Origin of the sequence: Kribbella koreensis, assembly GCF_039525325.1 — a bacterium.
GTDB classification, from domain to species: domain Bacteria; phylum Actinomycetota; class Actinomycetes; order Propionibacteriales; family Kribbellaceae; genus Kribbella; species Kribbella koreensis.
Genome location: NZ_BAAAHK010000007.1, coordinates 563291 through 674875 on the forward strand (window position 1 = coordinate 563291; position 111585 = coordinate 674875).

The 111585-nt window shown below is 67.4% G+C and carries 119 protein-coding genes, 1 tRNA gene and 1 pseudogene (1 of these 121 running past the window's edge); 58 read left to right on the forward strand and 63 right to left on the reverse strand.

Translation table 11 applies throughout. The features are described from left to right. Window positions 1-58: 58 nt before the first annotated feature. Both ABD116_RS16675 and ABD116_RS16680 read right to left on the reverse strand, forming a co-directional pair. Window positions 59-547, reverse strand: coding sequence for a DnaJ family domain-containing protein (locus tag ABD116_RS16675; protein WP_343970186.1), 489 nt, complete (start codon window positions 545-547; stop codon window positions 59-61). 72 nt (window positions 548-619) lie between these two features. After that, entirely contained in the window at window positions 620-1198 is a 579-nt protein-coding gene (locus tag ABD116_RS16680; RefSeq protein ID WP_343970188.1) for a hypothetical protein, read from the reverse strand. 235 nt (window positions 1199-1433) lie between these two features. Between ABD116_RS16680 and ABD116_RS16685 the strand changes: the two genes are divergently transcribed. Continuing rightward, window positions 1434-2978, forward strand: a complete 1545-nt coding sequence (locus ABD116_RS16685) for an aldehyde dehydrogenase family protein (RefSeq protein ID WP_343970190.1) — start codon at window positions 1434-1436, stop codon at window positions 2976-2978. Next, window positions 2975-4126 (forward strand): NAD(P)/FAD-dependent oxidoreductase, encoded by a 1152-nt coding sequence (locus tag ABD116_RS16690; RefSeq protein WP_343970193.1) that lies wholly within the window; start codon window positions 2975-2977, stop codon window positions 4124-4126. Before ABD116_RS16685 ends, ABD116_RS16690 begins: the two co-directional genes overlap by 4 nt. A gap of 43 nt (window positions 4127-4169) precedes the next feature. Here ABD116_RS16690 and ABD116_RS16695 read toward each other — a convergent pair whose 3' ends face one another. From ABD116_RS16695 to ABD116_RS16710, 4 genes are all read right to left on the reverse strand, one after another. Next, window positions 4170-4811 carry a hypothetical protein gene (locus ABD116_RS16695; protein WP_343970196.1) on the reverse strand — a complete coding sequence of 214 codons (642 nt, stop codon included), beginning with the start codon at window positions 4809-4811 and terminating at the stop codon, window positions 4170-4172. A gap of 148 nt (window positions 4812-4959) precedes the next feature. After that, on the reverse strand, window positions 4960-5586 hold the full coding sequence (locus ABD116_RS16700) for an FMN-binding negative transcriptional regulator (protein ID WP_343970198.1): 627 nt from the start codon (window positions 5584-5586) through the stop codon (window positions 4960-4962). Then, on the reverse strand, window positions 5587-6636 hold the full coding sequence (locus ABD116_RS16705) for a hypothetical protein (RefSeq protein WP_343970201.1): 1050 nt from the start codon (window positions 6634-6636) through the stop codon (window positions 5587-5589). It lies immediately after the preceding gene. Between the two features lie 4 nt (window positions 6637-6640). Further along, window positions 6641-7654, reverse strand: coding sequence for a LacI family DNA-binding transcriptional regulator (locus ABD116_RS16710; RefSeq protein ID WP_343970204.1), 1014 nt, complete (start codon window positions 7652-7654; stop codon window positions 6641-6643). 154 nt (window positions 7655-7808) lie between these two features. On the opposite strand from ABD116_RS16710, the gene ABD116_RS16715 reads away from it, so the two are divergent. The 6 genes from ABD116_RS16715 to ABD116_RS16740 are packed head-to-tail and all read left to right on the forward strand — an operon-like array spanning window position 7809 to window position 13841. Beyond that, entirely contained in the window at window positions 7809-8687 is an 879-nt protein-coding gene (locus ABD116_RS16715; RefSeq protein WP_343970207.1) for a 5-dehydro-4-deoxyglucarate dehydratase, read from the forward strand. Next, window positions 8684-9949 carry a glucarate dehydratase family protein gene (locus ABD116_RS16720; protein ID WP_343970210.1) on the forward strand — a complete coding sequence of 422 codons (1266 nt, stop codon included), beginning with the start codon at window positions 8684-8686 and terminating at the stop codon, window positions 9947-9949. Before ABD116_RS16715 ends, ABD116_RS16720 begins: the two co-directional genes overlap by 4 nt. After that, complete coding sequence (locus ABD116_RS16725) at window positions 9943-11079, forward strand: hypothetical protein (protein WP_343970213.1); 1137 nt, start codon at window positions 9943-9945, stop codon at window positions 11077-11079. Before ABD116_RS16720 ends, ABD116_RS16725 begins: the two co-directional genes overlap by 7 nt. Next, window positions 11079-12068, forward strand: coding sequence for a hydroxyacid dehydrogenase (locus ABD116_RS16730; protein ID WP_343970216.1), 990 nt, complete (start codon window positions 11079-11081; stop codon window positions 12066-12068). Before ABD116_RS16725 ends, ABD116_RS16730 begins: the two co-directional genes overlap by 1 nt. After that, window positions 12065-13027, forward strand: coding sequence for a D-2-hydroxyacid dehydrogenase (locus tag ABD116_RS16735; RefSeq protein WP_343970219.1), 963 nt, complete (start codon window positions 12065-12067; stop codon window positions 13025-13027). The genes ABD116_RS16730 and ABD116_RS16735 overlap by 4 nt, the downstream gene beginning before the upstream one ends. 46 nt (window positions 13028-13073) lie before the next feature. Beyond that, window positions 13074-13841, forward strand: coding sequence for a polysaccharide lyase family 7 protein (locus tag ABD116_RS16740; RefSeq protein ID WP_343970222.1), 768 nt, complete (start codon window positions 13074-13076; stop codon window positions 13839-13841). Between the two features lie 61 nt (window positions 13842-13902). Here ABD116_RS16740 and ABD116_RS16745 read toward each other — a convergent pair whose 3' ends face one another. The 3 genes from ABD116_RS16745 to ABD116_RS16755 form a co-directional block, all read right to left on the reverse strand. Next, a complete protein-coding gene (locus ABD116_RS16745; protein WP_343970225.1) occupies window positions 13903-14616 on the reverse strand; it encodes a YsnF/AvaK domain-containing protein in 714 nt (237 codons plus the stop codon). Between the two features lie 85 nt (window positions 14617-14701). Then, the gene (locus ABD116_RS16750; protein WP_343970228.1) at window positions 14702-16171 is read right to left on the reverse strand and encodes an aromatic amino acid lyase; all 1470 of its coding nucleotides are present in this window, start codon (window positions 16169-16171) and stop codon (window positions 14702-14704) included. Window position 16172: 1 nt separating this feature from the next. Further along, window positions 16173-17186, reverse strand: a complete 1014-nt coding sequence (locus tag ABD116_RS16755) for an ornithine cyclodeaminase family protein (protein ID WP_343970231.1) — start codon at window positions 17184-17186, stop codon at window positions 16173-16175. Between the two features lie 134 nt (window positions 17187-17320). Between ABD116_RS16755 and ABD116_RS16760 the strand changes: the two genes are divergently transcribed. Together ABD116_RS16760 and ABD116_RS16765 are read left to right on the forward strand one after the other, a co-directional pair. After that, window positions 17321-18028, forward strand: coding sequence for a YqeB family protein (locus ABD116_RS16760; RefSeq protein ID WP_343970234.1), 708 nt, complete (start codon window positions 17321-17323; stop codon window positions 18026-18028). A 77-nt stretch (window positions 18029-18105) separates the two neighbouring features. Further along, a complete protein-coding gene (locus ABD116_RS16765) occupies window positions 18106-18492 on the forward strand; it encodes a pilus assembly protein CpaE (RefSeq protein WP_343970236.1) in 387 nt (128 codons plus the stop codon). A gap of 151 nt (window positions 18493-18643) precedes the next feature. Here the strand turns inward: ABD116_RS16765 and ABD116_RS16770 are convergent, their stop codons facing one another. Both ABD116_RS16770 and ABD116_RS16775 read right to left on the reverse strand, forming a co-directional pair. After that, window positions 18644-19015, reverse strand: a complete 372-nt coding sequence (locus ABD116_RS16770; protein WP_343970238.1) for a hypothetical protein — start codon at window positions 19013-19015, stop codon at window positions 18644-18646. Between the two features lie 26 nt (window positions 19016-19041). Then, entirely contained in the window at window positions 19042-19758 is a 717-nt protein-coding gene (locus tag ABD116_RS16775; RefSeq protein ID WP_343970240.1) for a M15 family metallopeptidase, read from the reverse strand. Window positions 19759-19933: 175 nt separating this feature from the next. Here ABD116_RS16775 and ABD116_RS16780 point away from each other — a divergent pair, with 175 nt between their 5' ends. Together ABD116_RS16780 and ABD116_RS16785 are read left to right on the forward strand one after the other, a co-directional pair. Next, window positions 19934-21274, forward strand: coding sequence for a sensor histidine kinase (locus tag ABD116_RS16780; protein ID WP_343970243.1), 1341 nt, complete (start codon window positions 19934-19936; stop codon window positions 21272-21274). Continuing rightward, entirely contained in the window at window positions 21253-22020 is a 768-nt protein-coding gene (locus ABD116_RS16785) for a response regulator (protein WP_343970246.1), read from the forward strand. Before ABD116_RS16780 ends, ABD116_RS16785 begins: the two co-directional genes overlap by 22 nt. Before the next feature lie 255 nt (window positions 22021-22275). Here the strand turns inward: ABD116_RS16785 and ABD116_RS16790 are convergent, their stop codons facing one another. Together ABD116_RS16790 and ABD116_RS16795 are read right to left on the reverse strand one after the other, a co-directional pair. Continuing rightward, the gene (locus tag ABD116_RS16790) at window positions 22276-22617 is read right to left on the reverse strand and encodes an MmcQ/YjbR family DNA-binding protein (protein ID WP_343970249.1); all 342 of its coding nucleotides are present in this window, start codon (window positions 22615-22617) and stop codon (window positions 22276-22278) included. Between the two features lie 129 nt (window positions 22618-22746). Continuing rightward, the gene (locus tag ABD116_RS16795; protein ID WP_343970251.1) at window positions 22747-23262 is read right to left on the reverse strand and encodes an ester cyclase; all 516 of its coding nucleotides are present in this window, start codon (window positions 23260-23262) and stop codon (window positions 22747-22749) included. A 145-nt stretch (window positions 23263-23407) separates the two neighbouring features. On the opposite strand from ABD116_RS16795, the gene ABD116_RS16800 reads away from it, so the two are divergent. From ABD116_RS16800 to ABD116_RS16815, 4 genes are read left to right on the forward strand one after another with little or no spacing between them, the layout of a single operon-like run. Beyond that, window positions 23408-24445, forward strand: coding sequence for an alpha/beta hydrolase (locus tag ABD116_RS16800; RefSeq protein ID WP_343970254.1), 1038 nt, complete (start codon window positions 23408-23410; stop codon window positions 24443-24445). Window positions 24446-24455: 10 nt separating this feature from the next. Next, a complete protein-coding gene (locus ABD116_RS16805) occupies window positions 24456-25583 on the forward strand; it encodes an MFS transporter (RefSeq protein ID WP_343970256.1) in 1128 nt (375 codons plus the stop codon). Between the two features lie 48 nt (window positions 25584-25631). Further along, window positions 25632-26378 carry an esterase family protein gene (locus ABD116_RS16810; RefSeq protein WP_343970259.1) on the forward strand — a complete coding sequence of 249 codons (747 nt, stop codon included), beginning with the start codon at window positions 25632-25634 and terminating at the stop codon, window positions 26376-26378. A gap of 11 nt (window positions 26379-26389) precedes the next feature. Next, window positions 26390-27625, forward strand: coding sequence for an ATP-grasp domain-containing protein (locus ABD116_RS16815; RefSeq protein ID WP_343970262.1), 1236 nt, complete (start codon window positions 26390-26392; stop codon window positions 27623-27625). A gap of 6 nt (window positions 27626-27631) precedes the next feature. Here ABD116_RS16815 and ABD116_RS16820 read toward each other — a convergent pair whose 3' ends face one another. Genes ABD116_RS16820 through ABD116_RS16830 form a run of 3 tightly spaced genes read right to left on the reverse strand, consistent with a single transcriptional unit; the run spans window position 27632 to window position 29361 of the window. Continuing rightward, a complete protein-coding gene (locus tag ABD116_RS16820; protein WP_343970265.1) occupies window positions 27632-27964 on the reverse strand; it encodes a hypothetical protein in 333 nt (110 codons plus the stop codon). After that, window positions 27961-28992 (reverse strand): serine hydrolase domain-containing protein, encoded by a 1032-nt coding sequence (locus ABD116_RS16825; protein ID WP_343970268.1) that lies wholly within the window; start codon window positions 28990-28992, stop codon window positions 27961-27963. Before ABD116_RS16825 ends, ABD116_RS16820 begins: the two co-directional genes overlap by 4 nt. A gap of 9 nt (window positions 28993-29001) precedes the next feature. Further along, the gene (locus tag ABD116_RS16830; protein ID WP_343970270.1) at window positions 29002-29361 is read right to left on the reverse strand and encodes an ArsR family transcriptional regulator; all 360 of its coding nucleotides are present in this window, start codon (window positions 29359-29361) and stop codon (window positions 29002-29004) included. A gap of 60 nt (window positions 29362-29421) precedes the next feature. Between ABD116_RS16830 and ABD116_RS16835 the strand changes: the two genes are divergently transcribed. Continuing rightward, window positions 29422-30291, forward strand: a complete 870-nt coding sequence (locus tag ABD116_RS16835) for an amidohydrolase family protein (RefSeq protein ID WP_343970272.1) — start codon at window positions 29422-29424, stop codon at window positions 30289-30291. Here ABD116_RS16835 and ABD116_RS16840 read toward each other — a convergent pair. Next, complete coding sequence (locus ABD116_RS16840) at window positions 30277-31062, reverse strand: epoxide hydrolase N-terminal domain-containing protein (protein WP_343970275.1); 786 nt, start codon at window positions 31060-31062, stop codon at window positions 30277-30279. The two genes, ABD116_RS16835 and ABD116_RS16840, sit on opposite strands and share 15 nt — an antisense overlap. Window positions 31063-31262: 200 nt before the next feature. Between ABD116_RS16840 and ABD116_RS16845 the strand changes: the two genes are divergently transcribed. Further along, the gene (locus tag ABD116_RS16845; RefSeq protein WP_343970278.1) at window positions 31263-33068 is read left to right on the forward strand and encodes a glycoside hydrolase family 2 protein; all 1806 of its coding nucleotides are present in this window, start codon (window positions 31263-31265) and stop codon (window positions 33066-33068) included. A gap of 283 nt (window positions 33069-33351) precedes the next feature. Here the strand turns inward: ABD116_RS16845 and pqqB are convergent, their stop codons facing one another. The 6 genes from pqqB to ABD116_RS16875 form a co-directional block, all read right to left on the reverse strand. Continuing rightward, the gene (pqqB, locus tag ABD116_RS16850) at window positions 33352-34230 is read right to left on the reverse strand and encodes a pyrroloquinoline quinone biosynthesis protein PqqB (protein ID WP_343970281.1); all 879 of its coding nucleotides are present in this window, start codon (window positions 34228-34230) and stop codon (window positions 33352-33354) included. After that, on the reverse strand, window positions 34227-35294 hold the full coding sequence (pqqE, locus tag ABD116_RS16855) for a pyrroloquinoline quinone biosynthesis protein PqqE (protein WP_343970284.1): 1068 nt from the start codon (window positions 35292-35294) through the stop codon (window positions 34227-34229). Before pqqE ends, pqqB begins: the two co-directional genes overlap by 4 nt. After that, window positions 35291-35542 (reverse strand): pyrroloquinoline quinone biosynthesis peptide chaperone PqqD, encoded by a 252-nt coding sequence (gene pqqD, locus ABD116_RS16860; RefSeq protein WP_343970287.1) that lies wholly within the window; start codon window positions 35540-35542, stop codon window positions 35291-35293. Before pqqD ends, pqqE begins: the two co-directional genes overlap by 4 nt. Beyond that, window positions 35539-36237, reverse strand: a complete 699-nt coding sequence (pqqC, locus tag ABD116_RS16865; protein ID WP_343970290.1) for a pyrroloquinoline-quinone synthase PqqC — start codon at window positions 36235-36237, stop codon at window positions 35539-35541. Before pqqC ends, pqqD begins: the two co-directional genes overlap by 4 nt. A 131-nt stretch (window positions 36238-36368) precedes the next feature. Continuing rightward, window positions 36369-36467 carry a pyrroloquinoline quinone precursor peptide PqqA gene (gene pqqA / locus ABD116_RS16870; RefSeq protein WP_343970293.1) on the reverse strand — a complete coding sequence of 33 codons (99 nt, stop codon included), beginning with the start codon at window positions 36465-36467 and terminating at the stop codon, window positions 36369-36371. A gap of 110 nt (window positions 36468-36577) precedes the next feature. Next, entirely contained in the window at window positions 36578-37687 is a 1110-nt protein-coding gene (locus ABD116_RS16875; RefSeq protein ID WP_343970296.1) for a YeiH family protein, read from the reverse strand. Window positions 37688-37774: 87 nt separating this feature from the next. Between ABD116_RS16875 and ABD116_RS16880 the strand changes: the two genes are divergently transcribed. Then, window positions 37775-38551: a GntR family transcriptional regulator gene (locus tag ABD116_RS16880; RefSeq protein ID WP_343970299.1), complete on the forward strand. Its 777-nt coding sequence runs from the start codon at window positions 37775-37777 to the stop codon at window positions 38549-38551. 64 nt (window positions 38552-38615) lie between these two features. Beyond that, window positions 38616-39482, forward strand: coding sequence for an oxidoreductase (locus ABD116_RS16885; protein ID WP_343970302.1), 867 nt, complete (start codon window positions 38616-38618; stop codon window positions 39480-39482). 25 nt (window positions 39483-39507) lie between these two features. Here the strand turns inward: ABD116_RS16885 and ABD116_RS16890 are convergent, their stop codons facing one another. Continuing rightward, window positions 39508-40470, reverse strand: a complete 963-nt coding sequence (locus ABD116_RS16890; protein ID WP_343970305.1) for an MBL fold metallo-hydrolase — start codon at window positions 40468-40470, stop codon at window positions 39508-39510. Window positions 40471-40607: 137 nt separating this feature from the next. Between ABD116_RS16890 and ABD116_RS16895 the strand changes: the two genes are divergently transcribed. Then, window positions 40608-41489: a LysR family transcriptional regulator gene (locus ABD116_RS16895; protein ID WP_343970308.1), complete on the forward strand. Its 882-nt coding sequence runs from the start codon at window positions 40608-40610 to the stop codon at window positions 41487-41489. After that, a complete protein-coding gene (locus ABD116_RS16900; protein WP_343970310.1) occupies window positions 41486-42358 on the forward strand; it encodes a serine hydrolase in 873 nt (290 codons plus the stop codon). The genes ABD116_RS16895 and ABD116_RS16900 overlap by 4 nt, the downstream gene beginning before the upstream one ends. On the opposite strand, the gene ABD116_RS16905 is transcribed toward ABD116_RS16900, so the two are convergent. The 3 genes from ABD116_RS16905 to ABD116_RS16915 all read right to left on the reverse strand — a co-directional run bounded on the left by ABD116_RS16905 (window position 42355) and on the right by ABD116_RS16915 (window position 44682). Then, entirely contained in the window at window positions 42355-42744 is a 390-nt protein-coding gene (locus ABD116_RS16905) for a RidA family protein (RefSeq protein ID WP_343970312.1), read from the reverse strand. The two genes, ABD116_RS16900 and ABD116_RS16905, sit on opposite strands and share 4 nt — an antisense overlap. An 8-nt stretch (window positions 42745-42752) precedes the next feature. Next, the gene (locus ABD116_RS16910; protein ID WP_343970314.1) at window positions 42753-43916 is read right to left on the reverse strand and encodes a hypothetical protein; all 1164 of its coding nucleotides are present in this window, start codon (window positions 43914-43916) and stop codon (window positions 42753-42755) included. 130 nt (window positions 43917-44046) lie between these two features. Then, window positions 44047-44682, reverse strand: a complete 636-nt coding sequence (locus ABD116_RS16915) for a flavin reductase family protein (protein ID WP_343970316.1) — start codon at window positions 44680-44682, stop codon at window positions 44047-44049. A 65-nt stretch (window positions 44683-44747) separates the two neighbouring features. Between ABD116_RS16915 and ABD116_RS16920 the strand changes: the two genes are divergently transcribed. Further along, complete coding sequence (locus ABD116_RS16920) at window positions 44748-45455, forward strand: ArsR/SmtB family transcription factor (protein ID WP_343970318.1); 708 nt, start codon at window positions 44748-44750, stop codon at window positions 45453-45455. A gap of 62 nt (window positions 45456-45517) precedes the next feature. Then, window positions 45518-45757: a hypothetical protein gene (locus ABD116_RS16925; RefSeq protein WP_343970323.1), complete on the forward strand. Its 240-nt coding sequence runs from the start codon at window positions 45518-45520 to the stop codon at window positions 45755-45757. 374 nt (window positions 45758-46131) lie between these two features. Here the strand turns inward: ABD116_RS16925 and ABD116_RS16930 are convergent, their stop codons facing one another. Genes ABD116_RS16930 through ABD116_RS16940 form a run of 3 tightly spaced genes read right to left on the reverse strand, consistent with a single transcriptional unit; the run spans window position 46132 to window position 47773 of the window. Then, a complete protein-coding gene (locus tag ABD116_RS16930; RefSeq protein WP_343970325.1) occupies window positions 46132-46794 on the reverse strand; it encodes an anti-sigma factor family protein in 663 nt (220 codons plus the stop codon). Next, on the reverse strand, window positions 46791-47300 hold the full coding sequence (locus ABD116_RS16935) for a sigma-70 family RNA polymerase sigma factor (RefSeq protein ID WP_164600137.1): 510 nt from the start codon (window positions 47298-47300) through the stop codon (window positions 46791-46793). Before ABD116_RS16935 ends, ABD116_RS16930 begins: the two co-directional genes overlap by 4 nt. A gap of 50 nt (window positions 47301-47350) precedes the next feature. After that, complete coding sequence (locus ABD116_RS16940; protein WP_343970328.1) at window positions 47351-47773, reverse strand: DoxX family protein; 423 nt, start codon at window positions 47771-47773, stop codon at window positions 47351-47353. Between the two features lie 214 nt (window positions 47774-47987). Between ABD116_RS16940 and ABD116_RS16945 the strand changes: the two genes are divergently transcribed. Continuing rightward, a tRNA-Lys gene (locus ABD116_RS16945) sits at window positions 47988-48060 on the forward strand. Between the two features lie 259 nt (window positions 48061-48319). Here the strand turns inward: ABD116_RS16945 and ABD116_RS16950 are convergent. Further along, window positions 48320-51115 carry a helix-turn-helix transcriptional regulator gene (locus tag ABD116_RS16950; RefSeq protein WP_343970331.1) on the reverse strand — a complete coding sequence of 932 codons (2796 nt, stop codon included), beginning with the start codon at window positions 51113-51115 and terminating at the stop codon, window positions 48320-48322. A 179-nt stretch (window positions 51116-51294) separates the two neighbouring features. Between ABD116_RS16950 and ABD116_RS16955 the strand changes: the two genes are divergently transcribed. The 3 genes from ABD116_RS16955 to ABD116_RS16965 all read left to right on the forward strand — a co-directional run bounded on the left by ABD116_RS16955 (window position 51295) and on the right by ABD116_RS16965 (window position 53391). After that, complete coding sequence (locus tag ABD116_RS16955) at window positions 51295-51585, forward strand: hypothetical protein (protein ID WP_343970335.1); 291 nt, start codon at window positions 51295-51297, stop codon at window positions 51583-51585. A 64-nt stretch (window positions 51586-51649) separates the two neighbouring features. After that, on the forward strand, window positions 51650-52630 hold the full coding sequence (locus ABD116_RS16960) for a serine hydrolase domain-containing protein (RefSeq protein WP_343970337.1): 981 nt from the start codon (window positions 51650-51652) through the stop codon (window positions 52628-52630). A 71-nt stretch (window positions 52631-52701) separates the two neighbouring features. Beyond that, window positions 52702-53391: a hypothetical protein gene (locus ABD116_RS16965; RefSeq protein WP_343970340.1), complete on the forward strand. Its 690-nt coding sequence runs from the start codon at window positions 52702-52704 to the stop codon at window positions 53389-53391. 41 nt (window positions 53392-53432) lie between these two features. Here ABD116_RS16965 and ABD116_RS16970 read toward each other — a convergent pair whose 3' ends face one another. From ABD116_RS16970 to ABD116_RS16980, 3 genes are all read right to left on the reverse strand, one after another. Next, window positions 53433-54338 carry a hypothetical protein gene (locus ABD116_RS16970; protein WP_343970343.1) on the reverse strand — a complete coding sequence of 302 codons (906 nt, stop codon included), beginning with the start codon at window positions 54336-54338 and terminating at the stop codon, window positions 53433-53435. A gap of 95 nt (window positions 54339-54433) precedes the next feature. Then, entirely contained in the window at window positions 54434-55597 is a 1164-nt protein-coding gene (locus ABD116_RS16975; protein ID WP_343970346.1) for an aminoglycoside phosphotransferase/kinase family protein, read from the reverse strand. Between the two features lie 164 nt (window positions 55598-55761). Further along, a complete protein-coding gene (locus ABD116_RS16980; protein ID WP_343970349.1) occupies window positions 55762-56334 on the reverse strand; it encodes a TetR/AcrR family transcriptional regulator in 573 nt (190 codons plus the stop codon). A 78-nt stretch (window positions 56335-56412) separates the two neighbouring features. On the opposite strand from ABD116_RS16980, the gene ABD116_RS16985 reads away from it, so the two are divergent. The 4 genes from ABD116_RS16985 to ABD116_RS17000 all read left to right on the forward strand — a co-directional run bounded on the left by ABD116_RS16985 (window position 56413) and on the right by ABD116_RS17000 (window position 59730). Continuing rightward, complete coding sequence (locus ABD116_RS16985; RefSeq protein WP_343970351.1) at window positions 56413-57393, forward strand: saccharopine dehydrogenase family protein; 981 nt, start codon at window positions 56413-56415, stop codon at window positions 57391-57393. Next, window positions 57393-57854, forward strand: a complete 462-nt coding sequence (locus ABD116_RS16990; protein WP_343970354.1) for a hypothetical protein — start codon at window positions 57393-57395, stop codon at window positions 57852-57854. The genes ABD116_RS16985 and ABD116_RS16990 overlap by 1 nt, the downstream gene beginning before the upstream one ends. A 150-nt stretch (window positions 57855-58004) precedes the next feature. Further along, entirely contained in the window at window positions 58005-58907 is a 903-nt protein-coding gene (locus tag ABD116_RS16995) for a cation diffusion facilitator family transporter (RefSeq protein ID WP_343970357.1), read from the forward strand. Beyond that, a complete protein-coding gene (locus tag ABD116_RS17000) occupies window positions 58900-59730 on the forward strand; it encodes a fructosamine kinase family protein (protein ID WP_343970360.1) in 831 nt (276 codons plus the stop codon). The genes ABD116_RS16995 and ABD116_RS17000 overlap by 8 nt, the downstream gene beginning before the upstream one ends. Here the strand turns inward: ABD116_RS17000 and ABD116_RS17005 are convergent. Further along, window positions 59721-60632, reverse strand: coding sequence for a LysR family transcriptional regulator (locus ABD116_RS17005; RefSeq protein WP_343970363.1), 912 nt, complete (start codon window positions 60630-60632; stop codon window positions 59721-59723). The genes ABD116_RS17000 and ABD116_RS17005 overlap by 10 nt on opposite strands. 130 nt (window positions 60633-60762) lie before the next feature. Here ABD116_RS17005 and ABD116_RS17010 point away from each other — a divergent pair, with 130 nt between their 5' ends. From ABD116_RS17010 to ABD116_RS17020, 3 genes are read left to right on the forward strand one after another with little or no spacing between them, the layout of a single operon-like run. Beyond that, a complete protein-coding gene (locus tag ABD116_RS17010) occupies window positions 60763-61473 on the forward strand; it encodes an SDR family NAD(P)-dependent oxidoreductase (RefSeq protein ID WP_343970366.1) in 711 nt (236 codons plus the stop codon). A 14-nt stretch (window positions 61474-61487) separates the two neighbouring features. After that, window positions 61488-62555, forward strand: a complete 1068-nt coding sequence (locus ABD116_RS17015) for a YbfB/YjiJ family MFS transporter (RefSeq protein WP_343970369.1) — start codon at window positions 61488-61490, stop codon at window positions 62553-62555. Further along, window positions 62552-62911, forward strand: a complete 360-nt coding sequence (locus ABD116_RS17020) for an SgcJ/EcaC family oxidoreductase (RefSeq protein ID WP_343970372.1) — start codon at window positions 62552-62554, stop codon at window positions 62909-62911. The genes ABD116_RS17015 and ABD116_RS17020 overlap by 4 nt, the downstream gene beginning before the upstream one ends. A gap of 114 nt (window positions 62912-63025) precedes the next feature. Here ABD116_RS17020 and ABD116_RS17025 read toward each other — a convergent pair whose 3' ends face one another. From ABD116_RS17025 to ABD116_RS17035, 3 genes are read right to left on the reverse strand one after another with little or no spacing between them, the layout of a single operon-like run. Beyond that, window positions 63026-63424, reverse strand: a complete 399-nt coding sequence (locus ABD116_RS17025; RefSeq protein ID WP_343970974.1) for a VOC family protein — start codon at window positions 63422-63424, stop codon at window positions 63026-63028. A 3-nt stretch (window positions 63425-63427) separates the two neighbouring features. Then, window positions 63428-64141: an SDR family oxidoreductase gene (locus ABD116_RS17030; protein ID WP_343970375.1), complete on the reverse strand. Its 714-nt coding sequence runs from the start codon at window positions 64139-64141 to the stop codon at window positions 63428-63430. Between the two features lie 11 nt (window positions 64142-64152). Beyond that, the gene (locus tag ABD116_RS17035; RefSeq protein ID WP_343970378.1) at window positions 64153-65016 is read right to left on the reverse strand and encodes a DUF427 domain-containing protein; all 864 of its coding nucleotides are present in this window, start codon (window positions 65014-65016) and stop codon (window positions 64153-64155) included. Window positions 65017-65136: 120 nt separating this feature from the next. Here ABD116_RS17035 and ABD116_RS17040 point away from each other — a divergent pair, with 120 nt between their 5' ends. Genes ABD116_RS17040 through ABD116_RS17055 form a run of 4 tightly spaced genes read left to right on the forward strand, consistent with a single transcriptional unit; the run spans window position 65137 to window position 68778 of the window. Then, a complete protein-coding gene (locus ABD116_RS17040; RefSeq protein WP_343970381.1) occupies window positions 65137-65730 on the forward strand; it encodes a CGNR zinc finger domain-containing protein in 594 nt (197 codons plus the stop codon). Next, entirely contained in the window at window positions 65727-66548 is an 822-nt protein-coding gene (locus ABD116_RS17045) for a pyridoxamine 5'-phosphate oxidase family protein (RefSeq protein ID WP_343970384.1), read from the forward strand. Before ABD116_RS17040 ends, ABD116_RS17045 begins: the two co-directional genes overlap by 4 nt. Window positions 66549-66550: 2 nt before the next feature. After that, entirely contained in the window at window positions 66551-68248 is a 1698-nt protein-coding gene (locus tag ABD116_RS17050; protein WP_343970386.1) for an MOSC domain-containing protein, read from the forward strand. Window positions 68249-68271: 23 nt separating this feature from the next. Next, entirely contained in the window at window positions 68272-68778 is a 507-nt protein-coding gene (locus ABD116_RS17055; RefSeq protein WP_343970388.1) for a tetratricopeptide repeat protein, read from the forward strand. A 9-nt stretch (window positions 68779-68787) separates the two neighbouring features. Here ABD116_RS17055 and ABD116_RS17060 read toward each other — a convergent pair whose 3' ends face one another. The 3 genes from ABD116_RS17060 to ABD116_RS17070 all read right to left on the reverse strand — a co-directional run bounded on the left by ABD116_RS17060 (window position 68788) and on the right by ABD116_RS17070 (window position 71937). Next, window positions 68788-69243, reverse strand: coding sequence for a rhodanese-like domain-containing protein (locus ABD116_RS17060; RefSeq protein WP_343970390.1), 456 nt, complete (start codon window positions 69241-69243; stop codon window positions 68788-68790). Window positions 69244-69374: 131 nt separating this feature from the next. Then, window positions 69375-71297 (reverse strand): Na+/H+ antiporter NhaA, encoded by a 1923-nt coding sequence (gene nhaA / locus ABD116_RS17065; RefSeq protein WP_343970393.1) that lies wholly within the window; start codon window positions 71295-71297, stop codon window positions 69375-69377. Beyond that, window positions 71290-71937, reverse strand: a complete 648-nt coding sequence (locus ABD116_RS17070) for a TetR/AcrR family transcriptional regulator (protein WP_343970396.1) — start codon at window positions 71935-71937, stop codon at window positions 71290-71292. Before ABD116_RS17070 ends, nhaA begins: the two co-directional genes overlap by 8 nt. Before the next feature lie 64 nt (window positions 71938-72001). On the opposite strand from ABD116_RS17070, the gene ABD116_RS17075 reads away from it, so the two are divergent. From ABD116_RS17075 to ABD116_RS17090, 4 genes are all read left to right on the forward strand, one after another. After that, window positions 72002-72322, forward strand: coding sequence for a hypothetical protein (locus ABD116_RS17075; RefSeq protein WP_343970399.1), 321 nt, complete (start codon window positions 72002-72004; stop codon window positions 72320-72322). 125 nt (window positions 72323-72447) lie between these two features. Then, window positions 72448-73152 carry a GAF and ANTAR domain-containing protein gene (locus ABD116_RS17080; RefSeq protein WP_343970402.1) on the forward strand — a complete coding sequence of 235 codons (705 nt, stop codon included), beginning with the start codon at window positions 72448-72450 and terminating at the stop codon, window positions 73150-73152. A gap of 94 nt (window positions 73153-73246) precedes the next feature. Further along, complete coding sequence (locus ABD116_RS17085; protein ID WP_343970405.1) at window positions 73247-74362, forward strand: ROK family protein; 1116 nt, start codon at window positions 73247-73249, stop codon at window positions 74360-74362. A 39-nt stretch (window positions 74363-74401) separates the two neighbouring features. Next, window positions 74402-75034: a GNAT family N-acetyltransferase gene (locus ABD116_RS17090; protein ID WP_343970408.1), complete on the forward strand. Its 633-nt coding sequence runs from the start codon at window positions 74402-74404 to the stop codon at window positions 75032-75034. Here ABD116_RS17090 and ABD116_RS17095 read toward each other — a convergent pair. Further along, window positions 75027-75497 (reverse strand): carboxymuconolactone decarboxylase family protein, encoded by a 471-nt coding sequence (locus tag ABD116_RS17095; protein ID WP_343970411.1) that lies wholly within the window; start codon window positions 75495-75497, stop codon window positions 75027-75029. The two genes, ABD116_RS17090 and ABD116_RS17095, sit on opposite strands and share 8 nt — an antisense overlap. Window positions 75498-75579: 82 nt before the next feature. Continuing rightward, window positions 75580-76137 carry a CGNR zinc finger domain-containing protein gene (locus ABD116_RS17100; RefSeq protein ID WP_343970414.1) on the reverse strand — a complete coding sequence of 186 codons (558 nt, stop codon included), beginning with the start codon at window positions 76135-76137 and terminating at the stop codon, window positions 75580-75582. 203 nt (window positions 76138-76340) lie between these two features. On the opposite strand from ABD116_RS17100, the gene alr reads away from it, so the two are divergent. The 8 genes from alr (at window position 76341) to ABD116_RS17140 (ending at window position 85526) form a co-directional block, all read left to right on the forward strand. After that, window positions 76341-77468: an alanine racemase gene (gene alr, locus ABD116_RS17105; protein WP_343970417.1), complete on the forward strand. Its 1128-nt coding sequence runs from the start codon at window positions 76341-76343 to the stop codon at window positions 77466-77468. Beyond that, window positions 77465-78436, forward strand: coding sequence for a D-alanine--D-alanine ligase family protein (locus ABD116_RS17110; protein ID WP_343970419.1), 972 nt, complete (start codon window positions 77465-77467; stop codon window positions 78434-78436). The genes alr and ABD116_RS17110 overlap by 4 nt, the downstream gene beginning before the upstream one ends. Further along, window positions 78433-79086: a M15 family metallopeptidase gene (locus tag ABD116_RS17115; RefSeq protein ID WP_343970422.1), complete on the forward strand. Its 654-nt coding sequence runs from the start codon at window positions 78433-78435 to the stop codon at window positions 79084-79086. Before ABD116_RS17110 ends, ABD116_RS17115 begins: the two co-directional genes overlap by 4 nt. 70 nt (window positions 79087-79156) lie before the next feature. Then, a complete protein-coding gene (locus ABD116_RS17120) occupies window positions 79157-79684 on the forward strand; it encodes an NAD(P)H-dependent oxidoreductase subunit E (protein ID WP_343970424.1) in 528 nt (175 codons plus the stop codon). Further along, the gene (locus ABD116_RS17125) at window positions 79681-81201 is read left to right on the forward strand and encodes a formate dehydrogenase beta subunit (protein ID WP_343970427.1); all 1521 of its coding nucleotides are present in this window, start codon (window positions 79681-79683) and stop codon (window positions 81199-81201) included. Before ABD116_RS17120 ends, ABD116_RS17125 begins: the two co-directional genes overlap by 4 nt. A 76-nt stretch (window positions 81202-81277) precedes the next feature. Next, entirely contained in the window at window positions 81278-84091 is a 2814-nt protein-coding gene (gene fdhF, locus ABD116_RS17130) for a formate dehydrogenase subunit alpha (RefSeq protein ID WP_343970430.1), read from the forward strand. Continuing rightward, the gene (locus ABD116_RS17135) at window positions 84088-84312 is read left to right on the forward strand and encodes a formate dehydrogenase subunit delta (RefSeq protein ID WP_343970433.1); all 225 of its coding nucleotides are present in this window, start codon (window positions 84088-84090) and stop codon (window positions 84310-84312) included. Before fdhF ends, ABD116_RS17135 begins: the two co-directional genes overlap by 4 nt. Further along, a complete protein-coding gene (locus ABD116_RS17140) occupies window positions 84309-85526 on the forward strand; it encodes a molybdopterin molybdotransferase MoeA (RefSeq protein WP_343970436.1) in 1218 nt (405 codons plus the stop codon). Before ABD116_RS17135 ends, ABD116_RS17140 begins: the two co-directional genes overlap by 4 nt. 29 nt (window positions 85527-85555) lie before the next feature. Here the strand turns inward: ABD116_RS17140 and ABD116_RS17145 are convergent, their stop codons facing one another. The 6 genes from ABD116_RS17145 to ABD116_RS17170 all read right to left on the reverse strand — a co-directional run bounded on the left by ABD116_RS17145 (window position 85556) and on the right by ABD116_RS17170 (window position 90562). Continuing rightward, window positions 85556-86470: an SDR family NAD(P)-dependent oxidoreductase gene (locus ABD116_RS17145; RefSeq protein WP_343970439.1), complete on the reverse strand. Its 915-nt coding sequence runs from the start codon at window positions 86468-86470 to the stop codon at window positions 85556-85558. A gap of 37 nt (window positions 86471-86507) precedes the next feature. Then, window positions 86508-87077 carry a TetR/AcrR family transcriptional regulator gene (locus ABD116_RS17150; protein ID WP_343970442.1) on the reverse strand — a complete coding sequence of 190 codons (570 nt, stop codon included), beginning with the start codon at window positions 87075-87077 and terminating at the stop codon, window positions 86508-86510. A 27-nt stretch (window positions 87078-87104) separates the two neighbouring features. Further along, a complete protein-coding gene (locus tag ABD116_RS17155) occupies window positions 87105-87638 on the reverse strand; it encodes an SRPBCC family protein (protein ID WP_343970445.1) in 534 nt (177 codons plus the stop codon). 63 nt (window positions 87639-87701) lie between these two features. Continuing rightward, a complete protein-coding gene (locus tag ABD116_RS17160; protein WP_343970448.1) occupies window positions 87702-88997 on the reverse strand; it encodes an FAD-dependent oxidoreductase in 1296 nt (431 codons plus the stop codon). Between the two features lie 58 nt (window positions 88998-89055). Further along, complete coding sequence (locus tag ABD116_RS17165) at window positions 89056-89493, reverse strand: MerR family transcriptional regulator (protein ID WP_343970451.1); 438 nt, start codon at window positions 89491-89493, stop codon at window positions 89056-89058. 22 nt (window positions 89494-89515) lie between these two features. After that, window positions 89516-90562 (reverse strand): aminotransferase class V-fold PLP-dependent enzyme, encoded by a 1047-nt coding sequence (locus tag ABD116_RS17170; protein WP_343970454.1) that lies wholly within the window; start codon window positions 90560-90562, stop codon window positions 89516-89518. A gap of 160 nt (window positions 90563-90722) precedes the next feature. On the opposite strand from ABD116_RS17170, the pseudogene ABD116_RS17175 reads away from it, so the two are divergent. Further along, window positions 90723-91025 (forward strand): annotated as a pseudogene (locus ABD116_RS17175) (GNAT family N-acetyltransferase); the annotation flags it as partial. 235 nt (window positions 91026-91260) lie between these two features. Further along, the gene (locus tag ABD116_RS17180; protein ID WP_343970989.1) at window positions 91261-91404 is read left to right on the forward strand and encodes a GNAT family N-acetyltransferase; all 144 of its coding nucleotides are present in this window, start codon (window positions 91261-91263) and stop codon (window positions 91402-91404) included. A gap of 70 nt (window positions 91405-91474) precedes the next feature. On the opposite strand, the gene ABD116_RS17185 is transcribed toward ABD116_RS17180, so the two are convergent. From ABD116_RS17185 to ABD116_RS17195, 3 genes are read right to left on the reverse strand one after another with little or no spacing between them, the layout of a single operon-like run. Then, window positions 91475-92041 carry a COG4315 family predicted lipoprotein gene (locus ABD116_RS17185; RefSeq protein WP_343970457.1) on the reverse strand — a complete coding sequence of 189 codons (567 nt, stop codon included), beginning with the start codon at window positions 92039-92041 and terminating at the stop codon, window positions 91475-91477. Window positions 92042-92050: 9 nt separating this feature from the next. Then, window positions 92051-92506 (reverse strand): Rieske (2Fe-2S) protein, encoded by a 456-nt coding sequence (locus ABD116_RS17190; RefSeq protein ID WP_343970460.1) that lies wholly within the window; start codon window positions 92504-92506, stop codon window positions 92051-92053. Window positions 92507-92520: 14 nt separating this feature from the next. Beyond that, entirely contained in the window at window positions 92521-93105 is a 585-nt protein-coding gene (locus ABD116_RS17195) for a DUF6529 family protein (protein ID WP_343970463.1), read from the reverse strand. Window positions 93106-93235: 130 nt separating this feature from the next. Here ABD116_RS17195 and ABD116_RS17200 point away from each other — a divergent pair, with 130 nt between their 5' ends. Then, window positions 93236-94291 (forward strand): aldo/keto reductase, encoded by a 1056-nt coding sequence (locus tag ABD116_RS17200; RefSeq protein ID WP_343970466.1) that lies wholly within the window; start codon window positions 93236-93238, stop codon window positions 94289-94291. Between the two features lie 187 nt (window positions 94292-94478). Here ABD116_RS17200 and ABD116_RS17205 read toward each other — a convergent pair whose 3' ends face one another. Beyond that, the gene (locus ABD116_RS17205) at window positions 94479-95624 is read right to left on the reverse strand and encodes a peptidoglycan-binding protein (protein WP_343970469.1); all 1146 of its coding nucleotides are present in this window, start codon (window positions 95622-95624) and stop codon (window positions 94479-94481) included. 79 nt (window positions 95625-95703) lie between these two features. Further along, a complete protein-coding gene (locus ABD116_RS17210; RefSeq protein WP_343970472.1) occupies window positions 95704-96129 on the reverse strand; it encodes a MarR family winged helix-turn-helix transcriptional regulator in 426 nt (141 codons plus the stop codon). Window positions 96130-96192: 63 nt separating this feature from the next. On the opposite strand from ABD116_RS17210, the gene ABD116_RS17215 reads away from it, so the two are divergent. Further along, window positions 96193-96597, forward strand: a complete 405-nt coding sequence (locus tag ABD116_RS17215; protein ID WP_343970475.1) for a VOC family protein — start codon at window positions 96193-96195, stop codon at window positions 96595-96597. A 2-nt stretch (window positions 96598-96599) separates the two neighbouring features. Here ABD116_RS17215 and ABD116_RS17220 read toward each other — a convergent pair whose 3' ends face one another. Genes ABD116_RS17220 through ABD116_RS17230 form a run of 3 tightly spaced genes read right to left on the reverse strand, consistent with a single transcriptional unit; the run spans window position 96600 to window position 98973 of the window. After that, entirely contained in the window at window positions 96600-96983 is a 384-nt protein-coding gene (locus tag ABD116_RS17220) for a hypothetical protein (RefSeq protein ID WP_343970478.1), read from the reverse strand. A gap of 56 nt (window positions 96984-97039) precedes the next feature. After that, window positions 97040-97666, reverse strand: a complete 627-nt coding sequence (locus tag ABD116_RS17225; protein ID WP_343970481.1) for a response regulator — start codon at window positions 97664-97666, stop codon at window positions 97040-97042. After that, window positions 97663-98973, reverse strand: a complete 1311-nt coding sequence (locus tag ABD116_RS17230; protein WP_343970484.1) for a sensor histidine kinase — start codon at window positions 98971-98973, stop codon at window positions 97663-97665. Before ABD116_RS17230 ends, ABD116_RS17225 begins: the two co-directional genes overlap by 4 nt. 86 nt (window positions 98974-99059) lie before the next feature. On the opposite strand from ABD116_RS17230, the gene ABD116_RS17235 reads away from it, so the two are divergent. Beyond that, window positions 99060-99677: a TMEM175 family protein gene (locus tag ABD116_RS17235; RefSeq protein ID WP_343970487.1), complete on the forward strand. Its 618-nt coding sequence runs from the start codon at window positions 99060-99062 to the stop codon at window positions 99675-99677. Here the strand turns inward: ABD116_RS17235 and ABD116_RS17240 are convergent. Both ABD116_RS17240 and ABD116_RS17245 read right to left on the reverse strand, forming a co-directional pair. Then, the gene (locus ABD116_RS17240; protein ID WP_343970490.1) at window positions 99630-100139 is read right to left on the reverse strand and encodes a GNAT family N-acetyltransferase; all 510 of its coding nucleotides are present in this window, start codon (window positions 100137-100139) and stop codon (window positions 99630-99632) included. The two genes, ABD116_RS17235 and ABD116_RS17240, sit on opposite strands and share 48 nt — an antisense overlap. Window positions 100140-100163: 24 nt before the next feature. Beyond that, a complete protein-coding gene (locus ABD116_RS17245) occupies window positions 100164-100883 on the reverse strand; it encodes a siderophore-interacting protein (protein WP_343970493.1) in 720 nt (239 codons plus the stop codon). Window positions 100884-100984: 101 nt separating this feature from the next. Between ABD116_RS17245 and ABD116_RS17250 the strand changes: the two genes are divergently transcribed. Together ABD116_RS17250 and ABD116_RS17255 are read left to right on the forward strand one after the other, a co-directional pair. Further along, entirely contained in the window at window positions 100985-103594 is a 2610-nt protein-coding gene (locus ABD116_RS17250; RefSeq protein ID WP_343970496.1) for a GNAT family N-acetyltransferase, read from the forward strand. Window positions 103595-103755: 161 nt separating this feature from the next. Beyond that, the gene (locus tag ABD116_RS17255) at window positions 103756-104403 is read left to right on the forward strand and encodes a helix-turn-helix transcriptional regulator (RefSeq protein ID WP_343970499.1); all 648 of its coding nucleotides are present in this window, start codon (window positions 103756-103758) and stop codon (window positions 104401-104403) included. Window position 104404: 1 nt separating this feature from the next. On the opposite strand, the gene ABD116_RS17260 is transcribed toward ABD116_RS17255, so the two are convergent. The 4 genes from ABD116_RS17260 to glgX all read right to left on the reverse strand — a co-directional run. Beyond that, entirely contained in the window at window positions 104405-105091 is a 687-nt protein-coding gene (locus ABD116_RS17260; protein WP_343970502.1) for a hypothetical protein, read from the reverse strand. 416 nt (window positions 105092-105507) lie between these two features. Then, a complete protein-coding gene (treZ, locus tag ABD116_RS17265) occupies window positions 105508-107244 on the reverse strand; it encodes a malto-oligosyltrehalose trehalohydrolase (protein WP_343970506.1) in 1737 nt (578 codons plus the stop codon). Beyond that, window positions 107231-109636, reverse strand: a complete 2406-nt coding sequence (gene treY / locus ABD116_RS17270) for a malto-oligosyltrehalose synthase (RefSeq protein ID WP_343970509.1) — start codon at window positions 109634-109636, stop codon at window positions 107231-107233. Before treY ends, treZ begins: the two co-directional genes overlap by 14 nt. Continuing rightward, a protein-coding gene (glgX, locus tag ABD116_RS17275; protein ID WP_343970512.1) for a glycogen debranching protein GlgX crosses the window boundary here: on the reverse strand, window positions 109633-111585 show its 3' portion. It continues 165 nt past the right edge of the window; only the last 1953 of its 2118 coding nucleotides appear in the window; the start codon falls outside the window, past its right edge; the stop codon is at window positions 109633-109635. The genes treY and glgX overlap by 4 nt, the downstream gene beginning before the upstream one ends.

A 111585-nucleotide genomic window follows, 5' to 3' on the forward strand; every position in this document is an offset into this window, starting at 1 on the left:
TCAGGGGTTAACCCCTCAGATGGTGGCGGAGGGGTGCGGTGGTGGGGCGGGTTGGTGGTTAGGTGAAGAGGCGTTGCCAGAGGGTGCGTTTCGGCGCCGGCGGTGGTTCGGATTCGCGCAGGCGGGCTCGGGCTGCCTGGCGGGCTTCGTGGCCTTCGCGCCAGGTGGCCAGCATTTCGTCCTCGTCGACCGGGCCGACGGGGACGACCACGCCAGTGGCGTCACGGATCTGGATCAGGATTCGGCGGTTGAGGTCCTGGAGGTAGTCACGGGCCTCGGTCTCGGTACGGAGTACCGAGAGCTTGTCCTGGAGCGCCTGCTTCTCCTTGCGGAGTTGTACCGACGGGGGCAGCAGGGCGTCGGTCTCGATCTTCTCGCGGCGGATGAAGTCCTTCACCCACCAGTCCGGATCGTGCGGGTCCGCGAGCTTGGCCAGCGGCTTGCCCTCGCCGGGCAGATCGTCGAACTCGCCCCGCGCCTGCGCCTGCTTGATCTGCGCCTCGACCCAGTCCTCGGTCTTCATCCCGGGCGGCTTGCGCTGCGTCATGTACGCCTCCAGTCAACTCCGGCATGGTTGCTGTGCGACGGAGTTTACCGGCTTGTGATTGCGTTCACAAGGCTACCGTTTCGGTACCGCCCGATCGGCCCAGAGCTCCGGCAACGGGATCGGCACCCGCCACATCCGGGTGCCCGGCTCGACCAGCCCGTGCCGGGTGGCGACGATCCGCATCAACCGCAGCGGCCCGGCGATGAACACGATCGCGAGCGGCAACTCGATGATCAGCGCGCTCAGCACCGCCTGCAGCAGGTCGCCGCCCGGCTGACTCGTCATCACGTCGAACCAGGCGTCGCAGATCAGCAGTACGCCGGACGCGAACGCCGTCGGAAAGACCAGCTGCCGACGCCGCCACCCCGCGATCGCGGTCGCCGTCAGCATCACCATCAGCAAGATGTCGAACCCGACCCAGGTCGCGACCCAGTGCCGAGCCACATACCGGCTAGGCAGCGTGATCGCCAGGTAGACCGTCCACGGCACCAGCACCACGACGCAGAGCACCAGCAGCAACAGCCGCCACTTCCGGAGCCGCTGCAGCGTCCGCCGCTGCGGACCCAGCGGCGACTCAGGCAGCAACCGCCGAATCAACTCCCGCCGCTCCGCCACCGACAGCTCGGCGATCTCCTCATCACTCAAACTCACCCCAGCACTCTCACACGCCATCCCCACCCAGTCCCCTCCGCCACCCGTCCCAACCCCGCACTTTGTGCTCGACCTGAGCATCCCGCCGGCCCGATTTCGCTCAGGCGGAGCACAAAGTCGCCCTGATGCCCCGGCTGGAGGCGGGACGGGCTTGGGCGCGCGGGGTGGGGTTGGCAAGGCGGGCGGGATGGCTGAGGGTGGGGGCACCGAAGCGTTCGAGCGAGAGGACCCACCTGTGTCGTCTGTCATCTTGTCCGTGGTCAACGGTGAGCGGGTTCCGGATCCGGTACGGACCGCGCCGTCCACCAATCCGGCGGACACCGCCGACGTGGTCGGCACCATCGGCGTCGCCGGGCCGGACGTCTTCGTCCAGGCCGCCCAGGCAGCCAAGGACGCGCAGGCGGGGTGGGCCGCGCTGCCGGCTCCTCAGCGCGGTCAGGTGATCGCGCATGTCGGGCGCCTGATGACCGCCAACAAGGACCGGCTCGCCGCGCTCGTCACCCGGGAGATCGGCAAGCCGCTCGCGGAGGCACTGGGCGAGGTGCAGGAGATCATCGACACCTGCGACTTCTTCATCGGCGAGGGCCGCCGGCTCTACGGCCAGACCGTACCGTCGGAGATGCCCGACAAGCAGCTGTTCACGTTCCGCCGCCCGGTCGGCGCGGTCGCGGTGATCTCGGCCGGCAACTTCCCGGTCGCGGTCCCGTCCTGGTACATCGTGCCCGCGCTGCTCTGCGGCAACACGGTGGTCTGGAAGCCGGCGGAGTACTCCGCGGTCGTCTCGGACGCGTTCTACGAGATCTTCGCGCATTCCGGCGTACCGGCCGGGGTTTTCAACCTCGTGTACGCCGACGGGCCGGACACCTTCGCCGGGCTGGAGCAGTCGTTGCAGGCCGGGCTGATCGACAAGGTCGGCTTCACCGGGTCGAGCGAGGTCGGCACCCGGATCGGCGAGCTCTGCGGCCGCCACCTGCAGACCCCGTGTCTCGAGCTGGGCGGCAAGAACCCGATGGTGATCACCGAGGACGCGGAGCTCGACCTGGCCGTCGAGGGCGCCCTGTTCTCCGGCTTCGGTACTGCGGGTCAGCGCTGCACCTCGCTGGGAACGGTGATCGTGCACGAGTCCGTCCACGACGAGTTCGTCGCCCGCTTCAGCAAAGCCGTCCGCGAGGCAGCGATGGGCGACCCCACCCAGGACGTGCTGTTCGGTCCGTTGCTGGACGAGAAGTTCGCGGCCGGGTTCGAGAAGTCGCTCGGCTGGATCAGCGGCCACCACGCGGTGATCGGCTCCACCGGCCGGGTCGGCGCGGACAACCCGCGCAAGGGCTTCGTCGGCGATCCCGCCAAGGGCCTGTTCTACCACCCGGTGATCGTCGACAAGGTCCAGCCGGACGACGAGCTGTTCCTGAACGAGACGTTCGGGCCGATCGTCGGCATCACGACGTACCGGACCCTCGACGAGGCAATTGCCCTGGGCAACAAATCCGGGTACGGCCTGTCGAGCTCGATCTACACGACCGATCCGAACAAGGCGTTCCGGTTCGCGCAGGGCATCTCGGCGGGCATGGTCAGCGTCAACAACTCAACCTCCGGTGCCGAGGCGCATCTGCCGTTCGGCGGCAACGGTAAGTCCGGCAACGGCTCGCGGCAGAGCGGGATCTGGGTGCTCGACCAGTTCACCCGCTGGCAGTCGATGAACTGGGACTACTCGGGCAAGCTGCAGAAGGCGCAGATGGACACCGTCACGGTAGAGGCGGACGACGACTTCCTGCTTCCATGATGCTGCCGGACAAAGCCGGGGTGGTGATCGTCGGCGGCGGGGTGATGGGCACGAGTATCGCCTTTCACCTCGCCGAGGCCGGCGTCACCGACGTGCTGCTGCTGGAGCAGAACGAGCTCGGTTCGGGCTCGACGTCGAAGGCGGCCGGTGGCATCCGGGCGAACTTCTCCGACGAGCTGAACATCGCGCTCGGCGCGCGCAGCCTGGAGGCGTTCGCCCGGTTCGGCGAGCGGCCCGGGCAGGAGATCGACCTGCATCGCGTCGGCTACCTGTTCCTGCTGTCGACGGCCGAGCAGGTCGAGTTGTTCGAGGAGAGCACCCGGCTGCAGAACGCGGCCGGCCAGCCGACCCGGATGCTCGATGTCGCCGAGGCGGTCCGGCTCGCGCCGATCCTCTCGCCCGACGGCCTGGTCGCCGCCTGCTTCTCCCCCAACGACGGGCACTGTACGCCGGAGTCCGTCGTCCTCGGCTACGCCACAGCTGCCCGCAAGCTGGGCGCGAAGCTCGTCACCAATTGCGAGGTCACCGGGATCGATGCCGTCGGCAACGAGATCCGCGCGGTCCGGACGACCCGCGGCACGGTCGCCACTTCGACCGTCATCTGCGCGGCCGGCGCCTGGTCCGCACCACTCGCCGCGATGGTCGGCGTCGACCTCCCGGTGACACCGCTGAGGCGCCAGATCGTCGTGACAGAAGCGATTCCCGGCCTGCCGCGCGACATGCCGATGACCATCGACTTCAGCAGCACCTTCTACTTCCACGGCGAAGGCCCCGGCCTCCTGGTCGGCATGTCCGACCCGGAGGAGGAGCCTGGCTTCCTCCTCAACCGCTCCGACTCCTGGCTACCCCGACTGACCGCCGCCATGGAACAAAGAGCGCCGTCCCTACTGGATGCGGGACTGGCCAGCGGCTGGGCCGGCCTCTACGAGAACACCCCCGACCACAATGCCCTGATCGGCGAGGCGACAACCGTCAGCCGCTTCCTCTACGCCACCGGTTTCTCCGGCCACGGTTTCCTGCAAGGCCCGGCCATCGGCGAGATCCTCCGCGACCTGTACCTCACCCGCCGGCCCTTCGTGGACATCTCCCCACTCGACGCGAACCGCTTCCAGACCTCAGGCCTCCGCGCCGAACAGAACATCGTCTGAAAAAGCTCCGGCCCGCCTCGATGAGGCGAGCCGGAGTGGTAGGTCAGGGGCCGTCGGAGTCGGGCCAGTTGGCCGGGTCGCACCAGGCGGGGTCGTAGCCCTGGGCGGCGCAGTACGCCTGGATGATCTCTTCGCGGGTCGGTCGCCGGCTCGGCGTGGTCCGGGTCGGCCGGGCCGTCGTCGGCTTCGTGCTCGGCGGCTTGGTCGGCGTCGTCTGGCGATCCTCACGCTGACGCGTCCTGGTCGTCTTCGTCTTGGTCGGCGTCGGGGTGGCCGGCGGCCGGGTCGTCTTCACGACCGGCGGCGGCGCGGACGTCTCGGCGGTGGTCGTCTTCGGCACCGGCGTCGGGGTCACCGGCACGGACGGCGTGCCGCTGCGATCATCCACCGGCGGGATGGCCTGCGAGTCCGCCGGTCCACCGTCGAACAACCCGATCGCCGACAACGCCCAGAAGTTGACCGCCAGGAACAACACCAGGCCGACGGAGCCCAGCGCCACCACGCGCTGCGAGGGACCGCCGTACCGGCCGACGGGGCCGCGCACGGCGTTGCCCTTGCCGTCGACCCAGAACTTCCAGTCGTCGGGCGCGGCCGGCCAAGTGGGGTCGGGACGCCACGTCTTCGGTGGCATCCAGCTACGGCGGGGTGGCGTCGGCCAGTTCGGCGGTACTACGAACCGCTTCACGCAATCCTCCACGTCGCCGACGAAACCCGACCCAGGCTAGACGATCGCCGGGCTCAACCAACAGCCCGGTCCACGATCTGCCGCAGCCCGTACGTTTCCCCAACGACACAAACCACCGGCAAGCTACTACCCGATCGGCGTGTCGCCTTTATTTCTCCGGCTTCGCCGCGCGCACCGCCTCCGCCGAGGCGAGGTCGCCGCGCTCCTCGAGCGAGGAGATCACCCCGTCGATGTCGGCGCCGGACCTGTTCTGGCTGAGCTTCGCCTTCGCCTCGATCCGGCTGATCACCAGCTCGACGCCGACGATCGCGCGCAACTGCCCGGCGACGTAGGCCTCCGGCGCATCGTCGACCGACCACTGCTCGGCGAACTGAGCCTCGTGCTTCTCGGTCAGCCGCCGCACGAGCCCGTCCAGCCAAGACGGATCGTCGTGAATCACCAGTTCGCCATAGACGTGGGCTATCACGTAGTTCCAGGTCGGTACGACGCGCCCGTTGTCCTGCTTCGACGCGTACGCCGACGGGGAGATGTACGCGTCCGGCCCGGTGATGATGGCCAGCGCCTCCCCCAGTACCGGCGTCTTCCACTGCGGGTTGTTGCGTGCGAGGTGCCCGAGCAACGCGCCCTGCTCGCCGATTGAAGGGTCGTAGATGAACGGCAACAGGGTCGCGAGCAGGCCGTCGGCCGTACTGGTGACCAGGTCGCCGGCACCGTGCCCCACCAACAGATCCCGTACTACGGACTCGTCCGCCGCGAAGTGCTTGGGAACGTACATCTACTTGGCAATCAGCTTGCTGGCTTGATCGAGCATGTCGGTAGCAAACCGCTCACTGAAGCCGGCCGCAAACCCCGTCAGCCCAAAGACCGCGACCGACCCCGGCGTGCTCACCGTCGCCCCACCGGCCAAAGCGCCTGCCAGCAAGGTGAAGTAGGCCAGCGACCCGAAGATCGCGCCCACCCCCGGCCGGAACGCACCGAGCATCGTGCGTTGCCACCGCGACGAGCTGTGGTCGATCACCAGCGACCCCTTGGACATCCGCTGGATCACGCTGATCGTCGCACCGAGCGCCGACATCGCGATCGCGGCGACCAGCGCCGACGGCACCAACGAGTCGCGCCACCAGGCGTTCGCGGCCAGACCGAACAGGATCACCAGCACGAACGTCGGTACGATCCCGCCGAGTACGCCCTGGAAGTACTCGAGCCGCGCCTGCCGTTGGAGCAGGACCTCGACCCGCGCCTTCACCACCGCGACCTCGTTCTTGGCGGCCGCGATCGACGCCGCGATCTCCTCTGGAGTACCGCCACCAGCGACCAGGTCGGCCGCGACCATCACCCGGGTCAGCCCGGAGTATGCGTGATCGGTCGCCTCCTCGAGCTGCTGTACGACGCCCTTGCCCTGCAGGCCGTAGAGCGCTTCCTTCGCGACCACCTTGCAGGCGATCTCCGAGTCGACCAGCTCAGGCGGCGGCGAGTTGAGGATCGAGTAGACCGCGCGGTCCTTGGCCAGCAGGCAACCGCCGACCAGTTCGCTGCAGTAGTACTCCTTCTCGATCCCGCCGTGCGCCTCGCTGAACCTCTGCGACAGCGCCGGGATCAGCCAGTTGCCCGCATCGAACGCCAACTGGTCGGTCGAAGCCGCGAGCTGATGCGCCTGGACGAGATGCCGGAAGGTCGCAGGCCCGTTGATAGCCGCCTGGTAGAGATCGGGATACCGCGCGGCCGACTGCTCACCGGCGGCCTGCGTTGGTACGGAGGTCAACGGAGGCGCAGTTTCCTGGAACGCCTCGGGTGCAGGCAGCGGCTCGGGCGGCAGCGAGTTCATGCGCCTACCGTACGGTGGGCGGACCGCTCGTGTCGCGAACTTGCAGGGTCATCGGCAGGTACAACGGTTCTTCGCTGTATTCGTTGACCAGCAGCCGTTCGAGCATCTCGCCGGCCCGGCGCCCGAGCTCGTCACGCGGTACCGACACCGTGGTCAGGTCGGAGTGCGCGACCCGATCCAGCGAGATGTCGTCGAAGCCGATCACCGACAGCTCGTCCGGTACGCCGACGCCCAGCTCGCGCAGCCGTGCGATGGCGCCGAGCGCGACGAGATCGTTGTAGGCCAGTACCGCCGTCGCCTCCGATTCGAGCACTGCGGCGACAGCGTCGTACCCGGCCTGGCTGGTGGAGCCACCGCACTCGACCACCGTCACCTCGAGCCCGAAGGCCCGAGCCGCTTCGAAAGCACGGACGCGTTCGTCGTTGCCCCACGAGGCCGGCGGTCCACCCAGGTACGCCGCTCGCCGGTGCCCGAGCTGCGCGAGATGCCCGCAGACCTGGGTCATCCCGCCGGTGAAGTCGACCGAGATGGACGGCACTCGCGCTCCGGCGACGACGCGGTTGAACAGCACCATCGGGTGATCGCGGCCGAGCAGATCGACCAGCTCGGCGCGCGGCATCCGTGGCGAGGCGAGCAGGACGCCGTCACAGCAGCGCATCAGGTCCTCGACCAGCTCGTACTCCAGCGCGGGGTCCTCGTCGGACTCCATCACCATCATCCGGCGGCCGTGGGCCCGGGCGACGGCCGAGACGGCTTTGAGCACCTCGGGGAAGTACGGATTGGCGAGGTCCGGGACGAGGACGCCGATGGTGCCCCACTCCCCGCGGGCGAGGCCTTGGGCGGCGGCGTTCGGGCGGTAGCCGAGTTCGCGGACGGCGTCGTGCACGCGGTCGACGAGCTGCGGGTCGACCTTGGCAGTGCCGTTCAGGACACGCGAGACCGTCGCGGCGGAGACCTTGGCCGCCGTACTGACGTCGCTGATCGTGATCCGCGGGGACCGGCCCGGGCGGTTCTGCACGCAGCCTCCTCTGGAAGAAAACGCTTGCACAGCGTCGCTCAGGACAGCTGGTTTAGGCAAGACGAGGCTCTGAAACCGCTTTCAGGCGAGCTCTTGCCAGCGGGCCGGACGCGGACTAATGTCCGATGGCAAACGCTTACCGAGAGGCTTTCCCATGCAGCTCGACCGACTCTCGTCGTTCCCCGTCACCGCCTTCGACGCCGACGGAGCGCTCGCGCTCGGCGCGTACCGCGAACACCTGCGGCATCAGATCGACGCGCGCCCTGCAGCCCTCTTCGCGGCGTGCGGGACCGGTGAGTTCTTCTCCCTCACCCTCGACGAGTACGCCGCCGCGGTCCGCGCCGCCGTCGAGGAAGCTGCCGGTGCACTCCCAGTCTTCGCCGGCACCGGCTACGGAACAGCAGTGGCCAAGCAGTACGCCGCTGCCGCCCGAGAGGCCGGCGCCGACGGCCTGCTCGTCCTGCCGCCGTATCTGATCAAGCCGTCGCAGCAAGGCCTGCTCGACCACTTCCGCGCTCTCGCCGCGACCGCCGGTCTGCCATTGATCGCCTATCAGCGCGACAACGCCATCTTCACCGCCGACAGCGCGGCCGAGCTGGCGCAGATCCCGGGTGTGATCGGCTTCAAGGACGGCTTCGGCGACCTCGACCTGCTCCAGCGCATCATGGCCGTCGCGCCGAACCTGACCTATTTCAACGGACTCCCGACAGCCGAGGTCACCGCGCGCTCGTACGCCGCGATCGGCGTCCGGGCCTACTCATCGGCCGTGCACTGCTTCGCCCCGGAGATCGCTCATGCGTACGAGGCCGGGCTCGATGAGTTGCTGCCCGTCTTCTACCTCCCGCTCGTCAAGCTGCGCGACAAGGGCGCCGGGTACGCCGTTTCGCTGGTCAAGGCCGCTGTCCGGAGACGCTGGACCGACGTCGGCTCGGTCCGCTCGCCGCTGACCGATCCGCTGACCGAGCACCTGGAGGAGCTGGATCACCTACTGGAACAAGGTCTGACCCTCGTCCGGAAGCAGGCCGCCGCATGAAGATCACCGAGATCGTCATCACCCCGATCGCGATGAAGGACCCGCCCCTGCGCAACATCCAGGGCGTCCACCAGCCCTACGCGCTGCGCTCGATCCTGCAGGTCAAGACCGACGAGGGCCTGACCGGGCTCGGTGAGACGTACGGCGATCTGGCGGTACTGACCAAGCTGCGGCAGATCGCGCCACGGCTGGCCGGGCTCGACCCCTTCGACCTCAACGGGCTGGAGCGGATCATCACCGAGACGCTCGGTTCGGCCGCCGGGCTGGCGACGCACGGGCTGGTCGGCGAGGCGAGTGACGAGAAGACGCTCGCGACGGTGCTGTCGGCCTTCGAGATCCCCTGCTGGGATCTGCAGGGCAAGGCGCTCGGCCGCCCGCTGGTCGAGCTGCTCGGTGGCAAGGTACGCGACGCCGTACCGTACAGCGGCTATCTGTTCTTCAAGCCGGCCACGCACAATCCGGCACCCGACTACGAGCCGGACAGTTGGGGCGAGGCGATGGATGCTTCAGGCATCGTTGCCCAGGCTCGGCGGATGGTGTCGGAGTACGGTTTCAAGTCGCTGAAGCTCAAGGGCGGGGTACTTCCTGCGTTCGAAGAGGTCGAGGTGATCCTCGCCCTGCGTGAGGCGTTCCCGGATCATCCGCTGCGGCTCGATCCCAACGCGGGCTGGACCGTCGATACCAGCATCGCGGTCGGCCGAAAGCTCGATGGCGTGTTGGAGTATCTGGAAGATCCGACCGCGACGATCGACGGCATGGCAGCGGTGGCGCGCGAGGTGTCGATGCCGCTGGCAACCAACATGGCGGTGACGGCTTTCAGCCATCTGCCGCCGTCGATCCGGGTCGACGCGGTTCAGGTGATTCTGTCCGACCATCACTTCTGGGGTGGGCTGCGGCGGTCGCGTGAGCTGGCGGCGATCTGCCGGACGTTCGGGATCGGGCTGTCGATGCACTCGAACTCGCACCTCGGGATCAGCCTCGCCGCGATGACTCATCTGGCCGGCGCGACGCCCGAGCTGACCTACGACTGCGACACGCACTATCCGTATCTGGTCGAAGACGTCGTCGTGCCTGGGGTGCTGAACTTCACCGACGGCGCGGTGAAGGTGCCTGCCGGCCCGGGTCTTGGGGTCGAGCTGGATCTCGATTCGCTGGCGCGGCTGGGCGAGCAGTACGAGAAGTGTGGGTTCGACACCCGTGACGACGTCACGCCGATGCGGGCGATCCAGCCGGACTGGGATCCGGTGATTCCGCGATGGTGAGGCATGGCGCCTTCGCCTACACGTGGGATCTGGTCGGCGATCCCTCGGCGGCTGCGCGCTTCGCCGATCTCGGCATCGACACGGTGACGCTGCAGGCCGCCTATCACTCGGTGCGCGCGACGACAGCCTGGCATCCGGCGCATCGCGTGGTGCACGCCGACCACGCGGCGGCGTATTTCCGGATCCGGCCGTCACGGTGGCGCGGGTTGCGCCCACCGGTGCCCACGTGGGGAGTCGACGACGAAGACCGCTTCGGTACTGCGTCCGCCTCGCTCGCCGCCGCTGGGCTCCGGACCGAGGCCTGGGTGGTGCTCACGCACTCGTCGGCGCTGGGGCGGTCGAATCCTTCGCTGGCCGTGCGCAACGCCTATGACGAGGTGTTCAGCTATGCGCTCTGCCCGGCTCAGGCGGCTGTGCACGACTATGCGTTGACGATTGTGCAGGAGCTGTGTGAGCAGTACGACGTGCCTGCTTTGATGTTGGAGGCTTGTGGCTGGCTCGGGTTCGAACACGCCAGTCAGCACGAGAAGACCTCGGGTGCGGATCTCTCCGCCTGCGCCCGGGATCTGCTCTCGATCTGCCTTTGTCCGGCTTGCTCCGTCCGCCTCGAGTTGGATGTCGCGGAGCTTGCCGCCGACGTTCGGGCGGTTGTCGATCGCGAGCTGCAGGAAGGGATTGGAGCGGGATCGAATCTGGCCGATGCGCTCGGTGCGTCGCGGGCTGCTGAGATCTATCGGCATCGGCGGTCGGTGATCAGCGGACTGGTGCGGGAGGCGGCTGGGTTCGCGGGGTCGCGGGAGCTGTTGCTGATGGCTACGGATGATCCGCAGGTGACCGGGCCGGATGTGGGGGTCGAGGTGGCTGGGTTCGCGCCGGATCCGGCGGCTTTCGTGTTGAAGTGCTGGGACGATGAGGAGGCGGCCATCGCGCGGATGAAGGGGGCTGCGGGGCGTACCGGCGTACCGTTGGTTGCCAATGTCAACGCTCTCGGCGAGCGGCCGTCGGAGTTGCCTGCGCTTGCGGCGCGACTCGTTGCGGCGGGGGCGTCGGAGGTCCGGTACTACCATGCGGGGCTGGCGTCGCCTGCGCGTCTGGCGGCCATCCGCGCCGCCGTCCAGGAGGTGGGCTGATGCTGAACGGGCTCTACGTGATGGATCTCGACCGCTTCCCTGACGTGTACGGCGAACAGGAACGTGCCGCTGTGGAGAAGAACGTCCGCATCACCGCCCCGCCGCTCGCGCCGGCCGACCTGACACCGTCGCTGCTGGCTGATGTCGACGTTCTGGTGACCGCTTGGGGTGGGCCGCTGCTCACGCCTGAGTTGCTGGAGTCCGCGCCCCGGCTGGCGTTGGTGCTTTATGGCGCGGGATCGGTGCGGTCGATCGTCACGCCGGCGTCGTGGGCGCGGGGCGTGCGGGTGACGACGGCCAACTCCGTGATCGCCGCGTCGGTGGCCGAGTTCACGCTGGCTCAGGTGCTCTATGCGTTGAAGCATGGTTGGCGGTATGTGCTGGGTGCTCGGTTCGGCGCGAAGTCAGTGCCTAGGGCTTCGAATGAGCCGGGTGCGGCGGGATCGGTGGTCGGGTTGATGTCGCTGGGCGCGACCGGGCAGGCGACTGCGCGGCTGCTTGCCCGGCATGACCTTGTTTTGCAGGCTTACGACCCGTACGTTGATCCGGCTGTGGCGTCCGCGTTGGGAGTTCGGCTGGCCTCGTTGGAGGAGTTGTTCGCGACCTCCGATGTCGTCTCGCTGCATGCGCCGGTGCTGGCGGAGACGCGCAAGGTGGTCAGTACGAGGTTGCTGTCGTCGATGAAGCAGGATGCGACGTTGATCAACACCGCGCGGGGAGCGTTGATCGACGAGGACGCGTTGGTGAGTGTGTTGCGCGAGCGGGCGGATCTGTTCGCCGTACTGGATGTGACGGATCCGGAGCCGCCGTTGCCGGGGTCGCCGTTGTTCTCGGCGGTGAACATCGTGGTGACGCCGCACCTGGCCGGGACGCTGAATGTCGAGCGCCGGCGGCAAGGGCAGTTGATGGCTTCGGAGCTGGCCCGCTATGTCGCCGGGGAGCCGTTGGAGCACGAGATCTTCGAGTCGGGGCAGGCGAGGTCCGCATGAGCCCGACGCTGGTGATGGTGCCACCGCAACGGGACAGTACTGCGGACTGGGCCGGGCGGCTGATGTCTTCGGTGCCGGGACTGACCGTGCTGCGACCCTCTGAAGCCGACGCTGTCGCCGCGTTGGAGTCGGCGGATGCGGCGTACGGCGTATTGCCGGTTGAGTTGCTGGCGGCAACTACTCGGCTGCGGTGGTTGCAGGCGCAGCAGGCTGGGCCGCCGCCTGGGTTCTACTATCCGGAGCTGGTCGCGCATCCGGTGGTTGTCACCAATATGCGCGACACCTACACCGATCATGTCGCGACGCACACTCTGGCGTTGGTGCTGGCGTTATGTCGTGGGGTGCCGCGTTATGTCCGCGATCAGCAGGCCGCTGGGTGGAATCCGGATTGGGATCCGGAAGCTGTTGTCTCTTTGTCGGAGGCGACGGCTCTGGTCGTCGGGGTCGGCGCGTTGGGCTCCGAGATCGGTCGGTTGCTACACGCCTTCGGGACTCGGGTGACGGGGATCGATGTGCGGTCCGGTGATCGGCCTGGGTTTGCTGAGGTGCTGCCGGTTTCGTCGTTGGACGAACAGTTGCCTGCGGCTGATCTGGTGATCCTTACGGTGCCGCACACGCCGGACACCGAGGGGATGATCGATGCGCGGCGACTGAAGCTGCTGAAGGCGTCGGCGTTCTTCGTCAACGTGGGTCGCGGTCCGACGGTCCAGCTCGACGCGCTGGATGCGGCGTTGTCGGCCGGGCAGTTGCGTGGGGCCGCGCTCGATGTGTTCGAGACCGAGCCGTTGCCTGCCGATCATCCGTTGTGGCGGCGGCCTGAAGTGCTGATCACTCCGCATGTCGCCGGCGTCGGGCCTCATGAGGCGGAGCGGCGGTTCGCCGTACTGCTGGAGAACGCCCGGCGGTTCGTTGCCGGTGACCCCTTGATCAATGTCGTCGACAAGTCCAAGTGGTTCTGAGAGGAACACCAGATAGCTCTACTTCCGCCCCCGAAGGAGTTCGACCATGCGTGGTATCCGCCCCCTTGCTCTTTTGTCCACGGTCGTCGCGAGCGCTGCCCTGCTGACCGCCGGCGCCGCGTCCGCAGTACAGGCTGCTTGTACTTATCCGGCGCAGGTGCTGGACCTCACCCGGTGGAAGGTCCAGTTGCCGATCGACGACCCGGCGCAGTCCGGCACCCAGGTGTTGCAGGTGACTCGGCCGCGGCTGAACACCTATGTGCTGTCGCCGTGGTTCAAGCCGACGTCGTCGTGTGACGGCGTGCAGTTCCGCAACGCGGTGAACGGTGTGAAGACGCCGAACACCACCTACGCGCGCTCAGAACTGCGCGAGATGAAGACCGACGGCACCACCGAGGCCATCTGGTCGTCGAACGTCGGCACCCACACGATGGTGATCGACCAGGCGATCAACCACCTGCCGAACACCAAGCCCCAGGTGGTCGCCGGCCAGATCCACGACGGCAACGACCGCTCCACCTTCCGCCTCGACGGCAAGGCCCTCTACATCACCCGAGACAACGACACCCACTACAAGCTGGTGAACAGCAACTACGTGCTCGGCACCCGCTTCCAGGCGAAGTTCGTGGTGAGCAACGGCTCCATCAAGGCCTACTACAACGGTGTCCTGCAAACGACGATCCCCGTCATCTTCACCACCGGCTACTTCAAAGCGGGCGTCTACACCCAGGCAAACTGCGACAACTCCTCCCCCTGCGACACCACCAACTACGGCCAAACCACCATCTACAACGTGTCTGTAACCCACAGCTAACCAACACCGCCAGCAGCCGCAGCCCCGCAGGGGCTGCGGCTGCTGATTTTCTTGAGCAGCGTCAGTGCTTACGGGGCTTCGTGATGTCGTCTACGTCGATCTGTTCCTTGCGGACGGTGTCCTTAACCGTGGCTTCCTCGCGGATCGTCTCGGTCTCCAGGCCGACGCGCTCGACGGCGACCGTCTCCTTGGCGACGACCGGGCGCTCCTCATGGAGGACCACCTCGCGCTCGTCTTCCTGGATCTCGCCCGTACCGGAGTCAGCGCCGGTCATCGGCTCGCGGACCACCCGAACCTCTTCGTGGCTGACCGGTACGGTGATCTGCTGCTCCTCGGTCACCACATGCTTCTGCAGCCGAACCCGACCCGTCTCCACCGTCTCGGTCCCCGCCCGCAACTGCTCTTCGGACCGAACCATCGACTCCTGCCCGGCCATGCCCGGCTGACCCTTGTACGGCGTACCCATCTGCAGGTTGTAGTGGCGGTAGAGCTCGGCGGCTTCCGCCTCGGTCAGATGGCCGTTGTCGTCGATGCGCGGGGCGTCCTTGATCACGTCCTTGTGCGCGCCGACATGCAGCCCGTCCTGCTCGGTGTGCGCACCCGTCAACGGCACAAAGGATTCCTTGCCACCGAAGAGTCCGGTCTTCACCGTCACCCACTCCGGCGCCCCGGACACGTCGGAGGCGTAGAGGTGGGACGCCGTACCGACCTTGTGGCCCTCGACGTCGTACACGTCCTGGCCCATCGCCCGTTCCAGCTCCTGCGTGGTGCTCATCGGAAACCATCCCCGTTCTCGTTGTCTACGGCAACTGCCTTCGACCGCCGAGTACCCGGAGCGACGATCAGCAAACAACCAGTAGTCAGACGACGCTTTCGAGCAACTGCGCGACATCCACCCCGAACGGGCGGTCGGCGACGATCGGCGGTACTACGTCCGCAACCTCACCGAGAAGCCCTTGTAACCCTTCTGGGACAGGGCGTTTCGACAAGGCGAAGGCCTGATGTACGACGAGCAGCTCGCACGCCACCACCTCGCGCGTCAACCGAATCGCCTCAGCCAGTACGCCGACAGCCTCCCAACTGAAGCTCTGCACATCCTCCTGCCCGTTGGAGGTCTCCATCGCCCCGACCGCCGACGGCACCGCCAACCGTCGCAGGTAGTGGCAAGTAGCAACAACCCTCTTGTGCACAGTCACCAACCCAGCCTGCGGCCCTGGCTCAACCGCCAACTGCGCCGGCAACCCGGTCACGGCCGGATCCAGCAACCGATGAATCCGAGCCGCCGAAACCTCAGCCGCATGCGCCAACGCCGCCACCAACTGATCGCAATGCGCCGCCAGATCAACCCCATGAAACCCCGCAGTCCCAACGAACTCCCCCTCAAGAAACGCGGGCGAATCCGTCACCCCGTCGAACGCCCGCCCGACAGCCTCCTCCAGCCTCCCCACCGCCCGCCGCACGTTCGCATTGACCTGCCCCACCACCCGAAACGAAACCGGCGCCTGCAACCCGCGAGGTTCCTCCTCAGACCCAGCCGCCCGCAGAACGCGCCGCAGCTCTTCCGTCAGCACCGCATCCCCCCTTCCACACAAGGGGTTGTACGGATCCCGGCTGGCCCCCACCACCGCAACAGCTCCAGCGCCAACCAAAGTCAGTCGATCAACCAGCCGCCGAGCAACGTCCACCTGCAACCAAGCCCGCCCAGTAGCCCCAGGAATCCCAGCCAGCAAAGAGATCCCCTCCTTGGGCCCCAACTCAAACGGCGGCAACACCCCCTCAGCCGAAACAACCGTCCACTCCGCGCTCCGCCCGGAGTGGACGGCAAGGGCGGGGGCGGCCTGTGCAGCGGGCGGTGGGGTGAGTAGCGAGCCGATGCCTACTAGGGGGCCGAAGGCGTGGGCTAGGGGGATGATTTCGCCGGCAGAGCCGGCGCCGCCGGTGGGGATTGCGGGGACCAGGCCGCTGTTGAGTAGAGCGACTAGTTGGAGGCACAGCTCGGCGGATACGCCAGCGTCTCCGGTTAGGAAGGTTTTCAGGCGGGCTAGTACCACTGCTCGCGCTTCAAGGGGTGGAAGCCAAGGGGCGCCGCCTGCTGCTCGGGCCAGGAGGAGGTTGTTTTGGTGGGTGCGTTGTTCCTCTTCAGTCAAAGGGATTTTGCTGAGGGCGCCCATGCCGGTGTTGACGCCGTAGACCGGGGATCCGGTGGCGAGGGCAGTTAGGACGGCCTGGCGGGTTGTGCGGAGGCGGGACAGGAGGGCGGGTGAGAGTTCCAGGGGGTCGGGAGAGGTGACGTGCTCGGGGCGCAGGTCTGCTGCGGAGTTGATGAGCATGTCAGTGGAATCTCAGCATGGTGCCGACATCCGCCAGCTCGGCTCGGCGGAGGATCAGGTGGGCGATGGCTACGTCGAGGAGGGAGAGGCCCCGGTGCCAGAGGAGGGTGCGTTCGGCAGCCGATTCGCGGCCGGGTTTTTGGCCGGAGACGATGTGGCCGAGTTCGGCGTACAAGGTCGATGGCGACAGACGTCCGGTGTCTACGTGGCGGCGGAGGGAGCCGAAGCGGCCGGATTGCGCTTCTCGCCAATCGTCGACGACGACCTTGTCCATCACGTCCAGGAGGTCCAGTTCGACGGCGCTGACTGTGCCGTAGGGGACGACGAAGGCACCTGGGCGGATCGAGGCTGTGCGGAGCAGCGGCTCGGGCTCCATCAAGCGGGTGGCCTCGACGATGACGTCGGCGCCGTCGAAGGCCTCCTCCGCGGTCGCGAAGACGCGTACCGGTGTGGACAGCTCCGCAGCCAAGTCGGCGGCGAACTTCTCGCGCGACTCCGGGCGCCGCGACGTCACCCGGATCTCGTCCAGGTCGAAGAGGTCGTCGAGCATGGTGACGTTCCACCACGCCGTACCGCGCGCGCCGGCATGCGCCAGCACCTTGCTGTCCGGCCGTGCCAGATACCGCGCCCCCACCGTCGTCATCGCCCCCGTCCGCGCCGCCGTGATCATCGTCGCGTCCAGCACCGCCAGCGGTACGCCGGTAGTCGGATCGAACAGCGTCGCCATCGCCAGCTCACTCGGCAGCCCGAGCTGGTAGTTCGGCACGAAGTCGCCGACCACCTTCACCCCGCTGATGCCATGCTCACCCAGCCGATTGAGATGTCCGCGCAATACGTTGAAGTGCCCGATCCCACCGTTGTCCGGCATCAGATGCACCCGCGGCTCGAAGCTCGTCTCGCCTTCGCCGTGATCGCGTACGGCCGCCTCGACCGCGTCGACGATCTCCAGCCTGGTGAGCCCGAGTGAGTCGATCTCGGGACCGGACAGGAACCGCAGCCAGATGCCATCAGTCATGTCCAGCATCGTGTCACCCGCGTCTGAACCCGCCGGAAAACGACCAAGGAACGGTCAGCCGGCTACCAAAGTCACCCGCGAACACGCCTGAGCGCTGCTAATTTCGGGGCCATGCGGCCGGAACGGAGCGGGAGATGACCACGGATTCGTCCACCAAGACGGTGATCGGGCACTCCGCCGCGGACAAGCTCCTCCTGTACGGCGGCCTGCCGCTGCTCGGGCTGGTACTCGGCTACTTCCTGCCCCGGATCGCCGACTGGGCGACGAAACTGGAGTGGGTGCCGTTCCAGGGACCGCTTGAGCTGATCTCGCGCTGGGACGGCTGGTGGGTGGTCGCGATCTGCCTCGCGCTCGGCCTGATCGGCGGTGTGCTGCTGGCGGCGATGGCGCTCGAGGACACGCTCAAGACGACGGTCGGCAACACCGAGGTCGAGTTCCTGAAGAACCAGCGGACCACCCGGGTACCGCGGGAGAAGGTCGCGCTCGCGTTCCTCGACGGCAAGGAGATCGTGCTGCAGGACAGCCGGTCGGCCGAGCTCGCCCGGGAGAAGCACGACGAGCTGGGCGCCGCCGCGAGGACGAAGATCCAGGCTGCCTTCCGCGCTCACGGCTACCCGTGGTCGGACGCCGGTGATCCGCACGAGAGCGAGTTCCGCCGCTGGGTCGAGGACGACCCGGACCTGTCGCCCGCGGCGAACGCGGTCCTGAAGGCGCGGTCGAAGGCGTTCGGCCAGGGCGACAAGGGCAAGGCCGACCTGCGAGAGCTCCGGCTGGAGCTCGGCAAGCTCGGTTTCGTGGTCCGCGACCGCGAGAAGAAGCAGTACTGGCGACCCGTCCGCTGACGCCCGGAGCCGATCGCGGCGGTCCGGCTGGTGACACGGCCATTTGATCCCTCGCCGTCCGGAGGGACGATGGAAGCGTGATCACGGTTGAGCAGGCGCGGAGGTTGCGGAAGGCCGGCGCGATGTGGGTGCCCGGCGCCGGCGACCGGTTCGTCGTACCGGACCGGGAGATGGACGACGACGTGTTCGTCGTCAGCGACATGACCGTCGAGGTGCACGACTACCCGGGCGGCAAGGTGATCGGCTTCAACGGTACGACGGAGTGGGCGCTCGACAGCATCGAGCAGCGCGAGGTGATCTGGCTGCCGCGCGAGGAACAGCTGCGCGCGTTGCTCGGCCCGCATTTCCAGCGGCTCGAGGCGGTACCAGGCGGTTATGCGGTCGTACTGACCGACGGCCGCTACCCATCGGACGATGCCGAACAGGCGTACGCCGAAGCTCTCCTGGCGCTCCTCAACGGGTGAGCGCCGAGGGGGTTGCGCCACAACGGTGCACGGCCGGCCAGGTCTGGGCGGGGCCCCTCAGCAGCGCCCGTACCTGGCCGGCCGTGGCCGGTGGCACAACCCCCTCCTTTCAGTAATTGCGTTTACCTGGGTACTACCTGGGAGGAAAGTCTCAGCGGGCCAGTGTCGCCCGCAGCTCGGCCGCGCGGTGAGCGACCCGGTCGCGCGACGCGATGCTGAACCCCTGCGCCTGCAGTTCGAGGATCGCGGTCGCCTGCAGCTGGCTGACGCCGAGCAGCTGACGGACCCGGAACGCGGCGGTCAGCCGGTCGGAGGCGCCTTCGATCGTCCGCAGTACCTCGGTACGCCGCTCGAACGCGGTCAGCACGCCCTCGTAGATCTCCAGCTGCGTGTACGCCGACCGGTCGGGCTCGACCTGCTCGTCCTTCGCGGCGCCACCGACGACCTGACGCCACAGCGTCGGTACCGTGTGGCGGTTGCGGTTGGCTCGCCGGGTGATCGGCAGTGCATATGTCATCGTCATCAGTTGCGCTCCTGATTCGGTGGTGGTCAGCCGCGCTCGGCGGGTGAGCTGTCTTGGAGTGGTGGGCACTTCTTGCCCGGCGACCGCAGGGCCTCGAAATGCCAGGGCTCGTTGTCGTAGATCCGGCAGATGCCGTACTTCCAGCCGACCCGCTCCAGCCAGGCCATCGCCGACTGGGGGGCGATGTCGACCGCCCGGCCCTGCACGTGTTCCGACTTGTCCGGCGGCAGCACCCAGCGGGTGGCCGCCTTGTACGAGCCGTACTTCTTGATCGCGTCGTCGAACAGCCGTTGCTGCTTGGCGGCGCTCCGCCGGCCGGAGTTGATCCGCATCGGGATTCCGGCTGCGTGCGCGTCGGCCATCGCCTTGCGCAGCCGGCCGCGCAGCACCGGGGCCAGGCCCTCGATGCTCTCCTCGGAGTACTTCTTCTTGTCGTCGGTCGACTCGGTTGATTTGGTGGACTTGGTCGCCTCGGGCGACGGCGTCTTCTTCGGCTTGGACTCTCCGGACGGCGTCTCGACCGGCGCCGAGGTCTTGCGCACCGGCTTGCGGGCCGGCGGTGGCGGCGAACCGTTGGGTCCGCTCGCGACGACCGGCTGCTTGTCGCCGCTGGAGTCGAAGGACAGCAGGTCGATCACCTGGGCGTGCCAGATCAGCAGCGAAGCGACGACGACCACCCCGGTGACAGACAGCAACCGGGCCCGCACCGAGAACGGGCGGCGCGGCGGCAGGTCGTTGGTCATGGGGTACAGCCTCTCGGGTCGGCGGGTTCGCCACATCGGTCCCAGGGACCGTCTCGGACAGCCTTAAGTCGGACCTGGGTATCAGGTCCGACGCCCGGTCTCATCCAAAAGTTGGAGAAAACCACCCCTCCTGGCGCAGGAGCCGAAAATTGTCGCCCACGACTACGCTCTGCAAGTGACCTCATGGCGTCGACTTGCCGCGTGGCAGCAGGACATCCTGCTGGCCGCGCTGGTCGGCGTTGTCTGGTTCGGGGGACTCGCTGTGATCAACAGCAGCGATCTGCGGCCGAAGAATCCGAGTGTCTCGGTCGTCACCGGGATGTTCCTGGTGATCACGATCGCGATCGCCCGGATGGTGCCGCGGATGACGCTGCTGTTCGTGTCGATCTGCTATCCGCTCGTCTATGCGGCGGCGGAGACCGGGCTGGCCGAGCAGATCGGGCTCAGCATCTTCCGCGCCCCGGCGATCAGCGACGCGGCGCTGCAGTCCGAGCTTCACCTCGCCCCGCTGCTGGTGATCGGGTATCTCGCGGCAGCGAGCGGAGTACGGCGGTTCACCTGTCTGTTCTTCACCATGGGCAGCCTGGCGGCGCTGATGATCGGCCTGCCGGCGGTGGTCGCGATCGTGATGAGCCACGCCCCGCCGAGCGTCTACCGGTACGGCGAGCGCTACGCGAACCTCCCCCGCGACCCGTACAGCCTCTACGGCTACATCGACCTCTCGCTGTTCGTCTTCGCCGAGGCACTGATCTGCGGCATGGTCCTGCTCGGCGCCAACGCGCTGCGCCGCCGCAAGAGCCTGCTAGTGCTGGAGCAACGCAACACTGCTCTGGTACGACTCCAGGCAATCGAGGCCGAGCGCGCGGCGGCGGCCGAGCGGACCCGGATCGCCCGTGACCTGCACGACGTCGTCTCGCACCACATGAGCGCCGTGGTGATCCGTGCCCAAGCAGCCGACCGTGTGGCGGACCAGAAGCCCGAGGCACTACGGGAAGCCGTGCGCTGGATCGCTGCCAGCGGCCGTGAAGCGCTGACCGCGATGCGGGAGACCGTGCGAGTACTGAACACGGCTGCCCCCGGTGCGAGCGCGTTGACCGCGCCAGTGCCCGACCTGGCCGACGTCGCGCGGATGGGCGACCGGCTCAAGGCGGTCGGTATCGACGTGACGATGCAGCTGCCGACCCGTAGCCGGCAACTCACCTCGGCCACCGACCTGACCGCAGTACGGATCATTCAGGAAGCACTGACCAACGTGATGGTGCATGCGAAGGCCACTGCCGCGCATGTGAGCTGGCAGAGTGGACCGCAGGGTGAGTTGCTCACCATCGACGACAACGGCAGCGGCGGACCGCCGCCGGTGAACGTGCTGGAGACCGCCCGGCGGCAGGAGAGCGGTCGCGGGAACGGACTGATCGGAATGCGCGAGCGCGCGCACGCGAGCGGCGGCACACTGACCGTCGCCGCCGGACCACTGGGTGGATGGAGAGTGCAGGCATGGTTGCCGCCGCAGAGGTGAACAGCTCGGGGCCGGAGAAGATCAGAATCCTGGTCGCCGACGACCAGGGCGTGATCCGGATGGGCCTGGCGATGATCCTCGACCACGAGCCCGACCTGATGACGGTCGCGCAGGCCGACGACGGCGAGGAGGCGATCCGGATGATCGCGCAGTACGACCCGGACGTCGTGCTGATGGACATCCGGATGCCGGTGATGGACGGGCTGGAGGCGACCGAGCGGATCACCAAGGCCGCCAAGGAGTCCGGGCGGGATCGGCCGGCTGTGCTCGTGTTGACGACCTTCGACGACGAGGCTTACGTGCTGAGCGCAGTACGGGCCGGCGCTTCGGGCTTCCTGCTCAAGGACACCGATCCGGATCTGCTGGTGTCGGCGGTGCGGGCGGTGCATCGGGGTGACTCGCTGGTCGATCCGGCGTCGACGCGGGTGCTGCTCGAGCGGTGTGTGGAGTTGGAGCGGCAGGTCGGCAGCGGTCCTGCTGATTCGGCGCCGGTTGGCGCGGGGCGATGGACCGGGCCGCTTGCGCAGTTGAGTGAGCGTGAGCGGGAGATCCTGGTCTGGATGGCGCGCGGGCTGTCCAATCGCGACCTGGCGGCGAAGCTCTTCGTCAGCGAGACAACGGTGAAGACCCACGTCAGCAGCGTGCTGTCGAAGCTTGGGCTGTCCAGCCGGGTCCAGGCGGTCGTCGTGGCGTACGAGGCAGGTGTCGTCCGGCCGGGCGAGGCCGAGGTCCGCTGGGAGGGCTGACTCAGCTCAGCAGGAACCACGCGCCGATGCCTGCGGCGATGAGCACGACGATGGTGAGCAGTTGAGCAAGTAGCGACGCCTGGCGGCGTTGTGGCAAGAAGTCCCCGGTCATACCTTCAAGCCTGCCGGGGAGAGCCGTGCTTTCCATCCTCCCCGGGAACGGTTCCGACGTGACGCAAGTCGCCCCCGGGGAGCCCCGGAATCATCCCCAGGGATGACAACCACTTCACATTGTTGCCGTAGGCCCCTGTCCGGCTACTCGCCGAAGTACTCGGCCGCCACCTTCTTGGGCACGCACATCCGCCAGGCCTCCAGCACCAGCTCGCGCAGCTCCTCCTCGTCGAGCACGGCGAGGTTGACCTCGATCCACTTGTACCGCTCGTCGGCCTTGCTCGGCGGCAGGAACTTCTCCGGGTACGCCGCGATCGCCGCTGCCCGTTCTTCCTTGGGAAACCCGATCCCCATCGTCTTCTCGTCCCGCGACAGCGCGAGGTAGACGATCTGCCCGACCCGGAACTTGATCCGGTCGCGCACGACGACCTCATAACTGCGCGGCAACCCCTCGGTCACCGCCCGGATGTCCTCCAGATCGACCATTCTTCGCCTCCGGGTCCGCGCAAACCACCCTGACGCCACAACCGCGCCGTGCGCCGACTTTACCTCCGGACACTGCCAAGGCCTGTCAGTGTTCCGGCATTGCGCGGGATGACTACGGCGGCGGACGGTTCAGGAGCGGCGGGCCTTGCGGAGGGCCAGGAGCATGCGGATCAGGAAGACCGGGGTCGGCGGAATCCAGCCGAGTTGCATCGCCTGGCCGAGGTCGTCGCGGTTGGCCCAGTGCTCGATCACCTTGCCGTCGGCCAGCCGGAACCAGTGCGTCTGGGTCACGGCAAAGCTCTTCCCGGTGGGTGGGAACGCCTGCGCCGCCCGCCCGTTCTCGTCGTACGTGACGAAGGGGCCCGTATGCCGGCCCGACATCGTCGCGTGCAGGACGACCAGGTCGCCGTCCACCACGGCGTCCTCGACCGTCCAGCCGAGGTCGGCGTACGCGCCGCGCAGCCACTCAGCGGTCGCGTAGTAGGCCTCCGGGCCGCGGCCACGGCAAGCGAGTGGCTCGTCCACAGCCATCCGATTGGTCGCGTCGGGATGGAACAGCGAACGGAAGTCGGCCGGCGATCCGCTCGCCATCACCATGAGTGACTCGATCGCGACTTCCTTGGCCGCCAGTTCGGTCGATGTCATCGCAGCTCACTCCAGAGGTCAGATGTTGTCAGCATCACTTTCCGGCGCTTTCCCAGCGTCCGCATCGGTACCGAGGTGCCTATATCGGGCCCGGCAGGTGCCCATACCGGACGATTCCGGCGCCGGAAGGCCGTACCGTGGTCTGATGCCCGAAGCAATCGTGAGCGCGGTCGAAGGCGCTGAAGTGGTGTTCCGCCTCGGCGACCCGTCGCATGCGCTGACCGGCGTGCGGCTGTGGGAAGAGCTCGGGCTGGCCGCCGAGCAGCTCGAGTTCAAACCGGTCGACTACGGCTGGGAACTGCGGCTGCCGCGCCCCTCGGTGCACCGGATGGAGTACCTGTTCGACATCGCCGGCAGCGGCATGCGGACCGACCCGACCAACCCGCGGGTCGTCGGCGGCGCGTTCGGCGAGCACTCCTGGCTGCCGCTGCCCGGGTACCTCGAGCCCGACTGGATCACGATCGAGCCGATCGCGTCGACCCTGACTCCGCTGGGTGTCGACCCGACTCCGGTCGGACCGATCGACGTGACCGTCTGGTCGCCGGACGGGATCGCGCCGGGCTTCGAGCTGCCGTTGCTGCTGGCCCACGACGGGCCCGAGTTCGCTGCGTACGCCGGCCTGACCCATTACGTCGGCGCCATGGTTGCCGACGGCACGCTGCCACCGTTGCGTCTCGCCCTGATCCGGCCGACGTCACGCAACCTCTGGTACGCCGCCAATCCGGGGTACGCCGAAGCCCTGACGCAAAACGTGCTGCCGGCGGTCACGTCGTCGTACCGGAGCAAGAAGCCGGTCCTGATGGGCGCAAGCCTCGGCGCCCTCGCCGCCCTGTACGCCGAATGGCACCACCCCGGCACCTTCGCCGGGCTCTTCCTCCAGTCCGGCTCCTTCTTCACCCTCGACACGGACCCCCAGGAAGCCCGGTTCGAGTACTACGCCGAGGTCACCGGCTTCGTGAACGAGGTGCTCGAGGCGACCGCCTTCCCGAGCAGCCCGGCCATCTCGATGACGGCCGGCACGCCCGAGGAGAACGTGCACAACAACCGCGTGATGGCCGCACACCTCGCCAAGCTCGGCCTCCACGTCGCCTTCGACGAGACCCCCGACATGCACAACTTCACCGCCTGGCGCGACGTCCTCGACCCCTGCCTGACCGAGCTGCTCAACCGCGTCTGGGCATAGGCTCGAGCGGGTGCTCAAAACACTCGCGGGATTCGGCGCCTTCGGTCTCTTCTGGGGTGCGTGGGGAGCGGTCCTCCCCGCGGTGAAGGCCGAAGCCGGCGTCACCGACGCCCAACTCGGTGCTGCGCTGCTGTGCGTCGGCCTGGGCGCCCTCTTCTCCATGCGCTTCACCGGCTACCTCATAGACCGGTACGGCGGTGTAGTGCTGCCCGTCGCCGTCCTACTGTTCGCCGCCTGTGGCGTACTACCCGCGCTGGCCGGCTCAGCCGTCGCCCTGGGCGGTGCACTCTTCCTGCTCGGCGCCACCTCGGGCGCAACCGACGTAGCCATCAATGCAACCGGCTCCTCCGCCGAGGCCGCCGGCGGCAAGCCACTGATGAACCTGGCCCACGGGCTCTTCTCCATCGCGGTAGTCGTCGCCAGCCTCGGTACTGCGGGCCTCCGCGCCGCCGGAGCCGGTGCACTGCCGGTGCTCGGCGGGGTGTTCGTCCTAGTCGCTCTGGTTGTCGCTCTGGTCCTCGCGCCCGGCTCGACGCGGATCAAGCCGGTAGTGAAGGAGAAGGCGCCTCGCCGGCTCGAACCGGCGCTACTGATCTTCGGTGGACTCTGCGCGCTCGCCTACGTGGTCGAGAACGCCTGGCAGAGCTGGAGCGCGGTACACCTCGACACCACCCTCGGCGCAGCACCTGCTCTCGCCTCGAGCGCACCAGCCGTCTTCGCAGCCGCTGCAGCGACTGGACGACTCACCGGCAACGTCCTCCTCCGTCAACTCAAGCCCACGCAACTCCTCGTAGCCGGTGGCGTCATCGCAGCCCTCGGCAGCGGGTTGGCGGCGGCAGCTGGCAGCCCCTGGCTCGCACTCGTCGGCATAGCGATCGCAGGTCTGGGTACTTCGGTCTGTGCGCCGACCATCATCGGTATGGCCGGCGCCTGGGCCGGGCCCGAGCGGCGGGCCGGCGCCATCTCCACTGTCACCACGATCGCCTACCTCGGCTTCCTGCTCGGCCCTGCCGCTGTGGGTGCGGTGTCGAGTGCATGGTCGTTGCCCACGGCATTGGGTGGGGTCGCAGTACTCGCTGTAATCGTCGCTGTCCTCGGTCCGGTGGCAGGACGCGCTGGGACGAAGCGAGCGAGGTAAAGACATGGCAGGGTGGCGACCGGGACACTAGGACAGGGGTGAGGCCACATGGAGCGCGAGCAAGTTGAGCTGGATGCACCAGGGCTGGATAGGCCCGGCACGCTGATCCGCTACGGGCACTACGGTCGCCCGGTGCTGGTGTTCCCCAGTGAGCAGGGCCGGGCCTGGGACTACGAGAACAACGGGATGGTCGGAGCAGTGGCCGACCTGATCGAGGCCGGCCGGGTCAAGCTGTACTGCGTCGATTCGTACGACCATGTGAGCTGGTCCGATCGCAGCATCCCGCTGGAGGAGCGCGCGCGACGGCATGGGCTCTACGAGTCGTGGATCCTCGACCACGTAGTACCGGCGATCGGCAGCGACACCCCGGGCGCCAGCGACATCATCACCACCGGTTGCAGCCTCGGAGCCTTCCATGCGCTCAACTTCGCGGTGAAGCGGGCAGACCTGTTCCCGATCGCGATCTGCCAGTCGGGCAACTACGACGCGGCCAGCTGGCACGCCTGGGGCGAGCGCGGCGACGCGACGTACTTCAACAACCCCGCCGACTACCTGCCCAACCTGGAGGGCGACCACCTCGAGTGGCTGCGCCAGCGACTCTTCCTGGTGCTCACGGTCGGCCAGGGCGACTGGGAGACCCACCCGACCGGTTCGCTGCCTTCCGCGCGCGCCACCGCGGCAGTACTCGCTGCCAAAGGCATTCCCCATGAGCTGGACCTCTGGGGACACGACGTAGCCCACGACTGGCCTTGGTGGCGCAAGCAGCTCGCCCACCACCTGCCCCGATTCGTCTAAGGAGCTTGAAGATGGCTGACCGCTCTCAGCACTTGATCGGGTTGTTGCTCGGCGCCGAGGAGGACTGGCCGCAGGCGTTCGAGGCGCTGCTGCAGCGCGTCGGCCCGGTCAAGACCGCCGACCGGACCCACGAGTTCGGCACCGAACGACTGACCATCGAGCCGTTCGACCTGAACGACCCGGTCCGGGTCGAGCTGGTGATCGACCGGCTCGCCTACTGGTACTACCACCCGCGCGAGTGGCTGAAGAAGGCCGCGCTGATGAACGGCACCTACCTGCTCAACTCGCCGTTCACCTTCCAGGCGATGGAGAAGCACAGCGCGTACTGCGCGATGCTGCGGCTCGGCCTGAAGATCCCGCGGACCGTGCTGGTGCCGTTCAAGAACCCGGTCGACAACGTGCGCTGGGCGTACACGTCGGAGAAGTACAACAAGCCGTTCGACCTGGACGCGATCGCCGACGACCTCGGCTACCCGATGTACATGAAGCCCTTCGACGGCGGCGGCTGGCGCGGCGTCTCCCGGATCAACAACCGCGACGACCTGCACACCGCGTACGACGAGTCCGGCGAGATGCTGATGCACCTGCAGGCCACGGTCGAGTACGAGAAGTTCGCCCGGGCGCTGTCGATCGGCGCCGAGACGATGGTGATGGACTTCCGCCCGGACGAGCCGATGCACAACCGGTACGCCGTGTCGCACGACTTCCTCAGCCCGTCGGCCGGTCATCAGGCGGTCGCGATCAGCCGGATCGTGAACGCCTTCTTCGGCTGGGAGTTCAACTCCTGCGAGATGCTGGTGGCCGGCGACTCGGTGCACCCGATCGACTATGCGAACGCCTGCCCCGACGTCGCGATCACCTCGCTGCACTACTACTTCCCGTGGGCGATCAGCGCGCTGGTGAAGTGGTCGGTGTTCTCGCTGGCGACCGGCCGGCGGACCAAGGTCGACCTGCACACCGAGCGGTACTTCGCGATCGCCGACGACGACTCGCTCGACTACGACGCCAAGCTGGCGGGCTACCTCGCGCTGGCCGACGAGTACTTCGAGACCGCGAAGTACCACGAGTGGTGTGCCGAGAACCTGACCGACTTCGACGCGAAGCTGGTCGACTGGGTCTCCGGCGACGACTTCGACCGCATCCTGCGCGAGACGGTCGCCGCCACCTACCCGGCCCACGAGCAGGAGAAGTTCCTGGCCCACTTCCGCGGCCTCACCGGCCTCTGGGTGAGCGACCAGGCGAAGTAGCCGCCGTCAGACGAGTAGTGCGACCAGTGTCGCGGCAATGATCAGTTGGGTGGCTGCGGAGATTGCGCGGCGGCGGGGGCGGGCGGGTCTGAGCCAGGGGAGGTCTGGCCAGGCCCAGCCGGAGTACGCCGTGGCCGCGGCCAGCAGGGCCAGGCCGACGAGCCAGAGCCAGGATGGGACGTGTTGCCAGTTGGTGATGGTCCGGGAGAGCAGCAGGAAGAGGATGCCGGCCACGAGGATGATGAGCAGGTCCAGGCGGTCGCGGAGCTTCCTGGCGCGGATCTGCCAGAGTGCGAGCAGCGGGTAGCCCACGGCCAGGGCGATGGCGTAGTACTTCACGACTGGTCCGCCAGGAGCTTGGTGGCGAACTCGTCGACATCGGCGGCCACGTCGGACAGCACCACGACAGCTCGCTTCTTCTCCAGGTCGAGGCCGACGAACGAGCGGTAACCGCCGGTACCACCGTTGTGCCAGACCATCTGGCGGTCGGTGCCGGTCAACGGACTCGTCAGCCAGAAGTAGCCGATCCGGTCGCCCTCCTCGAAGTCACGTCTCGGCGCCAGAGCTTCGACTCCGTTGCCTCGCAGCAACGACTGGGCCAGCAGGGAGAGGTCGCCTGCACTGGAGACGATGCCGCCGGCCGGGGCGTAGCCGTCCTGGATCCACGGCTCCTCCTTGCGTCCCCCGGAGCTGTAGCCGGGTGGGGCCGCGTCGTCGATCGTCGTCGGCACGTGGGTTTCGGCCAGGTCGAGTGGCTTCAGGAGGCGCTCGCGCAGGAAGTCCGGGAAGCTCATGCCGGCTCTGCGTGCCAGGGCTTGGCCCAGCAGGGCCGCGCCGACATTCGAGTACGCCGGTTCGCCGCGGCCACCCGCGTCGGCCTTCGCCTGGCTCATCACGTCGTCGACGGTGTACGGGTAGGGGTTGCCCGCGTCGAGGGTGGTGAGCAGGCCGCGCGCTACGTCGAGAGGTTTGGTCGACGTACGCGGGAGACCGGAGTAGTGGGTGGCGAGGTCTTCGAGAGTCGCGGTGGAGACCTCGGCGCCTTGCAGTGGGAGGAGTGTGCCGACCTGGTCGTCGAGCTTCACCTCACCGTGGTGGATCGAGTTCGCCAGCAGTAGTCCGGTGAAGCACTTGCTGAGCGACCCGATCTCGAACTCACTGTGCTCGTTGGCACCCCGCCCGGCGAAGGTCAGCGAGTTGTCGCCGATGACAACGACTTCGAGGCGATGGCCGGCGCCGGTGTAGTGCTGATCGATGTACGTCTGGAGTTTGTTGTCACCTGTCCGGTTCGGCTCCAGCTCGATCGTCCGCGGCCGAACCAGCCAGCCTCCGGCCACAACTGCAAGCGCGACCACTATCGCAACCACTTTCAAGGCTTACCTCTGCAGGGCTTCCAGGATTGCCAAAAGGGCGACCACGCGTGGTGGCGGGACGGAGAAGGTACCGCGACTAGGACTGTGGAGCCAGCCCTCAGCCGTCAGTTGCCGCAGGTGGTGATAGATCTGCCCGCTGGTCCCCAGCCCGTCGACCTCGCTCAACGCATTGACGGTGTTCCTCCCCTGGACGATCTCCTGCAACAGCCTCAGCCGCACCGGACTCCCGAGCGCAGCCAACGCCCCGGCGAACCCCGCCCAGTCCTCGGCCACCTCTGCGCCCCGTGTGGACAACCCCTCGGATTCCAGCGCAGCCACGCGCCGTTCCAGCTCTGCGAGCCGGTTATCCACAGGGTTCTCCACATTGTGGATAGTACGTAGTTACGTAGCTATTGCAAGTACCGGCAGAAGTAGGGTGGCGGGGTGCGTGACGACGAGGTACCTGGGTGGTGGCAGCGGCTGGGGCTCGACGGGCTGGTGGACGTGCATGTGCACTTCCTGCCGGACCGGGTGATGGATGCCGTCTGGAGCTACTTCGACCAGGCAGCGACCCACTACGGCACCCCCTGGCCGGTCACCTACCGCACGCCGGTAGCCGAGCGACTCCAGACCCTGCAGGACCTCGGCGTACGCCGGTTCCCCGCACTCGTCTACCCGCACAAGCCCGACATGGCCGCGTCCCTCAACACCTGGGCACGCGACTTCGCAGCGACCACTCCCGGCTGCGTCTCGAGCGGCACCTTCTACCCGGAGCCCGGCGCAGCGCAGTACGTGAAGGAAGCCCTCGACGAAGGCACCGAGATCTTCAAGGTGCATGTCCAGGTAGGCGACTACGACCCGCGTGACGACGAGCTAGACGCGGTATGGGGCCAGCTGGCCGAGTCCGGCGTACCAGTGGTCGTCCACTGCGGCTCCGGCCCGATCCCCGGCCGCCACACCGGCCCCGGCCCGATGGGCGACGTACTACGCAAGCACCCCCGCCTCACCGCGGTCATCGCCCACCTGGGCATGCCGGAGTACGCCGAGCATCTACAGCTCGCCGAGACCTACCCCAACGTCCACCTAGACACCACGATGGCCTGCACCCCGTTCACCGAGGCACTGGCGCCCTTTCCCCGCGACCTGCTCCCCCGCTACGCCGCACTCCAGGACCGGGTGGTCCTGGGCTCCGACTTCCCGAACATCCCGTACCAGTACGCAGTACAGCTAGAAGCCCTGGAGCAACTCGACCTAGGCGACGACTGGCTACGAGCTGTCTGCTGGGAGAACGGCAACCGCCTACTCGGTGGGTAGATGAGCAGCGAACCACGCCAGGGTCAGCCCAGTGAGGATCTCGTCCCGATCGACCAGCAGGTCGACCAACTGCGCATGCCAGGCATGTAGGGCAGTACTGAGCACCAGCGATGAGATCTGCTGCCGCTCACTGAAGGCAGTGAGGTTCTCGTTGAACCAGCGGACCTCGGCGAGCTCCACCGGATCCAGCCCGCGCCGCTCGGCCTGCGTCTCGGTGACCTCCGTGTACGCCGGTGTCGCACTCAACCCGTCGCGGTCGTCACCCACGCGGTAGTCGTGGTACCCGAGCCGGCGCATCAGCTCATCCCACCCGGCCGCCGTACGCCGACTAGTGGACCCCTCACCGAAGCCTGCCAGCGCCGTCCACGCGATAGACGGGATGACGAGGTGATAGCGGCCCTGCGCCTCGTACGGAAGAGCAGTAGAGAGCGCATCCATCACGCCACTCGGCCAGGCATGCGTCAGGAGTACCGGCTGAGCATCCGGGTTCGCCGATCGCAGGTGCAGGAAGTGCACGAACTGTCCAGCGATCTCGGTGCTGTAGTGGTCGTAGGTGTTGAGCCTGTTCTCGTGAGCGCGCCAGTCGTAGCCGTTGACCCAGTAGTCGACCAGGTCGTCGGCGTAGGCGGCCGGCACGATCCGGTCGAGCCCGGCGGCGATGTAGTCGCCACTGTCCCGGAACGTCCGCAACCGCCGGTACAGCGAGTCGAGGTCGGCCTGCGGTACCCGCACCCGCAGCCGCCGCACCTCGGCTGTGCGCTCAGTCGTCACCCATCTCCTCCGCCATCTCCCCCACGCCGCTTCCACCAGCATGATGCTTAAGGCCCCCAAATAGTTCGCTGCGGTCAACCTTTCAACCAGAATTGCAGCTTGTTGCACATCTGAGCGCTCTCCGCCCGTTCGTTGCCCACGCCTATTACAACGTTGTACGCTCATCAGCGACCGCATCCCTCCAGCCCTGGGAGCCCTCGATGCCCACTGCCCAGCAACCCCGCCCCGAGCACCCACGGCCGCAGTTCACCCGCCCCGACTGGCTCAACCTCAACGGGGAGTGGCAGTTCGAACTCGACCGGTCCGATTCCGGACTGGAACGCGGAGTCCGCGAGCGCGACCTGCTGCAACGCATCACCGTGCCGTTCGCCCCGGAGTCGCAGCTGTCCGGGATCGAGAACCTCGACTTCCTCGAGGCGGTCTGGTACCGGACCACGGTGACGATCCCCGCCGACTGGGCCGGCAACGACGCGGTCCTGCACTTCCAGGCCGTCGACCAGGACGCGACCGTCTGGGTCAACGGCGTCGAGGTGGCCCGCCACCGCGGCGGCTTCACCCCGTTCAGCGCCTCGCTCAGCGCCGTCGCGGCTCCCGGTGAGGACGCAACGATCGTCGTCCGCGCGCGCGACAGCCGATACGGCGTACAGGCGCGTGGCAAGCAGTCCCAGCCGTACTTCAACGCCGATTGCCACTACACCCGGACCACCGGCATCTGGCAGACCGTCTGGCTGGAGGCCGTCCCGTCTGTCCACCTGAACCGGCCGCGGATCACCCCCGACGTAGCGGGCTCCTGCTTCCACGTGTCGGTGCCGCTCTCCGCCAACAAACCCGGCTGGAAGGTCCGCGCCGTACTGTCCGATGCCGCGGGCGAAGTCGCGGCGGCGGAGGTCCGCGCGGATCTCGATCTCGCCCCGCGACTCGTGCTCGCGGTACCGGCTGATCGCGTGAGGCTCTGGGACACCACCGATCCCCACCTGTACGACGTCCGCCTGGAGCTGATCGATGCCGACGGCAACCTCGCCGACGCGGCCGACAGCTATGCCGGCTTGCGATCCGTCTCGATCAACGGCCAGGCCGTCCTGATCAACGGCAAGCACGTCTTCCAGCGACTCGTCCTGGACCAGGGCTACTGGCCCGAGAGCCTGATGACGGCACCGTCCGAGGAAGCGCTCGTCGCCGACATCGAGCTGAGCCTGGCCGCCGGATTCAATGGCGCACGCCTGCACCAGAAGGTGTTCGAGGAGCGATTCCTCTACCACGCGGACCGTCTCGGCTACCTGGTCTGGGGCGAGTTCGGCGACTGGGGTGCGGGCGTCGCCGGCACCGGTGACGACAACCAGCAGCCGACCGCGTCCTTCGTGACGCAGTGGCTGGAGGCCGTCGAGCGCGACTACAACCACCCGTCGATCGTCGGCTGGTGCCCGCTCAACGAGACGCATCAGTTGCTGCACGACAGGATCACCCAGCTCGACGACGTGATGCGCGGGATGTTCCTGGCGACCAAGGCGGCCGACTCGACCCGGCCGGTGCTCGACACGTCGGGCTACTCGCATCGCGTGCCGGAGACCGATGTCTGGGATTCGCACAACTATGAGCAGGACCCGGTCGAGTTCGGGAAGCAGATGGCCGGGCTCGCCGACGGTTCGCCGTACGGGAACACCGGTCCGGAGGGGCGGGCGATCTCGCAGGAGTACAACGGGCAGCCGTACTTCTGCAGCGAGTTCGGCGGGATCTGGTGGAACCCGGAGGCGGCGACAGCCACTGGCAACTCCGCCGATTCGTGGGGATACGGCCAGCGGGTCAAGGACGAGGCCGACTTCTATGACCGGTTCGCCGGGCTGGTCGGCGTACTGCTCGGCAACCCGCTGATGTTCGGCTACTGCTACACGCAGTTGACCGACGTCTTCCAGGAGGAGAACGGCATCTACCGGTTCGACCGCAGCACGAAGCTGGACGTCCCCCGCATCAAGGCCGTCCAGGTCCGCGCCGCGGCGTACGAGCAGTAACCCACCCACCCCACCACGCACCGTCGCAAGCCACCACTGGTGGGCTTGAACATCAAACGGTGGGCTTGAACAGCGCACACCCTGTCCAAGCCCACCGCTTTGGTGGCGAGCCCACAAGTAGTGGGCTCGCACACCAAAGGGTGGGCTTGAACAGGAAAGGGTGGGCTTGAACACGGTATTTCTTGTTCAAGGTCACCGCTGGGTGTGCGAGCCCACTACTTGTGGGCTCGCCCCCAAAGCGGTGGGCTGGGGCGGCGGGTGGGGTGGGGTGGGGGGAGAGGAGTTAGAGGGCGAGGACGGTCCCGTCGGGTGGGACCTTGACGCCTGCCGCCCGGATTCCGGCGTACTGCGAAGTCGCCGGGTCCAGGGCGGGGTTGGTGTTGTTGAGATGCGTGTAGGCCCAGGCAGTGCCGGGTTGGGCGGCGCTGAGTTTGCGGATGCGTTCGAGGCTGGCCTCGATCGGCAGATGCCCCATCACGCTCTGCGCCTTGTCCGTCGCATCGGCCTTGTCCGACATCTCCCCACCATCATGGAAAGTGCCATCCAGTACTACGTACGCGGCACCGTCCACGAACTCGTCGAACCCGTCCGGCCAGCTCGCCAGGCAAGGCGCGTAGACGAGCACTCCCCCGGTCGCGGGATCCTCGAACCGGTACGCGACCACCCACGGATCGCCCGTCGCGCTGGTCACGTACTTCGGACGCTTGTTGCTGACGGCAAGCACCTTGACGCGGAGACCCGCCAGGTACTGATCGGCGCCGAGCGTCGACCAGGTCCAAGCACCATACTTGCTCACCATCGGGCGTACCGCGAAGTCGTCTCTGAGCGCTTGCAGGACAGCCGGCGGCGCATGCACTTCGAGGCCGGTGCCCTCACGCAGCATCATCAGGCCGAGCGTGTGATCCAGCTCGGCATCGGTCAGGAAGACGCCCTTGATCGGGGTCTCCCGGGGCCCCGGTCCGGCTCGAAGCTCTTTGGTGGCGAGGATCTGAGCGCGGATGTCGGGCGACGCGTTCACCAGGTACCAGTCGTTGCCATCAGCACTGATCGCGAGACCGTCCTGCGTCCGGGGCAGGAGGCCGGGGTCGGAGCAGGTCGGGCAGGCGCAGTTCCATTGCGGGAAGCCTCCACCGGCGGCGGTCCCGAGCAGGATCGCCTTCATCGGCGCATCTCGAACTGCAGGCCTGGCTTAGCCTGCGCCTCGAGGATCAGGTCGACCAGCCCGCGGTCGGGTGACTTCTTGCAGACCGGGTCGGTCGCGGCTCCGTCGCCGGTCAGCAGGAATGCTTGACAGCGGCAACCACCGTGATCGAGTCCACGCCGGTCGCAGCTCCGGCAGGTGTCGCTCATCCAGTCCTCACCGCGATACGCGTTGAACGACTCCGAGCCGTACCAGATCTCGTGCAGCGACTTACTCGTCGCGTTGTCGAGGTCGAGGGTCTCGATCGCACTCGCGGCCGGACACGGAAGTACCGTCCCATCCGGTGCGATCGTCAACTGACGAGCACCCCAGCCGTACATGCACGGCTTCGGATACTCCTCGTAGTAGTCCGCGACGACATAGATGACCTGCATCTTGCCCTTCAGCCGATCGATCGCGGCCCGTACTACGGGTTGCGCTTTTTCTAGCTGCTCTCGCGTCGGCATCAGCTGGTCGCGGTTGCGCAGGGCCCAGCCGTAGTACTGGGTGTTGGCCAGCTCCAGCCGGTCGGCGCCCATCTGCTCGGCGAGCGCGATGATGCCTTCGAGCTGGTCGTGGTTGGCGCGATGGAGCACGACGTTGACGCTGAGCGGCATGCCGGTGCGCTTGATCAGCTCGGCGGCGACGATCTTGTGGTGATGGGCGCGGGTACCGGCGATCTTGTTCGCCCGCTCGGCGTCGGCGGCCTGGACCGAGAGCTGGATGTGCGACAGGCCTTTGTCGACGAGCGTGTCGAGGCGGCTCTCGGTGAGGCCGAGGCCACTGGTGACGAGGTTGACGTAGGCGCCGAGGTTGGCGGTGTGCTCGATGAGTTCGGGAAGGTCCGGGCGGCCTAGTGGTTCGCCGCCGGAGAAGTGGACCTGGAGGACGCCTAGCTCGCGCGCTTGGGTGAGGATGTCCTTCCACTGCTCGGTTTTGAGCTCCTGGTCGCGCTGGAGGAGTTCGAGCGGGTTGGAGCAGTACGGGCAGTGCAGCGGGCAGCGGTGGGTCAGCTCCGCCGTGAGCCCGAGGGGTGCCTCCGTCATGACCACTCCACCACCTGTCGATCGGCGAGCCGGGTGAGTACGTCGACGACTTGCTCGGCTTTCACACCGTCGTACTGGTTGCTCAAGGCAAGGGTGATGGCGGCTATGTCGGCCTCGCCGTCGCACAGCCGGAGGATCGCAGTGGCTGTCGGGTTGGGGACGAGCACGCCTTCGGGGTACAGGAGAACCTGGATGTCCCGGGTGTGGTCGTAGGTCAGGCGGACGCCTCGTTTGAGGCGCGGTTTCATTGCTTCGCCGCCGCTCGTTCGATCGCGTCGAGCATGGACCACAGGACGTCGCACTTGAAGGAGAGCGCGGCGATCGCTTTGTCCTGTTGCTCGCGGGTCGTGCAGTGCTCGACGACCAGGTCGAGGGTCGCCTGGCCTTCGCCGGAGACCGCGTCGATGCGGTTGGTGAAGTAGGCGAGGTCCTCGGCGCGGATCCACTCGTACGCGGTGAGCATGTCGACGACGCGTTGCTTCATCAGGTGGCCGGAGAACATCTCGGTCAGGCCGGAGGCGACAGCCTCCACCCAGGGCTTGGTCCGCGCGAAGCTGACGTAGGCGTCGACGGCGAACCGGACGCCGGGGGCGAGGTGACGCTCGTCGAGCACCTCTTCGCGGGTGAGACCGACCGCTTCGCAGAGCCGCAGCCAGCGCTCGAGTCCGCCGTCCTTGCCGTCCTTGCCTGCCGTGCCGTCGTGGTAGGTGATGCGGTCGATCCACTGGCGGCGGACGTGCGCGAGTGGGCAGTTGCTGATGATCGCCGCGTCCTTCTGCGGGATCATGCTCTGGTAGTACCAGCGGTTGGCGGCCCACAGCCGCAGCTCCCGCTCGTCCAGGTCGCCGGCGTGCAGCCGCCGGTGGAAGGGGTGCGTTCCCCAGTACCGGTAGGACAGCCCGCGTAATGCTGCGGTGAATTCTTCTGCATTCAACGTGGACACGACGGCCTCCGCCTCACAATTGAACGTCACAAATGGAACCCGGGCAGGGTGGAATGCCTTGTGACGGAACTTGTTCAGGGGAAATCACGGAAAACGGGGGCCTGCGACGCAGGCCCCCGCTCAGCGGTGTGTCAGTCGATCCGCGCCGCGTAGGAGGTGACTTCGGTCGGAGTCTCGAACTCGAGGAAGTCCGGGGCGATCCAGGTTTCGCGCTGGGTTGTTTCCACCATGGTTAGCTCCTTGCGTTCATGACGGGGGGCGCCGTCTTTCTGCAAGATAAGACTTAGGAAGGGACATTTACTAGCCCTGTCCCGAGATTTGGTATTCCAGGTTTCTTATTTCACAACGTGCCGGTGAGCAGTTGCAGCCCCAAGCTGCTCAGTGCTACGGAAGCCCACAACAACGCCCCCAGCGCCAACGGTCGCCAGCCGGCCTTCCGCAACTCGCTCGGCCGCATCGACAGCCCGATCGCCACCAGCGCGGAGGTGATCAGGAAGGTCCCCACCAAAGACAAGCTCTCCTGCCACGCTTCCGGCACCACCCCCGCGCTCCGCAGCCCAGCAGCCACGATGAACCCGATGAGGAACAACGGCACCATCCGCCGCCATGGCAGGGCGGCGGCCCCCTCCCCCACCTCGCTTACTGCGCCAGTGGAGTTCGCCTTGGCAGCTGCAGTGGCAGCGCGTGCTTCTCGCCTCGACTTCAGGATGACCAGGCCGATGACGATGGGGATGAGCATCAAGGAACGGGTGAGCTTGACGACGAGCGCCTGGTCGCCGGCCGCCTGGGAGTAGGTGTAGCCGGCGGCTACCACCGAGGAGGTGTCGTTGATGGCCGTACCGGCCCAGAGGCCGAAGGCTTGGGCGTCGAGGCCGAGGAGGTGGCCGAGCGGCGGAAAGGCGAGTACTGCGACGACGTTGAAGGTGAAGATCGTCGCCAGCGCGTAGGCGACGGACGAGCGCTTCGCCCCGATCGCGGCGGTGGCGGCGGCAATCGCCGAGGCGCCGCAGATCGCAGTACCGACCCCGATCAGCGTCTGGGTATCGCCGCGTACTCCGAGCAGCCGCCCGAACAACCAGGCGCCACCCAAAGCGACCGTCAACGTCCCCAGCATCACCGGCAGCGACTCAGCGCCGACCTTCACGACCTGCTGAAGCGACAACCCGGTCCCCAGCACCACGATCGACAGCTGCAGCAACGTCTTCGACGCGAACTCATACCCCGGCCGGGCCCAAGACCCCCGCAGCGCCGGCACCAGCACACCAGCCAGCACTCCGAGCACGATCCCGAAGACCGGTCCACCGATCACCGGCACCAACCGCCCCAGCGGCACGGCAGCGGCAGCCAGCACGAGCACCACCAACAACCCAGGAACCCGCTCGATGAAGTGTGGCTTCGCGCCGGGTCCGGTCTCAGCAACAGCCGGTGACCTAACCTCAACGTGCACCACGAGCGGCCCTCCTGACAGAAATGTGCGTACATTTAAGTTAGGAGATGACCGGACATTTGGCAAGACGGCGTCGACGGAGAGGTCCGGATGAGCGAGCGCAAGCTGGATCGCAGCGGTGGGCAACCGCTGTGGAAGCAGCTGCAGCAGGAACTGGTACGCCGCCTGCGGGCCGGCGAGTTCGACGACCTGTTCCCGGGCGAGCTCGCGCTGGTGGAGGAGTACCAGGTGAGCCGGCACACCGTCCGCCAGGCGCTCGGCAAGCTCCGGGCGGACGGGCTGATCGTGGCCGAGCGTGGCCGCCAGCCGCGGGTGGCCACGTCGCCGGAGATCCGGCAGCCGATGGGTGCGCTCTACAGCCTGTTTTCCTCGGTCGAGGCATCTGGGCTGCCGCAGCACAGCGTCGTACGGGCTCTGGACGTCCGTGCAGACGGGGTGATCGCCAGTCGACTGGACCTGGAGGCGTCGATCCCACTGGTCTACCTGGAGCGGGTGCGGTTCGCAGGGGACGAGCCGCTGGCGCTGGACCGCGTCTGGCTGCCCGCATCCCTGGCCGAGGGACTACTGGACGCCGACTTCAGCCATACGAGCCTCTACAACGAGTTGGCCGAGCGCACCGGGCTACGGCTCGACCATGGCCGGGAGGACATCAGGGCGGTCAACCCGACGCCGGCAGAGCGAGCGCTGCTGCACTGCCCGGCCGATGCGGCGGCCTTCTCGATCAACCGGCTAGGGCACGCCCAGGGACGCAAGATCGAGTGGCGGCACACCGTAGTACGGGGTGACCGGTTCGCCCTGGCTGCGGAGTTCTCCGCCCACGCCGGCTACCGCCTGGCGCCGGCTGCGGCAGGTACCGCGCTTTCCTAGCCCTGAGAGTCCCAGGACAACGGGGGCATCCCGTGGTCGGGCTCTGGCGAGCGAAGGTCGGAGTATGACTACAAACCTTCCCGGCGGGGCTCTCACGCTTGCGGACGATCTCACCATCAGCCGGATGGGCTACGGCGCCATGCAACTGGCCGGGCCCGGCGTCTTCGGTCCGCCGAAGAACCATGACGAGGCGATCGCCGTACTGCGTACTGCCGTCGAGCTGGGCATCAACCACATCGACACCAGCGACTTCTACGGCCCGGTGGTCACCAACGAGCTGATCAAGGAAGCCCTGCACCCGTACGCCGCTGACCTGCACATCGTCACCAAGGTAGGGGCCCGGCGCGGCGCCGATGGGAGCTGGAACCCGTCGCAGGAGCCCGAGGACCTCAAGGCCCAGGTCCGGGAGAACCTCGAGCACCTCGGGCTGGATGTACTGGACGTCGTCAACCTCCGCGCGCCCGGGCACGAGGAGGTCAGCGACGGCTCGATCGCCCCGGCGTTCACGGCACTGGCCGAGCTGCAACAGGAGGGGCTGATCAAGCACCTGGGGCTGAGCGGTGTCTCGGCGACGCAACTCACCGAGGCACAGGCGATCGCTCCGGTCGTCACTGTCCAGAACCTCTACAACCTGGCCAAGCGCTCCGACGACGCTCTTGTCGACCGGTGCGCGGCCGAGGGGATCGCGTACGCGTCCTTCTTCCCGCTCGGCGGCTTCAGCCCGCTCGAGTCGGAGACGCTGACGAAGGTCGCAACCCGCCTCGGGGCCAGCGCCCAGCAGGTCGCCCTGGCCTGGCTACTGCAGCGCTCGTCGACGATGGCGCTCATCCCAGGTACGTCCTCCGTGGCGCACCTCCGCGAAAACTTCACCGCCGCCTCCCTCGTCCTGCCCGAGGACGCGATCGCCGAACTGAACACCATCGGCCAGTAGCCCAGAGCGCACCGAGGCCGGTGCGTCAGAGGGTGATCGACCTCAGGTGGTCGACGGTGACGAAGGTTGAGCCGGCGGTTTCGACTGAGGTGCGGAGCTTGGTGAGGCCGCCCCAGTCGACCGCCGGCTTGTCCAGTGGCTGATCGAAGTCGTCCCAGTGGGTGGCGATCACCGTCTTCACCGGCTTGATCGTCTGCAGCAACCGATCGGTCACCCCCGGCTCCCCACCCGGCGCCGCGAGCACGACATCCACCTGCAGGTCACGCAGTTCGTTGGCGTCGAAGCCCGCAGTACTGAGGCTGAGGATCCGCAACCCACCGATCGTGATCACGTACGCGAGCGTCCCGCCCTCGACCAGATCCGCGATCGTCCGCGGCCTCGGCGGCACAACACCCGGCCGAGTCCCCGGGAACGCGAACTGATGCCGCTTCCCACCACACGAATGCACCGACCGGAACACCTCGACGGTGAACCCGTCGAACGGCAGGTACTCCCCACCACTCACCTGCGACAGCTGATCGCCCGGCGCCCGCATCGCCCTGAGCAGGTTGAGATGCGACTCGTTCCCCAACACCGTCGCCCCAGTTTTGCGGGCAACATAGGGCACATCGGGGATGTGGTCGTAGTGCCCGTGATGCACCAGCACCGCATCCGCCGTACTCACGTACCGATCAACCACCGCAGGCTCACTGACCACCCGAGTCCCCGGATCAGCCCCCTCGGCGCTGTACGTGCCGGTCTTGAACCTGGTCAACCAGGGATCAGTCAGCACGACCCGCTGCCCACACCTGATCTCCCAAGCATGATTCCCCCACCACGTAAGCGTCACCGGCTCCCGCTCCCCGCCCAGCCCCGCGGGCTGGGTGGCTTCGGCGGTGGAGGCGTTGGCGCCACGCCACCCGACCACACCTGCGGTGCCGGCAGCAGCAGCTGCCGTCCCCACCAGCAGTCCTCGTCGTCCCACGACCCCATCACGACCTGAAGCCACGCCCGCTCCTTCGGTTCAGTTGCCGGCCCGGAGGGCCGGCTCGGGTCGTCAGTCAAGGCGACCAGGTCGAGGCGTGTCGAATATGCTCTTACATATGAGGCGATCTGCTGGAGATATCGGTGCAGGTCAGGTGGGTCATGCTGACTGAGCGGTATCTGCAGATCTTTGTCGCGCTGGCCGACGAGCAGCACTTCGGGGATGCCGCGCGGGTGGTGGGGATCACCCAGCCGCCGCTCTCACAGGGGCTTCGGCGGTTGGAGGCGATGGTCGGGGCCAAGCTGTTCGAGCGCGGGCTCGGGCGGGTGGAGCTCACAGCAGCCGGGGCGGCGCTGCTGCCGTATGCCCGGCGGGCGCTGGGAGCGATCGACGAGTTCCACCATGCGGCGGTCGCTCAGGATCCGGAGGGCCCGGAGATTCGACTCGGGCTGGCTCCTGAGGTGCCCGCGTCTGTTGGTGCTGCGGTTGCTGCGGCATGTGGTGAGGCAGTGCCCGGTAGCCGGGTGACAGCCGTCTCCGCGCCGACCAGTGCTCTGGTCAGCCAGGTATCGTCCGGCCGGCTCGGCCTGGCCGTAGTACTGCATCCAGCAGTCCTCGATGGCCTCCAGGCTGGCCCAGTGACGCTGCTGAGGACTTGGGCCCTAGTACCAACGTCCCTCTACCCGGACGACGGTCAGCCGCTACCGCTGCGCAAGCTGGACGGACTACCGATCGCAGTGCGCCCGCGTGCGGAAGCCCCTGCAGCCAGAGACCTCTTCCTGGACACCCTCGCCCTCCACCGCCCAGCCGGCGGCACGGTAGTCGTCACCGACGACCGAGCAGCCCTAGCAATGGCCGCAGCCGCCCAAGCAATCCTCATCACCCCAGACGACTCCCTCCAAGCCACAGGCATAGGCAGACACCGCCTAGCCGACGACCCACTCCCAGTCCGCCTCCGCCTCGTCTGGCCCCACCCCGGCACCCCCACCTCCCTCCCACCCGAAGCGATACCCCACCTGACCCAAGCCCTGGCGACACCATGACCGCGCGCATCAGGGCGACCTTCGATGACGCCGGGGCACGTGGGTGGTTGCATGCGGTCTCGATCGACCACCCGGAGCAGTCCGTCGACCTGGACCCGGACGTCGTCGTACCGATCGCCTCGGTCTACAAGCTCCCGCTACTGGTCGCCTTCTGCCATCTGGTCGACACCGGTGAGCTCGACCCACGTGAACAGCTGACGCTCAACCCAGCCGACCGCATCCCCGGCGCCACCGGCCTGTCGATCCTCCGCGACCCAGTGACGATGTCCCTGCGCGATCTAGCGGTGATGATGATGGCCGTCTCCGACAACGCCGCCGCCGACGCCCTGCTCAACCAGGTCGGCGTGGATCGCCTGGCCCAGCTACTGCAGTCCTTCGGCCTACAGCACACCCAGGTACGCCGTGGCGCTGCCAGCAACCTCAACGAGCTGCGACGAAGAACAGGCGCGAGCGACGTCGACGCCGCGTTCGCAGTACTGGCTGACAACGACCAGACCGACCCAGTGGGCGTGTACGACGCCGCCGGCATGGCCGCGAGCTCCGCCAGAGACATGACGACGCTACTGGCCGACCTGTGGTCCGGACGCCTGCTGTCCGACGCGCAGACGGCATTCGCCAAGACCCTCATGCAGCAACAGGTCTTCACCCAACGCCTAGCCTCCGGCTTCCCGTACGACGGCGTACGCGTAGCCGGCAAAACAGGAACCTTCGGCGCCCTACGCCACGAGGTAGGCGTCATCGTGATGCCGGCCGGCGACGCCTACGCCATCGCCGTCTTCACCCACGCGGCCCGCGGCGACCATCGCCTCCCCCGCGTGGACGCCGCCATCGGCGAAGCAGCCCGCCTGGCCATCGACCAACTCCGCTAGACGACCGCGTACGCCTCAACCTCGATCAGCACATCCGGACGGAACAGCGCGACCACCTGCACCGCAGTACTGGCCGGCGGCTTGGCCGTGTCGACGTATGCGTCCCGCGCCACCCTGATCGCCGGCAGATACGCCACATCGGTGACGAAGAAGTTGAGTTTCACCACATCCGCGAACGTCGCCCCCGCCGCCTTCAGGCATCGCTCCAGATTGGCGAACACCTGCTGCGCCTGCGCACCGGCGTCACCCTCTCCAACAAGCTTGCCCTCGGCATCGAACGCGACCTGCCCAGAGATCGCCACCCACCGCCCGGGCCCGCTCACCACATGGCTGTACCCGTTCCCCGGCGCGACACCCTCAGGGTTCAGATGAGTCAGCTCGCTCACCACGACTCCTAACCACGTTTGAGATCCGCAAAAACCTGCTGCTCGTTCCGCCCGAGCCGCGCGACCATGATCCGGTCCCGCTGATTCTGATCGGTCCCCCGAAGAGCCAGCTCCCGGTACAGCCCGACCACCTTGCCCTCACCGTACTTGCGAACAAGGTAGTCGACGGTCAGCCAGCCGATCTCGTACGAGCTGCCCGGATTCCTGAAGAAGTACTCGTCCGAGGGCAGCGTGTTCGCCTTGCCCAGATAGTCCGAGCGGACCTCCGTGCGGTGCCGGTCCAGACCGCGTTCGTCGAGGACCGTCTGCCAGTCGACGTACCTGGCCGCGCCCTCGACGAGCCAGGTCGGCGCGTGGTTCCCGTAGGCCGCACAGGCGACGTGGGTGAACTCGTGAGCCAGGATCCGGGTGTCGAGGTCGTAGCGATCGGTGGGGTTCACCAGCACGTACGCCCCGCCGTCCATGCCCCTCTTGTCAGCCTCGGTCGGCAAGGTCCGGTAGACGTGCGACGCCTGCGCGATGGACTCCTGCTGCGGATTGCTGAAGTCGACGTTGCGCACCTGCTGGTCGTTGATCGTCAGCGCGATCACGAGACCACCACCTCGCCAACCGGCCGACCACGTCTTGTTCACCACCTTCACCGCAGCCTCCGCGTCGCTCAGAATCGACGCGGCCAGCTTCGTGTTGCCCGGCTCTACGACGACCAGCGCCCGCGTCCCCCGGCGTACCAGCACCGGGCCCAGATCCCAGGCCTCCTTGTGGGACCCGTTCGGCAGGCCGCCGTCCAGATCGGTGTCGTTGACCAGCAGGTACCGCCCGCCGCGCTGAGCGAACGAGTACCCGAGCGCGGCCTTCACCGGCTGATCGTCGATTCCACCGATCTGGTAGGCCATCACCACCCTGACCACATAACTCGTCGGCCCGTACTCGTCGACCACCCACTGCTTGACCTGCGGCTCGCCCCGCAGATAGCTCAACTTGGTGAACCCGAACTGCACCAGATTCCCGAACAGCACCTTCTGCTCGGCCACCAACTTCTTGTTCGCCGGATCGACATCGGCCAGGAACTGCGCGCGATCCTTCCGCAGCACGGCGGAGGCCCGGCGCTTCAGAATCGCATCAACAGCAGCACGCTGAGTGACTACGTCAACCTGTACCGCGGTACTCGCCACCGGCGCGGGCTTCTCGCCCCCACGCGCCCGCCAAAGCGCTCCACCAGTGACTCCGCCGGCCAGGACCACCAACGCAAGGCCAAGAACCCATCCCCGCCGAACCCCATTCACCGGCTAAGCATGCACCCAGTCAGCTCACCCCGGAGACACTGTTGCACGTTGCTGCAGTAGGTGTTTCGGTGCGGAAGCTTTCGCCGAGTTGGCCGGCCAGGCCGAAGTAGTGGCGGAAGTTGTAGATCAACGGCGACCACCGCCGCGGGTCGACGTACGAAGTCCCCGGTACGACGATGCGCTGGTCGGCGTGCACCCGCACCACCCGCGCCTCGACGACGAAGAAGTTGCCCCCGGCATCCAATCGGATGTCGTCAGCGACAGCCTCGAACTGCAACGGGCATTCGGCGACCCGCGGCGGACCGACCAGCTCGGACGGTACCGGCGTCAGCCCGGCCGCCTCGAACTTCGCCGGCTCGTAGCGGAACCGCTCGCGCTTCTCCTCCGGTACGGGGTACCGGCCGGTCATACCCGCGATGCTCTCCACCGCCGTCCACAGCTCCGGCGACGGGAAGTTGATCACCATCTCCGGCCGCTGCAGCAGATTGCGCGCGGTCTGGCCGTCCGTACCGATGCCGAGGACAACAACGTCGCCGAGCGCCCAGGCCGATGACATCGGGGCGAGGTTGAAGGTGCCGTCGCCGTTGTCCGTGCTGATCAGCTCGACCGGCGTACCGACGTACAGGATGGACGGTTCGATCGTCAGATGCGTCATGCCGCAGACGCTAGGAGCCGGTCGGTTAGGTGGGCGCCGAAGCGACGGCGAGGCAGGATGGATGCGTGAACACGTCGACGGAAGGCCAGGAGCTCGCGGCTTGGGCGAAGATGCTCGCCGACTCCACCAGGGCGACGGTGTGCCTGGCGTTGCTCGACGAGCGGGCGTGGACGGCGACGGAGCTCGCCAAGCTGGCCGGGGTTTCGCGGCCGACGATCAGCGAGCACCTCAACGTGCTGGTCGACGGCGGGCTGCTGAGCGAAGTACGGCAGGGACGGCATCGGTACGTGAAGCTCGCCGGGCCGGAGACGGCCGAGTTGCTGGAAGGCCTTGCGGCGCTGGCTCCCCGGCGTACGGAGCAAGCGACGAGCCTGTCAGCGGTGTCGAAACGGGACGCTTTCGCCCGGGCTCGCACGTGTTACGACCATTTCGCCGGACGGCTCGGCGTCGCCTTGGCGGACGTGATGACGGACCGTGGTCTGCTCGACTGGTCGGAAGGCGTCGCGCTCACGGCGGAAGGCCATGCATGGCTTGACGAACTCGGGATCGTCGTCGAGCCGCGGCGCGGGCGTCCCGCAGTACGGTCCTGTCTCGATGTCACTGAGCGCCGACCGCATCTCGCTGGCGCGGTGGGCGCCGCTATGTGCGCACATGCGTTGCGGCAGGGGTGGGTGACACGCATCCCCGGCGGCCGTGCACTCAAGGTCACGGGGTCGGTGGAGACGCTCGGCTTGCCTGGCAATGTTGTGCAAGAACTACTCACTCGATCGTGAGCACTGTGATAGAGAACACGCGTCAATGGGCAATTGTCGGCGGAACCGCCTAGCCTTCGGGCATGACTGAGTTCGAGCCCGACACCGAGCTGGTGTCCCGTCTCTCGTTGCCCAGCCACGTGATCGTCCAGGTGGACGGCCAGTGGCGGCGCGGCTGGCTGATCGGCCGCGAGCACGAGGACACGGGATGGATCGGCGTGGTGCAGTACGAGGGCGACGACGGTATCGAGCAGACGGACCGCCTGCCGGCGGGCCAGATCGCGCTACCGGAGTCGGACCGACCGACTGAGCGAGCTTCGTAGCTTGCTGGAGTTTTGAGGAGGAAACACAGGAAGGCCCCCGGGAGCATCCGGGGGCTTTCGTGTGTAACGACGTCGGGGCGCCTCGAGCGACAGACGAGAATCCCGCCCCGAGCCTTCGGGCGGTTAACCCGGGGCAGGATTCTCAGTGGCGTTACACACGGTGTATCGCTCGTCACGGTCGTGGTGTTACAGGTTTCGCCGAGATTCCTGCAGGAGATCGGTTTCTTCGCCCGGGCAGGTCGGCAGCCCCGGCGCACGCCTCTGAACGCCGGGGCCTGGAATGACCAATCTCTCGAGCGACCAGTCGCTCCTAGCTCACAGGTGCCCTTTCGAACCGTCATCAATCAACTACCGGGTGGCTGGCGGCAACAAGTTCAGAAACTGACCGCCAGCAGCACCCGGCCGGACTCGGCGCCGCGGATGTCGAGTCCCTTGATCTGGTCGCGGCGCAGCTTGGTCGTGGTGGCCGGCTTCACCGTCGTACCGGGTGCAGCTGTCCAGCTCGCCAGTAGGGTCGCCTTGCCGGTGTTGTCGGTGACGTAGAGCTCGTACCCGCGGGCGCGCTCGCTCGGGGTCGCCAGCTCGTCGTACCGGCAGCTTATCTCGATCGTGGTCCCCCACGGCTCGTCCACCAGCCGCGCGTCGGCGGTGAGCTTGCTGGCGACCGTCTGCGCGAGCACCACGGTGTCGCTGGTGGGCTCGTTGCGGTTGAGCGTCCCCTGGAACACCACGCCGGCCACAGCCGCGGTGGCAGCCGTCGCAGCCACCACCGCAGCCAGCCTGTACCGCTTGCGCCGCCGCTCCCGTTGCACACTGCGCACCAGGCCCGGCAACAGGTTCGGCGGCGGAGCGGTGAGCGTGGCCAGCGCCCGGTCGTCCGGCAGTACCGCCAGAGTCCCCGGTACGCCGGCCAGCGCCTTGATCGCCGCCGAACACTCCTCGCAGTCCGCCAGGTGTCCCTCGTAGTCCCGACGGTCCTTCGCCGACAACGCCCCGAGCAGGTACGCCGCGTCCCACTCCCGGTACGGGTCGCTCATTCCTTCGTCACCCCCCTTTCCTGCAGCGCCAGCTTCAGCGCCCGCAGCCCGTAGTGCAGCCGCGACTTCACGGTTCCGGCCGGTATGTCGAGTTCCTTGGCGATGTCGGTGACCGTGCGCCGGCCGTAGTACGCGCGCACGATCACCTGCCGATGGTCGTCCGACAGCTGGGCCAGCGAGTCCGACACCAGCCACGCGTCCAGTACTGCGTTCGCGTGGTCGGCACTGGGTCTCTCCGGCAGGTCGTCGCTGGCCACCTCCCGGGTGACCCGGGCGCTGCGCCGGTCGTCGATGACGAGATTGCGCGCCACGGTGAACAGCCACGCCCGGGCACCCGCCTCGTCCTCGGTCAGGATCTGCGGCCGCCGCCACGCCCGCAGCAGGGTCTCCTGAACGACATCCTCGGCGAACCGGTCGTCCCCGGTCAGCCGGACGACGAACCGCCACAACGAGGGCGCGTGCACATCGTGCAGCTCCCGCAGCAGCGCCGCGCGGTCGTCGGCCATCGGCGCTCCCGTCCAGTCGTCGTGCGGCTCATCGTCCGGCCTTCCCGGGGTCACTCAGTCGCAGCTGCCAGCTGCCGCGCCTCCTGCTGCTTGAACACCGGCAGCTGCTCCAGTGCCCAGACACCGGAGCCGAAGAACGCGATCAGCAGGAACGCGAAGCAGAACAACGCCGGCTTCTCGCCACCGTTCTCCACCGGGAACAGCCCACCAGGCTGGTGCACGGTGAAGTACGCGTAGGCCATCGAACCAGAGCACAACAAGGCGGCGTACCGGGTCCCCAGCCCCACCATCACCAGCGCCCCCGCCACAACCTGGATCGCCGCGGCCCACCACCCCGGCCAGGCCAACGCCTCCACCTGCTTGCTCCCCAAGATCCCGAACATCGACGCCACCCCATGGGTAGCGAACAAGAACCCCACAACGATCCGGAAAACAGCCAGTACCTGGTCCTGCCAGCGCTCCAGCACACTCATCACTTGCTCCTCACGGTGAACGGACGGGTCCACGCACCCCCACTGGCTTGGTCAGGCCCAGGGGGATGCCCTCACCCCCAGAACGGCCCACCACCCCATCCGGTTCAACCGCTCGTGATCTTTTAACTACCCTCCGAAACCACCAGACGCGCTGGTCTACCCCAACCCATTCGCGATCCACCCCCCACACCTGACAGACTGTCCCCAACACCCAGGGCCTCTAGCTCAATTGGCAGAGCAGCGGACTTTTAATCCGCGGGTTGTCGGTTCGAGTCCGACGGGGCCTACCTCCGTACGACGGCCGCCCCCGCGCGGCTCCTCCGTCGTGGGCTAGCCCGGTGGATCCGCACTGGGCCGGCCCGGGACCTCCGTGGGAATGTTGGAACCGTGAGCCGCTTCGTTGAAGACATACGCCGGGCACGCCGCGCAGGCCAACTGCCTGAGCGGTTCCGGGCAGCCGATGTGCGCCGTACATGCCCCGGATGGGCCGAGCAGGTGTGTTGTCCCTGCCCACCCGCGCTCGCGTGACTCAGGCTGTGACGCCGACTAGATCTCGCCGTCGTCAAGTGGGTTGGGTGGAGGATCCGTGAGGCCTAGGTGGGTTGCTTTGGTGGCGGCTTGGACTCGGGTTTTCACGGAGAGTTTTTCGAGGATGTGGGTTACGTGGACGCTGGCGGTTTTGGGGCTCATGTAGAGGAGGGCGCCGATCTCGCGGTTTGTGTGGCCGGCTGTGAGCAGGGTCAGGACCTGGCGTTCGCGGTCGGTTAGTTGTGGGTCTGGGGCAGTAGTGGGCGTGGGGCGTTCGGTTGCGGAGTCGCCGAGGTGGAGTCTGGCGGTCTTCGCCAGGGACTGAATCTGGCTTAGCAGGGGTGCGGCGCCGAGGTGTTCGGCGATTTGGTGGGCTGCTTCGAGTTCGGTGGTCGCTTGTTGTCGTGCGCCGGGTTGCTTGCGCTGGGCCAGCAGGGCGCCGGCTGCTCGCAGCCGGGCTTGTGCCTCCCAGTACGGGCGGCCGAGTGAGGCCCATTCGTGGGCGGCGGTGAGCCAGGGGGTTGGGTCGGGTGTGCCGCGGATCCGAGATCGTTCGCCTTCGACGACTGCGGACAAGGCTGCGGCCTCGACCCCGGTTACGGCGCGCGGGAGGAGTTTCACGAGTCGATCGAAGCCATCGGCCGACTGGGCCGCGACCGCTGCTTCCAGACCGATCCGCAGCAGGTGGCCGGACACCAACTCGTCGACGGTAGCGCCGCTGATTTCGGCGGCGTCGAGCGCAAAGGCCAGGGCCTCGTGCGGACGCTGCTGAAGGAGACGTAGCTCGGTCATGACAGCTGCGAAATCGCGTTTCATCATGGGCTGGTCGTCGACCGCGAGCAACTCTTGTCCGCGCAGCAGTTCGACGGCCTTCTGCAGATTCCCTCGCGCCAGGTTGATCCGTGCGAAGTCGATGTCCTTGAACGCCGGACCGGACGGCGGCCGGCCCCTGTCATCCCTGGCCAGTGCTTCGTCCCACCGGCCGAGGACATAGAGCTCACTCACCGCGTTGCTCTCGAGGATGCCCTCGGCCCAATGCTCGTTGACCATCAGGCGCCGTAGCTCGGCCTGGATGGCGTCCACCGTCTCTACCGCATGGCCGGAGTCACCGCGCAATCCGTGCACGTAGGTCAGCGTCATTGCCGCCATAGCCAGATCCTCCGGCTCCTCGAGGTCGCGCGCGATCTGGAGAGCAGCAAGCGTCTGTTCGAGTGCCTGGTCGAGCCGGTCCTCGTCGGCAGCGACCGCGCCCAACTCTCTCAACGCCTGGCCGACCGTTCGGGTGTCGCCGGCCCGGGTCGCGTACTGCAACGCTGCTCGGGCTGCCTCGGCCTGCTCGACCGAGCGGGAATACAAGCTCAGCACCTCCGCGCGCGAGACGCAGACCCGGCCAAGCTTTCGGTCGTCCCCGGCCGGTGCCAGACGCAATGCACGTTCAACGTCCACCATCGCGCCGGCAAGGTCGTCGACCAGGGAGCGCAGCCTGCCCCGCATCAGCAAAGCCTCAAGCATGCCCACTCCGCGATCGGACTCAGTGATCGTCGACTCGAGGAGCGCGAGAGCTTCAGCATGCCGGCCGGTGCCACTCAGCAGTGAGGCCGCTCGCTCGGCGAGCACCAGGCGCTGCGGCGTACGGTCATCCGCCAGGTCCGACGGCTGCCAGAGCGACAAGGCGACGGAGTACCAGTGGCCGGCCTCGGCAAACGCGCACTCTTTCTCGGCGGCTCTGGCCGCGGCAAGCGCCCAGTTGAAGGCCGCATCACGCTCGCCGGCGCGGTCGTACTGCTCAGCGATCTCGGCGAACTCCGTTGCGGTGCCATCGCTCTGACCGCGGCCCGCCAGGTGCTTCGCCAGTCGCGCATGTAGTTCGCGGCGTTCCGCAGAAAGCAACTGGTCGTAGGCGACCTCGGCGATCACCGGGTGTCGCGCTGTAGAGCCGGTCGCCGGATCCCGGATCACGAGTGTGGAGTCGCAGGCCTCTCGTACGGCGTCGGCGGCACCGTTTGCGGCCGCCAGCAGCTCGTCGTCATCGAGAGCGCGAGCGAACGTACCAGTGGCCGCGACGACCAGGCGGGATGCTGGTGAGAGGCGCCGCAGGCGTGCGAGCAGGAGTTGGCGCAGCGATGTCGGTACGGCCAGGTCGCCGCGTACTAGTTCCGCACTCAAATACGGGTTGCCTGCGCTGCGCCGATAAACGGTAGCCACGGTCTCCGCCGTACAGTCCGGCTGGAGTTCGAGCAGTTGGTACGCCGTCTCCTGCTCGGTCAGCCGGCGTAGCGGCAGGTCGACGACGGACGGAGTACGAAGCAGTTCGCCGAGCCAGGTCGAGCGGTCGGGATGGGCGGTTTCGTCGCGCCAGGTCAGCACGACCAGCAACCGTCGATCGGGCAGGTTGCGCGTCAGGTGAGCGAGGAAGTCGAGCGTCGACCAATCCGCCCAGTGGACGTCGTCGACCAGCAGGATGGTGCCTTCGGCGGAATCGCTGTCGAGTACGCCTGTCAGGGTCTGAATGGACCATGCCCGGGCCGCCGCGGCCGACGGGAACTCGGTACGATCTGCGGATCGGCTCAGGGCCGCCGTCACCGTTGCGCCGAGGCCGCTGTAAGCGGTCGCACCGGACATCGGAGCGCAAGCGCCGCGAAGGATTCGCAGTCCGCTGGCGGAGTACTCGTCGAGAACGGATCGGACGAGCACCGTCTTGCCGATACCCGCCTCACCTCGAACCACCACAGCCGCCGAGCGCTCGGGCAGACCCGCAATCAGTTCTCGCAGAACCGCGGCCTCGGTCTCGCGCCCGACCAGCAAGCCGGTCATACCTCATCATGCGCCCGTCATCACCGGGTGGCCATAGACCGCCGCTAAGGCACAGCCGGTCCAGGCTGCAGCGGTATAAGGAGAACGACGGCAGAGGTGTGCGCAAGTGCCCGATGTCGGCGGCACTCCTTATCCCGAACAGTCATTGGCATGTCCGACCAACGAAGGAGTGGACTCCAATGGCCATCAAGACCATCAGCAGAATCGGCGTCATCGCAGCAACCGTCGGAATCGCCGGCTTCCCGTTGACCATCACGGCACCGGCACACGCCATCAACAAACCCGACCCCGGCGGCAGCTCCGCCTTCACCGAACCGGAGCTCGTTCCCACGGCCGGCGAAACCGAACCGGACCTGACACAACTCGGCGCCGGAACACTTGGCGGAATCGCGATCACCGTAGCGGGATACACCGTGGCTGCACGACGCCGTGATGACAAGCCAGGCCAACGCCTGAAGTCCAAAGCCTGACGTTGCCAGTACTTGGCGCCGATAAAGAGTTTGGGGCGGGTGGAGGCTGGGTTAGCCTGCGGGAATGGTGGAGGCGGAGATCGACGAGGTCGCTGGGGAGACCGGGTTTTCGGGGGTTGTGTGGGTTGATCGGGGCGGTGAGATCGAGTTCGCCAAGGCTTATGGGTTGGCTAACCGGGCCTATCAGGTTGCCAACACTGTGGATACCCGGTTTGGGATTGCTAGTGGGAGTAAGGGGTTCACTGCTCTGGCGGTGGTTTCGTTGGTGCGGGAGGGGGTGTTGGGGCTGGGGACTACCGCTCGGTCGTTGCTGGGTGGGGATCTGCCGTTGATTGCGGATGACGTGACGGTTGAGCATCTGCTGACGCATACGTCGGGTATCGGGGACTATCTGGATGAAGAGGCCGGCGGGGAGATCACGGACTACTTTGTCGGTGCGGCGCACGAGTTGACGACGACTGAGGCGTTTTTGCCGTTGTTGGAGGGGCATCCGGCCAAGTTCAAGGCCGGGGAGCGGTTCTCCTACTGCAATGGTGGGTTTGTGGTGTTGGCGTTGCTGGCGGAGCGGGCCGCTGGGGTGGGGTATCACGAGTTGGTCAGGGAGCGGGTGCTAGGGCCGGCGGGGATGGCGAGGACGGATTTTCTCAGGGGGGATGAGCTGCCGGGGGATGCGGCTGTGGGGTATTTGCCGATCGAGGGGGTGGATCGGTCGAATGTGTTTCATTTGCCGGTGATGGCGTCGGGGGACGGCGGGATCCACAGCACGGCGGAGGATATTTCCAAGTTTTGGCGGGCGTTGTTTGCGGGGGCGATCGTGGGCGCGGTTGACGAGGTTGTGCGGCCGCGGGTGGATCTGCCTGAGCAAGGCAGGCGGTACGGGCTCGGGTTCTGGCTGGACGAGAGGACCGACACCGTGATGCTGGTCGGATCCGATGCGGGCGTTTCGTTCAAGTCGGCGCATGATCCGCGGACGGGGACGACCAGGACGGTGCTGTCGAATACCTCGCCGGGGGCCTGGCCGATCGCCCGTGTCCTCAACTCCTGAGGGTCAGGCGCGTTATCGCCAGATGGTGACGGCTAGGTCGAGGGACCAGATGATGGTCTAGCTTGAGCCGGGTGAATATGCGGCAGGTGGTTGTGGGCGGGATGCTGTGCCTTGCGCTGGTCGGATGTGCGGAGAAGAAGGCTGACCCCGTACCTCTGCCGCGGAGTACCGTTTCGGGAGTTGATCCGGCCGTGGACAAGGCTGCTGTGAGGCAGGCGTTCACTACCTACCAGAAGGCCTTGCTGGCCAAGGACGGCAAGACTGCTGCGTCGATGTTGACCGCCGATACGATCGCGTACTACGCGGCGCTCAAGAAGCTGGCCTTGACGGCGAAGGAGCCGTATCTGCGGCGGGCCCGGGTCAGCGATCAGGTGGCGGTGCTCAGCCTGCGGGCCAGCGTGTCGGCCGACGACATCCGGCGGTGGTCGGCGACCGAGCTGGCAGCCGATGGCGTCCGGCGGGGTGAGCTCAACACCAGCGCGATCGGACGGATGACCGTCGCCGACGTGAACCTCTCGGTCGACACCGCGAGCGTGACGGTGCGGATGGACGGCCAGACGAACCCGTTCGCCCTCACCTTCTGGCGTGAGGGCGGGCGGTGGAAGTTCCGGATGATCCCGCTGCTCGAAGCGATCGAGACCGCGACGAGGGCGCAGGTGAAGAAGCTGCACCTCACCGATCGCCAGTACGTCGACCAGACGATGGCGACCAGAGTGACCTCCCCTGACGAGCTCGCCGCGCTCTGGGTCCCGGCCGGCTGAGGCCGGCCCCGGGCCGGTTGATCGACCCCGGGGCCGGGCTGTTATTCGCCGTACGGTGGCGGGTTGAACTGGGTTGGCAGGCCCCAGGTGAAGAGGACGGCGTCGGGGAAGGTCGACTTGACCTTGCCTAGGTTCTTGATGACCGTTTTGGGGCCGTTGGCGTGGCCTACGGCGTACAGGTAGCCGGACTTGGTGTTCTTGTCGATGGCGAGCAGGACTACGCCGGTGTTGCCGCAGCGGGTGGCTTGGAGGGATTCGAAGGTTTGCCAACTGGAGTTGCGGACTATTTTGAGGACCGGCTTCAAAGCTGGGGTGGTGGGGATGTGGATGGTGTAGAGGCGGCCGTTGGTCGTGTTGGCCAGGAAGGTGTCGTAGGTCTTCGTCTGGCTGATCAGGGCCAGTGATTTGAAGCTGGCGTAGCCCTTTGCGGTGCCGGTTTTGTGCCAGACCTGTTTGTTGTCCACGGACCAGCGCGCGAGCGTGCCGTCGTTGTGGATGGCGTACTGCGTCGTACGCCGGTAGCTGCCCAGCCAAAGGTCCGAGCTTTCGAAGATCCGGTACTTCGCCCAGCCGCTGCCGACCTTGCCGATGTAGGAGCTGTTGGGGTTGCCGTCGAGATCCGCGTAGTACTTGATCTGCATCATGTCGTTGCCGAAGACCAGGTAGCCGAAGCGGCCCGAGCCGTCCTCGTAGTCACCGTCGTAGTTCATCGACGCGAGCCGGACGTTCTTCCCCGCAAAGAGTTTGTTCGACTCGAGCCGGTTGACGTCGAGCCCGGGCGGCGTCGTCGCGACATGGTTCTGCACGCGCACGGCGCCGGTCGACGTGATCGCCCCGGACCTCAACTCGCACGCTTCGGTGGTACCGGTGGTCGTCGCGCCGCTCGGTAGCGACGCGACGGCCGTCAGCGCAACGGCTCCCAGCAGGGTCGGTAGGAGTTTCTTCATCACAGTTCCCCCAGAAGAATCGGCGTTCAGTACTCACCATGACGCTGCGATGGAAGTACTGGATGCCTGATTCCCTAAAGGGACAAGAAGCTTGCCTATGCGTCGGTGACCGCGAGCAGTTCCTCCAGGCCGGCCCGGGTCATCGGGTGGGTCAGGAGGTCCAGGGTGCCGCGTTCGGTGGTGTCGGCTTGGTCGGCGTCGGTGGGGTTGATGGATTCGCAGATGCAGTTGTAGGTCCAGTTGAGCCAGCCGCTGGCTGCTACCGCGAAGGAGGAGAGGCTTAGTTTCGGCCAGGTGCCGGCGGCGTCGAGGTAGCCGTCCCGGAAGGCGATTGCCGCCTTTTCGTTGAAGGTGGGGCGGAGGGTCCATTGGCCTAGGGCGGCGCCGATTTCCAGAGCAGGGGTCAGGGAGCCGGCGAAGTCCCATTCGGTGACGATGAGTTCGTCGTGGTGGCCGATGCGGACGTGTTCGGGGATGAGGTTGCTGTTGCAGAGGATGAAGTCGGCGGGGTCGGCGTCGAGTTCGATGCGGTTGAGATCTGCTAATGATGGAAGGGATTCGGCCAGTAGGTCGGCCCAGGGTTTTTGCGCGGCGCGGGCTCGGTCGAGCAAACCCGACCAGTCGGCGGTGGACTTGCGGGTGGTCAGGTACCAGCTCATCGGGGACTCGCTCGGGATGGCGAGCGAGTGCAGGAGCCCGTACGTCGTACCGACCTGGCGCGCGACCGCTGACGGCGTCGGGAGTACTGGTGTCGGGCCGACTTCGAGCCACTCGTGGACTCGCCAGTTCTGGCCTTGCACCGGCTCGATCAAAGAGCCGCCTGGGCTGCGTACCGGCGTCGGCGCGGAGACTCCCACGGCGACGGCGGCATCACGGAGGCGCGAACCTATCTCGGCTTGCGAGGCGGTGATCCAGTCGTAGACGGTGACCGCCAGCCAGCGGCCGCGGTCGGTGGTGATGGACCAGCAGCGGCCCATCGGCGTGAACGACACCGGCGACGGCGCCCCGGCGACAGTCCCCAGGCCGAAGGCGGTGGCGAGCGCCTCCGCAAGACCTGCAGGAGCAACTGGTACTGCGGCCGCCCGGCGCTCGGCCTCGGACTTCAGTTCGGCCCAGTCCCGCATCCCGTACTCCGCGGCGAGCGCCCGCTGAGCGTCGGCGAGCGACGCCCCCGGACTCGATTCGCGGAGCGCGGCCAAGAGGTCTTTCGCCTCTTTGCGCAGGAACCCCAGGCTCGGCTTGTCAGGCAGAAATCTCACAGCGTGTCCTCTCGCGCCCGGACTCGCACGGGCCACAAGGAGCACGATGCCCTGGCCGATGAGTGGAGAACGGGGTGGCTTCCAGCCTTCCGGCGAGTCTCGACGCGGCCCCAACCACGCTCCCCGAGACGCTATCCGAACCGATCCGGCCGGGTCAACGGCTGTCAGCGGGTCGTGAACTGCCCGATGATCAGGTCGGTCAGGGCGGTGGTCGCTTCGCCGGCGGTCGCCCGGTGGTGGGTCAGCTCGGTGGCCAGGGCTTCCGCGGCGCCGAGGAGGGCGGTGCAGCGGAGCTGGAGGGCTGCGGGAGGTAGTACGGAGTACGGGGTGAGCGCCTTGGCCATCGTGGTGGTGTAGGCGGCGAGCAGTTCGTGCTGGGTCGGCTCGAGCTCCGGGTTGCCCTTCAGCGCCGCCGAGAGTGGGGCGAATTCGGGGAGGTCCAGGGTGCAGGCGAAGTACGAGGCACTGATGACGGAAGCGATCGCGTCGATCGTGGCGGGGGCGTCGCGGATCGCGTCTTCGAGAGCCAGGCGGTGGCGTTCGTCGAGGTCGCGGTAGAGGGCCAGCAGCAGACCCGCGCGGGTGCCGAAGTGGTCGTAGACGATCGGCCGGCTGACGCCGGCGGCCTCCGCGAGGGTGACCAGGGTCAGCCCGTCGACGCCGCGCGTGCGGACCAGCCCGAGCGCCACCTCGAGCAGTTGCTCCCGCCTGGCCGTCTTGGTCAACCGCGTGTTCACAGGCCCTCCTTGCTTCCGGCCTCCACTCTAAGCTACAAAGTGTAGGTTACAAAATGTAGCTACGAGTGGAGGCAACAGATGAAACCGGTACTCATCCTCGGCGGCTCAGGTCAGGCAGGATCCGGAACGGCCAGACTGCTCCGGCGATGGCACCCCGGCCTGGCATTGACGATCGCCGGTCGCGATCTCGGCCGCGCCCAACGCGTCGCCGACGAGCTCGGCAATGCGACCGCCGTCACCGTCGACCTGCACAACCTGGAGTTCGCGACCGAGCACTCGGCGGTGGTCGCGTTGCTGCGTGACGATCGGTTCGACGGTCTGCGGTACGCCCAGGACAACGCGATCCCGTACTTCAGCATCTCCAGCGGGCCGATGGAGATCGCCCCGGAAGTCGCCGCCGTGGCCCATCGCCCGAACACGTCCGCGGTCATGCTCGCCAGCCACTTCTTCGCCGGCACCGTCGCGCTCGCAACCCTCCAGGCGGCTGGGCGGTTCGGGCAGGTGGACAGCATCCACATCGGCGCGATCCAGGACGAGCAGGACATCGGAGGCCCCGCAGCACTGGCCGATCTGGAGCGCTGGGCAACAGCCAGCTCGGCTGGACTCGTACGCCGCGACGGCGTCTTCACCTGGCTGGCCGACGCTCCCCCGGTCGAGATCCAGCGCGCCGACGGCACCACGATCCCCGCCCAAACGGTCTCCGGCCTCGACATCCCCGGCCTCGCCTTCGCCACCGGCGCCGCCAACGTCCAACTCGACTTCGCCGTCAGCACCGAGCCCGGCCAGCCGCTCACCGAAGTACGCATAGCTCTCGAAGGAACAGACCCAGCCGGTACGCCGATGCGCACCACCCACTCCCTCATCAACCAATCCGGCCAACGCCCCCTGACCGCCCTAGGCATAGCCCTGGGCGTCGAACACCTACTAGGCCTCCGCGGCGCCCCACCCCAGCCAGGCATCCACACCCCCGAGTCCCTGATCGACCCGACCTACGCCACAACCCGCCTCGCACAGGTCGGCGCCTATTTCACCGAACTGGAATCTGCTACGACTGTTTGATGGCGGACGAGGAGCGCGGCGGCAAGACCCCGGAGGAACCGCTCCCGGACGGCTGGATCACGCCGCCGCCGACCCCGGCCCAGACCTCAAGCCGGTTGCTGGGCGAGTGGATCAGAGCCCACTTCGGCGACACCGCCGGCTGCGTTCGGAGTCACCGTGATCGCGAGGACCTGATGATCTACTGGAAGGGCGAGGCTCCGGCCGAGTTGCACCGGCTGGCGGCCGAACAGCCGGTGCCGGTGACGTTCGAGCAGGCTGCCTTCTCGCTGGGCGAGTTGATGCCGATCGCCCGGCGGTTGATGACGGATCACCGGGCGATCCTGGAATCGACTGGGCCGACCGAGGATCTCTCGGGGGTGAGTGTCCGGTTGAAGGATGACGCACCGGCGGCGACAGCGGTGGAGGCGCTGATTGCGGATGCCGGAGTGCCTGTGGTTATCGACAAGCCACGGTGGCGGTAGCGGGTGGGTTCCGCGCGTTAGTACCGAGTGTCTGTTCTGCTGTGCTACGACTGCCTAATGGCGGAGCGCGAGGGTGACGGGCGGCACTTGTTGGCGGATGTGCCGGGGTCTGGGGCGGGGGGTGAGGGTGGGGGCGAGAGTCTGACGACGGTGTTGGTTGCCTTTGGGGCCAATGTGTTGATCGCGATCGCCAAGTCGGTGGCTGCGTTGGCTACGGGGTCGGCTTCGATTCTGGCGGAGGCGGCGCACTCGTGGGCCGATGCGGGGAACGAGGTCTTCTTGCTGATCGCCAATCGGCAGGCGCACAAGCCGGCTGATGAGTTGCATCCGTTGGGACATGGGCGTGAGGCGTACGTGTGGTCGTTGTTCGCCGCACTCGGGTTGTTCGTGGCGGGTGCGGCGGTGTCGATCACGCACGGGGTCCAGGAGTTGATCACGCCGGAGCCGGCGGGACACTTCGTGATCGGGTACGTCGTACTGGCCGTCTCCTTCGTTCTCGAAGGGATCTCGTTCGCGCAGTCGACCCGGCAGGCCAAGGGTGAGGCCGCCACGCTCGACCGCGACCTCATCGAGCACGTGCTCGCCACCTCCGACCCGACCCTGCGCGCGGTGTTCGTCGAGGACGCCGCCGCACTGGGCGGGTTGGTCATCGCGGCCGCCGGCCTGTTCGCGCACCAAGTGACCGGCTCGGCGATCCCAGACGCCGTCGGCTCGATCCTCGTCGGCCTGCTGCTGGCCTGGGTCGCCCTGCTCCTGATCAACCGCAACCGCCGATTCCTGGTCGGCCAGGAAGCCGATCCGAAGGTCCGCCAAGCCGCCCTGCAAGCCATCCTCGCCGCCCCGGAAGTTGCCCGGGTCACCTATCTCCGCCTCGAGATCGTCGGCCCCCGGATGATCTCGGTCATCGGCGACGTAGACCTCACCGGCGACGACACCGAATCCCACGTCGCCGTCCGCCTCCGCGCCCTCGAAGCCAAAATCAGCGCCTCCCCCGCGGTAGCCGGAGCAATCCTCAGCCTCTCCGCCCCCGACGAACCCACCCTGAGTGTCTGACCCCAAGGCAGCGCTACCACCGGGCGCGGAGATCCTCGCAGCCGAGCAACTCACCGGAGGCTTCGCGAACACCACCTGGCTGGTGAAGCTGGCCGACAAAACAGTGGTCGTCAAAACAGGCGACGCCGATTTCGCCACAGAAGCCAAAGGCCTCGCCGTACTACGAGCCGAAGGCCTCCGTACCCCCGACGTCATCACGGTCACCGCCAACGCGCTGACCCTGGAAGCCCTGAACCCGACCACGCCCGACTCCGACGAGTTCTGGGAAACCGCCGGCAGAGCCATCGCCACCCTGCACACGAAGACATCCCCAAGACACGGCTGGCCCGAAGACGGCTGGCTCGGCCGCCTCCCCCAGGAGAACAGCTGGGACTCCAACGGCCACCGCTTCTTCGCCACCAGACGAGTACTGCGCTATCTCCGCGAACCCAAGACCCAAGAAGCACTCACCCCCGCCGATCGAGCCGACATCGAACGGCTCTGCGCCCGCTTCGACGAACTACTCCCCCATGCACCCGCCGTCCTGACGCACGGCGACCTCTGGAAGGCCAATGTCATCGCCACCCGCGACGGCCGACCGGCGTTCATCGACCCGGCCGTGAGCTGGACCTGGGCCGAGGTCGACCTCAGCATGATGTTCTGCTCCGGCGGAGTACCGGACCGCTTCTTCGCCGCGTACCACGAAGTCCACCCGCCCGAGCCCGGCTGGCGGGAGCGGATGCGGTTGCTGAACCTCCGCGAACTGCTGAGCGTCGTCGCTCATTTCGGCCCAACCGGCGATTACGTCGAGCAGATCCGAGCCGTCGTCAGGGCCTATCGGTAGGGATCCTCGACCGGGAGCCAGCAGGCGGAGAGGTCGGCGCAGAGGGGTGGGACGTCGTCGGTCAGGGCGTGGATGGTGGATTGGACTGCGGCCCGCGGGTCCGATTGGCGGGATAGGAGAGACCAGGTCCAGTACGGCGCAGGGTCGGTGACCTGGCGTTCCGTCAGATCGGGTGGGGTCGGGGTGGTGGTGCGCTTCGGGTTGTTGAGGACCGGGCGGCGGAGGCGGCGGACGTGTTCGTGGAACGCCGGTCCGGTCATTCCGCCGTCGTCGACGTACTCGAGTCGTGCTCCGGTCGCCCGCGCGAGTTCCTCCGCGTAGTCGTTCCATGAGGACCAGGTCGCGATGTCGGAGTCGACCAGGATGATGACGTCCTTGGCGAGCACCGGCGAATCGTCGGGGCCGGGCGATACGGCGTACAGGCGGTCGGCGCCGAGGAAGCGCGCCTCGAGTTTGAGCTCGGCCAGCGCGGAGGTCTTGATCCAGGCGATCGCCAGGTCGACGCTGCCGTCGGCTACCCGGGCGGCCTGGGTATGCGACGGCAGGACCCATGCGTCGAGGCGGAGGCGGGCGATGCCGGAGACGCGGGTGATCAGGTCCGGCGGGTGCCAGCTGACGTAGCCGAGGCGGACCGGTTCGGCCTTCGAGAGCCCGGCGGCTGAGCGGCGCAGCTCGTCGGCCTGGTTCAGGAGGTCGCGGGCGGGACCGAGCAGGGCCTCGCCGGAGGCCGTCAACGTGACCGAGCGGCGGTCGCGGTCGAACAGCCGGATGCCGAGGTCGCGTTCGAGCGCCTTGATCTGCTGCGACAGCGACGGGCCGGCGATGTGCAGGGTGGCGGCAGCGCGGCCGAAGTTCAGCTCCTCGGCCACCGCGACGAAGTACCGCAGCTGTCGCAGTTCCATTCCCCGATCGTAGGCGCAGCCTCCCAGCAGAGAGCCAACAAGTCGTGGAAAGGCGGTCCGTGCCGAGCCACCATCAAGTCACGGAGAACGATCGCTCTCCCTCCTGAAGAGACAGAAAGAAGAACAAGCTGTGAGTACCCAGAAAGTAGCTGTCGTCACCGGCGCATCGCAGGGCTTCGGCGCGGGGCTGGTGACCGCCTATCGCAAGCTCGGGTACGCCGTGGTCGCGAACTCGCGCTCCATCCAGCCCTCCGACGACCCGCTGGTCCTGACCGTGGCCGGCGACATCGCCACCCCGGGCGTCGGCAACCGGATCATCGAGCAGGGGCTGGCCGAGTTCGGCCGGATCGACACCGTGATCAACAACGCCGGCGTCTTCGTCGCCAAGCCCTTCACCGACTACACCGACGAGGAGTTCGACCTGGTCACCGGCGTGAACCTGCGCGGCTTCTTCGAGTTGACCCGGCGCGCGGTCGAGGCGATGCTCGCCACCGGCGACGGCGGCCACATCGTCAACATCTCGACGGCGCTGGTCGACCACGCCAACTCGAACGTGCCGTCCGCGCTCGCTTCGCTGACCAAGGGCGGGCTCAACGCGGTGACCAAGTCGCTGGCGATCGAGTACGCCACCCGCGGGATCCGCGTCAACACGGTCGCTCCCGGCATCATGCGGACGCCGATGCACCCGGAGGAGACTCACGAAGTACTGGCGAGCCTGCACCCGGTCGGCCGGATGGGCGAGATCTCCGACGTGGTCGGAGCCGTCACCTACCTCGAAGAGGCGCCGTTCGTCACCGGCACGATTCTCTACGTCGACGGCGGACAGAGCGCGGGCCACTGATGAAGGCGGGCCAGGTGGGCGCGGCATTGGCGGTGGGGATGGGAGTCGGGCGGTTCGTCTACACCCCGATCCTGCCGCTGATGCAGGCACAGGCAGGGATGTCGGCGCGGACCGGCGCCCACCTGGCGACCGCCAACTACATCGGCTACCTGATCGGCGCCCTCGCGGCGATCGTGGCGCCCATCCTGGCCCGCTCCCAGCCGGTACTTCGGTTGTCGCTGCTGACTCTGATCGCAACACTCGCCCTGATGCCGGCCGGCGGATGGGTCGCGCTGAGGTTGCTGGCGGGAATCGCCAGTGCGCTGATCTTCGTCATCGCCGTCAGCGCACTGCTCGCGAGTCCGGCCAAGCACCTGGTCGGTTGGGCGTTCGGCGGGATCGGAGCGGGGATCGCGTTGTCGGGGGCCGCAGTACTGATCCTCCGTACGACCGGAACCTGGCAAGACGCCTGGTGGACGGCAGCTGCCTTGGCGACCGTACTGGCGATCCCGGCCTGGAGACTCCAGACAGCAAGTCCATCAAGGCAGCCCGAGAAAGGCACCAACCAGACCAGCAAATGGTTCGGGACGTTGCTGGCCAGCTACACCCTCGAAGGCGTCGGCTACGTCATCGCCGGGACCTTCTTGGTTGCCGCGATCAACCAAACGTCGACCGGCTGGCTCGGCGGTGCCGCGTGGGTCCTGGTCGGCCTCGCCGCAGTACCGTCCACCGCACTGTGGGCGACCCTCGGCCGCACCTGGTCGCGCCCTACCCTCCTATTCACGGCCCTGGTCTTGCAGGCGATGGGCCTGACCCTCCCCGCACTGACCGGCGGAATTGCTCCAGCTCTCATCTCAGCAATCCTCTTCGGCGCAACGTTCCTCGGCATCTGCAGCATGGCCCTCGCGATCGGCGAGCACCTCCAGATCCCCAAGGCCGTCGCCATCCTCACCACCGGCTACGGCGTCGGGCAGATCATCGGCCCGCTCGCCGTGACCCCCCTTCTCCACAACGGCTACCACCAGGCGCTACTCATCGGCGCCGCCATCGTCACACTGGCAGCACTCGCTGCCGGCGTCCTCGTCAAGGAGCTTCAACCATGAACACCACCACCATCCTCACCACGGTCCTCGACGCCTGGAAGGCCGGCGTCGATGCCCACGACCCAGAGGCCGTCGCCGACGTCTTCACGGCCGACGCCATCTTCCAAGGCCTGCACCCCTACAGCATCGGCCCCACCGGCGTAGCCGAGTACTACGCCTCACAACCCTTAGGCATGAAGGCCGACTACAAGATCCTCGAGTCCCGCCAACTGACCGACGACCTGGTCCTCGGCTACCTCAAGGTCGCCTTTTCCTTCACCGACCGCCCCACCCTGGAGGTCTTCCTCAGCATCCTTGCCCAGGACAACGACAACACCTGGAAGATCGCCCACTACCAGGTCTCCAAACTCGGATAGGCAGGGGCTTCTGTCCCGGACGACAGGACATAGTGGCCGTCAACTAGTGCACCTGAGCGCGCGGCCGTCGTTGCATACACCGTCTCGGAGTGCACTACCTGTCGATCGGGACGCTCACTTCCGCCAGGGCAGGTGCTGGAGGGTCCAGGTATTGCCGTCGGAGTCAGAGAAGTAGGCGAAGTAGACGCCTCGGACCTCCTCCACCGGCTGCACCCCGACGCCTCGGGCGATGAGGGCCTCGCGGGCGGCCTCGATGTCGGCGACGACGAGGTGGAGACCGCGCAGGGAGCCGGGCGGCATGTCCACCTCGGGGATTCCGGTGGAGAGTTTGATTGAGCAGTAGGAGCCGGGCGGAGTGAACTGGACGATTCGTACGCCGTCGACCGGCGTGACGTCTACGTCCAGTTCGAAACCGAGTCGGTCGGCGTAGAAGGCTTTGGCGCGGTCGAGGTCGGTGACCGGGAGCGGGCATCTCGCCGGGGATGATGGCGGGTTCGTGGGACGTGACCGGATTCCTCAGACGATCGGTTCGCCGCCGTCGACGGCGATCGACGTACCGGTGACGAAAGTGCTGGTGAGAGCGAAGAGGACGCCGTCGGCGACGTCCTCCGCGGTGCCGAGGCGGCCGGCCGGGTTCTCGGCGACGCGGTGGGCGAAGAGGTCGGCCTTCGCCGCCTCGCCGAGGCCGTCGTACGCGCCGGTGTCGATCGTGCCGGGCGAAACGGCGTTGACCCGGATGGGCGCCAGCTCGACCGCGAGCGATCGCGCGACCGCGTCGACGGCCGCGTTGGTCGCGCCGACCGCGAGCATCCCGGTGTGCGACTTGCGGGCGGAGTGCCCGGAGAAGAAGACGAACGAGCCGTCGGCCGGCAGCCGGGGTGCGAAGTGCTTGGCCAGCAGGATCGGGCCGATCACCTTGGTCTGGAACGATCCGAGCATCGCGGCCGGCGTCAGCTCAGTGACCAGGCCGCGAGCCCGCGCCGATGCGGTGGACACGACGTGATCCACCTCGATCGACGAGGCCAGCGCCGCGATCGATGCCTCGTCGTTCAGGTCGATGGTCGCCGTCTGGACCGCAGTTCCCTTGTACGCCGCCGCCAGCACCTCCTGATCGCGACCGGCAGCCACAACCTTGGCGCCCACGGCGAGCAGGGCATCCACAGTCGCCCGCGCGATTCCGCTCCCGCGACCGACGACCAGAACAGTGCGGTTCTCCAGTGATACAGACATGAGCCAGCCCTTCAGTCGATCGAGATGAGTTCGTCGGTGTCGAGTCCGCGGTCGATGCCGTGCGGTTTCACTTGCTGCCCGGGCTCCGGCAGCAGCCGTACGCCGTCCAGCGTGACCTCGACCTTGTCGGCCTCGAAGGACACCAGGTCCGATACCCGGGCGACCTCGTCGTAGGCCTCGCGATACGACCAGGCAGCGCGCTTCGCAGTACCGATGTCGTAGTAGTCCGCCAACCCCTTGTACGGGCAGAAGGTCTGGCCATCGACCGGTGTGAGCGACCCGTCCACCACGTCCTCGCGCGGTACGTACCACCGCGGCGCGAACCCGGATTCGTACAGCACCACCGGCCGGGACGTCTCAGCGATCACCCGGTCCCCAGCCCGTACTACGAGATGCCGCGAAGTACTCCGAATGTCGATCCGGTGATAAGCGTCCGCGGCGTGCCCCAGAATCCGCTCGTCCTCCTCGTAGAACGCATCCATCGCCCGCCACGCGAAAGCAACCCGTCCGGCCAGCTCGCCGGCGTACGCGGGCAGATCGATGTGCTCCCAGGCAGCGCGCTGCGCCTCACGCCCAGCGCCGCCGACGGTGTACCAAGCAGTCGTCCCCAGGTCGCGGTGCTGCGTCGTCCGCTCACCACCCGAGAGCACATCTGCCTGGACGTCGCTGCGCGGGAAGTACGCGACCGGGTAGCGCCCCGGCTCGTGGAGCAGGATCACGTCCTCACTGTCCGCGATCCACTCGCCACCGAACCGGACCCGCATCCGGCGCCGCAGGCGCTCGGCGTACAGCAGCCGCTCGGGCAGCGGCTCCGGGGTCAGGAAACGGCCGACCGCGCCGCCGCCCAGTGGCCCTTGTTGCCAGGACAGTCCCATGATGCCTCTCCACTTCCGCTCGCCTGTAATGTTGAAATGAAGCTAAAACCATTAGATAGGCCTGCGCAAGACCTTGTCAGACTGTTGATTTGAGACGTAACTAATGCGTAAGGTAGAGAAATGAGCATGAGCCCGAGCGTCGAGGACCTGCTGGCCGCGGGGTTCTCCATGGGCGGTGAGCGGCTGGCCGCGCTCGACCTGGTGGACACACAGCTATTGGCGGTCACCCCGCCGGTCGACTTGATCGAGACGCCGGAGCAGCTGGCGAGCTGGTGGTCGCTGCAGTCGAGCCGACTGCCGGCCGGCCCGGTTCCGGACGGCGCTGCGGTGCGCCGGCTGCGGGCCGCAGTACGGGACGTCCTCGACGCGCACCTGACCAATCGGTTGCCATCAGCAACCTCTATCGACGACCTGAACGCGGCCGTCGCCGGGGCGCCACAGAGCCTGCGGATGGTGGTTTCGGACGACGGGTCGAAGGCGGAGATCCGCTGGCATCCGGAGTACGGCGGCAATGCCGCGCTGGCGATGATGGCCCGCGAGACGATCGAGCTGATGGCCGACCCGGCCCGGCTCGGGACGCTCCGGCGCTGTGCGAATCCGAACTGCTCGATGCTCTTCCTGGCCGAGCACAAGCGACGGCAGTGGTGCATCGGCAGCCGCTGCGGCAACCGCACCCGGGTCGCCAGGCACTACGAGAAGACGAGGCAGTCATGATCGGCTTCCACGAAGGCGAATTGGCGGTCCAGGAGAAGGCTGGAGTCGCCTTCGACGCGGCCCGGCTCGAGGGGATGCTGCGGCCGGCGTCGCTCGACGGTGGCGCGCAGAAGTTCTTGGCGCAACGCGACTTCGTGGCGATCACGGCACGCGACGGCGACGGGCGGCTGTGGACATCGGGGATGGCCGGACTGCCTGGTTTCCTGAGCTCGAGTGGCAGCACGTTGACGATCGGTACCGCGCCTGGGCCGGGTGACCCGTTGCACGGCGTACCGGCGTGGCAGCCGGTCGGCGTACTGGTGATCGACCTTGCGTTGCGGCGTCGGGTGAGGATCAACGGGGAGCTGGTTCGGAGTACCGACGGTGAGTTGGAGATCGCGGCGGAGCAGGCCTATGGCAACTGTCCGCAGTACATCCATCCCCACGAGGTCACCCAGCCGGCGTCGACGCTGCCGGTCGTGACGGACGGGTCGCTCGGTGAGGCGGCAACCGCGCTGATCGAGGGCGCGGACACCTTCTTCCTCGGTACTGCGCACCCTACCCGCGGCGCCGACACCTCGCACAAGGGTGGCGAGCCCGGCTTCGTGCGGATCGACGGCGGGGACCTGTGGTGGCCGGACTTCCCGGGCAACAACATGTTCAACAGTCTTGGCAACATCGCGGTCGACCCAACCGCCTCGTTGCTGTTCCTGGACTTCTCGACCGGTACCGCCCTGCACTTGTCCGGTACGGCCACAATCGACTGGAATGCCGGAGGCGAGACGGGCCGGGCGGTGCGTTTCCATCCGACTCGATCAGTACTCAACAGCTGGAGCTGATGATGGCGACGCTGCTCTCCCTGAACGTCGGCCTGCCCAAGGACGTGTCCTGGCACGACCGGACGGTCTACACAGGTGTCTTCAAGTCTCCGGTCGACGGGCCGCGAATGGTCCGGCGGCTGAACGTCGACGGTGACGGCCAGGGCGATCTGGGTGGACACGGTGGTGAGCAGCGCGCGGTGCTGGTCTACCAGCTGGAGTCGTATGCGCACTGGGAGGAGTACTTCGGGCGCGACGACCTCACCTACGGGATGTTCGGCGAGAACTTCACTGTGGACGGGTTGCCGGATGACGAGGTCTGTATCGGCGATCGGTACCGGATCGGTGAGGCGGAGTTCGAGGTCACCCAGCCGCGGGTGACTTGTTACCGCGTCGGCATGCGCATGGGCGAGCCCCAACTCCCATCGCTCCTCGTCGCCCACCACCGCCCCGGCTTCTACCTGCGCGTCATCAAGGAAGGCGTCGTCGAAGCAGGCGACGAAATCATCCGCACCCGCGTAGGCCCGGAAGCCCTGAGCGTCGCCGACATCGACGCCCTCCTCTACCTCCCCAACCGCGACCGCGAGCAACTCCGCCGCTCCCTGCACATCCCCGCCCTGAGCCCCGGCTGGCAACAATCCTTCAGAGAACTGGTCGACGACTACTCCGCTCCACCTACAGCAGATGTCACCGCACCGGCTGGTTGGCCGGGTTTCCGTCCGTTGAAGGTGACGGCGGTGGTGCCCGAGAGCAGCTCGATCCTTTCGGTCTGTTTCCGGCCGGAGGACGGCACTGGTGAGTTGCCGGCCGCACAAGCCGGCCAGTACTTGACCTTGCGACTCGCGGCCGCGCCCGATGCTCCACCGGCCGTCCGGAGCTACTCGCTGTCGTCGGCGCCGGGCGCCGCGGAGTACAGGATCAGCGTGAAGCGCGACGGCCTGGTCAGCACCTACATCCACGACCACCTGAAGGCCGGGATGGACATCGACGTCGCAGCACCCCGTGGCGATTTCGTCCTGACCGACGACACCGGCCCAGTCATCCTGGTCTCCGCCGGAGTAGGGATCACCCCGGTGCTCGCGATGCTGCATGCACTCGCAGACCAGCCGACTCGACCAGTGTGGTGGATTCATGTCGCTCGCAATCAAGCCCAGCAAGCCTTCGCGTCCGAGGCCGGCGACCTACTGAAGGCCCTTCCACTGGCCCACCAGCAGGTGTTCTACACCGCGGATGGCCAGCGACCGACCGCGGAGCAGTTCGAGGCGCTGGGGTTGCCGGGGGATGCGTCGGCGTATGTCTGTGGCCCGGCCGGGTTCATGAGTGAGCTGACGGAAACGCTTGCAGGGTTGGGGATTGCGCGGGATCGGATCCACACCGAACTCTTCGGCACGCTGGCATCGATCAACCCCGGCATCACCGGCCACCGGTCAGTACCGCCCCACCCACCGGAGGGCGAGCCCGGTACCGGCCCGTTGGTCACGTTCGCCCGCAGCGGCCTCTCCGTACCGTGGTCGGACCAGCAGCCGTCCCTGCTCGACCTGGCCGACGCATGCGACGTACCAACCCGCTGGTCCTGCCGTACCGGCGTCTGCCACACCTGCGTCACCCCACTGATCTCCGGCGAAGTGACCTACTCGCCAGAGCCCCTGGAGCCGGCACCTGCGGGCCAGATCCTCCCCTGCTGCGCACGCCCCACCAGCGAGGTAGTCCTCGACCTCTGACCCCGACGCGGCATGATGGAACTGTGACCGAAGACCTGACGCCGGAACTGGCCGCGACCATCGACGAGGCGTTCGCCCGGCGCGACCGGGAGAACATGCAGCCGACGATCGACTTCTTCGAGGACCTGCTGACCAAGCATCCGGGCAACCCGTACGTGCTGTACGAGGTCGGCGGCGCCTACGACACTGCCGGCCAGGAGGAGAAGGCCCTGCCGTACTACGAGCAGGCCCTCCCCGGCCTGAGCGGCGACATCAAACGCCGCTGCCTCCTGCAGTACGGCAGCACCCTGCGCAACCTCGACCGCTTCGACGAGTCCCTGGCCGTCTTCAAAGCCGCCAGCCAGGAGTTCCCCGAGTCAGACTCGCTCCGAGTCTTCAAGGCCCTGACCCACCACGCCGCCGGCCACCACGACAAGGCGCTGGCGACCCTCCTGCTGGTCATCGCCGACCGCATCGACACCCCCGAACTCAAGCGCTACGAAGCAGCCATCCGCGGCAACGCCGAGTACCTGGCCAACCCCCACGCCTGACCCCGACCGTCAGCAGGCGCAAGCGATCCCCGTCGGAGCAGTCAACGGATCCGACGGGCGGCGGGTGATGCCGTCGGCCGTCTCCACCGGGAGTCCCTCACGCGTCCAGTACTCGAATCCCCCGATCATCTCCTTGACCGGATACCCGAGCTTGGCGAACTCCAGCGCCGCCTTGGTCCCACCGTTACAAGCCGGCCCCCAGCAATAGGTGACCACCGAAACCCCAGCCGGTACGACGTCCGCCGCGCGCGCCGCGATCTCCCGCGTCGGCAGATGAATCGCCCCCGGCACATGCCCCTGATCCCAGCTCTCCTGGCTCCGGCTGTCGATCAGAACCCACCCGGTCACCCCAGCCCCGATATCGGCCGCCACATCGGACGGATCCGTCTCGAACCTGAGCTTCCCGGCGAAGTACTCAATCGCCTCGTCCCGCACCCCCGGCGGAGTCTCCAACACAGCCGACATCTTCGCTCCCTTCGCCCGAGCTTCTGTTGAGCCCTCAGCGTCTCCGAGACCCACCCCATCACAACAGTGGCAGAAATGACCTACCGACACTAATTACTGCCACTCCGTTGCGGCGGCCGGCCCGACCAGGCTCAGGTGGTGCGAGCCCGGCGGCGGCGGACCAGTGGTGGGAGTTCGGTGTCGCGGATCTTGGCGCGGACCCGGGCGGTCTTGATGGCTGTCTTCAGGGTCTCCACGTCGTAGGCGCCGTAGTGGCGTTGCCCGTTGACGAAGAAGGTGGGAGTGCCGGACACCCCACTCAGGTCGGCGGACTCGACATCCTGAGCGACCCGGGCAGCGGCCACATGGCGTTTGACCTCGTCGTGGATCCGGTCGTTGTCGAGGCCGAGTTGGAGCGCGTACGACATCAGGTCGGCCGGCTTGAGGTTCTCCTGGTTCGCGAGCAGCAGGTCATGCATCTCCCAGAAGGCGCCTTGCGCGGCCGCCGCCTCCGACACCTCAGCCGCGATCTGAGCACGAGGATGCACATCGGTCAGCGGCAGATGACGCCAGACATAGCGCAGGTCGTCGTCCTTCAGCAGGTCCCGGACGACCGGCTCCGCCAGCCCGCAGTACGGGCACTCGAAGTCGCCGTACTCGACCAAGGTCACCGAGGCGTTCTCCGGCCCGCGGATGTGGTCCCGCTCGGGATCGACCGGATCCATCAGGTCGACCAACTCGTCGACGTCACCGAGCAGCGCGACCGCCTTGCGGGCCGGCGACAACAGATGCGCGGCCCGGAACACCAGCCAGGTGAGCGCCGAGGCAACAACCACCGCGGACAGCAACCCCAGCTTCGCCTCCGTCAGCGCCCGGCCTTCGAACGCCAACGTTGCTATCAGCAACGAAACGGTGAACCCCATACCGGCGATCGTCCCGCTGCCCGCCACCGCCGCCCAACCGACCTGCGGCCGCAGTCGCCCACCGGTGAATCGCGTCAGCGCCCACGAAGCGGTCATCACCGCGACCGGCTTGCCGATCACGTATCCGAACAGGATGCCCAGCGTGATCGGCGACCGGAACGCCTGCGCCAAGAAGTCGCCATCGATCGTGATGCCGGCGTTGGCGAGGCCGAAGATCGGCACGATCAGGTAGCTCGTCCAGGGGTGATAGAAGTGCTGGAGCCGCGCATTCGGCGAGAGTGTCGAGGTCAGCCCGAGCGTCGCGTTGCGCGCCAGCTCCGGCGTCGGCTGCTCACGGAACAACCGGAACAACCCGCTCGCCTGCTCCAGCTCATCACGCCCCGGCGAGTACGCCGACGCGGTCAGCCCGATCGCCAGTCCCGCGACCACGGGATCCACTCCGCTCGTCAGCAAGGCGGCCCAAGTGACCACCCCAAGCGCCACATAGACACCGACCTGGCGGACCCTGAGCAGGCTCGCCGTCAACAGCACGCCGAAGGCAACGATCGCGATCAGCAGCGGCATCAACGAGATGTTCTCGCTGTAGACGATCGCGATCACCAGCAGCGCGATCAGATCGTCCACGACGAAGACGGTCAGCAGAAAGACCCGAACCCGATCCGGCACGCCCCGCCCGACCAGCGCGAGCAGGCCGAGCGCCAGCGCGGTGTCGGTCGACATCGCGACACCCCAGCCGTGAGCGCCCTCACCGCCGTGGTTGAACGCCAGGTAGATCAGCACCGGCGCCGCCATCCCCGCCACCCCGGCCACCACCGGAAGGACGAAGCGGCTGCGATCGCGCAGGTCACCCAGGTCGAACTCGCGCCGCGCCTCCAACCCGACCACCAGGAAGAACAGCGTCATCAGACCGCTGTTCACCCACTCCTGCAACGACATGTTCAGCTCGCGGCCACCGAGCGCCAGCGAGAAGTCGGTATGCCAGAACTCGGTGTACGAGCCAGGCGCGAGGTTGGCCCAGGCCAGCGCGAGCAGGATCGCCACGGCGAGCACGCCCGAGCTACCCGATTCGGTCCGCAGGAAGTCCCGGATCGGCGCGGCGAACTCCCTGGTCCAGTTCGTCCGCCCGCTCAGCACTTCCGAGAAGTCAGCCATCCTGCCCTCTTCGTCCAACGGTCGCCGGATCGGTCGCGAACGACTCGACGTAGGTCAGCATCGCATCGAGCGCCGCCGCCAGTGGAGCCGCGTCCCGCTGGGTCTGGGTGAGCAACATGCCGCCTTGCAGCGCGGCCAGCAGCGCCATCGCCAGCTTCTCCGGGTCTGCGTCGGGACTCAGCTCGCCCCGGTCGGACATCGACTGCAGACCCTCCCGCAGTTTGCGCTCCCACTCGGCGAAGCCGATGGCGAGCCGGGCGCGCGCCAGCAGATCGGTCTCGACCACTTCGCCGGCCAGCGAGCCGAGCCGGCAGCCGCCCTCGCAATGCTTGTCGACCTGGCGTTGCACGGTGAGCGCGGCCCAGCGGCGCAGTGCCTCGAAGCTGTCGAGCCCACCCGCCGCCGGGCTGCTCTCCAACTCGATCACGACCCTCGCCTGATGGTCGACCACGTCCGCGACCAGGCTGCGCTTGTCCTGGAAGTAGTGCGTCATCTGCGACCCACTCACGCCGGCCGCGGCCCGGACGTCCTCGATGCTCGTGCCCGCGACCCCGTGCTCGTAGATCAGGTCGGCGGCCGCGGAGACGATCCGCTCCTTGGTCGCCCGCCCTTTGCGCGTCAGCTTCGCCGTGCCGGTCATGCGCCCACCCTACCCGACTTTCTGGGATTTGCATCCCAGAATCCACCGGGTCTACTGTCGGGCTATGACTACTGGCAGCTATGTGGCGCGGATCGTGGACGTGCCGGATCACGGCATCCGGCTCGAGCCGGCAGACGACACCGAGCGCCCGGACGAACCGAATGCGACCAACCTGCTCGCGATGTCGGTCGCACTCGCCCTCGGCGCGGCCGGATATCGTCACCATCCGGAGCCACGCGACCCCGATCTGCAGACCCTGGACACCTTGCTGGCAGGCGAATCGGTGATGCCGTGGGTCAGCGACACCTCGGCCGGCGACAACACGTATGTGGTCTGCACCCCGGCCTCCACCGGCCTTCCGCACTGTCAGGTCGAGCACCGCTGAGATCCGGCCGGATCAATCTGGTGCTCCGGCTACCACTTCGGGCGGACCAGGCTGCATGATGTCCGCTGAGGAACACTCCAGCCACGGGGTGACCCCCGACGATGACTCATGTCTGGAGCCCCCTGATGGCTGACTTCGAGGTAGCTGCGCCGACGTCCGCGGACGCCTTCGCGCGGCTTGCCATCGAACTGCACGACGCGCCGAGCGTCGAGGAGACGGTCGACGCCGTCGTCCAGTTCGCACTGCAAGCTCTGAACTGCATGTACGCCGGGGTCACGCTGTCCACACGTGGCCAGCAGCCGGAGGTCGCGGCGGTCACCGACCCGGTCGTGAGCGACGTGTACGGCCTGCAGATCAGCTCGAACAGCGGACCGCTCATCACCGCCTTGCGCGATCGCGCCACCGTGCTGATCCGCGACACCCACACCGACGACCGCTGGCCGATCTGGGCCGAGAAGGTCGCCAGGCTCGGCGTCCGCAGCGTGCTCGACGTCCCGCTGACCACCGGCGAGACCGGCCGCGCGACCGTCGGGGTCATGGGCCTGTACTCCGCGGAGCCCGACGCCTTCAGCGAGGACGACGAGGCGATCGCCCACATCCTGGCTCGCCACGCCTCGGTAGCCGTCGCCTCGGCCCGCCACGAAGAGACCATGTCCCAAGCCGTCGACGCCCGGAAACTGGTCGGCCAGGCGATGGGCATCCTGATGGAACGCTTCGACGTCGACGGCGACCGCGCCTTCGCCATCCTCAAGCGCTACTCCCAAGACACCAACACCAAACTCCGCGACGTCGCCCAGCAACTCATCGACACCCGCAAACTTCCGCACTGACGCGGTGCGCCGAAGCACCGTGCGCGGACGTGCTCCGACGGTAAGGTCTGGTGGGGTGGGAGGGATTTCGGCGGGAGCGGGGAGCTGGCGGCCGTTGAGCGGGCCGTCCCATCGGCTTGCGCTGGAGATCCTGCTGGACGGACCCCTGTCACGGGCTGAGCTGGCGAGGCGGGTGGAGTTGTCGGCGGGCAGTCTGACCCGGTTGACCAAGCCGATGCTCGAGTCGGGGTTGCTGGTCGAAGTACCGGGCGGGCCTGCCGATCCGAGAGTCGGGCGGCCTTCGCAGCCGTTGGACATCGTGCCGACCTCGCACCACTTCGTCGGGGTGAAATTGACCTCCGACACCGCGCTCGGGGTGCTGACCACGCTCAGGGCCGAGGTGATCGCGAGCGAGGAGCGGCCGCTGCCCAGCCACTCTCCCGAGGAGGTCGCCGATCTGGTCGTCGAGCTCGCGCGTTCGCTGAGCGACGGCCGGCCGGGGATCACCGGCATCGGGGTCAGCGTCGGCGGGCACGTCGCCGGTTCGGGCGACGTGATCCACGGCGACTTCCTGGACTGGGAGGACGTGAGTTTCCAGCAGCTCCTCGCCGAGCGGACCGACGTACAGGTGGTCGTCTCGAACGACGTGACCGCGGTGACCGAGGCGATCCACTGGTTCGGCGCGGGCCGCGGGATCAGCCGGTTCTGCCTGCTCACCATCGGCGCCGGGATCGGCTACGGCCTGGTCGTGCACGACAAGCTGGTCCACACGACCGAGGCCGGGCTCGGCCTGATCGGCCACTACCCGCTCGATCCGGACGGCCCGCTCTGCGACCGCGGCCACCACGGTTGCGCCAGCGCGATGCTCACCACCGACGCGATCACCAGCCAGATCAGCGCGGCGCTCGGCCGCCCGGTCCGGTACGACGAATGCCTCGACCTGGCCAAGAACGGCGACCCCGAAGCCCGCCGGATCGTCGGCGCCGCGGGCCACGCCCTGGGCCGGCTGATCGCGGCCGCCAGCAACTTCACCATGCCCGAGGCGGTGATGCTCGGCGGCGAGGGCGTCCAACTCGCCACCGTCGCCCAAGACGAGCTCCAAACCGGCCTGCGACAAGACCGCCACCCGTCCGCCATCCCACCCCCACTCATCTTGCAGGATCCGTCCTTCACCCAATGGGCCCGAGGCGCCGCCGTAATCGCCATCCAAACCTTCGTCCTCGGCAGATAAGTAACTGACTAATCCGCGATAAGCAGTTACGATCAGCGTGTGGATGAGCTTGTACGCCGTTGGGCGCGTGGCTGGGTGCTGTGTCGGGGAGTGGGGGCGGCGCTGGAGCGGGACTTTGCGCTGGAGGTGAGGCTTGGGCTGCCTGGGCGGGAGCGGGAACTGTTCGCGCTGACCGATGACGCCGAGATCGTGAACGAGCTGGCGGTCAGGACTGCCAAGAGCTCCGATACCTGGCTGACCGTGACCACCGGTCAGCCGGCGGCAAAGGCCGCAGTACTGGAGCAGGCCGGTCTCAGACTGCTCGACGAGCCGTGCCTCCTGATGACCATCGAGCTGAGGAAGCACCCGGACACAACCGCGCCCCCGGGGTACAGGCTGGAGACCACGAGCGACGGGCCGCTGGAGTACGTGAAGGTCAAAGACGGCCAGGGCAACGTCGCGGCCCGCGGGATGGCTGCCGTCGTCGGCGACGATGCCGTCCTGCACGACATCCAGACCGATCCCGCTCATCGCCGTCGCGGGCTGGGCAGTGTCGTGATGAGCCTGCTCAGCCGGCGAGCGACGGACCGCGGCGCCGCCACCGGTCTGCTGATGGCGACGACCGATGGCGGTTACCTCTACCCGAAGCTCGGTTGGTCGACCGAGGCGACGATGATCACTGCGGTCAGTTGAACTGTCCGGCCACGTAGTCGCCGGCGGGCTGCCGGGTGATCACGTTGAGCCGGTTGAAGGTGTTGATCAGCGCGATCTGGGCCACCAGGGCGAAGAGCTGCTCCTCGGTGTAGTGCTTGGCCGCGTTCTCCCAGACCTCGTCGCTCACGCCACCGGCGGCATCCGCGATCCGGGTGCCCTCCTCCGCCAGCTCGAGCGCCGCGCGCTCGGCCTCGGTGAAGCAGGTCGCCTCCCGCCACGCGGCGACCATGTTGAGCCGCTGCTGCGACTCCCCGGCGTGGATCGCGTCCTTGATGTGCATATCGGTGCAGAAGCCGCACCCGTTGATCTGGCTGGCGCGCAGGTTCACCAGCTCGAGCGTCGTGTAGGGCAGGGCGGGCGCGATGGTACGGCTGGCACCAACCAGGTGCTTCACCAGCTTGTCAGCGGCGGGCTGGCCGAACATGCTCAAACGGGCATCCATGATTGGACTCCTCTGTCGTGTTTTTCGTCTACACCCCTTACGACACGACAGCCGCCGCAACTGTGACCTCACAGAATGTGACCTAGGGCACCCGAGCGCGGAAGGCCGCGACCTTCGTGCGGTTCTGGCAGGCGGTGGAGCAGAACCGCTGGGTGTGGTTGCGGGTGGCATCCAGAAAGAGCAGGTCACACCGGTCCGCCTCGCAGCGCTTCAACAGCTCGTACTCCGAACTGCCCAGCAGCATCGCGGCCGCCGTGGCGAACTCGGCCAACCAGCCATGAGCCAGCGAGACACCCGGCGCGGCGAAGTGCAGATGCCAGGGCGAACCAGCAGGTCGGGTGAGCCGTGGAGCCGCCTGAGTGGCCGCCAGCAACTCGTTGAGCCGGGCGGCGCCGGCGTCCACCGAACCGTCGGCCAGCAGCGCCAGCGCGGCGTACAAACGGGCCCCTCCGGCCTGGAATTCGGCCAGCGCCCGGTCATCCACGTCTTGAGACAATTTGGTGGACAGCCGTAGTACGGCTTCTACTGATTCGATGTCACCAGCACTTTGCGGCCGCCCACGGCTCCACTGTGCGCCGAGTCGGTTACCCAGAGCGACCGCCGCGTCGAGCGAGTCCCTCAGATGATCGGTTGCGTCCACCCGGTCAGCCTACGAAACGTTAAGACTCTGCCCGGGTGCGAACCGGAAGGATCGCGGTGGCGTCGGACAAGAGTAGGTAAAACTCCGAGCGAAAGGACGAGCCGAACCATGGTCGTGTCGTACCACGGTCGTATGCTCGCCACGCTGAATCTCCAACCCCGAGCCGATGTGCAGGCTCGTTGCCGGACACAACAATGACGGATATGAACCTGGCGCCAGCCCCGGCCCGCCCCTGCGTGGGCCTGGCCGAGACGGTCATCGACCTGTCCGCCGTCCGGGACAACGTGAAGACCCTGGCCAAGCGGATCCGGCCGGGCACCGAGGTGATGGCGATCGTCAAGGCCGACGCCTTCAACCACGGCGCGGTCCAGGTCGCCACCGCTGCGATCGAGGCAGGCGCCACGTGGCTCGGCGTCGCCCGCGCGGACGAGGCCCTGCAACTGCGCGCCGCCGGGATCACCGAACCGATCATGATCTGGCTTTACGACGCCTCCGAACTGCTGCTGCTCACCGACATCGATGTGAGCGTCTCCACCGTCGCCGAGCTCCAGCAGATCGCCTCGGCGCCGAACGTGCACAACGTGCACCTCAAGCTCGATACCGGTATGCACCGCGGCGGCAGCGCCCCCGACCAGTGGATCGAGCTGACTCGCACAGCAGCCCACTACGAGTCGCTCGGCGCGCTCAAGGTCCGCGGCATCTGGTCGCACCTGTCCCACGGCGACGAGCTGGACGGGTCGCACAGCAAGAAGCAGCACCAACTCCTCCGTACCGGCGTCACGCTGGCCCGCCGGGCCGGCCTCGACCCCGAGTACGTGCACCTGGCGAACTCGTCCGGCGCGCTCACCCTGGATGCCCCGGATTGCAACATGGTCCGGATCGGTGCCGGCGTGTTCGGCATCGACGAGGTCGACGCCGGCCTGCGCCAGCCGATGCAGTTCGTCACCAAGGTCATCCAGGTCCGCCGGATCAAGGCCGGCGAAGGTGTCTCGTACGGGCACGACTTCATCGCTGAGCGTGACACCACGGTCGCGCTGGTCCCGGTCGGGTACGCCGACGGCATCCCGCGCAACACCGGCGGCCGGGCCAGCGTGCTCGTCCGGGGTGTCCTGATGCCGATCATCGGGCGGGTCACGATGGACCAGTTCGTGATCGACGCGGGCGATCTCGCGGTCGAGCCCGGTACGCCGGTGATCGTCTTCGGCAACGGTGACTCCGGCGAACCGACGGCCGACGACTGGGCGCGCTGGGCCGGAACCATTCCACATGAAATCTACTGCGGGCTCGGTAACCGGGTCCCGCGTCGTTACGTCGAGGGAGCCCAGCGGTGAAGGTAGTCGTGATCAGTGGCGGAGCCAGCCCGGAGCACGAGGTGTCCCTCGCGAGTGGGCGTGGCATCGCCGAGGCGGCGGAGCAGTCCGGCCACGAGGTCGTCCGGCTGGTCCTCGACCCGGAGGGCTACTGGCAGGACGGCCAGGCCGAGGCGATCGCGCTGCTGCAGGACTGCGACGTGGTGATCCCGGCCCTGCACGGCGAGGGCGGCGAGGACGGCGTCATCCAGGGCTTCCTGGACCAGTTGCACGTCCCGTACGTCGGCAGCGGTGTGGCCGCGAGCGCCGTCGGGCTCGACAAGCACCTGACCAAGGGCATCCTGCGCGCGCAAGGCATCCCGGTGACGCCGGGCATCACCGTCCGCGGCGCTGATCTCAAGGACGCCGAGGCCGTCATCCAGCGTTTGAAGGCAGCCGACATCGAGTTCCCCGTCTTCGTGAAGCCGGGCAGCGGCGGGTCGAGCTTCGGGGTCACCCGGGCCACCGACCTGCAGACGCTCCAGGCGGCACTGGCCGTCGCGGCCGAGCTGGACCCGCACGTGCTGGTCGAGCAGGAGATCAACGGCCGTGAGATCGACCTCTCGGTGATGGAGTTCCCGGACGGTCGCGTGGACGTCGCGCCGGCGCTGGAGATCCACGCCGACCCCGACCAGCCGTTCTTCAACGCGGCCGCGAAGTACGACAGCGGGGCGACCAAGTTCGTCGTACCGGCGCCGACCGATCCTGAGTTGACCGAGCAGCTGCGGCGTACGGCGCTGGAGGTCTTCGACGCGCTCGGCTGCCAGGGGCTGGCCCGGGTCGACTTCTTCGTCCCGGCCGACGGCAAGCCGCTGGTCAACGAGATCAACACCTTCCCCGGCTTCACCGCGATGTCGCAGTTCCCGCGGATGTGGGCTGCCGCCGGCCTGACCTACGCCCAGGTCGTCGACAACCTGGTCCGCACCGCCGCGGTGAAGCAGACCGCATGACCGTGCCCGTTCTGCTGAGCGATGAGCGGATCACCAGAATTCCGGCGATCGACAGTGGCGAGCCGCTTGTCGATCTCTTCAGCCGGGGGATCTCGGCCGAGGGGCGTCAGTACGTCCGGGAGAGCGTGGCCGACAAGCTCGCGGTCGCCGACACCTTCCTGCCCACCGGCGTTCGGCTGCACGTGGTCGAGGGGCTGCGCGCGATCGAGAGTCAGCGGGAGATCTACGACGGCTACAAGGCCGAGCTGAAGATCCTCAACCCCGGTATCTCCGACGACGAGGCGCATGTCCTCGCGAGCCGGTTCGTATCGCCGGTCGAGGTCGCGCCGCATGTCGCCGGCGCGGCTGTTGACCTGACGCTGGTCGGCGAACACGGCCCGTTCGATCTCGGTACGCCGATCGACGCGACCCCCGAGCAGAGCGACGGCGCCTGCTTCTTCGCCGCCACCAACATCAGCCGCGAGGCGCGCACCAACCGCACGCTGCTGGCCGATGTGCTCACCTCGGCGGGCCTGGTGAACTACCCGACCGAGTGGTGGCACTGGTCCTACGGCGACCGCTACTGGGCCTTCGTCGAAGAGCGCGAACACGCCATCTACGGGCCCGCGAAGTACGATGAGTCAACGGCGCTGGAAGCCAGCAATAGTTGATAGTTGACGCCTATCGCGTCATAGGTAAGTTTGCTTTGACCGTGGAGTAACCGCCGGGGACAGTCGTTGTATGACGGCTGCGCCTAATGCTTTCCCCGCCCCACCACCCCGGTCAGTCACGTCCCCTGCCCCCGCCCCGATTCCCGGGCGTGCTGATCGTGTACGCGAGATCGCCACGGAGCTGCGCGGTCTGCGGGGTGCGCTGATACCGATCCTGCATGCGGTCCAGGAAGAGCTCGGGTACGTCGATCAGCTCGACGTTCCGGTGATCGCGGACGTGCTCAACTTCTCGGTCGCCGAGGTGCACGGTGTCGTCACCTTCTACCGCGACTTCCGGCGTGAGCCGGCCGGGCGGACGACGTTGCGGATCTGCCAGGCGGAGGCGTGCCGGTCGGTCGGGGCGGAGGAGCTGGCGGCGCATGCGAAGCGGCGTACCGGGGTCGGGTTCGGGGAGACGACGTACGACGGGAAGCTGACCGTCGACGAGGTGTTCTGCCTCGGCAACTGCGCGCTCGGACCGGCTGTGCAGGTCGGCGAGAAGTTGCACGGGCGGGTCACGCCGGCCCGGCTGGACGCGTTGCTCGGGGAGGTCCGATGAAGATCTTCGTACCCCGCGACGCCGCCGCCCGATCCGTCGGAGCCGACGAGGTCGCCGAGCGAATCACCACAGCCGTCGAAGCCAGCGGGCGGGACATCGAGATAGTCCGCAACGGGTCGCGCGGGATGCTGTGGCTGGAACCGCTCGTCGAGGTCGAGACGGCGGGAGGCCGTGTTGGATACGGCCCGGTCGCTCCAGAAGACGTTGATGGGCTGATCGCAGGTGGGTTGTTCGATGGCACCGGTGCACATCTCGGGTTGGTTGAGGAGTTGCCGTGGATGAAGCGGCAGCAGCGGTTGACCTTCAGCCGGGTTGGGGTGATTGATCCGAGGTCGGGCGATGATCACGCGGAACACCAAGGAAACAAGGGACTTCGAGCCGCCTTGGCTCTGACTCCGGCTGAAGTCGTCGAAGAAGTTGTGGCCAGCGGTTTGCGCGGGCGGGGTGGCGCGGGGTTTCCGACTGGGATCAAGTGGCGGACGGTGCTCGGCGCGGAGTCGGACCTCAAGTTCGTCTGCTGCAACGCGGATGAAGGCGACTCCGGCACCTTCGCCGACCGGATGCTGATCGAGGGCGACCCGTTCACCCTCATCGAGGGCATGACGATCGCCGCGTACGCCGTCGGCGCCACCGAAGGCTACGTCTACCTGCGCTCGGAGTACCCCGATGCGGTCGAAGCGCTGAACGCGGCGATCCGGACCGCCCGTGAGCACGGCTGGCTCGGCAGCAACATCCTCGGCTCGGACCTGACCTTCGACCTGCACGTCCGGGTCGGCGCCGGCGCCTACATCTGCGGCGAAGAGACCTCGATGCTGGAAAGCCTCGAAGGCAAGCGCGGCATGGTCCGGGCCAAGCCCCCGATCCCCGCCCTGGAAGGGCTCTTCGGCCGTCCGACGGTCGTCAACAACGTGTTGTCGTTGGCAACGATCCCGACCATCCTGGCCAACGGCGCCAAGACCTACGCGGCCTATGGGATGGGTCGTTCGCTCGGCACCAACGTCTTCCAGCTCGGCGGCAATATCGCCCGCGGCGGCATTGTCGAGACCGCGTTCGGCATCACCCTCGGCGAGCTGGTCAACGACCTCGGCGGCGGTACGGCGTCGAAACGGCCGGTACGAGCGGTGCAGGTGGGTGGGCCACTGGGGGCCTACCTTCCGGTCGAGCAGTTCGACCTGCCGATGGACTACGAGTCGTTCGCGGCGGCCGGCGCGATGGTCGGGCACGGCGGCATCGTGGTGTTCGACGAGACCGTCGACATGTCCGCGATGGCCCGGTTCGCCTTCGAGTTCTGCGCGGAGGAGTCCTGCGGCAAGTGCACGCCGTGCCGGGTCGGCGCGGTCCGCGGGGTCGAGACGATCGACCGGATCCGCCGCGGTGAGGACCGCAAGAAGAACCTCGTACTGCTCGACGACCTGTGCGACCTGATGACCGATGGCTCGCTCTGCGCGATGGGCGGCCTCACCCCGCTGCCCGTCCGCAGCGCGGTCCGCCACTTCGGAGAGGACTTCAACGCATGAACGAGCGCAGCGAGTTCATCATTCAACACAGCCGCCTTCGTGTCTCATCCGCGCCCGGAGCGAAGCGAGGACGTGGATGAGCATGCTCAGAGAACCAGACTTCGGTACGCCGGCGCGCAAGGGCGAGGCGACCGTCGAGCTGACCATCGACGGAGTGAGCGTCACCGTTCCACCCGGTACGTCGGTGATGCGCGCCGCCAAGCAGGCCGGCCTCGACATCCCCAAACTCTGCGCCACCGACAACCTGGAGGCATTCGGATCCTGCCGCCTCTGCATCGTCGAGATCGACGGCGCCCGCGGCACCCCGGCCTCCTGTACTACGCCCGTCGCCCCCGGCATGGTCGTACGCACCCAGAACGAGAAGCTGGGCAAGCTGCGCCGGGGCGTGATGGAGCTCTACATCTCCGATCACCCACTGGACTGCCTGACCTGCTCGGCGAACGGCGACTGCGAGTTGCAGGACATGGCCGGGGTTACCGGGCTCCGCGAAGTACGGTACGGCTCTGGCGTGGACGCCGGCGCCAACCACCTGGACGCCCCGACCGACACCTCCAACCCGTACTTCGATTTCGACGCCTCCAAGTGCATCGCATGCTCGCGCTGTGTGCGGGCGTGTGACGAGGTACAGGGCACGATCGCGCTCACGATCGAAGGCCGGGGTTTCGACTCCAAGGTCGCCGCGGGCGCGGGCGTCTCCTTCATGGAGTCGGACTGTGTCTCGTGTGGCGCGTGCGTGCAGGCGTGCCCGACGGCAACCCTGCAAGAGAAGTCGGTCATCGAGCTCGGCATGCCGACCCGGTCCGTCGTGACGACTTGCGCGTACTGCGGCGTCGGGTGCTCGTTCAAGGCCGAGCTGCGCGGCGACGAGTTGGTCCGGATGGTGCCGTACAAGGACGGCGGCGCGAACGAGGGTCACTCGTGCGTGAAGGGCCGGTTCGCCTTCGGGTATGCCAGCCACCCCGATCGCGTGATGGAACCGATGGTCCGCGACGCGATCACCGATCCGTGGCGGAAAGTCTCGTGGGAAGAGGCGATCGGGTTCACGGCCCGTCGGTTGCGCGAGATCCAGGCTGAGCACGGGCAGGGTTCGATCGGCGCGATCACGTCGTCGCGGACGACCAACGAAGAGGTGTACGTCGTACAGAAGATGGTGCGAGCCGTCTTCGGCAACAACAACGTCGACACGTGCGCGCGGGTCTGCCACTCGCCCACGGGCTATGGGCTGAAGCAGACGTTCGGTGAGTCGGCCGGCACGCAGGACTTCAGCTCGGTGGACGATGCCGACGTCATCCTGGTGATCGGGGCGAACCCGACCGACGCGCACCCGGTGTTCGGGTCGCGGATGAAGAAGCGGCTGCGGCAGGGCGCGAAGCTGATCGTGGTCGACCCGCGGCGGACGGATCTCGTCCGGTCGCCGCACATCGAGGCGGCTCATCACCTGGCGCTGGCGCCGGGCACGAACGTTGCCGTGGTCAACGCGTTCTCGCACGTCATCGTGACGGAGGGGCTGGTCGACCAGGCGTTCGTGGACGAGCGGTGTGAGGACTTCGAGCAGTGGGCGACGTTCATCGCGGGACCTGAGCACAGCCCCGAGGCGGTTGCTGAGGTCACCGGCGTACCGGCGGCTGAGATTCGGGCGGCTGCGCGGTTGTATGCGACTGGCGGGAACGGCGCGATCTACTACGGGCTCGGGGTGACCGAGCACAGCCAGGGGTCGACGACCGTGATGGGGATGGCGAACCTGGCGATGGCGACCGGCAACATCGGGCGATCGGGCGTCGGGGTGAATCCGCTGCGTGGGCAGAACAACGTGCAGGGATCGTGCGACATGGGGTCGTTCCCGCACGAGCTGCCGGGGTATCGGCACGTGTCGGACGACGATGTGCGGGACATCTACGAGAAGTTGTGGGGTACGCCGCTGCTCGACGAGCCTGGGTTGCGGATCCCCAACATGTTCGACTCGGCGATCGATGGGTCGTTCCGGGCGTTGTTCGTTCAGGGTGAGGACATTGCGCAGTCGGACCCGAACACGGCACACGTGTTCGCGGCGCTGGGGGCGATGGAGCTGGTCGTCGTACAGGATCTGTTCGAGAACGAGACGGCGAAGTGGGCGCATGTGCTGCTGCCGGGGACTTCGTTCCTGGAGAAGGACGGGACGTTCACCAACGCGGAGCGGCGGATCAACCGGGTCCGGCCGGTGATGGCGCCGAAGACCGGCAAGCACGAGTGGCAGATCATCTGCGAGATCTCGCAGGCGATGGGGTATCCGATGCACTACGAGTCGTCGGCGCAGATCATGGACGAGATCGCGATCACGACGCCGACGTTCGCGGGGGTGTCGTTCGCGCATCTGGACAAGGTCGGGTCGGTGCAGTGGCCGTGCAACTTGGAGGCGCCCAACGGGACGCCGATCATGCACGCGTCGGAGTTCACTCGCGGCAAGGGGCGGTTCATGGAGACCGTCTACGTGCCGACGACGGAGCGGTCGACGCGGAAGTACCCGCTGATTCTGACGACGGGGCGGATTCTTTCGCAGTACAACGTGGGGGCGCAGACCCGGCGTACGGCGAATGTCGCCTGGCATCAGGAGGACGTTCTGGAGTTGCATCCGCATGATGCGGAGGTGCGTGGGATCGAAGATGGTTCGACGGTGGCGCTGACGAGCCGGGTCGGGCGGACGACGTTGCGGGCGAAGTTGTCGGAGCGGATGCCGGTCGGGGTTTGCTACACGACGTTCCATCACCCGGTGACCGGGGCGAATGTGATCACGACCGACAACTCGGACTGGGCTACCAACTGTCCGGAGTACAAGGTGACTGCCGTGCAGGTGGATCTGCTGGTCGAGCCTTCGTCGTCGGGTGCCGTGCGTGAGGCGGTGCCGGCACGATGAGTGGGGGTTTTCCGCCGTCGGCGCGGCTGGCGAACGAGATCGCGCGGCAGTTCGGGCACAAACCGCCGGCCGATGCGGCGACGGCCATCGCAAATCACATCAAAGCGGTCTGGGATCCGCGGATGAAACGGGCGCTGGTCGACTATGTTGATGCGGGCGCCGACGACCTCGATCCCGTGGCCGTGCTGGCCGCCAACCAGGTCCGGGCGACATTGAAGTGACGCAGGTCGAAGGCGAGGTGGCGGGGGTCGTCAGACGTCATGCTGCGGCGGCGCTGTCGTGGGACACCGCCCGGGAGCTGGCGCACGCGACGGCCACTCCACTCCTACCGCGCGGCCTCCCGCTGGCCGACGCGGTCGGCTGCGTGCTGGCCACCCCGCTCGTCTCGCCTGCGCTAGTACCGCCGGTGGACCGTGCGGCCATGGACGGGTACGCCGTACGCGGCGCCGGACCGTGGACGCTCGTCGGAACCCTGTTGGCGGGCTCTGCGCTAGCTGCGCCCCTATCCGACGGCCAGGCCTACTCGATCGTCACAGGAGCCGCCGTCCCCGCCGGTACCACCGCAGTACTCCCCTACGAGCACGCAACCCTCGCCCGCGACAAGGTAGACGGCCCAACCACCCCTGGCCGCCACATCCGCCGAGCAGGCGAGGAGTGCACCCCCGGCGAACTCCTACTCCCCGCCGGCACCCTGATAACCCCCCAAGCCCAAGGCCTGGCCGCCACCCTGGGCCTGGACCGCCTCTCAGTAATTCCCAAACCAAGAGTCCTGGCCCTGATCACCGGCGACGAACTAACCCACCGAGGCCCCTCCTCCCCCGGCCGAACCCGAGACGCCATCGGCCCCATGCTCCCTACCCTCATCACCCGCGCAGGCGCAAAATCCCACGAAGTAGTGCATTTGAAAGACTCGAGGGAGGCACTGGTGACGGCTCTCGCGGGAACTGAGGCCGAGGTGATCTTGGTGTCCGGCTCTTCGGCTTCTGGGCCTGCCGATCATCTGCGGGGTGCCCTGGGGTCTCTCGGTGCGGAGTTACTGATCGACGGGGTCTTCTGCCGCCCGGGACATCCGCAGGCGTTGGCTCGGTTTGGGGATGGGCGGGTGGTGGTGGGGTTGCCGGGGAATCCGTTGGCGGCGTTGACTGCGTTTCTCACGCTCGGGGTTGCGGTGATTCGGGGGCTTCGGGGAGAGCAATTGGACAAGTTGGCGGTGGCTGCCGTGGTTGGTGGGGTGGATTGCCATCCGACGAGCACTCGGCTGGTACCGGTCCGATTCAGCCCGCAGGGCGTAGTACCGGTTGGGCATGGTGGGTCGGCGATGTTGCGGGGAGCTGCGGCGGCGGATGCGTTCGCTGTAGTCGACCCCGGACCAGCAGAAGCCATCGCCGCCCGCCTCCTACCAATGGACCCCGGCACCCGCCCGTGGGGCGTCTAAACACTTGCTTCGGAGCGTGGGACCACGGTCTAGGCAGTCACGGTCGCTAACAGGTCTCGGCTCTCTTGGACGTATCGGTCACTGAAGGCGGGGTCGCTGACCTGCTTGGATGCGCTCATCGGTTTGCCGTTCTCGTCGTAGTAGACGCTAGTGGCCTCGGAGGGGTCCGCCAGGATGCGGGAGATGACGCGACCCGCGCGCTTGGACGTCGTGAAATGCGGTAGTAGCGACAGCGCCGGCGCGAGCGACTTGGCCAGCAAGTGGACCGCAGCGGGGACGTCGCTGCCGAGGTTCGAGCCTGGGTTCACGCCCGGCTCTATCGCACGAAACCGCAGTCGCGGGTGCTGCCGGGCGAGGCTGAACACGGTAGCGAGGTTGCCCTGCTTGGACGTCGCGTAGGCATCCATGCCGGGACGCTTGGAGCCTCCGGGGACGTACTGGCTGTGCGCTGCGGCCTCGGCGGAGATGTAGCGGCCTCCACGGAAGCCGCTCCGCACGGCGGGAACCCGTTCGGGATCCTCGCAGGCCGAGGCGATGAACACGACGTTTGTCCCGTCCGGGAGGGACGGGATCAGCGCGTCGGTGAAGGCGAGGGGGCCGAGGTGGTTCGTAGCGAAGGACAGTTCCCAGCCCTGCGCGCTTACCGCCGGCTTGGACAGCATGATCCCGGCGTTGTTCAGTACGCCGCGGATGGGCAGATCCAGGGAGGCGACCTGTGCCGCGGCGCGACGGGCGCTGACGACGTCGGCGAAGTCGGCAACGATGGTCGTGGCGGTGCCGCTTCGCTGTTCGATCCCCGCCTTGACCGCGGCAAGCTTCTCGGGGCTGCGGCCGACGAGCACGACATGCCCGTGACGGGCGAGTTCGAAGGCGGTAGCGCGGCCGAACCCGGAGGTCGGGCCGGTGACCACCCACGCAGATGTGTCGGTGCGCTTGGTGCTCATGTGTTTCTCCTGTGCGCTGTGGGTTTCTACTGAGAGGTCATCCGCCGAGGGCTCGCCACATCGCGTCGAACGCAAGCGTGCTCCGGGTGCCGCTTGGATCGGGGTTCGCGATGAGGTCGTCGATGGTTGCGTCGGCGATCGCGGACATGAGGGTGGAGACGAAGCTGAGTGGCACTTCGCGCATCGGACCGTCAGCAACGATCCGTTCGAGGATCTCGGCGATACCCGCGTAGGCCGCGTGGACCGCGAGTCGGCTGTCGTCGCCCAGCTCTTCCGCGACACTGAGATGGGCCAATGCGTGCCGCTTGACGGGGTCGTTCACGGCCCAGGCGATCCAGTGGTCCCACATTGAGCGCAGTTGTTCGCGGGGCGGTGCGCCGGCCTGGAGGTTTTCGGTCGCGGCTCGTCCCATTTCGCTCTTCAGGACGACGTAGAGCTCGTTGATCAGCGCGGCCTTGGTCTCGAAGTAGACGAAGAGTGTGCCTGTTGACACGCCGGCTTCCCGAGCGATTGATGCCGTGGACGCTCCGAGCCCTTCTGCTGCGATCACCTTGGTCGCCGCGGCGAGCAGGGCGAGGCGGTGAGCTGGGTTTCTCGAGCGGGCCATGTCTCGACAGTATCAATGAGTGAGTAGTCAGTCAATTAATCTGCTGAGCCCGCTCCGCGTGCAGTTACCTGACGCCCTCACCATCGCCGCGATCGTCAGTTCCATGTTCCGGCCGAGCTCGTTGAGCCGCCGCTGCTTCGACTCCTCCGCCCGACCAGCGTCAGCCAGTACAGTCCGACGCATCCCGCTGTCCCCCGGCCCATGCGTGAACCACTGCCGGATCAGCGTCTCCTCGCCGCGCCCCACCAACTCGTACTCCCAATGCGCGAACGGCAAATCCTCCCCACCGAACACATCCCACCCGAACCGAACCGGCTCCTCCGCCACCGTCACCCGGCACTGCACCTCGGTCTTGAACCCATCCGCAAACTCGTTCCGCGCCTCGAACCACGCCCCCACCGCCGGCCCATCAGCACCATCCATCCACGCCCCATAAACACACTCCGGACTCCACCGCCCATACCCCGCGACATCCGTGATCGCGCGCCAAACCTCCTCCACCCGCACCCCAACCAGCACCTGAACCTCAACCGTCGCCCCGGTCACTCCGTAGTCATCCATGCCGGCGACGTCGGTGCGCCATCCCCGGCCTCGACATTTCGACGATTCCGCCGCCGCCGGCGACTAGCCCGCCGGGCGAAACTGACCGCGCACCACGCGCCACACGATCTTCGGCGCCAGCAACGACTGCGGGCCGGCGAGGAGGTTCGCCACTCGCAGGAACTGCAGGCCGACCACCGGATCCTTCTCGGCGGCGCGATGTAGATAGCTGATGTAGCCGTTGAGGACCTTCTGCATGGTCGAGCGCTTCCCCTCGACGCGCGGGAACCGGAGGTCGGCGCTCGTCGACAGCTCCCAGGCCGGGCCGACCAGTTTCGCCGCGCCCCGGAAGTACCGCTTGGTCAGATCGTCCGAGCTCTTCTCGAGACACTCACCAAGCCATTGCGCGGTCAGCGCCGCGATCGTCATCCCCTGCCCGTACGCCGGATTGAAGCAACACAACGAGTCGCCCGTCGCGACGAACCCCTCAGGCAACCGCTCACAGTTCTCGTACCGCCGCCGCACACTCGGCCCGATCCGGAACCGCACCGGATCCCCCAGCGGGTCGGCCTTGCTCACCATCCGATGCAGCTCAGGTCCGTCGAGCCTGGCCGCATAGTCCTCGAAGGCGCCCGGCAGTGCAGGTGGCGGATCGTCAGTGAACCCGACCAGCGTCACCAACCACGTGTTGTTCTCGTTGGCCCCCACTCCACACCCGACCGGGTTCGCCGGGTAGTGCCCGCTGATGACGCCGGTGAAGTCCTGGGCCTCGGGATCATGCCGGTACTGCCGGGTGCTGTACATGAGCCCCGCCTTGACCACATCCTCCGGCGCGGCCGCATACCCGAGCTCCGCCAGCCAAGCCTCCCCGCGATTGCTCCGCCCGCTCGCATCGACGACCAGACTGGCCGCATACTCGCCGTCCTCAGTCCGTGCGCCGGTGAGCCGATCTCCACGAGCCAGCAGCCCGGTCACGGCGACCCCATCCAGCACCTTGACCTCAGGCTGCACGGTGACGAGGTCGCGCAGCGTCGACTCGATCAGCGGACGGCTGGCCATCAGTCCATCGAGATCCGACGGACCCCGGCGTACCAGGTGTCCGTCGTTGTACCAGAGCACGTCCCCCAGGAGATCCGCGCTGACCGCACCACAGGCGATCAATTCGGCGCTGTACCCAGGTACCAGCTCCTCGATCACCTTCAACCCACGAGCGAGCAGCCCGTGCGCGTGCTTGCTCTGCGGAGTCCCCTTGCGATGCGTGGCCGGCCCCGACAGCTGGTCGCGATCGATGATCAGCACCTCACCGAACCACCGGCGCAGGACCTGCGCGGTGAGCAGTCCGGCAATGCTTCCCCCGATGACGATCGCGCGATTCTCCATTGCTCCAGCTTGTTCCGCCGGAGCGTGCCGGGGCCCGCGCTTTCGGGCATTCCCAGGGTCAGACCGCCTGGTCCGCCTGGTCCTGCGGCTGGTGCGACGGCGACACCCAGAGGCTGTCGGCGGTGCCCCGATCGAGGTGCTCGGTGTAGATGTCGACCTTGTAGGTGATCACCCGCAGGCACTCGGTGAGTTCCTCGATCTGGGCCGCGACGGCCTCCTGGTGGCTCTTGAGCAGCGCGAGCCGGTCCGCCTCGTTGCCGGTGCCCTGGCGGACCAGGTCGGTGTACCGGCGGATGGTGTCGAGCGGCATCCCCGACGAGCGGAACTTGATGCACATGTCGAGCCAGTCGACGTCGTCCTCGGAGTACACGCGCCGGCCGTTGCCTTCCCGGCGTACGGGCTCGGCGAGGATGCCTTCCCGCTCGTAGAACCGCAGCGCGTGCACACTCAACCCGGTGCGCTCGGAGACCTGGCCGATGCTCAATCCGTCCGTCATACCCACCACCCTAGAGTCGGCTCTAGGTCTTCACCAACCCTTTAAGGGCTGCCAGCGCGAGCTGTACGTCGGCCTGCGTCGAGTAGATGTGGAACGACGCCCGCAGGTTGCCGCCCCGAACAGCAGCCCGTACGCCGGCCGCCGCGAACGCCTCCTCAGCCCCCGGGATCGACGCGCTGACGATCGCCGAGTCGCCCGGCGGCAGCCCGATCCCGGCGCGGAACTCGTTGGCCAGCCCGAGGTTGTGCGCGTGGATCGTCTCGACGCCGATCTGCTCGATCAACTCCAGCGCCGGAGCCGCTCCGACGAAGCTGAACCAGGCCGGCGACTGGTCGAACCGGCGAGCGTCCGGCGCGAGCTCCATCTGCGGCCCGTAGTACGAGCCGTGGACGTTGCGCCCGGCGTACCAGCCTGCCTGCAACGGGCGGCAGCGTTCCTGCAGCCGCGGCGACAGATACCCGATGGTCGCCCCGCGCGGAGACATCAACCACTTGTACGTATGCGTGATCAGCGCATCGACACCCTCCACCGTCAAGGGCAGCCACCCCAGCGCCTGGCTCGCGTCGATCACCAGCAACGCGTCGATTTCCTTGCATGCAGCAACAACTGCCGCCAGATCGAGCACCGTCCCGCTCGCGGACTGGACAGCACTGACAGCCACCACATCGATCCCCGGCTGGATCGCCTCGACGAACTTGTCCGTACCAGCCGCCACCACCTCGACGCCCCGATCCGCATGCACCATCCACGGATAGACGTTCGACGTGAACTCGATGTCGTCGACCAGCACCCGAGCGCCATCCGGCAACCCAGCCGCGATCGGCGCCACCGCCGCCGACACCGTGCTCCCCACGAACACATCGGCCACCTCGGCCCCCACCAACCGCGCAAACGCCGCCCGAGCCCGCGTAGTCGACTCGTCCCACGGCTCCCAACTGGTCGCCCCGACCCGCCAGTCCCCCAGAACCGCCTGCAACGCCTCCCACGCCGGCTTCGGCGGCAACCCGTAGGAAGCAGTGTTCAACCACCCAGGCTGCGGCTCCCACAGCTCTGCGAATTCAGAACTCATCCGATGCTCTCCTGTACTGCGTAGTGTCGTCGTCAGCTCTATGTGAGCACATCCTCGAGGAGGACGGACTGTGAGATTTCCGGACGACGTTCCAGTGCTGACGGATGGAGTCGTCCGGTTGCGGGCGCCCCGGGTCGATGATGTGGCGGCGACGGTCGAGATGAACTCGGATGTCGAGACTCGGCGGTGGAACGCCGTGCAGGTGCCCTATCGGGTTGAGGATGCGCGGCAGGCGTTGACCGAGCGGATTCCGGCCGGGTGGCGGAACGGTGGGTTGTGGACGTGGGTCATCGAGACCGACGGCCGGTACGCCGGTGCTGTGGTGCTGAGTGGGGGTGAGAGTGGGGTCGGGTCGATCGGATTCACGACGCACCCGGCGGCGCGTGGACGTGGTGTCGCGACGCGAGGGGCTCGGTTGGCGGTTGCTTACGCTTTCGACGTACGCGGGTGGAATCGGGTGACCTGGGGTGCGTTCGTGGGCAACTGGGGATCTCGACGGGTCGCCTGGCGAGTGGGGTTTCGGCATCTCGTCACGGCGTACGGGGGTGGGATCGGGCGGGGTGAGCGGTTGGATGAATGGATCGCGTCGATCGGACGGGGCGATGAGCGGGGGCCGGCGCATCCGTGGTGGGAGGTGCCGGTGGTCGAGACCGACCGGTTCCGGCTGCGGGCATCCGGCCGCGCGCGGCCTCGGGCTGGTGACGGCCGCCGTCGGGCGGGTGATCGAGCAGGCGTTCCTGCCGGTCGACCAGGGCGGACTCGGGCGGCGACGGCTGGAGCTCGTCGCCGCCCGGGGGAACCTGGCTTCCATCAAAGTTGCCTTGAGCAACGGCTTTACGTAGACCGGCGTCCGGCGCGCGGCGGACCGGCGCCGGGACGGCAGCTACGAGGACCTGCTGACGTTCGACCTGCTCAGCGAGGAGCGTTGAGCCTCTTGCCTTCCGGGCTGAGGACATGCCAGGTGCCTTTCAGGCCTTCGCCCAGGACGTCGCCGGGTTTCCTGTCCTTGGCAAAGCGGTAGAGCGGCCAGCCGTTGAGAGTGGCCTGGATGTCCTTGTCGGGACGGACCAGGGTGCCGAGCTTGGCTTGGTTCACGCCGGCTCCGGCGACGATGCCGGCCTTCTTGACGTAGACGGGTTTCCAGGCGGCCAGGCAGGCCTCGCTCCGGCAGACCGACTTCGACGGGTCCCTGCCGTCCAGGATGGACATGTAGACGGTGAACCCCTCTGCGTCTACCGCGACCTGGCCTAGTTTCGTAGTACCGGCTTTGATCACCACCGGTTCTTCTGCAGGCGTTGATGTCTTGGCCTTTGAAGGCGGCGCTTTGCTCGGCGCTGCGGCGGGTGGTGGTTGGGCTGGTGGTGGTGCGGCAGCAGGAGCCGGAGCGGTGGTGGCGACGTTGCCGACGGCGGGGCTGAGGGCCGCCACCGCGACGGTCGCGCCGATCACCCACACCATCGTCGGCAGGCTCTTGAACATGATGAACCCCTAGGCCTGGAAGATCGCGCCGTCGCGCTGCTCGACGGCGACCGCCGGCAGCGGGGACTTGGCCGGTCCGGCGACCCGTTCGCCCGTACTGGCGTCGAACTTGCTGCCATGGCACGGGCAGTTGATCGTGCCGTCGCCGACGTCGGTGACCACACAGCCCTGATGGGTGCAGATCGCCGAGAACGCGCAGACCTTGCCACTCGCGTCCTTGGTCAGTACGAGGCTCTGCTCCTTGAGGATCACGCCGCCACCGGCCGGGATGTCGGCCACCTTGGCCAACGCCGCGGGAGCCGGGGGCTTCGGCTCGGCACCAGTCGTCCCCTGTGAGACTGGCTGCTTTGCGGGAGTTGAAGGCTGCGCCGCGGTCTGCGGCGGAGCTTGTTGCACAACGCAACCAGTGAGTACTGCGGTCGTCGCGGCGCCTCCCGCGATCAGTACCGCCCTGCGTTCGATCATCTTCTTGTCTCCTGTCAACGCAGTGGGACGCCGGATTGAGTGAAGTACCAAAGAGCCGCGGAAACCCAGGCCCCGATCAGCAAGGCGAACAACAGCCCGCCCGAGATCGGCAGTGCCCAGCTCGGCATCTTGTTGGCCCGCAACGCGAGCATCTTGGTGGTGAACGCGCCGTAGAAGGCGCATCCGAACAGCGAATGCAGTGCCGTCCTGGTGTCGAACGTGCTGAAGCCGAGACTCCACAAGCAGTGGTACGCGACCGGCAACGTCGCGACGAACGCCACCGCCCCACTCCATCGATGCAGTTGCGACAGGACCGCCGGCGCCTTGCGCTTCACCGGCAGCCGCCCGTACATCCACAGCGCAGACACCACTTGAAAGATCGCCAGTACGACGGCCGTCGTGGCCAGCCAGGCCTTCATCGGCGTGAGATTCGTGAACCCCACGATCAACGCCAGCGGCCTGCCGGTCGGCGCATGCGTCTTCCCGTAGAACCCCAGGGAGACCGCGACCAGCGCGCCGACGACGGCGAACCCCAACAGTGCAACGGTTCCCCGCCCGGCCGGCCGTTTGTCCGGCGGCGCAACCACGTCCGTACTCATGTCCCCTCCAACGGTCTCGTCTGCGGTCTATACGTGGGAGTTCACGGACCGGTTCAACCCGATCCGGCTTGACCTAGACAAGGCTCTAGCTCCTAGGTTCCGTGCTAGACCACAGAACCTAGGAGCTTGTATGCGCTATCGCACTCTCGGCGGGACCGGTATCGAGGTGAGCGTGCACTGCCTCGGCACGATGATGTTCGGCTCGGTCGGCAACCCCGACCACGCCGACTGCGCCCGGATCCTGCACACCGCGCTCGACCAGGGCATCAACTTCGTCGACACCGCCGACATGTACTCCAGCGGTGAGTCCGAGGAGATCGTCGGCAAGGCGCTCAAGGGTCGCCGCGAGGACGTCGTACTGGCGACCAAGGTGCACTTCCCGATGGGTGAGGGGCCCAACCGTGGCGGCAACTCGCGGCGCTGGATCACGCACGAGGTGGAGGAGAGCCTGCGACGACTCGGCACCGACTGGATCGATCTGTACCAGGTGCATCGGCCCGATCCGGCGACGGACATCGAGGAGACGCTGTCGGTACTGACTGACCTGGTCAGGGCCGGCAAGATCCGCGCGTTCGGCTGCTCGACGTTCCCGGCCGAGGATCTGGTCGACGCGTTCCACGTGTCCGAGCGCCGCGGGTACGGCAAGTTCCGTACCGAGCAGCCGCCGTACTCGCTCGTCACCCGCGGCATCGAGCGGTCGGTGCTGCCGACGACGCAGCGGTTGAACATGGGCGTACTGACGTGGAGCCCGCTCGCGTCGGGCTTCCTGTCCGGGAAGGTGCGCAAGAACCAGCCCGTGGATCTGGCGTCGGGGCGGGCGGCGCTGACTCCGCATCGCTTCGACCCCGCGCTGCCGGCCAACGCGTCGAAGTTCGAGGCCGTTGAGCAGCTGGCCGAGCTTGCCGACGGACTCGGCCGGACGCTGCCCGAGCTCGCACTGGCGTTCGTCACGTCGCACCCGGCGGTGACATCGGTGATCATCGGCCCGCGCACGATGGACCAGCTGACCGGCCTGCTGAAGGGTGCCGACCTCACCCTCGACGACGCCACCCTGGACCGCATCGACGAGATCGTCCCACCCGGCACCGACCTCCACCACTACCAATCCGACGGCCTCTGGCAATCCCCAGCCCTAACGGACCCCCTAAAACGCCGCCGCCCACCACAAGCCCGCTCCGCCGCCTAACCCCCGCCCCCACCCCCGCCCCACCCCGCCCACCGCCCGCCGCCCGCCCCGCCCCCGCTCCCGACCCGCCAGCCACCAACTCAGGGGTTAACCCCTGAGTTGGTGGGTTGCCTAGCCAGATTCTCGCTAGGCAACCCACCATCTGAGGGGTTAACCCCTCAGATGGTTGGTGGCCGACCTCAGATGTCTAGTGGCCGGATTGGAGGGCGGTCCAGGTGGCGGGGCCGACCACTCCGTCGATTACCAGCTGCCTGGTGCGCTGGTAGTCGCGGGCGGCGGTATCGGTGACTGGGCCGAATTGGCCGTCGATGGCGACCGTGCGACCGAGGGCGGCCGTCAACGACCGCTGCAGCCGGCTGACCGCAGTACCGGTCGAGCCGCTGCTAACAGTCGTCTTGTCGCCAGCGGCAAGCAATGCGGTCCAAGTAGCCGCTCCGACGACTCCGTCCGGCGTGAGGCCAACTCTGGTCTGAAAAGCCTTCACTGCATCGGTAGTAGCCGCATCGAAGGTCCCACTCGGCTCACTGACCCCACCGGCCAAGCACTGCGCCGCCTTGACCGCCGCACCCGTCGACCCTGCCTGCACCGTCGGGTAGCTGGTGAAGTCGAGGTTCGTCGCGCCACACGTCTGCGTCCCGCTGACGAACGACGTCGCCGCAGCCTGCCCCTTGCTCACGGCATCGGTCTGGCTCTCGATCGGCACCGACTTCACCCCGGGGAACAGGATGTACGTCACGACCGCGCCCGACACCCCTCCGCTCGACGGGTTCGGGTTGATGCCGAGCTGCTGTGCGAGCTTGTACGACCCCTCGCCGATGATCCCCGTCGGACCCTGGTCGCCGACCACGGCGTACGCGACCTTGTCCTGGTAGACGACCGCGGCCACGGTCCCGCCGACGATCCCCGCTGACGAGTAGTTCCAGATCGTGCTCGACAACGGCACGACGATGAACGGCAGCCCGGCCGAGTTCAGCGGCTGGCCGTTCGACTGGTTCCACGAGGTGGCCGGCTGGAACGACGGATCGGTGTTCTCGTTGCACTGCGTGGTGCGCTGGCCGTCGCAGTCGACGTCGAAGTCGGCCGTCCAGTGCACCGCTCCACCGGTCTTGCAGACCGCGACGGTTCGCGAGCCGCCGGAGTCGTGCGCGTACTTCCCGTTCGACAGCTGGGTCTCACAGCCGGCTGTCTTGTCCTTCAACTGCTGGGCGGTCGGTCCGGCGAGGCTCTCCGCCTGAGCGGGTGCCGTGAAGCCGGTGACCAGGGTCGCGAGCACGGTGGTGGCGAGCACCAACCGGCGGATGGTCTGTTTCGTTGCATAGCGGGGCGGCTGCATCGGATCCTCCAGAGTTGAAGCCCGAAGACGAAACTTTCTGGCCCAGAGGGTACAGATGTTGGTTAGATATTGACAGAGGTCACCGATCTCGCCGGTGGATCTTCACCGCGAGGTCGTGCAGCATTGCCCGTTCGGCCGCCGTCAACGGCGCCAGCGTCGCCTTTTCAACCTCCCGTACTACGCTCCGCCCAGCCGCCAGCGCCTTGCGCCCACCGGCCGTCAACGTCACCCGGTAGCGCCGCCGATCGACCGGGTCGCGATCCCGCGCCACCAGCCGCCGGTCGACCAGCTCGTCCATCAGCCGGACCATGTCGCTCGGGTCCATTCCCAGCGCCGTCGCGAGCGCGTTCTGCGCGACCGGGCCCTGGTCGTCGAGCTCGGCGAGCGCGGCGAACTGCCACAGCGTGAGCCCGGGCTTGCCGCCCAGCCGGTCGGCGATCGCCCGGCGGCTCGCCACCGCCACCTTGTGCAGCACGAAGGTGGTCGTTCCCAGCAGCGTCTCCATCGGCATATTGTAGGCTTCGACCAATAGTTGGTGTTCACCCACTAATCTTTCGGAGAGTCGACGATGGATGCGCTCTACCCGCGGCTGCTGGTCCGCGACTTCCCTGCCAGCGTGGAGTTCTACCGCGGCGTGCTGGCGTCGCTGTTCGGCGTGGAACCGGTCAAGGTGGTGCCCGAGGCGAGCTACGCGAACTGGGATCTCGACGGCCAGGCGGGCCTGGTGCTCTTCGGGCGCTCGATGATCGCCGGCACAGTCGGCACGGGCGAGTTGGCTGCCGAAGTACCGGCCCAGGACCGGTCGATGCTCGTCTTCAAGGTGGACGAGGTGGATGCGGCGGTGAAGGTCTTCACGCAATACGGCGGCACGGTGGTCGCCGAGGCCCAGGACCGCCCACAGTGGGGCCCCAACCTACGCACCGCCCACCTCCGCGACCCCGAAGGCAACCTACTGGAGCTGCAGTCTTACTGACCTCAGTTGCGTCCTTTGGAGCCGTGCTCCGAGGACTTGCCTTTGCCGCCTCCCCGGTCGTCGCCGGGCTCCGTGGTGCGGGTGGTGGAGGTAGGGGTCGTTGTCGGGTCATCCCGACGGCCGCCGTGGTCGTCGGGGGTGGTGGTCACGGCGGCAGGCTTGGGGTGGACGGTGGCGGGCGGCGGGAACCAGAGCGGGGCGGGCGACTGGCCGGGGGTGCCGGGGTCGAAGGCTGACCAGACGGCCGTAGTACCGGCGATTAGGCCGACTGCTGCGATGAGGCCGAGCACGCCGGTACCGACCCAGGCGAGGTAGCGGGTCGACCGTGCGGACTCCGTGGCGGGCCGCTGGCTCTGCAGGACTATCGGGCGGTGCTCTGGGTCCATACGTCGATAGTGGGCCTAGTAGGCGAGTCCAGACCATCGGACCTTGGTACTAGTACCTACTGCTCGGCCCGGCGCTGGCGCTGCGCCCAGAGCGCCGCCTGGGTGCGGTCGGTGACACCCAGCCGCTGGAAGATGTTGGTGAGGTGCGCTTTGACCGTGCGTTCGCTGATACCCATCCGGCGGGCGATCAGCTTGTTCGGCAGACCGTCGGCGACCATGTCGAGCACCTCCTGCTCCCGCCCGGTCAGCTTGAGCTCTGGCCCAGGACTGCGCCGGTTGGTCAGCAGTACGCGCGCAGCCTTCGGGTCCAGCGGCGAACCACCGGATACGACCTCCCGGATGCCGGCCAGGATCACCTCCGGCTCGCTGTGCTTCAGCAGATAGCCCTCGGCCCCGGCCTGCAGCGCATCGAGGATCCGTGTCTGATCACTGAAGGAGGTCAGCACCAGCACGTGCGCGGCCGGGTCCTGTGCCACGATGCGCGCAGTAGCGGTCACCCCGTCCGTCCCGGGCATCGACAGGTCCATGAGCACGACGTCCGGTTTCAACTCGGCCGCGAGCACCACCGCCTCGTCGCCATCGCCGGTAGCGCCGGCCAGCTCCAGGTCGTCGGTGGTACCGAGCAACTGCGCCAGCCCCGTCCGTACGATCGCGTGGTCATCGACGATGAGTACCCGGATCATCTGACCGGCACCTCGACTTCCACTCGCGTCCCCTGGCCTGGCGCGGCCCGTACGGTCAGCATGCCACCTGACTCAGCCAGTAGATCGCCGATCGACCGCAGCCCGAGGTGTCCGTCGCTGCTCCGCTCATCCAACCTGGCCTCGTCGAACCCACGTCCGTTGTCGTCAACCACAAGAGTCGCCTTGCCACTGACGCGCCCGGCCTGGATGAGCACCTCTTGAGCCCCACTGTGCGCAGCAACGTTCCGTACGATCTCTTGCGCCGCCCGGAACAACAGTGCTGCCACAGCAGGCGGTAGATCCTCCGCCCCTTCGGTCTCAAGCCGTACTGCGACCCCTGTGCGCTCCAAGCCCGCCGCAAGCTCGGCCAGAGCGGACGCGAGCCCCTCCTCGGCCAGGTTGGGCGGGTAGATGTCGACCAGCAGCGTGCGCAGTGAGCCGATACTGCCCCGCAACCTGGTCGCGCTGTCTGCGATCAGCTCCGCCCGCTGGCCCTCTGTCGGCTTGCCCAGCCGCATGGCATCCAGGGCGTAGTTGAGGCCGGTCAGCTCCTGCACTACCCCGTCGTGGAGCTCTCCGGCGATCCGCCGTCGCTCTGCGTCGGAGGCATCCACCGCATGCTGCAGTAGTCGCTCCCGGTCCCGCTGCTGCCGCTGCACCCGGCGGGCGAGCGACCAGGCGAAGGGGATCTGCACCAGCTCCAGCAGGAGCAACGCGCCCAATGAGGGCGGGGCGAACCGCTTCCATGCGGCCTGCCCGGCCTGGGTGACCGCTTGGTACTGGAAGTAGGCCTCGAAGAGCATCGGTTCGTCTCCAGGGCCGCGCACCCCGACGTACACCTCGAGCAGCTTCTTGTACGGGATCTCGAACTGGTTCTCCGGCCGACTGAGGTCGCTGACCTCGGACTCACTGCTGCCCTGGATCCGGAGCGCCTCGGTCTCGTCCGGGTCCAGCGGGAACGTCTGGCCGATCAGGCGTGGCTCATCGGAGTACACGATCTTCCCGTCGGCGCTCCACAGCTTCACCCGGACCAGTGAGCCCTGCAGTACGTACCGGCGCATGGCACTGTCGAACGCCTGGAGCGCTGCTGGTTGCCCAGCCACCACATTGGCGTCCAGCCGTGGCTCGACGACGCCACGGGCGGTCACATAGGTCACCTCACGAGCGGACTCGCTCGCCTGCTCGGTACCGGCCTGGCGTGCGATGTAGGCGATCAGCGCGGCCAGTGAGAGCAGCACGATCACCCCTGCCGCGGTGAAGCGCACCAGCAACCCGACCGTGGACACCGGCGCGCGCTCATCGACCATCCAGCGATCGTATGCGCGCCGCCCCCGCCACGGCAGCCCGACAAAAGTCCTAGTACCACCGCCCGCCCAGATGTCAGACTCGCCGCGTGAACGCACAGCCGGACCTCGCCGAGACCTCTCGGATCGAGGCTTTCAGCGACGGCATCTTCGCCATCGCCATCACCCTGCTCGTCCTCGAGCTGCACATCCCCGACCTCGAGCCGGGTGAACGACTCTGGCCCGCACTGGTCGACGAGTGGCCGCAGTTCGGCGCGTACCTGACCAGCTTCGCGATCCTCGGCATCATGTGGATCAACCATCACTCGATGTTCCGGCAGATCCAGCGCGCCGACCGCGGCCTGATGTTCCTCAACCTCGGCCTGCTGCTCTGGGCCGCCCTGCTGCCGTTCCCGACGAACCTCTTCGCCGAGTTCCTGCAAGACGAGGGCACCAACGCGCACGTCGCGGCCGCCGTCTACAGCACCAACCTCACCCTGGCCGCCATCTTCTTCAGCGCGATCTGGTGGCATGCCCTCCGCAACCACCTCGTCGACCACGAGATGACTCCCGCCGAACAACGCAGCTCCGTCCTGCGCTACTCCGTCGGCACCCTCCTCTACGCCGCGGCGATCGGCCTCTCCTTCATCTCGGCCCCGATCACCCTGCTCGTCCTGTTCCTACTCGCCGTCTACTACGGCTTCGAACAACTCCGCACCCGCGGCTGAGCAGCCAGGAAGGTGGCGGGAGAACTGCGTGATGGTGACTCCCGGAGCGATCTCCACCTCGGCATCGGCGCTGTAGCCGCGGGAGAGGTACAGGTTGACCGCGGGCGCGTTCGCCGTGCCGGTTGAGACGAGGCTGACCGGGCGCGGCTCGAGCGAATCGAGCTGATCCAGCAATGCCCGCCCGTGCCCGCGCCGAGCGTGCGCCGGATCGACGACCAGCCGGCTGATCTCGACCGTCTCCGGATCCGGCAGCTCATAGGCGACCGCGGCAACCAGCTCGCCATCATCGGAGTAACGCCCAAGCCAGTGCTCCGACGAAGCCATCAACCCGGCCAGATCCTCATGCAACGGAGGTATCCCGTCGAACCCGATCAGCGCAGCCTCCACCGCATAGGCCAGCCGCTGCACCACCAGCACCCGCTCAGCAGTAGCCACATCCGTCAGGTCCAGAACACGAATCACCCGGCCACGCTATCCGCCTACACCTCAGGCTGCGCGCCAATATCCGAGTGCTTTCACACGGTCCTTCGGGAGGGACAGTTCCTTCAGCAGGTACGTCGTGAGCGTGCGCGTCGTCTTCGTGTCGCAGGCGACCCACACGAACGTGCTCGCCGGATCGTCGATCAACCCGGGCAGACTCGCCTTCACCTCGGCGACCAGCTGGTCACCCTCGCGCGGTACCGTCCGCAGCTCGTGGTGCGAAGGATCGATCCGCAGCGGCAGCTCAGCGTCGGAGTCGTGCGTCGTCTCGAAGAAGATGGTCGCCGGCAGCTTCGGCGCCACCGCGAGCAGCGAGTTGATGGCCGGCAGCGACGCCGGGTCGCCGATCACCAGCAGCCGCGGCGGCAGCGGATCCGGTACGGCGAAGTCCGTCCCCTGCAGCGTCGCCTCGATCGTGTCACCCGCCTTCGCGGACAGCGACCAGTCGCTCGCGATCCCTTCATGCAGCGCGAACTCCATGCTGAAAGTCCCCGCCGCGACATCAGGATCGACCAGCGTGTACGCCCGCTGATGCGGCTTGCCCGCGTGCTCGAACCACAGCCGCACCCACATCGTCGGGTGCACCCCGACCGCCCCGAGCAGCCCGCCGTCGGTGAAGTGCACCCGGCGGTAGCGCTCGGTGACCTGTTCGGCACCCGTCACCGTGAATACGAAGTCCTTGCCCCGGAACAGCTTGAGGACGACACCCTCCCAGCCATGCCCCACAACGCACGTCCCTTCCGATCCAGCGAGAATAAGGCGGTTGCAGCCGAACAATCTGACTTGTAAGTTAGCGCAGCCTAACCTAACCAACGCGAGGATGACGAGTGAACGCCAAGGTCGACCGGGACCCCTGGGGTGTACCGCACTTGAGAGCCGGCGAGCCGCTCGCACTCGCCTATCTCCAGGGCCGCAACGCCGCCACCGACCGGGCCTGGCAGCTCGAGCTCGAACACCGCCGCGCACTCGGCACCAGCGCCGCATTCCTCGGCCCCGAAGCGCTCAGCTGGGACACCTTCGCCCGCCAGGCTCGCCTCGCCGACACCGCCCAGCGCTGCTGGGAGAACCTCGACGACGACACTCGCGAGTGGGTCTCGGCCTACGTCGACGGCGTCAACCACAGCCTGCCCGGCGCCGCCCTGCGCGCACCCGAGTTCGCCCAGACCGGCCTCACCCCGCAGCAGTGGCAACCGTGGGCGCCGCTCGCGATCTGGATGGCGATCCACATCCTGTTCGCCGGCTTCCCCACCAAGCTCTGGCGCGAGCACGTCGCCGGCCACCTCGGCGACGACTACCTCGACCTCTTCAACGCCGAAGGCCCGGACACCGCCGGCAGCAACGGCTGGCTGATCCCCGGCCACCGGACGGCAGCCGGTACGCCGATCATCGCCGGCGACCCCCATCGCTACATCGAGAGCCCCGGCGTCTACCAGCAGATCCGGCTCGCCTGCCCCGAGTACGACGTCATCGGCCTCGCGGTCCCCGGCATCCCCGGCCTTGCCCACTTCGGCCACACCGGCAGCGTCGCCTGGGCGATCACCAACGCAATGTCCGACTACCAGGACCTGTACTCCGAACAGCTCCGCCGCACCACGGCCGGCAGCACCGCCGTGGAGGCGCTCGGCCCCGACGGCTGGCAGCCCGCCACCCGGCACACCGAGCAGGTCGAGATCGCCGGCGCTGACCCCGTCGAGATCGAGCTGATCGAAACAGCCCGCGGCCCGGTCATCATCGGCGGCCCGGACCAGTCGCAGGCGATCAGCTTGCGCTACCCACCACGAGTCACTCACCGAATCGGCTTCGAGGTCCTTCCCAAGCTGCTCAAGGCAACCACCGTCGCCGACGTCGACGCGGCCGTCGACCGCTGGGTCGAGCCGGTCAACGTCCTGATGGCAGCCGACACCGCAGGCGGCCTGCTGCACCGCACGGCAGGCCTTGTCCCGATTCGGCACGACGACAATCGCCTGCGCGTAGTACCGGCCTGGAAAGCGGAGCATCAGTGGCAGGGCTGGCACGAGTCGATGCCCCGGGCAACGGTTGACGACGCCGTGGCGATGGCCAACACCCGCCACCTCGCCGAGCCGCTCGGCGTCGACTACGCCGCTCCGCACCGCTACGACAGAATCACCGACCTACTCCACGAGCGGGCCGACTGGACCGTCGAGACGATGCCGCTCATCCACCGGGACACCCTCCTGGGCTCAGCCGATTCGCTGCTCGATCTCCTCAAGGACCACCAAGACTTGTCGCCCGAGGCAACCACTCTGCGCGAGCGCCTCCTCGCCTGGGACCAGCGGATGGACGCCGCCAGCACCGAAGCCTCCAGCTACGCCGCCCTCCGCAAGGCACTGGTACGCCGCCTCGCCGAGCACCCGACCCTCGCCGTCCTCGATCAGGACGTGGACGTCCCCGAGGTGTTCGTCCCCTATCTCGACACGACCGCCCACACCTACTTCGCGCTGGAAAGCCTGATCGCGGCCAAACTTCCCGACGTCAACGTCAACTGGCTGGCCCGCGAAGCCCTGGAAGAGGTCGCCCACCAAAAGCCGCGCGGCCCGTGGGGGGAGACCCATCAGTTGGCTCCCTTGCACGCACTGCGGGGACCGGTCTTCGCCAAGGGAGAAGAGCACTACGAATTCGCACTGTCCGGCGACCACCACTGCGTGATGTCCACCTCGAGCCTGCCCGGCCTGACCGACGTCTGCATCCGCGCCTCCGCGGCCCGCTACGCCTGGGACGTCGCCGACCGCGACAACAGCGCGTGGATCGTCCCGCTCGGCGCTTCCGGCGTACTCGGCGACGCGCACCACCACGACCAGCTCCCACTGTGGCTCCGCGGCGACCTCGCGCCCGTCAACGGCGCCCTGACAGCCGAGGACCAAACCTTCGAGCACCAGGTCGACGGCTTCGGCCTGGTACGGATCCGCCCGGTGGTGCCCACGGAAGACCTGGACCTCATCCACGCATGGGTCACCGCCGACCGCGCCTCCTTCTGGGGCATGACCGGCCAGACGCCCGAGGAAGTCCTTGCCACGTACGAGTTCCTCGACTCCGTCCCCACCCATCACGCCTACGTCGCCGAACTCGCCGGCACCCCGGTCGCCCTCTTCCACACCTACGACCCGCAAGCCGATCCAGTCGGAACGGCATACCAGGTCGAACCCGGCGACCTCGGCCTGCACTTCCTCATCGCCCCCGGCGAGAGCCGCCCCGACTTCACCGGCAACCTCTTCATTGCCCTAGGCACCTTCATCTTCCAGCACCACGGCCACCCCCGCGTCGTCGCCGACCCCGACGCCGCCAACACCCCGGCCATCACCCGGATGACCCGCACCGGCTTCACCCTCGGCCCCATCACCACCTACACCCAACACGACGGCACCCCCAAAACCACCCAACTGGCCTTCCTCACCCGCACAGCTTTCCTGGGCGGCTGAGCCCGGCTCAAGCGGCCAGGTCACACAACCGCAGTCAGTGCGCCGGCCTCGCATGTCATCGAAATGTCATCGCCGCCCCGGATCGTAGGCGTCATGAACGGTCACCCAGCGCAAACGCCGCCCCAGACCGTCGCGCACGCCACCTTTGGGGGTCCATTCTCATGACTGTCACCTTGCTGAACCGCCCGACAGGCTTCCGCCAGGTCCCGGCCCAGGACGGGGTCGCCACCCTCCTGGCCGCCGCCCAGGACTCGGTACTCGCGATGAGCAACCTGTCTCCCACCGGACCGGCCTTCGGTCCACGGGACGTCCGCCCGGGCATCCGTTACCGCGTGATCTATCCCGACACCGCCCGTACCGCGCCGACGCGGTGCCGGCACCTCGGTGCGATGTCCCTGGCGGGCGTGGCCGTCCGTACCGTGCCGATGGTGCCGATGAACGCGCTGGTCATCGACAACTCGATCGCGGTCCTCCCGGCCGACACGACCAACGGCAGCGTCGCAGTACTGCGACTGAGCAGCGTGGTGACGACCGCTGCCGAGCTGTTCGAGCGGGTCTGGCCTGACGCCGTACCGCTGGCCGACTGCGACGCCCCGGTCGGCACCGGCTTGTCCGGACGCGAGAAGGAGATGCTGCGGCTACTGGCGCTCGGCGCCACCGACGAGCTCGCCGCCGCCCAACTCGGCATCTCGGTCCGGACGGTACGCCGGATGGTCGCGCAACTCATGAACCGCCTCGGCGCCCGCAGCCGCTTCCAGGCCGGCGTAAAAGCAGCCGACCGCGGCTGGCTCCTGGACCAGGCAAGCTGACTCAGCCATCGGCCGCAGCCCGAAGAATGTCAGCGGCCGCGGTCTGGACGGCTGGGTCTTCGTGGTCGAAGGTGGCGAGCTCCTGCAGCTGATGGCGGAACCACTCACGGGCTTCAGGGCTGGAGTTGAGCCAGCTGGTGATGAGGGTCAGGAAGGCTGCGTCGCGGTTGAAGCGGGAGCTGCCGGCCTTGATGACGGCTGTGCCGGTGCCTGCGAAGGCGAGGCTCAGGGCGTGGACTGGGGTTTCGGCTTTGTCCGTGTTGCCCTCCAGGGCGAGGAAGCCGACGACTCGGGTCTCGATCATCGCCCAGTGGAGGAGGCGAACGGCAACGCGTGCGACGCCGTGGATCGGGCCGGTCTCGGCCGGCTCGGCGGCGTACGGGTGGTTCGGGGTCAGCTCGGGGAGGTTGAGCTGGTAGCCGAGGGCGGTGGTGTGGGTCAGTGCCCAGGCGCGGCGGTCCGGGCCGAAGTCGGCCATCCAGAGGAGGCCGGCTTCGGCGAGGTGTTCGCGGCGGCGTTTGGTCCGCGCCAGAGCGGCGCCGAAGAACGGCACGGTGTTGTTGTCCCAGACGTCCGCGATCCGGTTGACGAGGTGTCCGTCGAAGGTCTCAGGGTTCGCGGAGGTGGCAGCGATCTCAGCTAGTGAGCGATCGAGGATGAGACCCCACGTCACCAGCGCCGAGACCATGCCGAAGGCTAACCCCGCCCAGGGGTCGCTGGGTCAGACCTGGACTTTGTCTTCTTTGGCGTGGTGGTCCCGAGTGGGCTGGCGGCGGTCCGCCGGTGGATGATCTACGGTGCGTGGTGCTGGGCAGACTGGGCCGCGGGGGATGGGGCCGCCGCCTAGCCTCCTGCTCTTCCACTGCTTCTCTTCGTAGTCGTAGTAGGTGTCAACGCCTCCGACAGTCATAGGTGTCCTCCCGGTCGTCCCCCCGGTCACGGCTCCTGCTGGCCTCTTCTACAGTCCGTCACCACAGAGCCGAATACAAGCGATTCTCGAACTACCCACGAAATTCGGACAAAGTCTCAGGTTTGTCCAGACTTTCCAACGAGCAAAGGCGTTACGGGCGTATTTCGTCAACACTTTCTTGACGGAGAAATCTTTCAGCCTGCGAAGATGGCAACGCTCTCACCCGAGATTTGAACACCGTCCGTGACGATGGCAGCCGTTCCGAAAGACATCACCTCGTACGCCGGTAAGCCCTCCACCGGCACCACCGCCTCCTCGGCCGACAGGTTCACCACCACCCGCACGGCCCCGCGCCGAACCACCAGCCACGAATCCCCCGACGAGATCCCCACCGACGCCAGCCGATCGTCTCGCAGGTCCTCGCTGGAAGCCCGGAACGCCAGCAACTCCCGGTACCACCCCAGCAGCTCAGAATGCGGCGACTGATCGGCCTCGCTCCACGAGAGCACCGAGCGACGCCAGGTCTCCGGATCCTGCGGGTCCGGGATCTCCTCCGCGTCCCACCCGAACGCCGCGAACTCCTGCCGCCGCCCGACCCGCACGGCGTCGGCGAGCGCCGGTTCGGTGTGATCGGTGAAGTAGAGGAAAGGCGTCGACGCGCCCCACTCCTCACCCATGAAAAGCATCGGCGTGTACGGCGAAGTGATCACCAAGGCAGCCCCGATCGCCAACTGCCCCGGCGTCAGCGCCGGCCGATCGCCCAGCGCCCGGTTGCCGACCTGGTCGTGGTTCGACGAGTAGGCGAGGAACTCCCCTCCCCGATGCTTGGAGGGATCCACCGGCCGCCCCCAGTCCTTGCCCCGAAAGGTCGAGTACGACCCGTCGTGGAAGAACACCTGGGTCAGCGTCTTGGCAAAAGCCCCCGGCTCGGCGAAGTCCTCGTAGTAGCCGGTCTTCTCCCCGGTCAGCAGCACATGCAACGCGTGGTGGAAGTCGTCACTCCATTGCGCCGTCATCCCCATCCCACCGTCGCTCACCGGCTCGACCGTGCGCGGATCGTTGAGATCCGACTCGGCCACCAGCCCCAACGGCCGCCCCAACTCAACCGACAAGGCAGCAGTCTCCAACGACAACTGCTGCAGCAGATGCTGAGGACTGTCATCGACGAACGCATGCACCGCATCCAGCCGCAACGCGTCGAGATGGAACTCCCGGTACCACCGCAGCGCGTTGTCGCAGATCCACCGGCGTACCTCGGAACTACCGACATCATCGAGATTCACCGCCGGCCCCCACGGCGTCGTGTGCTTGGACGTGAAATAAGGCCCGAAGGACCCGAGGTAGTTCCCACTCGGCCCAAGATGGTTGTAGACAACGTCCAGGCACACAGCCAGCCCGGCCGCATGACACCGATCCACAAACCGCTGCAACTCACCGGGCCCGCCGTACGGCTCATGCACCGCATACAGGTCGACGCCGTCGTACCCCCAGCCATGCCGCCCAGGGAACGCAGCGACCGGCATCAGCGAGACGACCTCAACCCCCAACGCCACAAGGTGATCCAGCCGCCCAGCAGCCGCCTCCAGCGTCCCCTCCGGCGTGAACGTCCCCAGGTGCAGCTCATAGAACACAGCACCCCGCACGTCCCGCCCGCCCCAACCAGCGTCGCTCCACTCGAACAGCGACGAGTCGAAGACCTGGCTGGGCCCATGCACGCCAGACGGCTGCCAAGCACTCCGCGGATCAGGCATCGGCTCACCACCGTCGACCGAGAACGCATAAGGCGTCCCATGCCCGGCAGAGGCTACCGACAGCTCCCACCACCCTCCGTCAGCCCGCCGCATCTCCAAAGAGTCTTCAAGAACCAAAGAAACAGTAGAAGCAGAAGGCGCCCAGACAGTGAAGGTGTGCAAGCCATCAGCTCCTGACAAGTAGTGCCACCGGTAGTTCCTCCAGCAGCTCGTGAATGCGAGCCGATCCACTACCCACTGCGCGGCCGGTCAACACGTCCTGCCAGTTCCCGTCCGGTAGTACGACCGTGCTGTCTCCCCAGCCGCCCAGCCGATGCAGGGCCACCGGCAGCCGGGTAGCGATCGTCACCACTGACTCACCCCGGCAGTAGGCGACCGCGTGCCCGCTGGAGGTGGGAAGCGGTTTGTAGCTACCGGCGAACGCCTCGGGGTGCTGGCGGCGTAGTCGCAGGGCCTTCGTTGTGACCAGGAGTTTCTCTTGCGACAGGTCGTGAGGACGCGCACCGGCGTCAAGGCGCGCAAGACGCTCTACGCGCGCCGAGTAGTCCACCGGCCGCCGGTTGTCCGGGTCGACCAGCGAGAGGTCAACCAGCTCCGTGCCCTGGTACACGTCAGGCACGCCCGGCATGGTCAGCTGCACCAGCTTCTGCCCGAGCGTCGCCGCCCGCACATACTCCGACTGCCCGGCAGCGAAGTGCCCAACAGCTTTCAGCACACTGGAGTCTCCCAGCACCCCCGTGATGAAGGCCGCAACCGAGGACTCGTACTCCGCGTCCGACGACGTCCAGCTCGTATGCCGCTTCGCCTCCCGCACAGCCTTCAACACGTAAGCCTGCAAGCGTTCCTCGGCGATCGGACCGTCATCCCAGGTCCCGAACAACGTCTGCCAGACCAGGTACTCCGTACTCCCGTCCAGCCCCGAATCGCGATACGGCTCCGACAACGTCCGCCACGAGCGCACCGCCTCCGTCCAGGCCGCCGGCTGCTCGGACAGCACCCCCAACCGCGCCCGGACGTCCTCGGACCGCTTGGTGTCGTGTGTGGACAGCGTCGTCATCGTCCGTGGCCAGCGATCGTTCAGCCGGGCCGCGAAAGCATGGAACTCCTCGGGCGACACCCCGAAGTGCGACGGATCCCCGCCGACCTCGTTCAGCGACGTCAGCCGGAACCACCGGTAGAACGCGGTGTCCTCGATCCCCTTGGCCATCACCGGCCCACAAGTCTGCTGGAACCGCACGATCAGCTCATAGCGAGCATGCTCATCGATACGACTCGCAGTGCCGGCCTCACGCCCCAGCAGCAGGTCCCGCACCAGCTCCAGAGTCTCCTGCTGGTCCTCATCCAGGTTGCGCCGAGCCAACTCGGTCGCATGCTCCATGGCGTGGACAGCAGTCTGATCAGGCTGCTCACCCGGTACTACGTAAGCCCGGTACCGATCGAAGTTGACCAGCAGCTCGACAACCACCGCATGGAACGCGCGACGAGTGTGGTCGCGCAGCCGCACGTCGTCCTGGCAGATGCGCGCCAGTAGCTCCACGAGCCGGTGCACCTCGGCGTACTGGCCGTGCTTCACCACCTCGCGCTTCGCCTGCTCCACTACCTGAGCGAAGTCGGCAGGCTCGCCGGTGAGCTCCGAGTGGAAGGCCGAGAGCGGTGCTGCTCCAGCAGGGTCGACGAAGAGCCCACCGACCCGCAGTAGTGCGTCGTAGCCGGTAGTGCCCGCGCATGGCCAGTCCCCCGGCAGCTCTTCCGACCCCTCGAGGATCTTCTCGACTACTACCCAGGCGCCGCCCGTACGCTCGGCCAGCCGGCGCAAGTAGCCACGCGGGTCGGCCAGGCCGTCCGGGTGGTCGATACGGAAGCCGGTGAGCTTGCCCTCGTGCAGTAGCGAGAACAGCAGCTCGTGGGTGGCCTCGAAGACCTCCTGGTTCTCCACCCGGATGGCAGCCAGGGTGTCCACGTCGAAGAAGCGCCGGTAGTTCAGCTCCTCGTCGGCGACCTTCCAGTGCGCCAGCCGGTACCACTGCTCGGTCACCAGCTCGGCGATCGGCAGGTTCTCGGTGCCAGGGCGCAGGGGGTACTCGTGGTCGTAGTACCGGAGGACATCGCCGTCCACGGACAGCTCACCGTCGGCGAGCACCTTGCCGATCCGCTGCCCGAGCACTGCCATCAGGAGCGGCTGGTTGCCCGACCCCCAGTCGACGTCGAACCACTCGGCGTAAGGCGAGCCCGGCCCATCCCGTAGTACCGACCACAGCGCAGCGTTGAGCCGAGCAGGAGTCGGCACAGCCACATGATTCGGTACTACGTCCGCGATCGCCCCCATGCGATGGTCGGCCAGCCGATCGGCGAGCCGGTCGAAGGCAGGCCGCCCACCGGCCGGCTCGGACAACCTGCTGTGGTCCACGACGTCGTACCCGTGGGCGGAGCCGGGCGCTGCCTGCAGGATCGGGGACAGGTAGATGTGCGAGATCCCGAGGCCGTGCAGGTACGGGACGACCTCGGCCGCGGCGTCGAAGCCGAAGTCCGCACGGATCTGCACTCGATAGGTAGCCTGCGGGACCGCACTCACTGCGCTGCCTGCCGCGGCCTCGTCAGGACGAGCATGCCGTGGTCCTCGATCCGGACGGTGGTCCCGGCAGCGTGCTCCAGCTCCTGCGCACGCCCCGTCGGTCTGACGGTGTCCACGACCACCGACCAGGCCTCGCCGTACTCCTTGGCAGGCAGCAGGAAGTCCTCGGCCTCGTAGTTGCTGTTCAGCAGGATCAGGAACGAGTCGTCGACCACCGGTTCGCCGCGGGGGTCCGGCTCCGAGATCGCGTCGCCGTTGAGGAACACCGCCACCGCACGGGCGTCGTCGCGGCTCCAGTCGGCGTCCTGCATCTCCTGGCCCTCGGGGGTGAACCAGACCAGGTCGCCCAGCCCGTCGACCCCTTGGTCGCCGTGGAAGAACCGGCGGCGCCGGAACACCGGGTGCTCGTTGCGCAACCGGACCAGCTGACCAGTGAACTCCAGCAGGTCCTGCTGCTCCTCGTCAAGGTCCCAGTTCACCCAGGCGAGCTCGTTGTCCTGGCAGTAGACGTTGTTGTTGCCCGACTGGGTCCGGCCCTGCTCGTCGCCGTGCGCCAGCATCGGCACACCCTGCGAGATCAGCAGCGTGGCCAGGAAGTTGCGCTGCTGCTTGGCCCGCAACTGCCGGATCGCCGGGTCGTCTGTCTCACCCTCGACACCGCAGTTCCAGGACCGGTTGTGGCTCTCGCCGTCGTTGCCGCCCTCGCCGTTGGCCTCGTTGTGCTTCTCGTTGTACGAGACCAGGTCGCGCAGCGTGAAGCCGTCGTGCGCGGTGATGAAGTTGATGCTCGCCAGCGGCCGGCGGCTGTCGTCGCGGTACAGGTCGGACGAGCCGGTCAGCCGGGACCCGAACTCGGCCAGGGTGTACTTCTCACCACGCCAGAAGTCCCGCACGGTGTCGCGGTACTTCCCGTTCCACTCGGTCCACAGCGGCGGGAAGTTGCCCACCTGGTAGCCGCCGTCGCCGACGTCCCACGGCTCGGCGATCAGCTTGACCTGGCTGACCACCGGGTCCTGCTGGACCAGGTCGAAGAAGGCCGACAGCCGGTCCACTTCGTGGAACTGACGGGCCAGCGTCGACGCGAGGTCGAACCGGAAGCCGTCCACGTGCATCTCGGTGACCCAGTAGCGCAGCGAGTCCATGATGAGTTGCAGCACGTGCGGGTGCCGCATCAGCAGGCTGTTCCCGGTACCGGTGGTGTCGTAGTAGTGCGACTTGTCCGAGTCCACCAACCGGTAGTACGCGGCGTTGTCGATGCCCTTGAAGGACAGCGTCGGGCCGAACTCGTTGCCTTCGGCGGTGTGGTTGTAGACGACGTCGAGGATCACCTCGATGTCGGCCTCGTGCAGCGCCTGCACCATCGTCTTGAACTCGGTCACCTGCTGGCCGCGGCCGCCGAGCGACGAGTACGCGTTGTGCGGGGCGAAGAAGCCGATCGTGTTGTAGCCCCAGTAGTTCGACAGGTTCCGCTCCTGCAGATGCCCGTCCTGGGCGAACTGGTGCACCGGCATCAGCTCGATCGCGGTCACCCCGAGCTCCTTGAGGTGCTCGATGATCGCCGGGTGGCCGATCGCGGCGTACGTGCCGCGGATCTCCTCCGGCAGCCCCGGGTGGGTCTTGGTCAGGCCCTTGACGTGCGCCTCGTAGATCACCGTCTCGTGGTAGGCGTGCCCCGGCGGCCGGTCGTTGCCCCAGTCGAAGAACGGGTTGGTGACCACCGACAGCATGGTGTGACCGCGGTTGTCCATCGTGTTCAGCTCGTCGGGCTTGGCGAACCGGTAGCTGAACAGCGACTCGTCGGTGTCCACCTGCCCGTCGATGGCCTTCGCGTACGGGTCCAGCAGCAGCTTCGACGGGTTGCACCGGTGCCCGTTGCTCGGCTCGTACGGTCCGTGCACGCGGTACCCGTACCGCTGGCCGGGCTGCACCGCGGGCAGGTAGGCGTGCCA

Bases quoted from the DNA above. Each gene is read 5' to 3' on its own strand.
- ABD116_RS16675 (WP_343970186.1), bottom strand. From the start codon at position 547: ATGACGCAGCGCAAGCCGCCCGGGATGAAGACCGAGGACTGGGTCGAG.
- ABD116_RS16690 (WP_343970193.1), top strand. From the start codon at position 2,975: ATGATGCTGCCGGACAAAGCCGGGGTGGTGATCGTCGGCGGCGGGGTG.
- ABD116_RS16700 (WP_343970198.1), bottom strand. From the start codon at position 5,586: ATGTACGTTCCCAAGCACTTCGCGGCGGACGAGTCCGTAGTACGGGAT.
- ABD116_RS16705 (WP_343970201.1), bottom strand. From the start codon at position 6,636: ATGAACTCGCTGCCGCCCGAGCCGCTGCCTGCACCCGAGGCGTTCCAG.
- ABD116_RS16715 (WP_343970207.1), top strand. From the start codon at position 7,809: ATGCAGCTCGACCGACTCTCGTCGTTCCCCGTCACCGCCTTCGACGCC.
- ABD116_RS16720 (WP_343970210.1), top strand. From the start codon at position 8,684: ATGAAGATCACCGAGATCGTCATCACCCCGATCGCGATGAAGGACCCG.
- ABD116_RS16725 (WP_343970213.1), top strand. From the start codon at position 9,943: ATGGTGAGGCATGGCGCCTTCGCCTACACGTGGGATCTGGTCGGCGAT.
- ABD116_RS16730 (WP_343970216.1), top strand. From the start codon at position 11,079: ATGCTGAACGGGCTCTACGTGATGGATCTCGACCGCTTCCCTGACGTG.
- ABD116_RS16735 (WP_343970219.1), top strand. From the start codon at position 12,065: ATGAGCCCGACGCTGGTGATGGTGCCACCGCAACGGGACAGTACTGCG.
- ABD116_RS16740 (WP_343970222.1), top strand. From the start codon at position 13,074: ATGCGTGGTATCCGCCCCCTTGCTCTTTTGTCCACGGTCGTCGCGAGC.
- ABD116_RS16745 (WP_343970225.1), bottom strand. From the start codon at position 14,616: ATGAGCACCACGCAGGAGCTGGAACGGGCGATGGGCCAGGACGTGTAC.
- ABD116_RS16750 (WP_343970228.1), bottom strand. From the start codon at position 16,171: ATGCTCATCAACTCCGCAGCAGACCTGCGCCCCGAGCACGTCACCTCT.
- ABD116_RS16755 (WP_343970231.1), bottom strand. From the start codon at position 17,186: ATGACTGATGGCATCTGGCTGCGGTTCCTGTCCGGTCCCGAGATCGAC.
- ABD116_RS16760 (WP_343970234.1), top strand. From the start codon at position 17,321: ATGACCACGGATTCGTCCACCAAGACGGTGATCGGGCACTCCGCCGCG.
- ABD116_RS16770 (WP_343970238.1), bottom strand. From the start codon at position 19,015: ATGACGATGACATATGCACTGCCGATCACCCGGCGAGCCAACCGCAAC.
- ABD116_RS16775 (WP_343970240.1), bottom strand. From the start codon at position 19,758: ATGACCAACGACCTGCCGCCGCGCCGCCCGTTCTCGGTGCGGGCCCGG.
- ABD116_RS16785 (WP_343970246.1), top strand. From the start codon at position 21,253: ATGGTTGCCGCCGCAGAGGTGAACAGCTCGGGGCCGGAGAAGATCAGA.
- ABD116_RS16790 (WP_343970249.1), bottom strand. From the start codon at position 22,617: ATGGTCGATCTGGAGGACATCCGGGCGGTGACCGAGGGGTTGCCGCGC.
- ABD116_RS16795 (WP_343970251.1), bottom strand. From the start codon at position 23,262: ATGACATCGACCGAACTGGCGGCCAAGGAAGTCGCGATCGAGTCACTC.
- ABD116_RS16800 (WP_343970254.1), top strand. From the start codon at position 23,408: ATGCCCGAAGCAATCGTGAGCGCGGTCGAAGGCGCTGAAGTGGTGTTC.
- ABD116_RS16810 (WP_343970259.1), top strand. From the start codon at position 25,632: ATGGAGCGCGAGCAAGTTGAGCTGGATGCACCAGGGCTGGATAGGCCC.
- ABD116_RS16815 (WP_343970262.1), top strand. From the start codon at position 26,390: ATGGCTGACCGCTCTCAGCACTTGATCGGGTTGTTGCTCGGCGCCGAG.
- ABD116_RS16845 (WP_343970278.1), top strand. From the start codon at position 31,263: ATGCCCACTGCCCAGCAACCCCGCCCCGAGCACCCACGGCCGCAGTTC.
- pqqB (WP_343970281.1), bottom strand. From the start codon at position 34,230: ATGAAGGCGATCCTGCTCGGGACCGCCGCCGGTGGAGGCTTCCCGCAA.
- pqqE (WP_343970284.1), bottom strand. From the start codon at position 35,294: ATGACGGAGGCACCCCTCGGGCTCACGGCGGAGCTGACCCACCGCTGC.
- pqqD (WP_343970287.1), bottom strand. From the start codon at position 35,542: ATGAAACCGCGCCTCAAACGAGGCGTCCGCCTGACCTACGACCACACC.
- pqqA (WP_343970293.1), bottom strand. From the start codon at position 36,467: ATGGTGGAAACAACCCAGCGCGAAACCTGGATCGCCCCGGACTTCCTC.
- ABD116_RS16880 (WP_343970299.1), top strand. From the start codon at position 37,775: ATGAGCGAGCGCAAGCTGGATCGCAGCGGTGGGCAACCGCTGTGGAAG.
- ABD116_RS16885 (WP_343970302.1), top strand. From the start codon at position 38,616: ATGACTACAAACCTTCCCGGCGGGGCTCTCACGCTTGCGGACGATCTC.
- ABD116_RS16895 (WP_343970308.1), top strand. From the start codon at position 40,608: ATGCTGACTGAGCGGTATCTGCAGATCTTTGTCGCGCTGGCCGACGAG.
- ABD116_RS16900 (WP_343970310.1), top strand. From the start codon at position 41,486: ATGACCGCGCGCATCAGGGCGACCTTCGATGACGCCGGGGCACGTGGG.
- ABD116_RS16915 (WP_343970316.1), bottom strand. From the start codon at position 44,682: ATGACGCATCTGACGATCGAACCGTCCATCCTGTACGTCGGTACGCCG.
- ABD116_RS16925 (WP_343970323.1), top strand. From the start codon at position 45,518: ATGACTGAGTTCGAGCCCGACACCGAGCTGGTGTCCCGTCTCTCGTTG.
- ABD116_RS16930 (WP_343970325.1), bottom strand. From the start codon at position 46,794: ATGAGCGACCCGTACCGGGAGTGGGACGCGGCGTACCTGCTCGGGGCG.
- ABD116_RS16935 (WP_164600137.1), bottom strand. From the start codon at position 47,300: ATGGCCGACGACCGCGCGGCGCTGCTGCGGGAGCTGCACGATGTGCAC.
- ABD116_RS16940 (WP_343970328.1), bottom strand. From the start codon at position 47,773: ATGAGTGTGCTGGAGCGCTGGCAGGACCAGGTACTGGCTGTTTTCCGG.
- ABD116_RS16950 (WP_343970331.1), bottom strand. From the start codon at position 51,115: ATGACCGGCTTGCTGGTCGGGCGCGAGACCGAGGCCGCGGTTCTGCGA.
- ABD116_RS16955 (WP_343970335.1), top strand. From the start codon at position 51,295: ATGGCCATCAAGACCATCAGCAGAATCGGCGTCATCGCAGCAACCGTC.
- ABD116_RS16960 (WP_343970337.1), top strand. From the start codon at position 51,650: ATGGTGGAGGCGGAGATCGACGAGGTCGCTGGGGAGACCGGGTTTTCG.
- ABD116_RS16970 (WP_343970343.1), bottom strand. From the start codon at position 54,338: ATGAAGAAACTCCTACCGACCCTGCTGGGAGCCGTTGCGCTGACGGCC.
- ABD116_RS16985 (WP_343970351.1), top strand. From the start codon at position 56,413: ATGAAACCGGTACTCATCCTCGGCGGCTCAGGTCAGGCAGGATCCGGA.
- ABD116_RS16990 (WP_343970354.1), top strand. From the start codon at position 57,393: ATGGCGGACGAGGAGCGCGGCGGCAAGACCCCGGAGGAACCGCTCCCG.
- ABD116_RS17005 (WP_343970363.1), bottom strand. From the start codon at position 60,632: ATGGAACTGCGACAGCTGCGGTACTTCGTCGCGGTGGCCGAGGAGCTG.
- ABD116_RS17020 (WP_343970372.1), top strand. From the start codon at position 62,552: ATGAACACCACCACCATCCTCACCACGGTCCTCGACGCCTGGAAGGCC.
- ABD116_RS17030 (WP_343970375.1), bottom strand. From the start codon at position 64,141: ATGTCTGTATCACTGGAGAACCGCACTGTTCTGGTCGTCGGTCGCGGG.
- ABD116_RS17035 (WP_343970378.1), bottom strand. From the start codon at position 65,016: ATGGGACTGTCCTGGCAACAAGGGCCACTGGGCGGCGGCGCGGTCGGC.
- ABD116_RS17040 (WP_343970381.1), top strand. From the start codon at position 65,137: ATGAGCATGAGCCCGAGCGTCGAGGACCTGCTGGCCGCGGGGTTCTCC.
- ABD116_RS17045 (WP_343970384.1), top strand. From the start codon at position 65,727: ATGATCGGCTTCCACGAAGGCGAATTGGCGGTCCAGGAGAAGGCTGGA.
- ABD116_RS17050 (WP_343970386.1), top strand. From the start codon at position 66,551: ATGGCGACGCTGCTCTCCCTGAACGTCGGCCTGCCCAAGGACGTGTCC.
- ABD116_RS17060 (WP_343970390.1), bottom strand. From the start codon at position 69,243: ATGTCGGCTGTGTTGGAGACTCCGCCGGGGGTGCGGGACGAGGCGATT.
- nhaA (WP_343970393.1), bottom strand. From the start codon at position 71,297: ATGGCTGACTTCTCGGAAGTGCTGAGCGGGCGGACGAACTGGACCAGG.
- ABD116_RS17070 (WP_343970396.1), bottom strand. From the start codon at position 71,937: ATGACCGGCACGGCGAAGCTGACGCGCAAAGGGCGGGCGACCAAGGAG.
- ABD116_RS17075 (WP_343970399.1), top strand. From the start codon at position 72,002: ATGACTACTGGCAGCTATGTGGCGCGGATCGTGGACGTGCCGGATCAC.
- ABD116_RS17080 (WP_343970402.1), top strand. From the start codon at position 72,448: ATGGCTGACTTCGAGGTAGCTGCGCCGACGTCCGCGGACGCCTTCGCG.
- ABD116_RS17095 (WP_343970411.1), bottom strand. From the start codon at position 75,497: ATGGATGCCCGTTTGAGCATGTTCGGCCAGCCCGCCGCTGACAAGCTG.
- alr (WP_343970417.1), top strand. From the start codon at position 76,341: ATGAACCTGGCGCCAGCCCCGGCCCGCCCCTGCGTGGGCCTGGCCGAG.
- ABD116_RS17115 (WP_343970422.1), top strand. From the start codon at position 78,433: ATGACCGTGCCCGTTCTGCTGAGCGATGAGCGGATCACCAGAATTCCG.
- ABD116_RS17120 (WP_343970424.1), top strand. From the start codon at position 79,157: ATGACGGCTGCGCCTAATGCTTTCCCCGCCCCACCACCCCGGTCAGTC.
- ABD116_RS17125 (WP_343970427.1), top strand. From the start codon at position 79,681: ATGAAGATCTTCGTACCCCGCGACGCCGCCGCCCGATCCGTCGGAGCC.
- fdhF (WP_343970430.1), top strand. From the start codon at position 81,278: ATGAGCATGCTCAGAGAACCAGACTTCGGTACGCCGGCGCGCAAGGGC.
- ABD116_RS17135 (WP_343970433.1), top strand. From the start codon at position 84,088: ATGAGTGGGGGTTTTCCGCCGTCGGCGCGGCTGGCGAACGAGATCGCG.
- ABD116_RS17145 (WP_343970439.1), bottom strand. From the start codon at position 86,470: ATGAGCACCAAGCGCACCGACACATCTGCGTGGGTGGTCACCGGCCCG.
- ABD116_RS17150 (WP_343970442.1), bottom strand. From the start codon at position 87,077: ATGGCCCGCTCGAGAAACCCAGCTCACCGCCTCGCCCTGCTCGCCGCG.
- ABD116_RS17155 (WP_343970445.1), bottom strand. From the start codon at position 87,638: ATGGATGACTACGGAGTGACCGGGGCGACGGTTGAGGTTCAGGTGCTG.
- ABD116_RS17160 (WP_343970448.1), bottom strand. From the start codon at position 88,997: ATGGAGAATCGCGCGATCGTCATCGGGGGAAGCATTGCCGGACTGCTC.
- ABD116_RS17165 (WP_343970451.1), bottom strand. From the start codon at position 89,493: ATGACGGACGGATTGAGCATCGGCCAGGTCTCCGAGCGCACCGGGTTG.
- ABD116_RS17170 (WP_343970454.1), bottom strand. From the start codon at position 90,562: ATGAGTTCTGAATTCGCAGAGCTGTGGGAGCCGCAGCCTGGGTGGTTG.
- ABD116_RS17185 (WP_343970457.1), bottom strand. From the start codon at position 92,041: ATGTTCAAGAGCCTGCCGACGATGGTGTGGGTGATCGGCGCGACCGTC.
- ABD116_RS17190 (WP_343970460.1), bottom strand. From the start codon at position 92,506: ATGATCGAACGCAGGGCGGTACTGATCGCGGGAGGCGCCGCGACGACC.
- ABD116_RS17195 (WP_343970463.1), bottom strand. From the start codon at position 93,105: ATGAGTACGGACGTGGTTGCGCCGCCGGACAAACGGCCGGCCGGGCGG.
- ABD116_RS17200 (WP_343970466.1), top strand. From the start codon at position 93,236: ATGCGCTATCGCACTCTCGGCGGGACCGGTATCGAGGTGAGCGTGCAC.
- ABD116_RS17205 (WP_343970469.1), bottom strand. From the start codon at position 95,624: ATGCAGCCGCCCCGCTATGCAACGAAACAGACCATCCGCCGGTTGGTG.
- ABD116_RS17210 (WP_343970472.1), bottom strand. From the start codon at position 96,129: ATGGAGACGCTGCTGGGAACGACCACCTTCGTGCTGCACAAGGTGGCG.
- ABD116_RS17215 (WP_343970475.1), top strand. From the start codon at position 96,193: ATGGATGCGCTCTACCCGCGGCTGCTGGTCCGCGACTTCCCTGCCAGC.
- ABD116_RS17220 (WP_343970478.1), bottom strand. From the start codon at position 96,983: ATGGACCCAGAGCACCGCCCGATAGTCCTGCAGAGCCAGCGGCCCGCC.
- ABD116_RS17225 (WP_343970481.1), bottom strand. From the start codon at position 97,666: ATGATCCGGGTACTCATCGTCGATGACCACGCGATCGTACGGACGGGG.
- ABD116_RS17230 (WP_343970484.1), bottom strand. From the start codon at position 98,973: ATGGTCGATGAGCGCGCGCCGGTGTCCACGGTCGGGTTGCTGGTGCGC.
- ABD116_RS17255 (WP_343970499.1), top strand. From the start codon at position 103,756: ATGACTGTCACCTTGCTGAACCGCCCGACAGGCTTCCGCCAGGTCCCG.
- ABD116_RS17260 (WP_343970502.1), bottom strand. From the start codon at position 105,091: ATGGTCTCGGCGCTGGTGACGTGGGGTCTCATCCTCGATCGCTCACTA.